The sequence below is a fragment of the Streptomyces sp. SAI-135 genome (assembly GCF_029893805.1).
Taxonomy (GTDB): Bacteria; Actinomycetota; Actinomycetes; order Streptomycetales; family Streptomycetaceae; genus Streptomyces.
This window is the reverse complement of record NZ_JARXYP010000002.1, coordinates 1-115,343: the sequence shown is the minus strand read 5'-3', so window position 1 is coordinate 115,343 and position 115,343 is coordinate 1. Positions and strand designations below refer to the sequence as shown.

Here is a 115,343-nt window from a genome sequence, read left to right as displayed (position 1 = left end):
CCCTCGCGGATCTGTAGCGCCATGTGGAGGAGCTGGAAGCCCTCCAGTTCGCGTGCGTGCTTGAGTGCGCCGACGTCGACCGGGTTGAGTCCGCCGGAGGCGACGAGGGCGGCGACTTCTTTGCGGGCGGCTTCGTCGTCGGAGGCGATGAACACGTCGAGCGGGGTTCCGTCCACCTGGCCGGAGACCAGGGTGGTGGCGAAGGTCGTGTTGAACGCCTTGACCACCCGCACCTGTTCTCCGGCGGCTGCGGCGATGCGTTCGGCGGCGGAGGTGCCGGGGGTGACGACGAGTGCGTCGAGGGTGGCGTCGACGGGGTTGCTGATGTCGATGAGCACCTTGCCGCCAAGTCGCGGGCCGTAGGTTGCGGCGAGCTGCTCGGCCGCGGTGAAGGGCACCGCGAGGACGACGATGTCGGCCCGCTCGACGGCCGATTCGTCGCCGGCTGCGACCTGCCCGCCGTCGTCCTGTTCGCTCAGTTCGTCGGCGAGTTGTACGGCCTTGTCGGGGTCCTTGGCCGTGATGGTGACCTGGTGGCCGCCGGCCAGGGCGCGGGTGGCGATGCCTCGGGCCATGTTCCCGGCCCCGACGATGGTGATGTTCATGATGGTCGTCTCTCGTGTCTCTGACGTCTTATGGGTTCCGACGGTTACCGGGTGTGGACCCGGACCACGTCGAACGGCAGCTTCGGGTCGGCGATCTGGAACTGGAAGTTGACGATCAGCAGGTCGTGGCCGTCGAAGGCGGCCGTGGACGGGCTGTGCATGCCGTGCCCGTGCTCCACGCTCACGACGTGGGCCTTGGTGTAGTCGCCGTTCAGTTTCAGCACGGCGATCTGGCCGTCGGGGTTGTCCAGTTCGGTGACCGCGGTCAGGGTGTGCCCCCTGAGCAGCAGACCGTCGCCGGAGATGCCCTTGGCGCCGCCGAGGTCGATCGGGACGACCTGGTGGGTGCGCAGGTCGACGCGGTAGAAGGCGTAGTCGTTGTAGTCGGCGAGCAGGACGTACCGTCCGTCGCCGGTGACGACCAGGCCGTTGCCGTTGAAGCCGGCGTCGTAGACCATCGGCGAGTTCGTCAGGTCGACGCCCACCCGCAGCGGCTGATCGACCCGCTTGCTCTTCAACTCGGCCGCGGTGATGTGCCACAGCGCCGGGTGGATGGAGTCCGAGATGTAGGCGTCGCCGTTCGGCGCGAGGGCCACGTCGTTGAGGAACACGTCGGAGTGGCCGGTGTCGAAGACGTGCAGCAGGGCCCGGGTGCGGGTGTCGTAGACGAAGACCTTGCCGGTGGCGCCGCCGGCGACGACGAGCCGGCCGGCGCGGTCGGTCTTCATACCGGCGACCGACACGCGCCCGTCCTCGCCGCCGGGCAGGAACACCTTGGTCGCGCCCTGGTGGATGTCGCCCCGGTAGATCGTGCCGTCACTGGTGCTGCCGACGTAGAAGTACGGCGTGCCCTGCTGGCGGGCGATGCCCTCGGGGTAGGTCTTGTCGCCCGGGATCGTGTAACTGGCCGGCAGCGCAGGCTTGTTGGTGAGAACTGGGTGATGGGGAAGATCGCCGCCGGAGGTGGCGAGGGCGGGGGCGGCGCTGCCCAGGACGAGGAGGGCGGCCGTGGCGACGGCCGCGGCACGGGGGCCGCGAAGACGTGCTGAGGACATGACGGATCTCTCTTGATGAGCGCGTGTCGATAAGAGGGGGAAGGGGAGTCAGCCGGCGGCCGGGAAGAGGGACCGGTTGGCGATGTCGATGATGAACGGGCCCACGTGGGAGGGGTACTTGTCGACGATCGCCTTCTTGTACGCGTCGCCGTCGTCGCCGAGCAGTTCGCGGGCGTCGTCGAGGTAGCGGCGGATGTCCCCGTAGACCTCCGGCCCGGTGGGGGCGCCGTGGCCGGCCAGGATCGTGTCGTAGCCGGACTCCGAGGCCAGTCCGTCGACGAGCTGCTGCCAGCCGGTGATGTCGTTGTTGCCCAGGTAGAGGTGGACGTCGTTGTAGACGAGGTCCTGGGCGATCAGCACACCCTGCTCGGGCAGCTTGATGAGGAGCTCGTCCGCGGCCTCGCCGCCGGAGACAGCCTCGAACACGAAGGGCACTCCGTCGATGACCTCGGTTCCCGGGACGATGTTCACGTCGGGGGTGAACTCGGTGAGGGTGATGACCTGGCCGGTCGGCAGGTGGCTGTCGCCGCGGGCGATGATCTGCTCGGTCACCTGGGGCAGGGCGTGCACGGGGACGCCGAAGCGGGCGGCGCCGTTGTAGTGGTCCGGGTGGGCATGGGTGACGATCAGCCGATCGATCGGCTTGCCGAGGCCCTTGGCGTACGCGACGGCCTCCTCGGCGTAGGCGGGCAGCAGCTGGGCGTCGATCGCGATGATCCGTGCGGGGGTCTCGATCAACTGGGTGGTGGTGTGGAAGGTGTCGGCCGGCGACATGTAGCTGTGGATGCGGACCGAGCCCCTGTCGAGAACCGTGACCGTGCCGTTCATGAAGATGCTCCTTGCGGTTAAGGCGGCCCGTTGCCGTCTTGACGTCCTCCACTCTTGTCGCAAACGCCGCAGGTAATCGAGATACGCTGAAGACGCGGCATGGTAATTCGAGGACATGTGGAGAGTTCGATGCGTACGGCGGAATCCGGGGACCCTTCGCAGGTCGGCGCCATCCCCCGGCTCGACTTCAATCCGCCGCACGAACGCGTCCGAGGGCTGGAGATCGTCGAGCTGGCAGCCCTGCACGAGCGGCGCCGACGCCGGGGCAGCCGGGCCGACCTGGTGCACCGGGTCGACTTCCACACCCTCACGCTGATCACCGAGGGCAGCGCCGAGCACGCGGTCGACTTCGTGACCCACCCCTGCCGCCCCGGCACCTTGCTGTGGATCCGCCCGGGACAGGTGCAGCGCTTCGTCCGGCCGGGCACCGCCAACGGCACCCAGCTCCTGTTCACACCGGCCTTCCCGCCGCACACCAGCAGCACCGACCGCCTGGTGAAGGAGTGGTACGGCCCCGCCTGCTGGCAGCTGGGTGCACGTCCCGAGTACGCCGTGCTGTCGACCCTGCTCGGTCAGATGCGGACCGAGTACGGCCGTCCCGTGGAGAGCGTGTCAGCGGAGATCCTTCAACTCCTACTGGCCACGGTCCTGTTGCAGATCGACCGGCTGCCGCACCCCGACAACGAGGGAGACCCGCACGCCGGCGGGGAGGTGTACGCCCGGTTCCGTGCCGAGCTGGAGCGCTCGTACGCCACCACCCGCCGTGCCGCCGACTACGCGCACCGGCTCGGGTACACCGTCAAGACCCTCACGCGTGCCTGCGTCGCCGCGACAGGCCAGCCGGTGAAGCAGGTCATCGACGCCCGGGTGGCCCTGGAGGCGCAGCGGCTGCTCGCCCACACCGACGAACCCGTGGCGACCATCGCCCGGCGTCTGGGGTTCGTCGAAGCGACGAACTTCGGTAAGTTCTTCACCCGCCACCTGGCTGTGACCCCGGGTGCTTTCCGGCAGACCCATCAGGGCGGATAGCCGGCCGACGGCTCACGAGAACACCACACGAGGGTCATGCGGAGTTCTGTCTTCTGTCAGATTTCGGTCTTGCCGCATCGCTCGCATTCCATAGCGGTGTATCGCCCGGATGCGACCGGGATACGCTGCGGACCAGCCACGGTGGAACGAGATCGCGTGGAGAGCAAGATGCGGGTCGAAGAGGCGTTCGCCGCTGAATTCGGGCAGCCGGGACCGATCCCCCGGCTCGGTTTCCGTCCGCCTCGGGAGAGCGTGCCAGGTTTCGAGATCGTCGAACTCGCCACGCTCCACCGGCGCCGGGCCCGTCGGGACCCCGACGGGGTGCACCGCATCGATTTCCACACCCTCACGCTGATCACAGAGGGCAGCGGAGAGCACGCGGTCGACTTCGTGACCTACCCCTGCCGCCCCGGCACCCTGCTGTGGGTAAGACCAGGCCAGGTGCAGCGCTACGTCCGCCCAGGCACAGCGCACGGTCTGCACCTGCTGTTCACCCCCTCCTTCCTGCCGCTCTGCACCAGCACGGACCGTCTGCTCAACGACTGGCGGGGCCCGGTGTGCCGGCAACTCGGCACCAGCTCCGAGTACGCGGTGCTGGCGACCCTGGTCAGCCAGATCCGCAGGGAGTACGAGCGCGCCGACCAGACGGCCTCACCCGAGATGCTCCGGCATCTGCTGGTCGCCGTACTGCTGCACATCGACCGGCTGTCATGCACCGACGAGGGTGGCGAGGCGCAGGTCGGCGGGGAGGTGTACGCCCGGTTCCGTGCCGAGCTGGAGCGCTCGTACGCCACCACCCGCCGTGCCGCCGACTACGCGCACCGGCTCGGGTACACCGTGCGGACGCTCAGCCGTGCCTGCATGGCCGCTACCGGGCAGCCCGTCAAGCGGGTCATCGACGAGCGCGTCGCCCTGGAGGCGCAGCGGCTGCTCGCCCACACGGACGAGCCGGTGTCGACGATCGCCCGGCACCTCGGATTCGTGGAATCCACCAATTTCGGCAAGTTCTTCATCCGGCACACCGGTACGACACCCAGTGCCTTCCGCGAGCCCTTCCAGCCCGACAGTGCGCCCTCTACGGCGGCCCGCTGACCAGGGCTGTCGTCGTTTGACCATGGCGCGTCTCCCTTCTACCTTGCCGACACGTTCCAGCGGGGAAAGGGTTGAACGCGGTCAAGACAATTACCCGGGGTCACGGTCCCGGATGAAGAATTCGTGATGTCCGTGAACCATGGCGTGGAGAAGCGCCCGGCGATTCGCCCGGCGCGAACCCGTTAATCGGCCATCTGAGCGGCATCGAATTCGGCACGGCCTGTCCACCCCCCTTGCAAGGAGCCAAAGTTGAGCACGCTGTCCTTCACAATCCTGGATCTGGATTTCCCGGCCGGCAGCAAGAACAAGACCGCGACGCTGGTCACGGGTGAGCGGGAGGCGCTGCTGGTGGACGCCGGGTTCACGCGGGCCGACGGTCACCGTCTGGCCGCGGAGATCCTGGACTCGGGCAAGAGCCTGACGACCGTGTTCGTCTCTCATGCGGACCCGGACTTCTACTTCGGTGCCGAGGTCATCGCCGACACCTTCCCCGAGGCGGTGTTCGTGGCCACTCCGCTGGTGATCGAGCACATCCAGCACTCCTACCAGGGCAAGCTCAAGGCGTGGGAGGCGCTGGGCCCGAACCTGCCCACCCGTCTGGTCGACCTCACCGAGTTGACCGGGGACCTCACCCTGGAAGGCCACCGCTTCGAGCTGAAGGGCGGCCCGGCGGGGCTGCCGGACCGGCACTACCTGTGGCAGGCCGAGCACCGGGCCCTGCTCGGTGGTGTCCTGCTGTTCCAGCAGGAGCATGTGTGGGTGGCCGACACACCCACCCTCGCCGACCGTGCCGCCTGGATCGGTGTGCTGGACGAGATGGACGCGTTGGAGCCGGAGCTGGTGGTGCCCGGTCACCGTCTGCCGGGCACGGTCGCGGACGCTTCGGCGATCACCGCCACCCGCGACTACCTGGTGGCGTTCGAGGAAGAACTGGGCAAGGCGCCGGACGGTGCGGCGCTGACCGAGGCGCTGGTCAAGCGCTACCCGGACAACGGGATGCTGATCGCCGCGCAGATCGGTGCGAAGGTCGCCAAGGGCGAGATGAAGTGGGGCTGACGATGATTGAGTTCGCCCAGTCCGCGGCGCCGGCGGATGTCGTACGCCGCCAGTACCTGGCCTCCGCAGCCGGTGACCTGGAGGCCCTGCGCGCCACCCTGGCCCCGGATGTGGAGTGGACGGAGATGGCCGGCTTCCCGCTGGCCGGCACCTACCGCACCCCCGACGGGGTCACGTCGAGCGTGATGGAACAGCTCGGCAAGGACTGGGACGGCTGGACCGCCCACGACGACACCTATGTCGTCGATGGTGAGAACGTCGTCGTCCTGGCCCGCTACTCCGCCGTCAACAAGGCCACCGGCAAGCCGATCGACGTCCGCGTGGCCCACCACTTCGTCGTCCGCGGCGGACTCATCGTCCGCTTCGAACAGTTCGTGGACACGGCCCTCGTCCGCGACGCCATGACCCCGTGAGGTGGAACCACTGATGAATCCCACCGTCGTACTCGTCCACGGAGCCATGCACACCCCGTGGATCTTCGGCCCGCTGCGCGAGCGGCTGGCCGCCCGCGGGGTCGACTCCGTCGCCGTGCAGCTGCCCAGCAGCAACCCGGACAGCACTGCCGCCCAAGGGCTCAGCGACGACGTCGCGGTCCTGCGTGCCGCCGTCGAGGCGGTCGAGGGGCCCGTCGTGCTCGCCGCCCACTCCTACGGCGGTGTCCCCGCGACCTGGGTCGCCGCCGAGGCCGACCGGGTCGTGGAACTGGTCTACATCGCCGCGTTCGCCCTGGAGCCGGGCACCTCGATGCTGGAGTGGATGGGCGGCGACTTCCCGCCCACCTGGATCCACTCGCCCGACCGGCTCGCCGTCAAGGCCGGGGACCCCGAGGAGTCCATCTTCAGCGGCGTCGCACCGGACGTCATCGCCGAGGCCGTCAAGCGCCTCAACTGGCAAGGGCTGCGAGCCTTCACCGAGGAACTGGGCGCCGCGCCCGACGGGCTGCCCAGGACGTACATCGTGGCCACCCAGGATCCCGCGCTGCCGCCCGGGGTGCAGGAACAGTGGGCCGCACGCGGTACGCACACGGTCCGGGTCGACTCCGGGCACTCGCCGCACCTGTCGCACCCCGACGAAGTCGCCGCCGCCCTCGCTGACGCCGCCGCCCGCGCCGACCACGACACCTGAGCCCGGCGGGCACATGAACGGTCGGCTCCGGGTGCCCTGACTCCCCGGAGCCGGCCCCGGCCTCGACGCGCAGATCTCCGTTCGCCCCTGCTCACCAAGGAGAGATTCACATGACCGCGACAGACAACAAGGCACTCGTGATCGCGTTCTACGAGCAGGCCTTCAACGACTACGGGCCCGATCAGGCCGCGGCCGCGCACCTGGGGGAGTCGTACACGCAGCACAATCCCGGAGCCGGCGACGGTCCGCAGGCGTTCGTGGGCTACGTCCACTGGCTGCACGGACAGTTCCCGGAACTGCACCTGGACATCAAGCGCACGATCGCCGAAGGGGACCTGGTCGTCACGCACAGCAACCTGCACCTCAAGCCCGGCGACCGGGGCATGGCCGTCGCCGACTTCTGGCGGATCGCCGACGGCAGGATCGTCGAGCACTGGGACGTGGTCCAAGAGGTTCCCGAGGACAGCGCCAACGACAACACCATGTTCTGACCTCGCTGACGGCTGCTCCTCGGCGCCCCCAGTCGTCGGTCGGGCATCTCGGTGAAAGGCGCGTCAGGCGAGTTCGTCCGGCCCGAGGATCGCGTTGCCGGGCAGGTCGTGGCGGACCAGGATCTTGACGTGCTCGATGGCCTCCGGGCTGCCGGGCCGCAGGGCGTTGAACACCTCGGCGGCTCCCTCCAGTCCGGTGTAGCCGGTGACCATGAGCGCGGGGTCGAACCTGCCCTCGCGCAGGTGCTCGAAGGCGCGGCCGAAAGCCCGGTACCCCGACTCGCCGATGCCGGGGCCGCCGACGAACTCGATGGCGGTGTTCTTCAGGACGCCGACCACCGGGCGGATCTCCTCCGGGCGCATCCCGGCGCCGATCACCGAGATCCGGCTGTGCGCGGGGGCGCTCGCCATCAGTGAGGCGAGCAGTCCGCGCGCCCCCGACGCCTCGATGACATGGAGGCGTCGCGCTCCCTGTGCGGCTGCGCGCCACGCTTCGACGGGGTCGTCCCGCAGCGGGTCCACGGCGAGGTGCGCGCCGTAGGCCAGGGCGATCCTGCGGCGTGCGGCGGAGGGGTCCGACACCACGATGGGTGCCACTCCCCGGGCTGCCAGCTCGATGACGGTCCCCAGGCCGACCGGGCCGACCCCGGTCACCAGGGCTCCGTCGGCAGGGTGGACGCCGGCACGCAGGACGCCGTTCACGCCGGTGGCCAGCGGTTCGGTCACCGCCGCCAGCACCGGGTCGACCCCGGCGGGGATACGGAGATGGCCGTACGCCCAGACCACCGAGCGCTCGGCGAGTCCGCCCGGGTAGTCGTTGGCGTACCCCACGGTGTGGACCCGGCCGTCGGGTGCCGTCACGCCGGGGAGGACGACCAGCTCGTCCCCGACCGCGTACCCCTCGGCGCCCTCGCCCACCTCCACGACCCGTGCGGTGAACTCGTGCCCCAGGACCAGGGGCCGGTCGGGGTCGAAGACCTCGCCCAGCGCGCCCGTCTCCTGGTGGGCGGCGAGGAAGTCGTCGGTGTGCTGCCAGGCCGAGAGGTCGCTGCCGCAGACACCCACCGCGATGGGCGCCACCAGAAGCTGGCCCGGGCCGGGTACGGGGTCCGGGAGATCCGTGGTGAAGATCTTTCCCGACTGCATGACGGCTGCGCGCATGGTGACCTCGCCTGGTTCCCGGTGCCGCTTCGTCACGGCACCCAGAGCTTTGCCGATCGACTGATCGGATCGCTTGCATGAAAGCAGGCATTCCGCCCGGGCGGAAGGGGTGGTCTCAGCTCTCCGACACAGTCGGCTGCGCGCTCGTGCCCGCTTCCGTGAGGGCGCTCGTCAGGCCGCCGACGGCGAAGGCCACCAGGGTGCGGCGGGTCGCCGCCGCCTCCTCGCCCTGCGCGAACCAGCTCTCCGGGCCGCGTGCCATCAGCAGGATCAGCGCTTCCACGGTCAGGCTCCACGCGGTTTCCAGGGCGTCCTCGGGGGTGTCGGGGAACGCCCGGTGGATCAGGGTCTGAAGACGCTCCGTGGCGGGCCTCGCGGACGGCGCCATTTGGTCGTTCCCGCTCAGCGTCAGCTGGCCCACGATGGACAGCCAGCGCCCGCCGCCTGCGCCGTCGCGCTCCAGCAGGGTCGCGTAGGGGGAGACCAGCGCGTCGACGATGTCGTGCGGGTCGGGGCGTTCCGGGCGCTCCAGGAGGTCGTCGCAGCGGGCGCAGATGTCGGCCACCACCGCGCGCCCCCGGCGCAGGAGCACCGCCTCCAGCAGGGCTTCCTTGGTTCCGAAGTGGTAGTGCACGGCGGCCGGTGCGAGGCCCGCCGCCGTGTTGACGGCACGGATGGACACGGCTTCGACGCCCTGTTCGGCGAAGAGCCGCTCCGCCGCGTCCATGAGGGCCTCCCGGGTCGCTTCCCCGTCCCGCGGGCCCTTGCGGCGCCCCTTCTGCTCAGCCACGCCACTGTCCTTCGCTCTCGGCCGCCATCGGCTCGACATCTCGGAATGCCGAGCCTAGCGGTGCGGGGGCCGGGTGCACCGAGGTTGGGCGGCAATTTGATTCAAACAATTGATTCGATCGAGTGATCGGCATACTGTCTGGTGGCATCGAGCGAGTGGAGCCGCCACTCGGACGCCCGTCCGCGCGAGTTCGCGGGATCCCCGGGCGCCTCGCTCTCGTCACCTCCGTTCCGGTGCGGCCGGGGCCCCTCACCGAGCCTCGAGAACCGCATCCCCATCCCGCAAGGAGGCGGTATGGCGCCCAGGAAACGACGACCCACCGGTGTTCCGGCCGACCCCGGACTGCTGCTGGGCCTCTTCACGACGGTGGCCCGGGCGCGCGCCCTGGAGGACGCGCTCGCCGTCCACATCCGCGACCACGGATTCGCCGGTTTCTGGCATCCGGGCAAGGGACAGGAGGGCGCCGTCGCCGGTGCCTGTGCGGCGCTGCGGACCGACGACTACCTCTTCTACCAGGGACGCGGCGCCACCTGGCCGCTCGCCAAGGGCATGGGACTCCAGCCGATCATCGGCGACCTCCTCGGCCGCGTCACCGGCTCGACCGGCGGCAAGGGCGCCGGCGTACCGCACTGGGCGGACCCCGCCCTCGGCATCATGGGGGAGGGCGCCACCCTGGGCAGCGTCTACCCGATCGCCGCCGGCGCCGCCCTCTCGGCGAAGATGCGCGGCACCGACCAGGTCGCCCTCGCCGACTTCGGGGACGGCACCTCGCACCGAGGGACCTTCCACGAGACGCTCATCCAGGCCGCCTCCTGGAAGCTGCCCCTCGTCTACTTCTGCGAGAACAACGGCCTCGCCGTCTCCACCCGCTTCGAGGACGTCAGCCCCACCCCGAACGTGGCCGACCGCGCCGGCGCCTACGGCATCCCCGGCGTCGTGGTCGACGGCCAGGACGCCGTCGAGGTGCACCGGGTCACCGCCGAAGCCGTCGAGCGGGCCCGCGCCGGAGAGGGGCCCACGCTCATCGAGGCCAAGGTCACCCGCGTCGGCGGGCACTGGGAGGGCGACGCCCAGCAGTACCGGCCCGACGACTTCCTCAAGGACTACCGGGACCCACTGGAGATCCTGAGGGCGTATCTGGGCGACGCCCATGCCGAGACCGCCGACAAGATCGTCGCCGACGCGGCGGCGGAAGTCGCCGAGGAACTGCTCCGGGCCGAGGCGGCGGACCTTCCCGACCCCGAGATCATCACCAAGGACGTGTTCGTATGACGACGGCGACCGACCCCCGCCCCGCGACCGGACCGGCGACCGACCCCCACCCCGCTACCGGACCGGTGGCCGACGAGACCCGGGTGACGACCTATCAGGCGGCCCAGGGCGAGGCCCTCGTCGAGGAGATGCGGCGCGACGCGAGCGTGTTCTGCATGGGACAGGACCTGCGCATGGGCGGCTTCTTCGGCGGCACCCGCGGCATGGTCGAGGAGTTCGGCCACGAACGCGTCCTGGACACCAGCATCACCGAGGCCTTCATGGTCGGCTGCGCGGCCGGAGCCGCGATGACCGGGATGCGGCCCGTCGTGCAGATGGGCTTCGCCGACTTCTCCCTGATCGCCGGGGACGAGATCTTCCAGAAGCTCGGCAAGTGGCGGCACATGCACGGCGGCCAGTTCGAACTGCCCGCGGTCATCGTCATGCCCATCGGCCCGAGCGGCGGCGCGGGACCCGAGCACTCCGGCTCTATGGAGATGCTCGGCATGCACTTCCCCGGCCTGAAAGTCGTCGTCCCCTCCGACCCCTGGGACGCCAAGGCCCTGCTCAAGGCCGCCGTACGGGACCCCAACCCGGTCCTGTACTACCCGAGCAAGCAGCTCGACTGGATCCGCGGGCCGGTCTCCACCGACCCGGACGAGATCATCCCCCTCGGCCAGGCAGCCGTACGGCGCCGCGGCACCACGGCGACCGTGATCACGTACGGCTGCATGACCCGGCGCGCTCTGGAGGCCGCCGAGGCGCTGGCCGGGGAGGGCGTCGACCTGGAGGTCGTCGACCTGCGCACCCTGGTCCCGCTCGACCTGGACACGGTCACCGCGTCGGTCCTGCGCACGCACCGCGCGCTCATCGTGCACGAGGCCCCCCGCACCGCCGGCCCCGGAGCCGAGATCGCCGCCGCTGTCCAGGAACGCTGCTTCTGGCACCTCGACGCCCCGATCATGCGGCTCGGCGCGGTGGACGCACCGGTCCCCGCCAGCCGTCACCTGGAACAGCACTGCTTCCCCAGCGTCGCCGACATCACCGAGGCGGCCCGTCGGCTCGCCCGCATCTGACCGCCCGCCGAGCAGCCGGAGACCTGACATGACGACTCTGATCGACGTCCGCCTGCCCCACATGGGGTCGGTGGAACGGGCCGTGATCACCGCCTGGCACAAGAGCCCGGGCGACAAGGTGGCCGTGGACGAACCCCTCCTCGACGTGTCGACGGACAAGGTGGACACCGAGGTCGCCTCCCCGCAGGAGGGCACCCTGGTGCAGATCCTCGCCGCACCCGACCAGGAAGTGCCCGTCGGTGAACTGATCGCCCGGTTCGCGCCGTTGGACGCCAGCGAGGCGCAGATCGCCGCGGCGCTCGACGCGGGGGCGAAGACCACCGGGCCCCCGGAGACCCCTGTGGCGCCGCAGGCACCGGTCGCGGTGCCGACGTCCGCCACGGCACCGACCGACCCTGCCGGGACGACCGGACCCGCGCCTGCGGAGCGCGCCGCCGCCGGACGGACCGACCCCGCTCCTGCGGAACCGGTGGCCGTCGAGCAACCGGATCTGGACGGACTGTCCCTCGTCCTGCGGGACGCCTTCCGCCACCTGGCCGTCCGTGGAGCCGGCGGCGAGCGGGGCGGACCGACTGCCGGCTCACCGCTCGTACGGCGCATGGCCAAGGAGGCGGGGATCGACCTGAGCGCGGTGCCCGGCACCGGCCCGGGTGGGCGGGTCACCCGGGATGACGTACGGGCGTATGTCGCAAAGGGCGGCTCGACGGCCGCGGTCGACACCGCCTCACCTGTGCGGCCCGCCGTCCCCACGGCCCCCGCTGCGCCTACGACCTCCGCCACGACCCTTCCCCCCGGCTACGACGACCTCCCCCGCGAGGAGGTCCCGCTCAGCCCCGTCCGCAAGGCGACGGCCGCCCACATGGTGGCCTCGGTCAGCACGGCACCTCAGCTCACCGCGCAGGTCGACGTGGACTTCTCCCGGCTGACCGCCGTCCGCGCCGAGATCAACGCCGAACGCGCCCGCCGGGGCGACGACAAGCTCAGCTATTTGCCCTTCATCGCGCGGGCCCTGGTCGCCGTGACCGCCGAACACCCGGACATCAACGCCACGTTCACCGACACCCACCTGCTGCGCTGGCGGACGGTGAACCTGGGGGTGGCCGTGGACGTCGAGGCCGGGCTCTACGTGCCCGTCGTCCGGGACGCCCAGCGCCTCAGCCTCGACGGTCTGGCGCAGAGCATCACCGACCTCGCCCGGCGAGCCAGGGAGCGGCGGCTCAAGTCCGCCGACCTGGAAGGCGGGACGATCACGATCAGCAACTCGGGCAGCGTCGGGGGCGTCATCGCCACCCCCATCCTCACGCGCCCGCAGGTGGCCTCGCTCGGCGTGCCCGCGGTCGTGCGCCAACCCGTCGCGGTCATCGCGGACAACGGCGAGGAGTACATCGCCGTACGTCCCGTCGCCCGGCTCGGACTGACCTTCGATCACCGTGCCATGGACGGCTCCGGCGCCCTGCGCGCCCTGATCGCGCTGCAACGGGCCCTTCAGGAGTGGTCGGCCGACGCCTACCGCTGACCTCGCGCCGGACACCGGCACACCACCCTCATCCAGAGAGGCAGTCATGACGAAACTGCAGGACAAGGTCGCGCTCGTCACCGGGGCCGGACGCGGCATCGGCCGGGAGATCGCCCGCAAGCTCGGCTCCGAGGGGGCCCGGCTCGTGGTCAACGACCTCGACCGGGAACCCGCCGAGGAGACCGTCGCCCTGCTCGCCAAGGAGGGCATCGAGGCCACCGCCTTCCCCGGCAGCGTCACCGAGCCCGACTTCGGCGAACGGTTCGTGCGGGCGGCCCAGGACACGTACGGACGGCTCGACATCATCGTCAACAACGCCGGATACACCTGGGACTCCGTCATCCACAAGACGACCGACGAGCAGTTCGACGCCATGCTCGACGTCCACCTGCGCGCCCCCTTCCGGATCCTGCGGGCGGCCACCGGCGCCTTCCGCGAGGCCGCCCGACGGGACGCCGAGGCTGGCGAGCACGGGGTGCGCAAAGTCGTCAACATCAGCTCGGTCGCCGGGCTCGGCGGCAACGTCGGCCAAGCGGGCTACGCCTCCGGCAAGGCCGGCGTGGTCGGGCTGACCAGGACCCTCGCCAAGGAGTGGGGCCGCTATCAGGTCACCGTCAACGCGGTGGCCTTCGGACTGATCGCCACCCGGCTCACCGACGCCCCCGCGGGCGGCGGCGCCACCATCGACGTCGACGGCCGGAACATCAAGGTCGGCATCGGCGACGAGCTGCGCGGTGCCCTGGAGGCGGGCATCCCTCTCGGGCGCGCGGGAACGCCCGAGGACGCCGCGGGCGCCGTCTGCCTGTTCACCATCCCGGAGTCCGACTACATCACCGGCCAGGTCGTCGTGGCCGGCGGCGGACTCGTGATCTGAGCCGCGAACACACCGAGGAAGTGACATCACCATGCCGGGATCCGTCCTCATCGGCGGGGCACGTACCCCGATCGGCAAACTGCTCGGCGCCCTGACCGGTCTGTCGGCGCCGGAACTGGGCGCCGCCGCCATCGCCGGCGCGCTGGACCGCGCGGGCCTCGCCCCCGACCGGGTCGGGGCGGTGGTCATGGGCACAGTCGTCCAGGCCGGGGTGGGCCCCAACCCGGCCCGCCAGGCGGCCGTCTCGGCGGGACTGCCCATGAGCGTGCCCGCCACCACGGTCAACAAGCTGTGCCTGTCCGGGCTGCACGCCGTCGCCATGGCCGACCTGATGGTCTCGGCCGGACTGCACGACGTCGTGGTCTGCGGGGGCATGGAATCCATGACCCGCGCCCCGCATCTGCTGAGCGGCGCTCGCACCGGCTACCGCTACGGGCCCGCTGCGGTCCTGGACGCCCTCGACGCCGACGCCCTGGTGTGCGCCCTCGACGGTGTGCCCATGGGTGCGGCCACCGATCGCTACCAGGCACCGCTCGGCATCTCCCGCCAGGAGCAGGACGCGTTCGCGGCCCGCTCGCACCACCTGGCGGCCGCGGCGGCTCAGTCCGGGCGGCTCGCCGCCGAGATCGTGCCGGTGACCGTGTCCACCCGCCGGGGAGACACCACCGTCACGGCCGACGAGGGCATCCGGGCGGACACCACGGCCGAGTCCCTCGCCCGGCTGCGGCCCGCTTTCGACCCGGACGGCACCATCACCGCCGGATCGGCCTCCCAGCTCTCCGACGGAGCCTGCGCGCTCGTCGTCACCAGCCGGGACTTCGCCGAGCGGCATGGCCTGGCACCGCTGGCCGAGATCGGCGCCTACGGCACGGTCGCCGGTCCCGACCCGTCCCTGCTGGCGCAGCCCGCGAACGCCGTACGCGACGCACTGGCCCGCGACGGTTCGCTGAAGCCCTCCGACCTGGACCTGCTGGAGATCAACGAGGCCTTCGCGGGCGTGGTCGTCCACTCCACCCGCGAGCTCGGCGTCGACCCCGAGCGGGTCAACGTCAACGGCGGCGCCATCGCGCTCGGCCACCCCGTGGGCATGAGCGGCGCCCGACTCGTGCTCTCCCTCGTCCTCGAACTGCGCCGCCGGGGCGGCGGAACCGGCGTCGCCGCCCTGTGCGGAGGCGGCGGCCAGGGCGACGCACTGCTGCTGAGGAGCACCGTATGAACACACTCACCGCCCCGCTGATCGACCCCTCCGTCATCGGCACCGAGCACCCTCCCCACACCGTCCTCGTGGAAGCGGGCCGACTGCGGCAGTTCGCCCATGCCACAGGCACCCCAGGTGAGGCAGCCGAACGGCCTGTGCCGCCGACGTTCCTGTTCTGTCTGGAGATGGAACGCCCTGATCCCTGGGCCTGGTTGGCCGAGATCGGAGTGGACCTGGCCACCGTCCTGCACGCCGAGCAGTCGTTCGTCCACCACCGGCCCGCTTGGGCGGGAGAGCGGCTGACCTTCGTCTCGCGCATCACCGACGTGACCGCCAAGAACGGTGGCGCACTCCAGTTCGTCGTACGGCAGACAAGGGTGACGGATGAACTGGGCGCGCTTGTGGCCGAGTTGAGCAGCACGCTCGCCGTCGTCGGGCGTACCGGAACCGAGGGCGAGGCCCGATGACCGCCACGAGGAATGAGCCGACGACCGTCACGGCACCGCTGACCCGCACGCTGCCACCGGTCACCCGCACCGACCTCGCCCTGTACGCCGGGGCCTCCGGTGACCACAACCCCGTGCACATCGACATCGACGCGGCACGGCGGGCGGGTCTCGACGACGTCATCGCCCACGGCATGCTCTCCATGGCGTGGGCGGGGCGGGTACTGGAAGAAGTCGCGGGTCCGGGCTCGGTGCGGACCTACCGGATGCGCTTCACGGCACCGGTCCGGGTGGGCGACCGGCTCAGCGTCACCGTGCGCCCGGCCGGCGAGGACGTGGAGGTGCAGGTCGTCGACAGCGAGGGAGCCGTCAAGGCGCGCGGCACCGCACGGCTGGGTCCGGCCGTCCCCGGTACGGAGAGGAGCCGCGACCGATGACCCTGCCCGTCCCGAACCCGGCCCTGCCCGGCGTCGACCGGGACGCGCTGGCCCGGTTCCTCAACCGGACCGCCGGTCCATGGACCCCGCCCGCCGGGGAGATGCGCGTCCGCCTGCTGTCCGGCGGGCGATCCAACCTGACCTACCGCGTCGACTGGGGCCCGCTGCGCTGGGTGCTGCGCCGGCCGCCGCTCGGTCACGTCCTGAAGACCGCCCACGACATGCTGCGCGAGGCGCGCGTGCTCACCGCGCTCGCCGCCACCGACGTACCGGTGCCGCCCGTGATCGCCGTCTGCGAGGACGACGGGGTGCTGGGCGCCCCCTTCTACGTCATGGAACTGGTCGACGGGCTCGTCCTGCGCACCCAGGACGACCTCGCCGCCCTCGACGCCCCGACCGCGCGCACCCTCGCCCACGGCTTCGTCGACACGCTCGCCGATCTCCACAACGTGGACCCGGCCGGAGTCGGGCTCGCGGACTTCGGACGGCCCGAGGGCTATCTGGAACGCCAGGTCGGCCGCTGGAAGCGGCAGTTGGCGGACTCGACGTGCCGGACCGTCGAAGGGCTCGCCGAACTCGCCGACCGGCTGGGCGCCTCGGTCCCCCCGACCCAGCGCCACACCCTGGTGCACGGCGACTACCGGCTGGACAACGCCATCTTCGACCCGGCCGACACGGTCCGCCCCCGGGCCGTACTGGACTGGGAGATGGCCACCCTCGGCGACCCGCTCGCCGACCTCGGACTGTTCCACCTCTACTGGATCGGCTGGGCCGGCATCGACAACCCCATCGCCGGGACACCGGGCCTGCACCCGGCCTTCCCGCGCTGGGAGGAGCTCGCCGACCGCTACGCCGGACGCAGCGGGCTGAAACTGGACGACCTGCCCTGGTACATGGCGTTCGCCCACTACAAGCTCGCCGTGATCCTCGAAGGCATTCACTTCCGCCACCAGCAGGGACTCACCGTCGGCGACGGCTTCGAGTCGATCGGCCCGATGGTGCCCGAACTCGTCGCGCGCGGCCTCGCTCACCTCCACGGCTGACCCGCCGCCGATCCGAACGGAACACCATGGACTTCTCCTTCGACAAGCGCACCGAGGAACTCCGCGAGAACCTCGCCGAGTTCCTGCGCAGCCGTGTCATCCCGGCCGAACGCCACTTCGCAGAACCGCACTTCGGCCCTGACGACGCCGAGGTGCCCGGCGCTCCCGCCACCGGCTGGGGCCGCCCGGCCGTCATGGCGGAGCTCCGTGCCGAGGCGCGTGACCGCGGACTGTGGAACCTCTTCTTGCCGCACTCGCCCCTGGGCGCGGGCCTGTCCAACCTCCAGTACGCGCCCCTCGCCGAGATCACCGGCTGGAGTCCCCAGGTCGCCCCCGAGGCGCTCAACTGCGCGGCCCCCGACACCGGCAACATGGAACTGCTGTCGATGTTCGCCACGGACGAGCAGCGCGAGCGCTGGCTGGAGCCCCTGCTGGACGCCCGGATCCGGTCCGCCTATTGCATGACCGAGCCGGGAGTGGCCTCCTCCGACGCCTCCACCATGCGCCTGACCGCGCGGCGCGAGGGCGACGAGTACGTCCTGAACGGCCGCAAGTGGTGGGCCACCGGAGCCCTCGCCCCCGAGTGCGCACTGCTCGTCGTCCTCGCGGTCACCGACCCGGACGCCCCGCCGCGCGACCGGCAGAGCATCTTCCTCGTCCCCGCAGACACCGAGGGCGTACGGGTGGTGCGCGGACTGTCTGTCTTCGGCTTCACCGACGCCGCTCACGGCGGCCACGGCGAGGTGGTCTTCGACAACGTCCGGGTGCCCGCGACCCATCTGCTGGGCGGGGAGGGGGAGGGTGCCCGACTGGCTCAGGCACGGCTCGGACCAGGGCGTATCCACCACTGCATGCGGCTGGTCGGCATGGCCGAGCGGGCACTGGAGCTGATGTGCGCCCGCGCAGAGGAGCGCACCGCGTTCGGCCGCCCGCTGGCCGAGCACGGTGAGGTCCTCGCCTGGATCGCCGAGGCGAGGGTGCGCATCGACCAGCTGCGCCTGCTGGTGCTGCGGGCCGCCTGGCTCATCGACGAGGTGGGGGCACGGGAAGCCCGTACAGAGATCTCCGCCATCAAGGTCGCGGCGCCCCGGACCGCCGAGTGGGTCGTCGACCGTGCGATCCAGACGCACGGGGCGGCGGGCATGGCACAGGACCTGCCGCTGGCCCTGCTGTGGGCGCAGGCACGCGGTCTGCGCTTCGCCGACGGCCCCGACGAGGTGCACCGCATGGTCCTGGGCCGCCGGGAGCTCGCCCGGCAGCGGGAGCGGGCACAGGGCGCGGGAGGCGCACGATGACGACCCGTGTCCCGGCTCCCGCCGTCCCGCTCACCGCCCCGGTGCGGCTGGAGCGGGACGGCGCCGTCGTCCACCTCGTCCTGGCCTGCGGGGACTCCGGCAACGGCTTCGACCTGGACTTCGTCACGGCCTTGCGGGCCGCCGTCGAACAGCTCGTGACCTGGACGGGCGAACCCGACCGTTCAGGTGTGGGCGCGGTATTGCTGCGTGCCGAGGGCCCGCACTTCAGCGTCGGTGGCGACCTCAGGGCCTTCGCCGCGCAGGGAAGTGCCGTCGGCGGATACGTCAGGCGGGTCGCCGAGGCCGCGCACGCGGCCGTGCTCGGGCTGGCCGCGCTGCCCGTTCCGGTCGTCGCCGCCATCCAGGGAGCCGTCGCCGGGGGAGGCGTGGGGCTCTCGCTCGGCGCCGACCTCGCGGTGGCCGCACGCTCCGCCAAGCTGCGCCTCGCCTACACGGCGCTCGGCCTCACCCCCGACTGCGGGGCCTCCTGGTTCCTGCCCCGGCTCGTGGGCGAACGCCGGGCCCTGGACCTGGTGTTCACCAACCGGGTGCTCGGCGCGGTGGAGGCCGAGCAGTGGGGGCTGTTCAACCGCGTCGTCGACGACGCGGATCTGCCGTCCGTCGCCGGGGCGCTGGCGAGCGCCCTCGCCTCCGGTCAGGTGCGGGCCCTCGGGCGGGCCAAGCTGCTGGTCCGGGCCGGCCGGCTCGACGAACTGCGCGACCACCTCGACTGCGAGGCCGAGTTCATCGCCGAGGCCGCGGAACGCCCCGAGGTGGGGGCCGCCATGGGCCGGTTCGTGAAGGGCACGCGCCGCCCCTGAGTACGGCAGCGGTCCGCTCTCCCCATGCGGGGGAGCGGACCGTTTCGCGTGGTCGACGGTTCGCGGGGCGATACTCATGCTCGGTTGCCCTGGCCGCGGCACCGTACCGCTCGATCCGACAAAGGAGGCGGGCCCCGGACGCCGTGGCATCCGGGGCCCGCCCCTCAAGGGCAGCGTGGGGAGCGGTCAGGAGTCGACGGGTTCCGGTTGCGGCCTGCCGTGCGGGACGAGCACGCCGACCACCGTGGCCACCAGGGCGAAGCTCGCGCAGGCCAGGAAGGCCACCGTGTAGCCGGCGCCGGTGAACACCGGGCTGCCCCGGACCAGTTGACCGACGTTCTGGAGCAGGATGACGTACACGATCTGTACCGCCGCAGTCGAGCCCAGGGTCTGCAACAGGCCCGTCATGCCCGCCGTGATCGCCTGCTGTTCGACGGGCGCGGCCTCGATGACGAGGTTCGGCACCGCTGCGAAGGCGAGGCTGGCGCCGGCCGCCAGGACTGTGAAGCCGACGAGCACCTGCCACTTCTCGGTGTGCCAGAAGGCGGTGTACGCGGCGGCCAGGGCCATGATCAGTGATCCGGCGACAGCCGGGAACCGGGCGCCGATACGGCGCATCCGGAGGCCGACGATGAAACTCGGCACGCAGGTCGCGATGCCCGCGGGAACGGTGAACAGCGTCAGTTGCATCGCCGTGGACCCGAAGCCGTAGTCCCCGCCCAGGGCTCGGGGCGTCATGGCCATCATCGGCAGGATGGTCGTGTACGCGCCCACCGCCCCGTAGGCGAGGCCTGCGACGACGATGGTGGTGAGGACCGGGCGCTTGGAGACCAGCCGCAGGTCGACGAGGGGCTCGCGGATCCTGCGCTCCACGGCCACCCAGACCAGGAGGAGCACGAGACCGCCGATGAGGCAGCCGAGCGTCTTCGGCGAGGACCAGGTCCAGGTCGCCGCCTCGCTCAGGCCGAGGAGCACCAGACCCACACCCGCGCCCAGCAGGGCGACGCCGGTCCAGTCGAGACGGGACCGCGAGCGCACGGTCGACTCGGGGACCGCGAGCAGCCCCAGGAAGGCGATGACCGACAGGATGGCCAGGAGCCAGAAGACCGAGCGGAAGCCGTGGTGGTCGACGAAGTAGCCGGCGATGAAGGGCGCGCTGATCGTGACGACGCCCGTGCCGCCGACGGTGAGACTGGCGGCGAACGCGATCCAGCGCTGGGGCAGGATGTCGCGCATCAGCGAGTAGGAGAGCGTGGCCAGCGGCAGCATCAGGCCCTGGAGGGCGCGTCCCGCCAGCAGGGTGGGGAAGTTCGGCGCGAGGGCGGCGATGAATCCGCCGACGACGGCGCCGAGCGCGCCCACCACCATCACCTTCTTCTTGCCGTACAGGTCGCCGAACTTGCTCATCACCGGTCCGGCGACGCCCCCGACCAGGGTCAGCGAGGTGAACACCCAGCCGACCTGATCGGTCTGGTAGTGGACCGCGATCTGTGTCACCGCGGGCGTCAGCAGGCTGTAGGAGAGGCTGAGCACCTCCAGCGGCCACAGCAACGCGACGAGGATGAGGACGAAGGCGGTCGTGGATCGGACGGCCGGGGTGCCGCCGTCCTGGGTGGTGGTTCCGGTGGGGCCGTGCTCCGTGGTCGGCGGCTCTTGAGCCGCTCCCGAGTGGGTCTGCGTCATCGCAGCGCTCCTCGTGGAGGAGTAGGGAAGGGAAGAGTGACGAAGGTGCTCGTCGGCCCGGCCGGGGCGGTACGCGTGGGATGTGAAGATATGGGCAAGGTGGCCGAAAGGTTCCCCTCGCGGTTGTGCACACAGTAGGAGCGCGTCACTATCCGGTCAAGTGATTGAAACACTTGATTTGCAAAGAGCGTCGTGCTCAAGGCGTGCCAGTTGGCCCCTCGTCACGGAGTCGGCAGGGCGGTCAGGGCGAACGTGAAGTCCGCCGGGCATACTTCGAGCCGGTACTCGGGCAGCACGCCCGGGCCGACGGCGCCGGAGCCGAGGCCCTGGACGACGTGGTCGGTGTGCAGATGGACCGTCGCGCCCGCCTTCAGGTCGGTCTGATGGCGTGCCTCGGCCAGGTGCCGGTCGGTCCACCTGCGGGCGGCCAGGTTGAACAGTTCCGCGCCCTCGACGCGCAGCCCCGCCCCCGTGCCGTCGACGATCTCCGCCCAGCGCACATCAGCCCGGTTGCCGTTGTCCTGCGAGCGCACGTACGGCGTCTGAAGCTCGTCGACGCTCGCGTGGAAGAGGCCCACCCGGGCCGCCTGCCGGGAGTCCGGCTAGCACCCTTCGGAACGGGCCGCGGCGCGACCACCGGCGTATGGCCCGACGACAAGGGCTTCCTCGGCATGAGCGCCGACGCCGGCACCGGACTGACGCATATCGGAGCGCGTGAGTACGACCCCAGCACCGGTCAATTCATCAGCGTCGACCCCCTGCTCCAACTGGACCTGCACCAGACGCTGAACGGCTACAGCTACGGCATGCAGAACCCGGCCACGCACCCGGACCCGAGCGGCATGGGCATAGCGTGCGGCACCGGCAACGGCTTCGACATTCCGTGCCCCAAGAACGACTCCAACGGCGACGGTGTCACCAACCCCGGTAACAGCAACACCAACGCCAAGGGCAGAGACACCGATGTCACATGGGCGGACGAGGGACCGACGAACACGGACGTGAACGGAGACGGGTACATCACGCTGCTCCCAGGCGTCCACATTCCCGCCGAGTGGCACGGAACAGCGCAATTCGCGAGCCTCTTCTACGCACGACTGGACGAACTGTCCTACTACGGACTCGACTTCTACCTCGACCACCCAGACGAGCCTGTCGCCAAACTCGACATCAGTAAAGCCCTGCTGGAATCCTGCGACAAAACGGGATGCCCATCGGAAAAGAAATTCTTCTTCAACTTCTTCGCTGAAAATGTGGTCGCAGGTATCAGTGAGGGTGGAACATCGAGCGGTTCCGCCGGGCTCGGGCGGCTTCCATCCCCCAAGAATAAGAAGCAGAGCTCGGGCTGCCAGTGTTTCCTCGCCGGGACGGACGTTCTCATGGCGGACGGCACCACGAAGGATATCGAGCACGTCAAGGTCGGCGATGAAGTATGGGCCACCGATCCTGAGACCGGCGAAACCAAAGCCGGCGAAGTAACGCGCCTCATCAGCACCGAGAACGACAAGAAGTTCAACGAGCTGTCCATCGCGGCCGACCAGGGCATTGAAAACCTCACCGCGACCTACGAGCACCCCTTCTGGTCACCGTCGGAACAGCGCTGGATCGAAGCCCACCAGCTCAAACCCGGCATGACCCTCCTCACCGACGACCGCCGAACCGCGATCGTCACAGGCAACAGATCCTTCGCGCTTCACGCCAGGACGTACAACCTCACGATCGAGGGGTTGCACACGTACTATGTGCTGGCGGGCGAGACGCCAGTTCTGGTTCACAACTCCAGTTGCCTCATTGACGGAAGTGGTCCGGCCAAGGGGGTTCTTGAGGTGAGTGATCGTGTGAAATCTGTCGGTGCGGTGAAGAACTTCAGCCCGAAGGGCGAGAGGGACTTCATCTTCGATCCAACCACAGGACGCTTTGCGACTGGAGCCGACCAAGGTGTTGGCGGTCACGATTTCCTGGGGAGCGCGGTTGGTGCTGACAAGTCGACGATGGTCGGAGGTCGTCTTCGCCGGGGGCCGAATGGGGAATTGCAAACCAATCAATGGTCCGGGCACTATGGAATGAACTGGAATGACTCGACAAGAAAGGCTTTCCAGGACTTCATGAGTCAGCACGGGATAACCGTGAGTCACACCCCGAGCATGCATTGGTAGGCAAATTGGCATCCCTGGCGGATCCTCCTCATGAGGCAGGCGCGGTGACAGTAAGTGATCTGGTGGTCGAGCTCTCGGCTGTGCCCGAGAGTTGTTGGATCGCCTCTTCCTACCCGGATCAGGCCGGAGCCGTTGCATGGCTACCGCTGGTGCAGATCAGCAAGACGGGAATTTGGTTGGGGTTCGACCGGAAAGGGGTGTGGACGCTGGGAAGGCTCGAAGGTGCAGTTGAGTCCTCGGCGGGGAGCTTGCCCTCGTCTTGGGTGACGATCCTGGATGCAGACGAGAGGTCAGTCCGAGCAGGATTGAGCGCTGCTGCTGAACGGTTCAGACTGGCGCCAGAAAATGTTCAGAATCTGGTTCCCGTCGAAGATGTGCTAACGATGGCGATCAGAAGTCGAAGCAGTCACTGGGCGGAGCGAGCGGTCCACTGGATGTTGGATAGGGGTATCTCGCAGGAACATTTGGAGATCCTTCGGGAATTGTCCACTGCCAAATGGGCAAATCAGCGGACTCGGCATATCGCCAGGCGCCTAGTAAAGGCAGCTGAGTAGTGAAAGGCGGATGCCCTCCCGTACGTTCCGGGAGGGCATCTGGCCGTTTGACGGCAACGCTGACGGCAACGTCAGCGGACGACGGCTGCGGCACGTGGGTCGTCGGTTGAGTCGAGGGTGTTGCCCAGGGTGTCGATGGCTTGGCGTTGGAGCCGGAGTCGGACGTGGGCGTAGACGCCGGCGGTGACGCCGATGTGGGCGTGGCCCAACAGTTCCTTGATCACGACGAGGTCAACGCCCTGTTCCAGCAGCAGGGTCGCGGTTGAGTGGCGAAGGTCGTGGAAACGGATGCGCCGGAGCCCGGCCCGGTTGAGGAAGCTGCGGAAGCGGCGGGTGAGGTTGGCCGGGTCGAGAGGCCGTCCAGTCGGCGTGGTGAAGACGAGGCCGCTGTCTCTCCAAGCTGACCCTGCGATCTCACGCTCCTTGTCCTGCTGCTGCCTGTGCTCCTTGAGAGAGCGGATGCACTCGGTCGGGAGTGCGATACGGCGCTCGGACGCCAGGGTCTTGGTGGGCAGATGCGTGAGGCCGCTGGTTCGGGTGCGCTGGAGCGAATGGCGGATGCTGGCAGTTCCGTTGGTGAGGTCGAGGTCTTCCCAGTGGAGGCCGAGGAGTTCGCCTTTGCGGAGTCCGGTGCGCAGGGCGAGTGCGTACAGTGCGTGCAGTCGGTCGGCGCGGGCTGCGTCGAGGAACTGGCGGGCTTCGGTTGCGGTGAACGGCCGGAATCGCCGAGGACGAGGTGCGGTGGCCTTGACGTTCCGGGCGACGTTGCGGGGCAGTTCGTCTTCGCGGATAGCGTGCTCCAGCGCCGACTTGAGCACCGAGTGCACGTACGTCACGGTCAACGGGGACAGCCGCTTCTGGCAGCACTCGCCGACCGCGCAGCAGCTCTTCCGTTCGGCGTCTAGCTTTTGGGCGCAGCACTGGCAAGTGGTGCGCAGGCGGTCGAGGAAGGTGCGTACGTCTTTGGCGGTCAGCCGTGCGACCTTCTTGGTGCCGAGGCCGGGCATGAGGTGGAGACGGATGCAGGCGGCGTATAAATCTCATCCGTAGGGAGGCGAGGGTTGTCCTCGCCTCCCCGGCAAAGGAGGACCAGGTGAACGGATTCGGTCTGGTGGTACTCATCGTCGTTGTGGCAGCAGTGGCGGCGTTGGGCATGTGGTTGCAGGGCACGGGATTCCGGGACTATCTGCGTCGCAGGCGAGGGGAGAGGTGACGAGCCGACGCGAAATTCCGACGAAGCGAGCGATCGAATGATCCGGTACCTGGCAGAAGACGGTGGAGCCGCTTGGCCGGCACTTCTCGGCATCATCGCCACCGTGATCTTCTTCGTGCTGATCTACACCTTCATGCGCAACCGCTGAGAACGGGGCTGCGGCAATCCGTTGCGGGTGCGGTGAGGGCTCGCAACGGCGCGGCTCGTCTGGGCACTGATATGTCGGGAGGGCTGGCCCGTGGAGTACTCCTGTCGCCGCCAGAGAGATTTACCGGCCCTGCAACATCGAGGCATCACGATGCCGCTTGTCGTGAAGACCCAGCTCAGCCGAGGCAGGGTTCCTCCTGGGCATCATCCGGAGCTGAAGGTTAGTCCGGTTCTCCGATCTTCGGCACTTGCATCGGATGCATCTCGGCTCGAATGCGGTGCCAGCGTGCGGGGTGGCGCCACCGGCCGGAGGCGTCACGGGCGACGTCGACGCCGACTTCCACCACCAGCTCGGGTTCCACCAGCGTGACGTTCAGCGTCTCCCGGCTGCCCCATCCGGCGGAGAATGACCAGCCCGTCCACGGGTGGTCGGCGGTCACCAAGGTCAGCAGCGGCGCGATCGTGCGGCCGGCGGCCGCGGCCAGTGTGGTGGTGCGGCCGACGTAATGCAGGGGCCCGCCGGTGTCGTACCGGCCCAGCAGCAAGGACCGCGGCGCGGCGGGCGGACCGGTGACGGCGCCGACGATCGCCTCGCTCGTCTCGATCGGCTACTGGTGAAGAGGCAGTGTTCCGAAGCTGCGCAATTCCTCGGTGCTCGCCGCACCACCCTCGGAAAAGAACGACAGCAACCAAGCTGCTGTGCGCCCGGTCGCCCGCGACGGTGGTCTCCTGACTGACGCCGTATCTTGGGCAGGAGATCGGTTGAGTGTTCGGGGGACTTGTGCGGATCGCAGATCACGTTGCCTGGGATCGGGGTTTCCCGGTCAAGTACCTGCTGGTCCGTGAGGACGAGGAGGGCGAGGAGAAGTACTGGGGACGGTGCGCGAGCGTCGAGGGCATGTTTGTGGACAAGGTGCCGCCGAAACGCGAGGTATTGACGCTGCGAGGATGCACTCCCAGAGGTTCTTTGCGCGATGCCCTGTCGCGAGCCGCAGAGTCGACTGGGCTGCTGGGTGATGTGTGTGTCGAGGTATGGGACGACCAGCAGCCGCTGCAGTGGTGGACCCTGGTGGACGCTGTCGTCCTCGCCAACCAGCTGAACCGAAGCGACCCGGCCCTGGTGGATATCGTCGTGGGGGCTGGGGTCGAAGAGGAGCACGCCTGGGACCACACCCTGCCAGTGTCGCCGCAATTCAAACTGTTCGCGGGAACCACCATGGTCGCCAGTCCCGCTGGAGACTGCGTCGGAGTGGATGGGCTGTTTGTCTCGCGTGGGGCCCCGCCATCGACTCCACTGCACCTCATCGGGTGCGAAGCCGCCGAACCCTTGCTCGCCGTCTTGCGTCGGCCCCGCAAGTGGGACCGGGACTGGGTGCAATTGTGGGCGCTGGACCGCCACGGCGAGGTGATGTACCGCCACAACGTGTACCTGCGAATCGAGAAGACACAGCCGTCTGTGCTCGGAGGCGCCCTCGTCGACATCACACTCGCTGACGGCGGCGACGATCGGCCTCCGCTGTTGGCCCGGCCGATCTGGGAGACCTGGTATCGGGGAGCTCCGACAACCCGCAACCAATGGGCCCCGTACTCCGCGCAGGGTAGATCCGAGTGGCTTGACCTGACGGCCACCCGCATGAGCGGCCAGCGCCCGGACCGCTCTGGCCGCATCCATCATCTTGACGGCAAGTTCGTCACCGACGTGCCCGGCCTTCACTGCGCGATGGCAGAGGCCCTCGTGGGGCCCGGGGGCTACTTCGGGCGGGAGTGGAACGCGTTCAAGGACTGCCTGGGTGGTGGTTTCGGCGTGGCTTTGCCCTTCACCCTGGTCTGGCACGATGCGGACGTAGCGCGTCGAGCGCTGGCAGACGTCGTCTCGGACCCTGATGAGGGCCTCTCCTATTTCGAGGACATCATTCGGCTGCTCAAACGCTGCGGTGTAACCGTCGTTCTTCAGTAGCCGGGCACTCCGCGGCCCTGATGAAGGTCGGCGGAGGTCCGACCGCGCTATTTGATTCGCGCACGAAGCAGGACGATCGCGTGCGGAGGTCGCTCGGCCGAGACCGTCCGCCACGTGCCGATGGAGTGCTCAGCGTGTCGGGTCCGAGGTCAGAGTGTCGGTGACCGGTGATACGTGTAGTGCGTGGAAGATGCGATTTTGGGTGCGGTAGCCCTCCTGCGTGAGGCCTTTCCGGCAGAGGTCCGGCACAGCCCTTTGGGCTGGGAGGCCCTTTGGGCGTGGGAGCGCAAGCACGGCGTGGTGTTGCCTGAGCCGTACCGCACCTTCGTTGCCGAGATCGCGAACGGCACCGACGACGGTCCGCCAGACGAGGGGGGTCTGCTGCCCGTGGGAGAGAAGCCAGACAGCTGGGCTGCCTGGGAAGCGGACTGCTGGATGAGCCCGGAGCCGTTCGATGGCACCGCTGCACGCGTGCCCAGTCAGCCTTTCCCACTCAAGGAGGAATGGCAGTGGGAGTACGACTACTACGACCACAGCCGCCACTCGTTCCTGTTGCACCAGACCTACCAGCACGGCTCGGTGCTGCTGGGCAGCGACGGGTCCGGTGAGTACTGGACGCTGGTGGTGACCGGGCCGCAACGCGGTCGGGTCTGGTGGCTCAGAGACGGATGCGCCGCACCCTATGCCGACTCCCTCTCCGCTCTGCCGGGGGGCGATTTCCTGCACTGGGTGAGGGACTGGCATGTCGGACAGGGCTGGTGGCGGGCCGAGTAGCGTCACCACCCCCAGGTCGGGGCCACGACCGCTCTAATGGTCCCTTCGAACTTGATCGTCTGAGACGGGAACTGTCCGACACGCCAGCGTGAAGCCACCCCCGCCGTGTGTGCCTTCGCCCTTCTGTGGTCCTCAGGCGCGGGCATGATGGCGACCGGCCAGGTAGTCGGACCAGTTCTCGCCGGCCAGGGCTGCGAAGCGTTCCGCGGTTCTCGGCTGGATGCCGATCAAGTCGGAGAGCACGACGGGTGGCAGGTCGGCGAGCGCTTGCATCATGGCCGTGTTCCGGGCTGCGCGGGCGGGCAGGCCGTAGCGCTTGAGTTTGTCGGACAGTCCCGCAGGGTTGCGGGGGCGCCCGGGGGCTCGGCCCGGCAGCAGGTACCTGGTGGCTTCGTTGCCGTGCCGGGATCCGTCTTCGAGGTGGTCGTCGATGAGGCGGGCGAGCTTCGGTGGCAGGACGACGGGGTGGCGGATGATCGTCAGGTAGGTGTGATCCGCGTCGTGGTGGAGGTGGTCGGTGGTGAGTTCGACGATGCGGGTCAGAGGGAGGGCGTAGAGGCGGATGAGGGCTGCGGCGATGCGAACGTCCGACGGAAGCGTGGGGTCGTTCAGGCACCGGCGTAGTTCCTCGTAGTGGTCTTCTTCGATCTGGAACTGGCCGGGGAGCTGGGAGGGCGGGTGTTCGATGGTCAGGCCGGCCCGGGTGAGGTGGCGGGCGCCAGCCCAGCGGATGAAAGGGATGGAGCGGGCTCGCAGGGTGGGCCTGGAGATTGCCCAGATGTCCAGGTTTTCCTGTGTGAGGCTCTGGAGGGTGTGTTGCTGGGTGTCCAGCCAGGTGAGGAAGTCGATGGCGGCGCGGATGTTGGCGCAGTCGCCCTTGTGGGCGGTGTAGGTGTAGCGGCCGCGCGCTGAGCGCCGGCGGGCGTCGCGGATGATGTGCCACTCGGCGAACGGGCGGATCAGGGTCGCCTGATGTCCCGGCAGCTTGGCCAGCGTGCGGGCCGTCCAGTTGATGAGCAGGGCGAGGTTCTCATCGCGTGACGGAAGTAGGCCTGCGGTGGTGAGCAGGCTGCGGACGTAGGTGGTGGCGTGTCCTTGGGGCAGCGCATCAAGGGCCGCGTGGTCGAGTTCGTCGGGCGCGGTTACCAGCTGGCCCAGGAGGCGCGCGGCGGGGCTTCGGCGCAGCCAGGCCAGGACCGGGTAGGGGTTGGGAGCGTCGCTGAGTACATCGGCGAGCGGCCGCAGGGAGGCGTCGAGGGTGGTTCCGTCGCGTGAGAGCAGGCTGGTCACCTTGGCGAGAAGGGTGCAGCGTGGACAGCGGCGTCCCGGCAGGAGGTCATCCGGTTGCTGGCAGGACGAGCAGTAATCGGGCCGCTCGTCGGGGAAGGAGCACGCCTTACAGATGCGGCCGCCGTCCGGGGTGCGGCCCACGAGAATGCGCTGCCGGCCGCACATCGTGCACGATTCCGGTTGCGTCAGAGCAGCCCGGTAGCACAAGGGGCAGACGGGCCCTACCGGCCAGAACACGCCCACCTTGCGCTCCTGGCCGCACCGTGCGCACATGTGCAGCTGCCGCTTGCGGGCCTCGCGTGGGACGCACCCATCGCAGTGGAACGGTCCATTGCCGTGGTCGATGTGGTGACCGCGACGGATCCGCCCGCATACGGTGCAGAGCTTCTCCGGCCGCACGTAGCAGCGGTAGCAGATGTCGGGAGCCTCGCCTTTTGCCCGCACCCTGATGGGCGCCACCTGCTCGCAGATGCCGCACCGGCGCGCAGGGCTCGCATAGCAGGTCCCGCAGACGGGCCCGTCGGCTGTCAGCGCGTTCGCCCGCCGCCGGCGGCCACAGCGGCAGCACGTCTGGAGCTTCTTGGGGGCGCAGGTCTGGCACAGGTAGGTGCCGTCGGGCAGATGCCGGGTGGGAATCATCATCCGGCGGCAGCTGCCGCACTCCTTGCGCGAACCCGGCTCCTTCTCCTTGCACACTTGGCAGATCCGTCCGTCCGGACGTCGCGCCGCTGCCTTCGCGAGCTTGCCGCACCGCGCGCACGGGACCGCCAGGCGCCGACTGGAGCAGCCATGGCACAGCCGTCCTTCGGGTCCGGCGTACGTCGGCACCGGGTTCGTCCGTCCGCAGTCGGCGCAGGGCACCAGGCCCACTTTCTCGCCGTGGCCGCCCGCGATCAGCAGTGCGATCAGCCGTACCCCGCAGGGCGGGCAGTCCGGCGTCGGCGCACTCAGCGCGTCGGGTCTGGACGCGAGATAGCGCAGCAGGCGAAAGGCGTTCGCACCGCTCCATGCCCGCGCCTTCTCGACGAACTCCTGAGCCTGCTCCATGCCGAGGGACTCTCCGACGGCCAGGTTCAGCAGGACGATGATCCGGTCACGGGCCCCGGCCAGGTCCTCGCGCAGCCGGATCTGGTCCGGGGTCAGGTACTTCCTCACGGCGCCGGGCCCGGGCGGCGGATCGTGGTCCTGCGCTCCGTCAGCGGCAGCGGTGCCTCCTCGCCGCCCGCGGTCTTCTTCACCTGCGCGTTGATGACTGTCGGCTTGATGAGGTCGTTCGGGGTACAGCCGAAGATGTCGCACAGGGCGACCAGGGTGTCCATGCTCATCCGCTGCGGGGGCTGCGTCACCAGACGGTAGACCTGCTCACGCGACAGGATCACCCCGCGCTCGGCGAGCAGCGGGACGAGGTCGGAGGTGTGGAACATCTCCTGCTCGGCCATGATCTGCCGCAGCCGCCACTCGTAGCCCATTTTCTTGATCACGTCAGGTCCCAGTCGTCGCCGAGCCGGCGCTTCAGCGAAGCCTCCAGCAGGTGGTTGCGGTACTCGTCGGAGACACCCATGTAGATGGCAGTCGTCGAGCCGTGGGAGTGGCCGACCTGTTCCTGGACGAACCGCGCGGGGTAGCCGAACTCTGTCAGGTGCGTGATGTAGCTGTGGCGCAGACAGTGCAGATCGAGGGCTCCATCCAGACCGGCCGCGTCCCGAGCTGTGGTGAAGGCCTCGTTGATCGAGCGCGGCGACATCCGCCCGGCCCGCTCGGTCACCCACAATGCCGGATGCCGGCCCGGCGCCAGCCGAGGACGCACCTCATGCACCCACTCGCCCAGGACGTCGACCACCCAGTCCATCTCCGGCACCAGCAGCACGGTCCGCCGCTTCGGCGGCGCCCCCTTGGACGACTTCCCGTACCGCACCGCCAGCGAGCCGAACTGCCCGAACTGTGGGCTCTTCCGATGCCGTCGTAAGTCCACCAGGTCGACCATGGAGGACTCGGTGCGCCGGGTTCCGTAGGCGTAGATCGTCTTCAGCACCGCGGCGTCACGCAGCGCGGTCAGCGTCCCCTTCCGCCCGTGTCCGCGGATCTGGGCCGGCCGGGCATCGGCCGCGTCGAACAGGGCCTGGACCTCGTCGTAGGTCAGCGGCCGGCGACGAGGGTTGCCCTCGTACTCCAGCGTGTGCACCACCGAGTTGGCCTCGTGAAAGACAACCTGAGGCGCCTGCCCGAACCGCTCCCGACAGGTGTCCACCCATCCGTACCGGCGGTCCAGCAGGTACTCCACGAACAAGGTGATCGTCACCTCGTACGTCCGCGCCGTCGACATACGGATCGGATTGGCGCCGCTACGCAGGTGGGTGATGAATGCTTCGCCGTCCGCTGGAGTCCATTGCCACGGGTACAGCCCCGTGAACACCTCGAACCTGTTGATCAGACGCAGTCGCGGTTCGATCGTCGAAGCCTTCAGGAACCGGGCGTGTTGCTGCCGGGCCCAGCCCTCCTTCATCGCCGTGAACACTGCTGGCTCCGGGTCCAGATGCACAACGTTCGGAGCGAGGACGAGACTCGCCGAACCGGGTGCCTGAGCAACCATGGCGGCTGTTGTATCAAACGCATCAATGTTGCGTCTACCGCGACTGCTCTGGTCGCAGCTCCGCTGCGATGCCGACGTGGCAAGGGAGTTGGGGGAGTGATCAGCGAAAACCGCGTTTCCGGCGAGCCACAGGATGTTGCATCAACTGCAATTCATCGCGTTTTTGTACTTCAGCCAGCCCCGTGCCGACGGCCGGTAGGAGTCCGTGAGCCGTTTGAACAGAACACCTTCCATTCCGACGGACCCCCACGTCAGCCACTGCGCCACGGTCTCCGGGCTGGTGGTCGACGGACACAGCGTCCACGGCGCCGTCAAGCCGCTGGAGGCAAAGAGAGATTCGAGGGCCGCCCGTCGGCGCTGGTAGGGCCAGATCATCGTGTCGGTGCCGGACAGCCGCAGTAGGTCGAAAGCTAAAGCGCGCAGGTTCGCAGAATCTCGTTTCCGCAAAATGAGAAACTCGCGCGTGGGCCTGTGTTCCCGGCGGTATCGCGAACGGGTACGTAACTGATTCCGCTCCGCGGATTTAAGCCTGAGTGGGAGCACATGTATGAGCGGGCGGAAATCGGCCAACCAGGAGGATCAACCCTCAGTCGGCGTGGGGAGTCGAGGCTGTCCTCGCTTCACTTGGCGCCGGCCGGTGTCATGGAGGTGACACCGCCGACGAGCATGTCGAGGTTGAAGGCGTAGTACTCATCAGGGCTCACGCAATCGGCCAGTGCGTCCGCACACCAGACCACCGTCGGGTACCGACGGGGGGACAAGGCTGTGAGCGACGCTCTCTTTGCTCGAACGGCATCTTCGCGCGCCTCTTCGTCACTCGGATGCTCGCGTCCAGGCTCCGCGGTGACCAGGGCAATGACGGCACTGAGCAGATACCCGCCCACTTCTGCAGTGCGGTCCGCTGGCAGGTTGCCGAGCCGCAGTAGCGAAAGGGTGCGTTCGGTAAGGGCGAGGCCCGCCGGGGACGCGAGGACCCGCGACGACAGCAGAGGGGCGACGGCGGGGTGGGGGCGCAGGGCGGCCAGGAACGCCGCCAGGACCGCGCTCAGTTGCTGAGCCCACGGCGAGGAGTCCTCGGGCGGGAGTTCCACGTTCGCGAACAGGCGTTCCGCCATGCCGTCGAGCAGCTGGTCCTTCTCCTTGAAATGCCAGTACAGGGCGGTTGGGGTGACATTGTGCTGCTTAGCCAGCCTGCGGATGGTCACCGCCTCCAGCCCCTCGACGTCGGCGAGTGCGATTGCACTGTCCGCGATCACCTCCCGACTCAACCGCTCCTGCCGCGGGGCCGCAGTTCTTCTCATCGACGACATGTTGACAACCCTACCCTGGACGTGTGTCATGTCTGTAGTACATGAACGCTGTACAGGAACGCCGTGCAGGAACGTTGATAAGCGCGGATTCCCTGGCGGTCTGGTCCTCAGACCGCTTGCTTCAGCTCCCCTCCGCTCCGGCCCCTGGCGCGCTGGCGGGAGCTTTCCGCTGACGGAGACCTCGATGACCACAATCAGCCGCTCCGGAACACACTCCGTAAACGTCGCGGAACCCCGCCTGGACCCCGCCCTTGTGGAGCGGCTGACCGCCGGGGTGAGCGCTTCCGCAGAGCCGACGACGACCCGGGCCCCCTTCACAGGCGCGCCTCTCGCGCAGATCCCTCAGTCGACCGCCGCCGATGTGAACCAGGCGTTCGCCGCCGCCCGGGTCGCCCAGGTCGAATGGGCACGGCTCACTCCAAAGCAGCGGGCCCTGCCCTTCGCTCGGTTCCATGACGTGCTGCTCTCGCGGCAGGAAGAGATCTTGAACCTGCTGCAGTGGGAGACGGGCAAGGCCCGGCACGACGCCTTCGACGAGGTGATGGAGGCCGCTACCGCCTCCTTGTATGCGGCGCGGCAGGCACCGAAGGTGCTGCGCACGCGACGTCGGCAAGGGGCATTCCCTGTGTTCACCCGCGCGCTGGAGTCCTTCCGCCCCAAAGGCGTGGTCACGGTCATTACGCCGTGGAACTACCCGTTGGCATTGGGGCTGGACGCGATCCCGGCGCTCCTGGCGGGCAACGCGGTCGTGCACAAGCCGGACACCCAGACGGCACTGTCGACGCTGTGGCCCCGCATGGTTCTGGAGGAGCTGGGCCTGCCGAAAGGTCTGTGGCAGGTCGTGCTCGGTGAACCGGCCGTGATCGGGGATGCGTTGATCGACGGCGCCGACTTCGTCAGCTTCACCGGTTCAACCCGGGCGGGGCGCTCCATCGCCGGACGTGCGGCGGAACGTCTGATCGGCTGCTCCCTGGAGCTCGGTGGCAAGAACCCGATGGTCGTGCTGGACGACGCCGACTTGGATGCCGCCGTCGAGTCGGCAGTTCGCGGCTGCTTCGGCAACTCGGGGCAGATGTGTGTCGGGATCGAGCGCATTTACGTCCACGCCAATGTCTACGACGGCTTCCTGGCGCGGTTCGCCTCCAGGGTGGAGCGAATGACGCTCCGACCGGACTTCGACTTCGCCACCGACATGGGGTCGCTCACCAATTCCCGGCAACTGGCGCACGTCCAAGAGCATGTGGAGGCGGCACTCGCAGCCGGCGCACGGGTCGTGACCGGGGGCCGAGTACGTCCCGACCTGGGTCCGCTGTTCTACGAGCCCACCATCCTGACCGGAGTCCCCGAAGACACCCCCGTGCGCGATGAGGAGACTTTCGGGCCGGTCGTCTCCGTCTACCGGGTCGGCTCGGACGACGAAGCCGTACTCGCGGCCAACGACAGCCCCTACGGCCTCAACGCGGCCGTTTACGGCCGAAGTGAGGCACGGGCACGCACGCTGGCCGCACGTATCCAGGCGGGCACGGTCAACATCAACGAGGGTTACGCATCCGCCTATGCCTCGCAGGGCGCGTCCATGGGCGGCATGAAGTCCTCGGGTGTCGGCCGTCGTCACGGCCCCGCCGGGCTGGTGAAGTACACCGAGCCGCAGACGGTCGCCAGTCAGCGACTGCTCGGCTTCGACCCGCCCTTCGGGATGAGCAGGGCGCGTCAGGTCGCCCTGTTCACCACCTCGCTGCGCATCTTGAAGATGCTGCGAATCCGTTGACCCCTAGACCCTTTCCCCACCTACCCAAAGATCATTGAGGAGCCGTCATGAAAGTTCTTGTCACTGCAGCAACCGGATACCTCGGGCGTGCGGTCGCCCAGCGTCTGCAGAGCGCCGGCCACCACGTCTCCGCCATGGCGCGCTCCGAGGCCAGTCTGCGCGCCGTGACGGCTGCCGGGTTCCAGCCCGTGCGGGGCGACCTAACCGACCCGCTGTCTGTGCGTGCCGCGGTCGCCGAGGTCGATGCGGTCATCGAGACTGCCGCTGCCGATAATGAGAGTGCCACCGAGATCCTGCTGGAAGCCGTAACGGGGACCGCGAAGCGCTACGTGCGCACCAGCGGCACCTCGGTGTTCACCGAACTGTCCGGTGGCGAGTCGAGCGATACGGTGCATGCCGAGGACCCGGCATTTGAGCCGATTCCGCCGGTGCAGCACCGCTTCAGCCTGGACCGCCGGGTCGTCGCTGCTGCTGCAACCGGAACGCACACCGTGGTGCTGCGGCCCGGCATGATCTACGGAGGAGGCGGGAGCGAGCAACTGCCTGTACTCCTGCGTGCGGCCATGCGCGATCGCGTGAGCCGGTACATGGGATCTGGGCTGAACCGCTACCCCAACGTGTTCCTTGACGACGTCGCCCAGGCTTACGTGCTGGCGGTGGAATCGGCGCCTGCCGGGGGCGAATACAACATTGCCGCTGATGAGGCAACGATGCGGGAGATCGCTGAGGGCATCGCACAGGTGCTTGGGCTGGAGCCGGCTGTCTCGGCCACGATGGAGGAGATGAGCGAGGCGATCGGACTGCTGTACGCGCTGGGCCTGTCCAGTAATGCCCGCGTGGACGCTTCCAAGATTCGCGCTGAACTGGGCTGGACGCCACAGGGACCCTCGCTGTTCGACGACCTGGTGCACGGGTCCTACCAGAAGGTGTGGGGGCACCGGGAGGTAAGTCTGCAAACCGGGGATGTGTCGCGGTGAGCGGCGCCAGGCCCATCAGGCGCACCACACCGCTGGCCGGTGAGATCATCGCTACGGACTTCGTCGGCTGGAGCCCGGCCCTTCGGCAGGAGTTCGTGGTCAACGCGATGAACGTCCAGGTCGGCTCCGAGGTCCTGTCGGAGACTGATGAACTGAAGGTGTGGCACATCCACGTGCCGCCGGGCGGGCGGCTGGCCGCTCACCGGCACATGCTGGATTACTTCTGGACGGCCTTGACCGATGGAGTCAGCATCCAGCACACGGACGACGGCACCACTCGGAGAGTCTCCTACCAAGCAGGCGACACGCGGCACTTCGCCTTCCCCGGCGAGGAGTACCTGCTGCATGACCTGTGCAATGACGGCCCGGCCGAGCTGCGGTTTCTCACGGTCGAGCACAAGCTACCCCGCTTGCGCTGACCAGAGGAGTGACATGGCATGCGGAAGTCAGACACCTGTTGCTTCGAGTAGGCCAACAGGATCGCGAGCGTGTGCCTCGGAATTTCCCTAGGAGACGGGGCAACTGCGTAGCGACAGTGCCGGGTTTGCCGAACAGCGGGCGTCTTCGAGCTTCCCCCTGTTTCTGCCTCGGCCCAGCCCCGCCGCCGGATCCTTCCTGCGGTTTCGTTCTTGCTGCGGACTCGGCGGCCTGACGCCGGGCCGCGCACGTCCTCTCGGGCCTCGTCCAGGCGGAGATGGTGGACGCCGTCCTGTTCGGCGGCCCCGTCTCTGGCCTGGCCGCCGTCCGGTACCAAGCAGGAAGGGCCGCTCAGGATCTGCTCGCGCTCGCTGAGACGGGGCGGCTCCCACTTGGTTTTCAATGTGTGCCGTAGCCGTTCTGCGGGCTTGTCAGGCCGTTGCGCCACGCCCATGCGATCAGCGCACCGCGGTCCTCCAGCGCGAGTTTGGCCAGCAGGTGATTGAGGTGCGTCTTGACCGTCGCCTCGCTGATCACCAGATCACGGGCCACCTGACGGTTGTTGCGGCCTTCGGCGACCAGCCGCAGTACGTCGATCTCGCGGCGCGTCAGCCCGGCCGACGCGCCGGGCTCGTCGTTCGCCCGCCGTAGGGGCGGTGAGGCGGAGTCCTGCTGCTGGGTGACGAGTTCGACGAGGCGCCGCTGTACCGCGGGATCCAGTGCGGTACGACGGGCAGCGACGTCCCGTACGGCGGCCAGCACAGCCTCGCCTGTGGCGTCCTTGGTGAGATATCCGGCTGCTCCGGCCCGCAGCGCAGGCAGCACCGCATCGTCGTCCGCATAGGTGGTCAGCACCAGGACCCGCGCGCCGATCCCCGCGGCCAACACCCGCTCCGTCACCCCGGTGCCGTCCAGCCCCGGCATCCGCAGATCCACGACCACAACATCGGGACGCGTGCGCACCGCCAGGTTGACCGCGTCCAGACCGTTGTCCGCCTGCCCGACCACTTCGATGTCCTCGGCCGAACCGAGCAGCAGCACCACCCCGTCGCGCACGACGGCCTGGTCGTCGGCGACGACCACCCGGATGGTCACGTGCTCTCCTTCCCTACGCGGCCCAGCCCGCCGTCCGTGCCCAAGCCGTCCACCATTGTCTCCCCCACACGGCCGCCGCCGACCCCGGCGTCGAGCGTGGCGGGGCCGTCTCCCGTCGGCACCGCGGCGGGCACACGCAGCACGATCCGCCAGCCCGGCCCCTCCGGCGCGGGGCCAGTGCTGAGCGAACCCCCGACGGCTTCGATCCGCTCACTCATGCCACGCAGTCCCGTGCCGCTTCCCCGCACTCCCGTCGGGACACCGCGGGGAGGCAGCCCGTAATCGCGGACAGCGAGGCGCAGTTGGTCCGGCTCCCAGGCCACGTTCACATCGACGGGACTACCCGTGGCGTAGCGCGCCGCATTCGTCAGTGCTTCCTGCACGGCGCGGTAGACCGCGTGGCCCCCCTCCGGCGACAGCCTGCCCGCCTGGCCGGCGACCCGCATCCGGACCGTGCCGGGGTAGTGCTCGACCAAGGCAGCGAGGTCGTCCACGCCGCGCAGCGGGCCACCGCGCAGCGCTCCCACCGCTGCCCGCACCTCCTGCACGCCGTCCCGCGCCAGATCAGCAGCCCGGTCAAGCGGCCCTGTCAGGGACTTGCCGACCCCCTCCCGGGCGGCGACCGCTCGCAGGCCCTGGAGCTGCATCGACAGAGCGGCCAAACTGTGCGCCAGCACATCGTGCATTTCCCGGACGATCCGGGTGCGCTCCTCCATGGCTGCCGCCTCCTTCTGCGCCTCGCGCGACGCCTCCACCTCCGCGAGGAGCGCTATCGCACGGTTGCGTTCGGCCTCCAGCGCGGCGTGCTCGACAAATCGGTCGGCCAGGATCCACGCGGCGGCACCCGCCAGCAGGCCGGCCCAGCTACCGGTGATGATCATGATCAGCACGCCGAACCCGGTGGCCACCGCGGCCATCACCGCAGCCCGGGCCGGACCGGGAGCGATCCGGGTGGGAAGGAACGCGACACCGAACAGGATCGGCACCTCGCCCAGCCCCGCGGGCGCCAGGGCGGTGATCGCGAATCCGGTGACGATCGTCAGCGACAAGCCCACGACCGCCTGCCGTGCCGAGGAGGCGCGCTGGCCCCAAAGGGTTCCCACCACGGCCACCGCCCCGAGGACACCGACGATCACTTTGCCCCAGGTGCCGGGCGCGGCAGGCACGGACACCGCGACGCTGATCAGCATGGCCACCGCACCCACCAGTCCGCGCCGCTCCCGCAGCCTCTCGTGGGGCCTGGTGGTGGCATCCGGGACATTCATCATCGCCGCTCTTCCCTTCCTCGTCCGCTCACAGCCAATAGGGCCATGCCCCCGACGACGCGCACCGCACCACCGGGCCCATCCGCCCAGGTGGGGGACGCAGGCCCGGAGGTGCGAACGGTGAGCCCAGGAGTTCACGCGGCCTTCGGCGCCGCTGTTTCCTTGCGCGCCACGGCCGCCCATGCGGTACCGACGCCCGCCACAGTCAGCCAGGCGGCCTGCGGCCAGATGCCGATGCGCTCCCAGACACCCAGACCGACATGCAGGAGGGACCCGGAATCCGCAGCCATGCCGGTGGCTGCGATACCGACGACAGCAGCGACGAACACCAGGATGCTCAGCACCCCGCTCAGGGCGTGGCCACGGCGCAGACGCCGAAGACCGATGACGGCCATGCCCGCACCCCCGACCACCGTGTGGATCAGGGCCCCCAGCGCATGGACCGTCAGGTTCGTGTCCTCGGGCCACACGCCGACCAGGACGGTGCCCAGGCCGCCGACGGCCAAGAGCACGTTCCCCGTCAGGTGCCCGCGCTCGGCGGTCAGCAGCGCCCCTACGGCCCAGGTCACGCCCCACAGGACGATCGACACGTTCATCACCGAGTGCGCCGGTGAGCAGACGTAGGGACCGGTGCCGGACGGGAACCGGGCGCAGTGCAATGCCCCGAGGTCACTGATGAAGTTCCTGCTCAGTGAGTATGGCGTCCGCCACCCCGCGGCCACGGCAGCCTGCACGAGGAACCACTGGAACGACGAGAACAGCAAGAACGCGCCTGCCATGCGACGCCCGGTGACCGCCGTGCCGGGGGCCCCGGCACGCGCTAGGGACGAGCGGGTACGTGCGTGAGGTGTGAACGACCTGTCCGAAACAGCCATGGGATGCACCTTCTTCTGCCCTACAGGATCACGTCACACAGGTGAAGGGGCGAGCGATCGCTGCAGGTGGCGGGCGGGAACACACCCCATCCTGCGCAACCTGCCCACGCCCGACATCGCACCGCGGGTCGACAGCGGGTGGAAGTGCCGCCGCCCAAGGCGCGTTTCTCCACCCCTGGGTGGAGACGGTCCGGACGTGCGGCCGGCTGCACGTGATCAGCCTGACGGGAGTGGTAGTCGCCCTGACTGCGCTCGATCTCCGGATCACGCTCGATCGCCCACTCCGCCGGAGCCACGTTCACTAAGCTGCGCCCGATCGGAGTGAGTTCGTACTCCACCCGCGGCGACACCTCCGGCCGCAGACCGTGCGGACAACGAGCCCGCCCTGCTCCAAGTGCGCGGCGTCAGCATCTGTCCTGCGGGCCTGCCGTCGGAGTGGGTTTCCCTGGCTCGGCCTGCGTGTTCAGTTCGCCGGCTTCATCATCGCCCCGACGGTGAGGGCGGCACGCCGACGGGTGAGCAGTCGAACCGACAGGGCCTGGAGGTGGTTGCGGCGACCGCTGATGATGCTTGGAGGCGGGTTGCGTCGGTCGAGGGTGTGCAGGGCCTTCTCAACGACCTGCCGGGGCGTTTGGAGCACGGTGTTGCCTGAGGCATTGGTCGTGCCGATGACGTCGAAGAACTCAGTTTGCGTCGGGCCCGGAGACAGTGCGAGCACCTTGAGACCTGTGCCAACCGACTCAAACCACAGAGCCTCGGTGAAGTTCAGCACGAACGCCCTGGTCGCGCCGTAGACGGCCAGGAGCGGGTTGGGCTGGTAAGCGGCGTTGCTGGCCACGTTGATGAGGATGCCGATGCCAGCCTGTCGTAGGCGCTCGATGTACGCCCGGCTGATGCTGACAACACTGGCCACGTTCACGGTGATCTCGTCGCCGAGCCGGTCAGCGTCTTCCATGTGGAACGCACCGTAGGTCCCGAATCCGGCGTTGTTGATCAGGCTTGTGACGCGCAGACCGAGTCGGTCGGTCTCCTCGAGCAGTGTCTGCCCGGCATGCGGCAGGCTGAGATCGGCAGCGATCGCTGTCACCATGACGCCGTGCTCGGTGGAGAGCGCCTCCGCCAGCTTTTCCAGCCGGTCCTTCCGTCGGGCCACCAGCACCAGGTCCGAGCCCCGGGCGGCGAGCCGGCGGGCGAACTCCGCTCCCAGGCCCGCACTGGCGCCGGTGATGAGTGTGGTCTGTCCCTGATAGTCGACGGCGTGCATGCAATCCCTCTCATTGTTTGCGGTCCCTCCTTCGTCCACTGCTTCGGTACGGAGGAGGGCATCATCGACGGCGAACTCACGTAGATCGCCTTCGTCTCTTGCTGCGTTGGATGCCCAGCCGGCCGACGAACTGCCTGGTGCGGGCGGTGCTGTCAGACCTTCGGTGTCTAGCCGGGCCAGTTGCGAGCCGTGCGGCGTGGTCTCGTACGAAGAGTGACCGGCGGGATGAACTGGCAGCCGACTTCCGCCCTGGGCGACACCACCGCGAGGCGGGCGCGCCGATCGGCCTTGAAGCTCCGTGTCAGGGTCCGGCCACGCTCCGCCGGGGATCGTCCGGCAGCGGTGGCCGACCGGCCTGCAAGTAGCCGACCTGCCCCCTTCGTGTGCCCATCACCTTAATCTGGATTATGCTAGATTACATAATCGTGAGCTCCTGAAGGGTGAGTGAGATGGGGAAGGCGAAACCGTCGACTCGGCAGCTGATGCTCGACAGCACGATCGGGCTGTTGCAGCGGCAGAGTGCCGGAGCGGTGACTCTTGACGCCGTCCTGGCTGACAGTGGCGCTCCGCGCGGTTCCGTGTACTACCACTTTCCCGGCGGCCGCAACGAGCTGCTCACGGCAGCCGTCGAACTGGCCGGGGAGCGCCTGCGGGAGACGATGGAACGGGCGAGCGACGGTGCCGGTCCGCAGGAGGCGCTGACCGCGTTCGCCGACTTCTGGAAAAGCAGACTCACTGCTTCCGGCTTCCGTGCGGGCTGCCCGATCGTCGCCGCAGCTGTTGACGACGAGCATCTCGTCCCGGAAGCGAAGGAGGCCGTCAGGAGCGTTTTCGCGCGCTGGAGCGATCTCCTGGTGACAGCGTTCATGCGGGCGGGACGCACACCCGAGCGGGCCGCATCGCTGGCCACGCTCGGAATCTCCGCGGTGGAGGGCGCTGTGCTTTTGTGCCGCCTCCAAGGCAGCCTGCAGCCACTCGACGACGTGGTCGCGGAACTGGCCCCCCTGCTTGCCTGAGGCAGGTCCTGGTCGTCCGCCTGCAGCGGGCGGCCGAAGCGATGCCGGAGCCTCAGACCCGGTCCGAAAGGCCGCTACCAGCGGGCTGTCGGTGCAGTCTCTGCCGACGTGGTCCTGCGCCGCTCAGGCGGCCGCGGCGTACAACCCCCAGCCGGGGCGCTCATCTCTCCCATGAGCGGAGGGCAGCCGGTCTTGCTTCCTCGCCAGGAAGTGAGCAGTTTCGACAATCTTCAGAATCTTGGGAGTGACCATGGTGCGTGTACTTGTCGTCGGCGCCGGAGCGGTCGGCGGCCACTTCGGAACCCTGCTCGCCCGCGCAGGGGTGGATGTGACGTTTCTGGTGCGCGCAGCGCGCGCCGAGCGCCTGCGGTCGGAGGGCATCACCCTCGTCGGCGCCGACGGAACGAGGACGACGACGCCCGTCCCCACCATCACCGCGCAGACATTGCGCGAGCCGTTCGACGTCGTAATCCTCGCCGTGAAGTCCACCGCCGTCGCCGCGGCCCTGGAAGACATGGCCCCCGCAGTGGGTCCCGGCACAAGTGTCGTGCCGCTACTCAACGGCATCGACCATCTCGACGCCATCGGCGACCGTTTCGGCGCTCGGCACCTGCTGGGCGGCGTCTGTCTGGTGGCCACGCAGTTGGACACCGACGGTGCCATACGGCAGCTCACGCCCGCCGCAAGGATCACCGTCGGGGAACTGTCGGGCTCGGTCACGGACCGGGTGGAAGCCATCACCAAGACGTTCGCGCCGGCCCCCTTCGAGACGGTCGCCTCCACCACGATCCAACAGGACATGTGGGAAAAGTGGCTGTTCATGGGAGCCGGAGGAGCGGCAACTGTGCTGCTCGGCGGTCACGTCGGCCAGATCAACCCCGTCACGGACGGCACCGACGCGATCCGGGACGTCATCGCGGAGACGGCCTCGGTACTGGAAGCTGCCGGCCATCCCGCCCGGGGCGACGCGGTCGCCCAGGTCACCTCGACGCTGACCTCTCCCGGCTCGGCGTTCGCCACCTCGCTGTACCGCGACTTCCGACACAACCAGACCACCGAGGTCGAGCCGATCATCGGTGGCCTGTGCCGGGTCGCGGCCCAGCATGGCTTGTCCGTACCGCTGCTGCGTGCAGCGGCCGTACGGCTGCGTGTTCACGAGGCCGCACTCGCCTGACGCGCCGCCGCGACATACAGCGGCGACCGACTGGCACCGGCCGGCCTCACCATTCGCGATCGGCATCGACGACCGCACACACCGAAGAGCTGAGGAACCTCAATGAAGCCAGGGCTGCAGTTTCAGTTGGACGGGGATGCTGCGGAGAGGTACGACGCCCACTCCCTGCCTCTGATGGCACCGTTCGTGGCGGCTCTGGCGAGTGAAGTCGGCGAAGGCGACGCGGTCCTCGACCTGGCGTGCGGCACTGGCTACTTGACCTTTGCCGCGGCCGAGCGGGCCGGAGCATCCGGCCGGGTGGTCGGAGTGGACGTCAACCAGGCCATGCTCGATGTCGCCGCACGCCGTCTTGTCCCGCCGACCACGCTGGTGCGCGCGCCCGCCGACGCGATGCCGTTCGCCGACGCGGAGTTCGATGTGGTGGTGTGCCAGCAGGGTCTTCAGTTCTTCCCCGACCTGTGCGCTGCACTGACCGAGATCGGTCGAGTGCTGCGCCCGGGCGGGCGCCTTGCCGCCACGGCGTGGGCGCCGCGCGGTCGGTCTCCCTACCATGAGGCGCAGGGCCAGGCGGCGCGGGCCGCCGACCCTGGACACACCGACGACTCCGCGCCGCCTGCGGCGTTCGCCCTGACCAAGCAGCGGTTTCTCCAGGCGGCGACAGCCGCGGGCCTCGTGCACCTGGCGGCCGAGGAAATCACCGCCGACGTTGTGCTGCCTGCCCTGCCGGCGTTCGCCGCCGCACACCTCACAGCCCTGCCCTTCGGCGCGGAGATCGCGAGCAGGGCCCCCGACACGATCCCGGTGATCGCCCAAGCCATCACCGACAGCCTCAGTGCCTACCAGACTCCCGAAGGATTCAAGGTTCCTTTCGTCTCCAACCTGCTGACGGCCCGCAAGCCGAGCTGAACCCTCACCCCGATCTGGCAGCGGAGGGGAGGCGGAAGACACGCGACGGAACACAAAACCACCTCGACGTGCAGGCGGGAGAACCACGGCGCCCGACCGAGTCAGACCTTCCGATATGCGCTGACACCGACCAGCAGCGGCGCCGGGGCAGTCCGGTCGCGTGCCCGTTGGATGCCCGTCCGGCCGGCCCGCAACGGCATGCTCTGCAGTCCTGCGGCTGCACAGGAGGCAGGTTTCAGGGCACAGAGCCCACTGGGCCAAGCCGTCCAACCGCGCTGTTCTCGAGCACGCTGTCAGATCTGGTCCCGCTGGGTGGGTTCGTGCTGAGCAACTGCCTGTTCGAGAAGCGAACGGAACAGATGCACGTCAGGATTACTGGTACTGCCGGAACGGACGACGGTGCAGATGGTGCGGGTGACCGGCGCGAGCAGGGGATGCAGGCTGACCCCGTCGTGAGATTCGGGGATGGCCAGACGGGGAGCCAGTGCGACGCCGGCGTCCGCGGCGACAAGAGCCACCAGTACCGCGAAGTCGCTGCTGCGGACCCGGATGTCGGGGACGAAGCCCGCCGTCCCGCAGGTCCGCTGGATCATCTCGTAACAGGAAACCTCAGGACTGGGGGTGAGCCACGGGGCGTCAGCGAGCCGGGCCAGGTCCGCCGGCTGCCCGGGGGACAGCCCGAGACTGCGGGCGCGGTCCGGGTGCAGGCACAGCAGCACAGGATCTTCCATGAGAACGTCCTGGCGACTGTTCTGCGGGAAATTGCGGGGCAGCACCGTATAACTGTGAGCCACGACCACGTCGGCCCGGTGCTTTTGCAGCGCCTCCAGCGCCTGGTCTGGTTCCTGCTCGTCGAGCCGGACCGTGAGCCTGGGCGCTGTCTCGCCCACGGGCCGGGCGAGCAACTGGTACACGCGGGGCAGCAGTGTGCGCGCGACAGAAGCGAAGGCAGTCACGCGCAGCACCCCGTGATGCCCGCCCCGCAGGGCGGCCAGATCTGACTCCGCGGCGGCGAGGTCGCCGAGGATCACCTCCGCGTGCGCCACCAGGAGTTCACCGGCAGGGGTCAGGCACAGCCTGCGTCCACGCTTTTCGACCACCGGCACGCCGGCCTCGCGCTCCAGGACAGCCAGCTGCTGCGACACAGCCGGGCCGGTCAGGTGCAGCGCGTCGGCCGTGGCGGCGATCGTCCCGTATGCGGCCAGGTGCTGCAGCATGCGCAGCCGTCGTACATCAAGCATGGAGACCTCTTCAGTGGCGTTGCCGTGTTGCGCGGGCGTCGAGTGCAACCGGCTCACGGCTCGCAGGCTTGATCGCGCCGCCACGGGTGGGGTCGGCCGCGAGTGATCCTGATGCAGGCGCGGCCGGCCCGGGCTTTTTGGCCGTGCGGTGGTTGATCAGGACGACGCCCGCCACGCTGATCGCTCCTCCAGCCAGTTCGAGGGGGAGAGGCTTCTCTCCCAGCCAGACGAAGGAGACCACCAAGGCCACAGGCGGTACCAGATACAGGGCCGCGGTGGAGGCTGCCATGGGCAGCCGGGCAACCGCGTACCCCCAGATGACGAATCCGAGCGCAGAAGGAAGCAGGCCCAGGAAAACCGCTGCCCACACGGCGCCTGCCGGGGCGCCAACCGTTGCCTTCGCGGCCTCGGGAGCGAGTGGCAGGGCGAAGACGGTGCCTGCGGCCATCGCATAGGTGGCCACCTCCAGCCCGCTGTAACGCTTCAGCAGCGGCTTGCTGGCGAAGTGGTACACGCCTTGGACGACGGCCGCGGCCAGCACCACAAGCGAGGCCGCGCTGAAGCCGGAGAACCCCTTGGCCAAGGTGACGACCGCGGTGCCCGCGATGGCGATCAGACTCCCGACGACGACGTTCCGGGTCAGGGACTCGGACAGGAACGCACTGGCCAAAAGCACACTGAACACAGGTGCGATCGCGATCAGGAGGCTGGCTGTGCCGGCGGCGACGTGCACCTCTCCCCAGTTGAGAAGGACCTGGTAGGCGGTCATACCGGTCAAGCCGCACAACGCGATCAGCGGGAGATCCCGCCGACGGGGCAGGCGCACGCCTGCGAACGGGGACATGGCAAGCAGCGCCACGGCAGCGACCGCCAGCCGCAGGAAGGACAACGCGGCCACGCCGAGTCCGTCCACGCCCACGCGGATGGCAGGGAAGGCGCAGGCCCACAGCACGACAGTGCCGACCAAAGCAAGAAACTGGGGGGACGCAGCTCGTGTTCTCACCCCTTCAACGTGACACCCTGCGGGCAAAAGATCCATTTAGTATAAATTGGCGAAGCGCATAATTTCCCTTACGCATCGCGCTGACCTTTGGAAATGTCTGCGTCCGGCTCACGGGAGGGCGGCCGTAAGGCCTTACTCCACCGGGCCTTCCAGTGTCCAGCCGTCCGCGACCACTTCGAGGTGGAGCTCTCCCGGCTCGGCCGTTTCGCCGCAGCGATCGCATACGGCGTGCTGGGTGTACTGGTGATCGTGGTGCCGTAGCCGCAGAGGGGGAGACGTCGCAATCCAGCGATCTCCCCAGCGGAGCAGTTCGCGCAAGGTGCCGACCAGGTCGCGACCGGCCTCAGTGAGGTAGTAGCCCTCGTGGCGAGGTTCGTCGGGCAGCGGGCGTCGCTCCATGACGCCGGCCGCGACCAGTCCCTTCAGGCGAGCGGACAGGCGGTCGGTCGGGGCGCCGGTGTTCCTGGCGATCTGACGGAAACGGTGGTTGCCGAACGTGACCTCGCGGATGGCGAGCAGGGCCCACCGATCGCCCACCACCTGCAAGGCGGCGGCGATCGAACAGGGCCGCCCGGGTACTTCTCCGGGATCAATGCGTTGTGTCGTCACCCTGACCAGTATCCATTACGCGCTTTGAATTTCAAAGCTACAGGGTCAGGCCTCGCCCGGCTCCCGCCACCCCGCGGGGAACATGGTTTGAATATCAAATCACATCGTGCTTCTCTGATCCCATGACATGGAAGGTTTGGTTTTCAAAGCAGCGTGTTGCCTCGCTGGTGATCCTGCTCGCGGTCTTCATGACGAACCTGGATCTGTGGATCGTCAACGTGGCGCTGCCCGCGATGGGCGCAGCCTTCGCGTCGCCCCATGGGCAGGGCGCGACGCTCAACTCCCTGTCCTGGGTACTCAACGCCTACGCCATCGCCTTGGCGGCCCTCCTGGTGGTCGCGGGCCGTACCGGCGACCGGATAGGGCAGCGGCCGGTGTTCCTCGCCGGGGTGTCCCTCTTCACCCTCGCCTCGCTCGCCTGCGCCCTGGCCCCCGACCTATGGACGCTCGTGGCGGCACGGGCCCTGCAAGCGGTGGGGGCCGCAGCCCAACTGCCCACCTCGCTCGCCCTTCTCCTGGCGACCGTGCCCGCCGAGAGCCGCACGCGCGCCACCCGCAACTGGGCGGCAGTCGGAGGACTGGCTGCCGCCGCGGGCCCCGTCGCCGGCGGCCTGCTGGTCCAGGTCGACTGGCGCTGGGTCTTCGTGATCAACGTACCCATCGGCATCGCCACCGTCGTGGCCGGCCTTCGCGTCCTGCCCCGTACGACCCGCCGGGAAGAGGGCCGCCTGCCCGACATGCTCGGCGCGCTGCTCGTCACCGTCGCTGTGGCAGCCCTCTCCGGAGCTCTCGTGCAGGCCCCGGACTGGGGATGGCTGAACGCCAGGACTCTCGTGCTGTTCGCGGTCGCGCTGGTCACCGCGATCGCCTTCACCATCCGCTCACTGCGTCACAGCCACCCGCTGTTCGAGCTGCACCTGTTGAGGCTGCCCCGATTCGGCACCGCGAACATCGGGACCTTCGTCTTCGGCGTGGCCTTCGCCATCATGCTGCTGTCCAACGTGCTGTGGTGCCAGGAGGTCTGGCACTGGAGCGCGCTGCGCACCGGCGTTGCCATGGTGCCCGGGCCGGCCCTGGTCCCAATCGTCACGCTGCTCACCGCTCGTGCCGCGCAGCGCCTCGGCCACGGGCCGCTGATCGCCGTCGGTGGCCTGCTGTTCGCCGCAGCGATGGTCTGGCGGGCCTGCTTCGCGTCCCTCGCCCCCAACTACTGGGTTGATCTGCTGCCCAGTCAAGTCCTCAGCGGTGTGGGCGTGGGACTCACGCTCGGCACCCTGATGGCTGCGGGCGTCAGTTCCCTGCCTCCGCACCGCTCCGCCACCGGGTCCGCCCTGGTCAATTCCGTACGCCAGATGTCCGCCACCGTGGGCATCGCCGTCCTGGTTGCCATCCTCGGCGCGCAGGTGGGCCCGGCCCAGCGCCAGCACTTCCAAGCGGCCTGGGTGCTGGCCGCCGCCCTCGGCCTGGTCTGCACCCTGATCGGACTGCGGCTGACCCGAAGCGCCCGCGATCAGGCGAGGCCACAGGGGGCAACCGGCCCGGCCGGTGCACAGGCGGCGCCGATCGACGCGCGCTGACACTGCTCCAGCCACCTCAAGCAACGCGGCACGAGGCCGACGGCTCGCAATGTCTGCCACGCGCCGCTACGAGAAGGCCCAAGAGGGCCGGTGGTGTTCACCAGCGCATCCCCAACTCATCAAGGTCAGCCCCGGCGCTGTGGGCGCAACTTGGCTGCTCTGCGGCGGGTGCTGTCGACCCAAAGCGCCGAGCTTCACCAAGATCCGCACCCAAAGCAGGGCGGGGTTGCAGACGCATGGACAGCACCATCCGGCTCAGCGGATGCGGGGCAACGCCTTGTCAGGGTGCGCGGTGTGGACGTAGCGGACGGCGGTGCCGGGATGGATGCCGAACAGGTGCACCAGGTGTACCGGGTCGGCGGTTTGTCGGGCCTCGTCCAGTACACGGTCGCTCCACATCTGGCGCGGGGTGATTCCGGCTTGGTCGAACGCGCGCCGCAGCGCGCAGTAGCTGACGGACGGGAGGGCGGGGTGGTGCGCTGAGTGCGTTGTCACCAGCAGGTGCGGGTTGGGTGATGCGGGCCACTGGTCGTGACGTTCCTGGAGCCACTCGTCCAGGAGGCGGAGGGTCAGCGTGTCGAGATAGACCGTGTGCAACTGGCCGCGCAAGTCGACTCTGAGGCTTGCGCGGGCAAGGTCGGGCGCGTTCATGCGCAGTCGAGCAATGTCGGTGACCTTGATGGCGTGGACAGCGACCAGGCCGACGGCCAGTCGCCCCATCGCACTGTCCACCCGATCCAGCAGGCCACGTAGCCGGTCGCTGGGCAGTGGTTCAGGAAGTCGAACGGGGGTGGTGAGGGAGAGCCCGGCGAGCGGGTTGGTGAAGACGGCACGTTCCTGTTTGAGGGCGCGGAAGACGCTGAGCAGGACGTGATGGACGCCGCGTGCCTGGTGTCCCTGCCGGTCACCGAGGGCGGAGGTCACGTGCGCGGTGGTGATCTCCCGGAGATCCAGCCCGTCCTGGCTCCAGAGGTTCAGGACGGGGAGAACGACGTTGAGGTCGCGTCGGATACGCGTGTAGTTGACGGGCGGGTGAGGGCGACGCCCCTCCCCGCGGCGGACGGCGACCCAGGTCCGCATCTGGTCGGCCATGGCGTCAGAAAGTTGTCGGAGCTTGACTTCGATGGCCTGGCGGTGCCCGGCGTCTGTGCGGGCGGCGTCCAGGCGGGCGAGTGAAGGGCTGGTGGCCATATTGCGGTCGTGGTCGGGTTCGAGCAGTCCACGCTCATGCAGGAAGAACACGATCCGGTGCAGAGAGGCGTTCGGCTCCAGCCTCGCGAGCGCGCACACGTCCCGCTCCGGGACGGGCTCCTCCACACCCGTGTACGCCAGGAGGCGGTGCAGCATCTGGATGGAGTAAACGTGGTTCGGCTGACGGCCGGCTGTGACGGGAAGGCAGGCAGAGAACTGTTCCACCAGTGCCTGTGCTTCGTTGCTGAGCGGGGGCAGCAGGCGGTGGGGGACAGTGTGAACGGCCCTCCAGTCACGCGGGGCCGTCAGCAGGGCGGTCTGCCCAGGGACCACCGGAACGCAAGCGAACAGCGAGGCGGCGTGGTCGTGCTCCTGAGCGGGTGCCGGGTACGGCTGTGTTCCCTTGCCGACTACCCGGTGGGCAAGTGCTCCGGCGAAGGTGAGTTGAGTGAAGGTCCCGTACGGCTGGGGCACGTTCCGCACGAATGCCAGACAGCCCCGGCACAGGCTCGTCTTCACATGCAAGGGGAGGCCGTCGCGTCCGCATCGGGTGCACCGCCCTATCGGCCGTTTCGCACGGTAGTTCGCGCACGCGGTGCACAGGCGAGTGGTGATGCCCCAGCTGCCGCAGTGCGCGCAGCCTGTCACGGTGCCGGCGGGCACTCGAATCCTGTGCTGACGCATCTGGTCGGTCATCTGCGTCGGCCCCCGCCACAGGCCTGCCTGCTCCAGGACCTTCTGTGCGGCAGCCGCGCCGAACTGCATCCCGCGGCCTTGGTCGAGGATCTCGCGGGAGACCTGTCTCTCGCCCTCGGCATCCCGCACGGCCAGGGCCAGCCGTAGCCGCCGCCCTACCTGGCTGCACCATGCCCGGCCCAGGCCGCGCTGCCGGGCCAGGACCAATGTGTACTGCTTCAGCGCCTCCTCCTCTGGCCAGTGTCTCTCTGCAAGGTCGAGCAGTTCCGGTGCCCCCAGCCGACGATGCACCGGGAACAGGATTTGCTGGCCCGGCATCGTCGCAGGCAGCACACGGCGTCGGGGCTCCGCAGGCCGCGCTGTGGGCGGCTTGCCAAGGCGCCAGGCTCCGTCCGCCACGCCGGGAATCAGCAGCCGAAGCTGCGTCGCAGCCGGAAAGCAGGACACGTTGCCTGCCGCCCGTTCGGCGTGTAGCGCCAGCTGGCACCCGCGGCAGAGCCCGTCTCGGCCCAGGTGCTGCTGGTACCGACACCGGGGGCACAGTCCGCGCTGGGAGTACTGGTGATCCCACTGCTGGCACCCTCTGCATCGCCAGCTGCGCCGGGGTTGTCCCGGCGCCACCGCCAGGCAGTCCTCGCACTGCCTGATCCGCTCCAACGCGCGGCTCAGTTCGGGGGCTGCAGGCGCCGTGGGCCATCGCCTCGCGGCACCGGCCGCACTGGCCGTACCGGGTCCGGAGCCCTTTCACCACCTGCGACCGCCCGGCTCTCACCTTGATCCGCCGCGGTCGCGGCCGGCTCGGCTTCCAGGAGATCGGCCACGGTACATCCCAGCGCCTGGCAGATCAGGTCCAGGTCCTCGAGCCGCACGGTCACTGGGGTGCCGCCCCACAGTGCGGACACCTTGCTTAACGACGGATTGAAGCCCACTCGCCGAAACGCCGCCAGCAAGTCGGTCGGCCGCCAGATGTCCTGTCGCGCCGCCACCCAGCGCAGATTCCACTTCATCGAAGGCTCCCCGTGTCCGCCACCAGCCGCTGCCCGGCCCGTTCGGCTGAAGCCCGCCGCGCCGCCTGCTCCGGATCGCCCTGCGCGGTCAGGAGGTATCGGACCGTGGTCGTACTCCACCAGTGCCCCAGCAATCGCTGCACCTCCCACAGGGACATCCCCCGCTCGTAGTTGTGAGTCGCGCACGCATGACGCAGGAGATGAGGGAACAGCTCCGCCACCGGGCCCGGGAGATGCGCCAACGACGCTGCCCGCAGCGCCCGCCTGAACGTCGAGGGGACCATCTTCGGCGCGACTGGCATGTTCAGCGCCGCGACAGCCACGGGCAAGCGTTCGGACGGAAACAACGGCGCCGATGGATGCTCAGGATCGTCCCGGAACAATCCGCGCACCTCCTCCACGTACCACCAGAGCAGCTCCCGCCCCTGCTCGAACAAGAACGCCTCACGCTGCCGCGGCCCCGACCCCCGAGCCCCCTTGCCATGAACGAGGAAGCGGCCCCACTGGCCCGACTCCCAGTGAACATCGCGCATACACACACCGCACAGCTCAGCCGCTCGCACGCCCGACAAGTAGGCGATCTTCGCCATGACGTAGTCACGGCACGCGACCGCCTCCTTGCGTGCCTGTGGCAGAGCACGCCGCCACGCAGCGAAGAACTCCCGCATAGCCTGCTGCGACGGCGGCACCCGCAGACCGAAGTCACCCCGGTGGCGGGGCCGATTGAACGGATCGATCGGCGACTCCACGACTACACCGAAACGACGGTTGATCTCACCCGCGTACCGTTGCTCAAGGAACGCGAAGTACCCGTCAATAAGGTTGATCTTGGTGCGAACGGTGGAGCGGGCCCGCTTGCCCGGTCCGGCGAAGTAGCGGTCGAGGTCTCGTGGTTGCAGGCGCCATGGAGCCAGATCCAGGTACTCACAGATCTCGATCACAGGTTTCACGAGCTTGTCGACCGTTTCCGGCATCAGACCCGCCGCGTCGCGTGCCCACTGGTACTCAGCGAGGGTGTCGAAGAAGTAGTCACGCTCCGACAGGCCGTCCCGCTCGCCGCGGCGGCGGTGCAGCTGAAAGACGTCCGCCAACCCAGCGCCGCCGAGCTCCTCCGCCGGCCTTGGCTCCAGCGCGGTGCGACGAGTTCGGTATTCATCCACGAACACGCAGATTACGAACCACGCTTGCAGATTCTGCGAGTTTCTGCGGAAACTCCACCGACTCAGGGACATGTCGAACACGGGTCTCGGACCTGTCGACATGTAAGAGATCGCACGCAGCGATCGACTACGAACCCGCGCGTACTCCAGTTACGAAGTGCGCCGGCCGCACCTCCGCCGCCCGGAGAGCGCCGGCGCCGCGGCGGTGCAGCCGGTCCTGCAGCCGCTCGAACGCGAGGCGGCCGTTCTCCCACACCACCAACTCGCCGTCGAACGCGGTCGCATCGGGTAGTTGCCCGGCCCCGGACACGACCTCCGGGAACGCGGCAGCCATCTGCGTGCCGCGCCTCGAACGCAGCACCACCTGGCCCTGGTCCACGGACATGAGAGCCCGGAACCCGTCCTTCTCCAGACTTTGATGTGTCTCATGATCGCCGATACTGACTGCCCCATGGCCCCCAAGGCCGAGATGCGAGAATCGCCCGATATGCCCTGCTAGTCTCGGCCGGGTGCCCTCACCGCATCGACCGCACAGGGAAGGAAGCGCGTGTCCAGGGTGGCAGGAGTCGAAGCGGGTCAGCGCCGCCTGAACGGTCCGCAGACGACGGGCCGCGAGTACCGGAATCTGTCGGAGCCGGTACACGCCATGCGGTGCGACCGGGACGTCACCGTGGGGATGCGCGATGGTATGGAGTTGCTGGCCGACGTGCATCGACCGGACAGCGACGGCCGGTTTCCTGTACTGATCGCGGCATCACCGTATCCGCGTCAGATCCAGGACCTGGGCACGCCGATGGGCTTCATCGAGGCCGGTGCGTCCGATTTCTGGGTGCCGCGCGGCTACGTGCACGTGATCGCCAACCTGCGGGGGACTGGGGGATCCGGGGGGACGTTCGGGTTCTTCGACGCTCAGGAGCGTCGTGACCTGCACGACCTGGTCGAGTGGGCTGCGGAGCAGCCGTGGTGCGACGGCAGGGTCGGAATGATCGGCATCAGCTACTTCGCCATGGCCCAGTTGGAGGCGGCCGTCGAGCGCCCCGCGCACCTGCGGGCGATCTTCCCAGTGGCTGTCACCGCCGACCTGTACGAAGCGGCGATGCACCACGGGCTGTTCAGCTCCAGCTTCGTGACGCCCTTTCTCGCCATGGTGGGGCTCACCTCGGCCCGCAGCGACCGATTCTGGCGCAACCGGCTGATCGATGCGGCCCGAGACGTTCTGCGTGCGGCGCCGCTGCACAAGAAGTTCGCCACGATGAACGGCGAGTCGTCGGTCACGCTCCTGCGTGCCGCGCTCAAGCTCCACCACGATCCGCACCCGTGGGACGACTTGTGGCGCGCCATGGCGGTCGAGCACCCGCTGCGTGACGAGTGGTGGGACGAACGAAACCTCCTGCCGCTCCTCGACCGAGTCGAGGTCCCCACCTATCTCGGCTGCGACTGGCAGAACGTCCCGCTCCATCTCCCTTCCACGTTCCGCGCCATGCGGGCGCTGACCGGCGCTCCGGTCGTCCGGGTCGCGATGCTCGGCGAGTTCGGACTTACATGGCCGTGGGAGAGCCTCCACATCGAGGCACTCGCCTGGTTCGACCACTGGCTGAAGAATCGCGACACGGGCATCCTCGACGGCCCCGCGATCCGGTACTGGATGCCCGGCGCCGACGAGTGGCGCACAAGCGATACCTGGCCCCCCGAGGGCGCTGAGCAACGTGAATGGAGCCTGCGTGCCGACGGCACGCTCGGCGACGAACAGGACAGTCCGGGCGAGCGTTCGTTCATGGTGCTCGGCGCGGGACTCGATCGATCGCGGTCGAGCGACGCCGACCCTCCCACCCAGCTGGCATGGACCAGCGAGCCGCTGACCGAGGCGCTCGACGCCGCCGGCGACTTCGAGGTCGAGCTCCACGCCGCCGCCACCGCCACCGACACGGCCTGGGTCGTCACCCTCCAGGACCTGGCGCCCGACGACACCGCTGTCGACGTCACCGCCGGATGGCTCCGGGCCAGTCTGCGCCGGACCGATCCTGACGCCGACTCGGCCAGGCCGCTCGAACTCCCTTGTCGCGAGCCCAAGAGCGTCGTCCCGGGTCTGGTCACCACGTATCGGATCCCGCTCGTCACCAACGCTCGGAGGTTCGCCACCGGGCATCGCATCCGGCTCGTGGTCACCAGCGACGACCAGGACCGCAGCACCCCCGCCATCATGGGGTTCCGCCACGCGCCCGTCGGCACGAGCAGCCGGAACACCGTCCATTCGTCGTCGAGGCTCGTGCTGTCCGTGGCCGGGCAGCCCGACCGACACACCCCAGAAGCGGGCGTGAGCACGTGAGAGATGCACCCGATGCGAATGCCGGATCCGACGGTCCGGCCGGCCTCGATCTTGAGCAAGCCCTGACCATGCTCGCCTGGAGCGATCCCGCACTGACCGAGGACCCCGGCGCGGCGTTGACCCGGCTCAACATCGACGTACCGCCCGTCCTGCGGTTCGACGTGCGACTCCAGCGTCCGGACACGCTGTACCTCGTCATCCCGCCCGTGTCCTCCGACGACGTCGGCGGCGAGAACGTCGTGAACCAGATGGACTTGTGGCGCAGCGGCGACCAGTTCGTCTGGATCCTGCCGCAGGAGGCGAAGACGGCACTGCTGGAGATGCGCGAGCAGTACCGCAATCGTGGTGGCGGGGAGGGCCGATGAGCGCCGATCGTTTCACCGAGCACTACCGGCTGCTCAGCACCAACCCGGCGATGAGGGCAGCGCTACTGGCCGACCCCAAGGCGGCGCTCGCCGCCTACTTCGGCTCCGTTGTCGACGGCGCGTACCGCATCGAGGTCATCGAGCAACGGGCGGACACGATCACCGCGGTCATCCCGGCTCCCCCCGGGCCGGGTGTCGACCCGGCCGCCCGACTGGCCGACGTCTCCGGACGGATCTACGACATGCTGCACAGCAGCGGCATCGGCGGCTACCTGATCCCCGACGAGGCACTCACCTGGGTGCTGCGGGACATGCGAGCGCTCTGGGCGGGAGGGGACGGCGCCGATGACGCCGACAGTTCCACCCCGGGCAGCTGATCGTGCCGGGCACGCACTGTGCTCCGTACCGTGGGAGAGGAAAGTGGCGTGAAGGTACGCGACGCGTTTTTCGAGGTGCTCCGGAGCCACGGCATCACCACCGTCTTCGGCAATCCCGGCTCGAACGAGCTGCCGCTGCTGCGTGACTTCCCCGACGACTTCCGCTACGTCCTCGCGCTGCACGAGGGCGCGGCAATCGCGATGGCGGACGGCTACGCCCTGGCGACTGGCAGGCCCTCATTGGTCAACCTGCATGCCGCGGCCGGCACCGGCAACGCCATGGGGAACTTGACCAACACCCAGTCCGGCCACGTTCCCGTGGTCGTCACGTCCGGACAGCAGGCCCGACGCTACGCCGCCCTGAACGCGCTCCTCACCAACGTCGACGCCACGGCACTGGCCGACCCGCTTGTGAAATGGAGCTGCGAACCCCTGCGCCCCGAGGACGTACCCCAGGCGCTCTCGCAGGGCATCCTGCTGGCAGGATCCGCCCCCACCGGCCCCGTCTACCTCTCGCTGCCCCTGGACGACTGGGACCACCAGGCGGATCCCGACACACTGAAGCACCTCAAGGCCCACACCGTGCAAGGCGACCCGGTCGTCTCCGAACCTGCCCTCGACCTCCTACGCCGCCGGCTCGCCGGCGCGGCCAACCCGGTCATGGTCGTCGGCCCCGGTATCGACGACGCCACCGGATGGGACGGAGCCTGTCGGCTCGCCGACAGGCTCGCCCTTCCCGTGTTCGTGGCGCCGAGCCCGTCCCGCTGCCCGTTCCCCACCCGGCACCCCGGCTATCGCGGTGTCCTGCCCTCGGACATCCCCGGGGTCGCACGCCACCTCGACGGACACGATCTCGTGGTCGCCTTCGGCGCGGCGATCTTCCGGTACCACGCGTTCGAGGAAGGTGACTACCTGCCTCCGGGCACCGAGCTGTGGGCTGTGACCTCGGATCCCGACGAAGCCACCCGAGCACCATTCGGCCAGATCCTGGTCGGCAACCCCTCCGACGCCCTGGCCCGCCTCGCAGAGACCGTCCCCGCCCGCCACCGACCGCCGCCCCCACCACTCGAACGAACCAGCCGCCTGAACGAGGCCGGCCCGGCATTCAGCGCGGAGGCGATCGTCGACGCCCTCGACGTGGCCAAGGACGAGAACACCGTTCTCGCCCACGAATGGACATCGGTCGACACCACATGGGACCGCTTCGACATCTCACGACCGGGAAGCTTGTACTTTCCGGCTTCCGGAGGTCTTGGATGGGGCCTGCCGGCAGCCATCGGCCTCCAACTGGGCGATCCCTCGCGTCGCGTACTGGCCATGCTCGGTGACGGCGCCCTGCATTACACAGTCAGTGCGCTGTGGACGGCAGCCCGATACCGCGTCCCCGTGGTCTTCGTCGTCGCCTGCAACGGCGAGTACGGGGCGCTCAAGAAATTCACCCAGATCATGCAGGCGCCCGGCGTGCCGGGCCTCGAACTGCCCGGCATCGACATCACCGGCATCGCCTCGGCATACGGCATTTCCGCCACCCGCATCGACACACTCGCCGCACTGACAGCGGCAGTGACAGCCGCGCTCGCCACGGACGAGCCGCACCTGATCGAGGTACCCCAGCAGCCACTGACCGCCGAGCTGCGGCAGTCCCGCCCACGACCTGCCCCTATCCCATGATCACCGGTCTAGCGTTAACCGCCGTCAGTTTCCGACGATCCATAGCCTGGATGAGCGCGCCCAAGATCAAGTCACCGGGCAGGTATAGCGCTCGGTCTGCCATCCGATGGCGTCCAGAACCGCGCGGAGCAGAAGCGAGTCGCCACGGCCTGGAAACACACGGACCAGGTTCTTGAGCGCTAAGGTCCCCAGCCCGTTCGCATACTCATCCAGGGCCGCGCGCCTGGCCTCGGCTGCGCGAGCAGGGGCGGCCGATGTGGCGGGAGCGGGGTCTTCGCGGCCTGTCATGCGTCCTGATCCCATGCGTTCACCCGGAAGGATCGTGGCCAGGAGATCACGGCCCTGTGCGATGTCGGCCGGGAGAAGGTAGGAGCCGTAGACCGGGACATCGCACGATGCTGCCGCGCTGGTGACAGCCCGGTGAATCAGGATGTGGTCGGGATGGCCGGTGAGCCCGTCTGGCCCCACTGTGAGTACGACATCAGGAATGATCGTCTGGATCTGGTCAGCAATGACTTCGGCCAGGTCTGCGACCGATGCGGTGGTCAGTGAACCGGTCGTTGGCCGCCCTGCGGTATCTGTCCATCGGCCTTCGGCCAGCCAGTTCCACTCGCTGACGCCGAGCGTGGTGCATGCCGCATCCAGCCGCGCGGATCGGCGTCTACGTGCCTCAGCGCTGGAAGTGACGTCATTCTCAGCGGCCTCGCCGCCCGAAGCGGTGCGCAGGACGACGCGGCTTCCCTGCTGGCTCAGCATGGCGATCGCCGCACAATGAGCGAACACCTCGTCGTCGGGATGCGCCGTTAGCACGACGGTCGTTTGACCCCCTACCCAAATGGCTGAACAACACGGCAGGCTCCCCAGATTGACGGGCCGACAGGCTATCGCTGTGCTGGCGTGCCGAGGAGTACGGGCCCACCTCCGGCGGTCCCCGGCGCCGGAACAAGCGGGCAAGGTCCTCGATCTCATGGCCGCCCTGACCGAGTCTGTCCAGCAGGCCAAGGCCTCCCGGGGCGAAGACCCCGACGCCGAAGTCCACGAGATGCCGAAGAGGAAGGAGACTACGAAGAAGGCGGCCGCGCGCCGGTCACGCAGCCCCTGATCCGTCTTATCCGTGCCATGTTCTGCGTCCGCGGGTCGGCAGGCGTTGCCTTTGGCGTGTGTGCATCCGACCACAGACCAGACCCCGGTATGCAGCCCGTGCCGTGGCCTCAGTACGCGCGTCTCTGGGGTGGTGTCACGCAGGGCAGGGCCGTTTCTTGGAGCGTGTTCAGGTAGACATGCTCCATCGACCCTTCGGTCATGTCCGGCGGGGTGGTGTAGTCACGGCAGCTGTTTCGGTTCCGGTTGTGGGGTGATCTGTGGTTCGGCTTCGGTTGGCTTGGTGGTGAAGAGCTCGGCCATGGAGGCTTCGGAGAGGTAGCGGCGGTCGAAGACCTGCCACTCGTCGTGGAGTTCGGCCAGCACCGCGGCGGCGAGCCGGTCCAGGGCTGCGGGGTTTGGGGAAGACCTGGACGACGTCGGCCCGCCGTTTGATCTCCCGGTTCAGCCGCTCCAGCGGGTTGGTCGACCAGATCTTCTTCCAGTGCGCCGGCGGGAAGTCGGCGAATGCCGTGATGTCGGTTGCCGCATCCAGCAGCATCGTCTTGACCTGCGGGAACTGCCGTCCGAGCATGTCGGCGACCACGTTCAGCTGGGTGCGGACCTGCTCGCCGGTGGTCTGCGCGAAGATGGTGCGGATGGTGGCGGCGACCATCTCCCCAGAGCCCCTCTCGATCACCGAGAACACGTCCCGGACGAAGTGAACCCGGCACCTTTGCCAGGCCGCGCCGAGGAAGACAGTGCGGATCGCGGCCACCAGCCCGCTGTGACTGTCGGAGATGACCAGCTGGACGTTCTCCAGGCCGCGCGCTCGCAGCGAGCGCAGGAACTTGGTCCAGAACGGCTTCGACTCGCTGTCGCCGACCATCAGGCCGAGGATCTCGCGGTGCCCGGTGGCGGAGATCCCGGTCGCGATGACCACGGCCTGCGAAGCGATCCGGTGGTTCACCCTCGCCTTGCAGTAGGTGGCGTCCAGGAAGACGTAAGGGAAGACGGTGTGATCCAGCGGCCGTTCCTTGAACGCCGTCAGTTCCTCGTCCAGTTCGCCGCAGATGCGGGAGACCTCGGACTTGGATATGCCGCTGTCCGCACCGAGTGCTTTGACCAGGTCGTCGACCGAGCGGGTCGAGACCCCGTGCACGTATGCCTCCATCACCACGGCGAACAGCGCCCGGTCGATCCGTCGCCGGCGTTCCAGCAGCGACGGGAAGAACGACCCGCTGCGCACCTTCGGGATCTTCAGGTCCAGGTCGCCGGCCTGCGTGGTCAGCAAGCGTTCGCGGTGTCCGTTGCGCCAGGTCGTGCGGGTCTCGGCGTGTTCGTGCGGCGCGGCACCGATCACCTCGGTGGCCTCGGCCTCGATAAGCTCCTGCAGGATGCGCTCGCACACCACCCTGATTGCTTCAACTCCATCGGCCCGACGTAGTGACTCAAACAGCCGCATCAGCTCAGACTGGGACAAGGCCATCGCGTGCTCCTCCGGTCGAACTGCCCGTTCACCAAGGAGACTTGCGCGATGGCCTGCCCTTGCTCAGGGAGTACGCACGCCCAGCGGATGTACGCCCCGGGCAGACACCCGCGCGTTCCGCAACGCGGCCCAGCTACACCACTTCAAGGGACGCCATCTGAAGGTCGCCGCCGTCGGTCAGCAGTTTGAAGATAGAACGATGTGACGCACGACACCATTGACCCCACTCGTCACATGATCTTCACTGCTTCCTCTAAAGAAAATTTAAGGAACGGGTGGGGCGTGCTGAGGCAAAAACGGGGGCGTAGTTGGCGTCGGGCGATACCCGGCGGTGCAGTGGCAGGCATGCTCTTGGTGGGAGCGATTCCACTGGTGGGAGTCGGGGCGGCTCCGGCCCTCGCCGACGACGGCGCTGCCGCGGCGGTAACCGATCAGACTTCAGAGTCCGAGGCCAGTGCGCTGGCGGCGCAGAGTGGTGAGCGGGTCGTTGTGGATACGGCAACGACAGAGTCGTCGCAAGTTTTGGCCAACCCGGACGGCACGTTCACGCAGGAGATGAACGCGGCTCCGGTCCGTGCCCGCAAAGACGACGGCACGTGGGCTCTCATCGACACCACCCTGGTGCGTGAAGCAGACGGGTCTGTGCGGTCGAAGAACACGACGGCCGACGTTACTTTCTCGGGCGGCGGCAGCACGGATGGTCTGGTCACGTTGGCCGACGAGGGGCACAAGCTGCGCTTGGGCTGGCCCACTTCACTGCCCGAGCCCCGGATCGACGGTAGTACCGCCACCTACGCCGGCGTCTTCCCGGACGTCGATCTGAAGCTGACGGCGCTGAGTTCGGGTTACACCTCAGTGCTCGTGGTCAAGACGGCCGAGGCTGCGAAGAACCCGGCGCTCGCGACCATCAGCATGAGCGTCTCCGGCAGCGGCCTGGACATCGCTCCGACGGCAGACGGAGGCTTCGTGGCGCGCGACGGCGACGGCAGCCCCGTTTTCGGCAGTCCAGCGGGACGGATGTGGGACTCGGCTGGTGACACGCCAGCCGCCGCATCCGGCGTCTCGACGCAATTGGTCCGCGATGCCGCATCTGCGGGGACGGAAGCCGCAGGGGAGGCGGACACGGTTCCGCTGCCAGCAGCCGGGGGAGAGCCGGCCTCATCGGAGGGTCCGGGCAGTGGTGATGCTGCGGCCGAGGTGCCGCTCAAAATCACTGATAGCACTTTGGAGATGACGCCGGATCCGGCGCTGCTGCACGGTGAGGACACCGTCTTCCCCCTCTACATCGACCCGCCCACCAAGGGCATCGCGCTGGGCGACTGGACGGCCCTGGCCTCCAACGGCACCAAGTACTGGGAGTTCGACGGGGACAAGGGTGTGGGGCGCTGCTCCAACTACGCCGGCTACCTCTGCGCCAACACCCCATACACGCAGCGCATGTACTTCGAGTACCCGCTGTCCTCGATCCATGGCAAGAAGATTCTGGACGCCACGATGGAGGTGTACCAGCTGTGGACATTCACCTGTGATCCGCACACCTACGACCTGAGCCATGTGAATAAGGGCATCTCCTCCAGCACCACCTGGTCCACCCGGCCTACGGCGGATGACCTGATGGGGGACCAGAGCGTGGCCTACGGGCGGGGCGAATTGTGCAAACCGTCGCAACCGGCGAACTGGGTGCGGTTCAGTGACAACGTAAACGGAGAGCCGAACGAAAACCTGACGACGACCCTTGCCACGCACGCCGCGAACAAGGCTGCGCAGATTACGTTCTCGCTGACCGCGCACGACGAGTCCGACGCGGGCGCCTGGGCGCGGTTCCGCAATGACGCCAAGCTGTCGGTGACGTACGTGTCCTACCCGTCCACGCCGACCTCTTATGGCGTCCAGCAGGGCAACACTGGGCGGGCCTGCAACGCCTCCGGCCTGCCGTTCGCCACGAGTGATTCCTCGCCGAAGATGCTGGCCACCGTGCAGTCGGCGGACGGCAGCCAGGCCCAGTTGCGTGCATCGTTTGAGGTGTGGAAGGCGGATGGTTCCAGCCGTGTCTGGGCGGCGGCTTCGCCGGACGGGGCCTGGGTGGCTGACAACGCCGCCCGCAGTGCATCCACCAGTGTGCTGCCGGAACAGACGAACTACCGGATGCGGGTCAAGACGCAGGCTTACTACATGACGGACAGGGGTGTTACCGGCGTACTGGACTCGTCGTGGTCGTCCTGGTGTTACTTCCGGGTTGACACGAAGCAGCCGCCGTCTCCGGTGGTGACCAGCGCGGACTACGGGCCGGCCGAGACCGCCCCGGCTGCGGGCGGGGTGGGAACGCCGGGCAAGTTCACCTTCACTCCTGGGGACGACGACCTGGCCACGGCCGGTATTCAGTCGGACGTCACCAGCTACAAGTGGAAGCTGAACAGCGGCCCGGTCTCCTCTGCGATCCCTGTCGCCAAGGGCACCGCCACCACCCAGACCATCACACCAAATCAGGCCGGTGAGAACACCCTGCAGGTCTGGGGCTTTGACGCGGCCCAGAACAGTTCCCTGACCGGCTACTACAGCTTCCTGGTGAAGGGCGCCGAACAGCCCTCCGGGATCTGGCACCTGGACAACACGCTCACCGACTCCACCACTGCCACCCAGCACCCGCTGACCTCGTCAGGATCCACCTGGGACACGCTCGCCCGCAGCGGCATTGGTGCGGCGAAGCTCAATGGCACGAGCGCCTACCTGGCCACCTCCGGCCCGGTGCTGGACACCACCAAGTCCTTCACCGTCTCCGCCTGGGTACGGCTGACGAAAAAGGATGTCAACTACACCGCCCTGTCCCAGGCGGGCACTAACGCCGCCGGATTCCAGCTGTACTACTCCACCGCCTACAACGCCTGGATCTTCAACCGGCACCAGACGGATGTCGCCAGTCCCGCGATCACCCGCTCGATCAGCGCCAGGCCGCCGGTCCTGAACGCTTGGACTCACCTGACCGGCGTCTACGACGCGGCAGCCAACACCGTTCAGCTCTACGTCAACGGCGTGCCGCAGGGCACTCCGGTGCCGTTCCCGGTCGCTCCGTGGAAGGCATCGGGCGGCCTGCAGGTGGGGCGGCTCCTGGCCTCTGGGGCCAGCAAGGACAACTTCGCCGGAACCATCGACGAGGTGAAGGTCTGGTCCCGCACGCTCGCGGACAGCGAGGTGGCCCACGAGGCGTGGCTGGAGGACGAGGACCTCTCCGACGGCACCTCCGGCGACCCGGTCCCCGCGCTGGTGGCCAAGTGGGACGCCACAGACGTCGCGAACGCGACCGGCACCACGGTGAAGGACACCAGCGGCTTCGCCCGCAACCTCACCCTTAACGGCGCCGCACTCACCCAGATCAGTCACGGCGACCCGGACATCGGCGAAGAAGTCACCACTACCCAGACCATGACTCTCAACGGCACCACCGCTTACGCATCCGCCGCCGGCCCTGTCGTCGATGACACCGGTTCGTTCACCGCGACTGCCTGGGTGACGCTGAACCCCGCCCAGTTCGCCGACACCAGCAAGGCGTATGCGGTGCAGGTGTTCGGCCAGTCCGGGACGAGCCAGTCCGCCTGGGGCGTGTGGTACGAGCAGCCGGCCGGTAGCACTCAGGGGAGATGGACCTTCGGCCGCCCCGACAAGGACGGCACCGGGGCTGCCTGGACCACGAGCGCATCCAATGCCCTCACCACGGCCCAACTCGGCGTCCCGGTCATGCTGACGGTCGTCTACGACGCCCAGGCGACAGCCGTCGACGACGACACCTCCAAGCTCGGCGGCCTCAAGCTCTACGTAGACAGCGCCCAGATGGGCGACGAGAACGGCGTGCCCTACACCGCCCCCTGGCAGGGCAGCGGTGCGTTTGAGATCGGCCGGGCAAAAATCAACGGTGCTCCCGCGCGCTACTTCCCCGGAACGATCGACAGTGTCCGCCTCTGGGCCGGAGCCACCTCCACCGACATGATCGCCAACCGGTTCAACATCGAACAGCAGTAGCAGCAGGGCGGGACAGGACCAGCCTCACAATCTGCCCTGTCCCGCCCTGCCCGGATTTCCCGCGTGGTCCACAGCGCACCGCCGAGTCACAGCGCTCCTGGGCGCCGAGGCCGTCACCTGCATGCTTCCTGATCATCTCCGAGAACAGGGGACTTCATCGTGTCTTCACCGCCTTTCCGCAGACGGCTGCCAGGAGTGGCAGTACGCCGCTGGCTCGGCCGTGGCGTACTCGTTGCCTCGCTTTCTCTCCTGCCGCAAGTCGTGATCCCGTCGGGATACGACTTCGCCGCCCAGGCCCAATCCACGGCACGCAAGAAGCTGGAGGAGCGGCCCGACGCGAAGATCGACAAGGTCGGTGTACTCAAGCCCGGCACGTCCAAGGCGCCGAAGGACAAGGCGGCACCGGCGGCCCGCGAGACCCGCGAACGGCTGAAGAAGACCACCTGGCCGACGACCGGAACGGCAAGCGCCGACGTCCCGGCGAGCGGCGGCACTACGGTCACCGTCGGCGGGCTCGGCGTAAGGCTGGCCCAGCAGCCCACCACGTCGGCGGCGAAAGCACCGAAGAGCAAGACGGCGCCGAAGGGCACCGGCCCGGCCGAGAAAGTGGCACTGCGTCTGCACTCCCAGGCAGCCGCGAAGAAGGCGGGCGTCAACGGTGTCCTGCTCACCGTCGACCCGGCCGGCACAGCATCCGGGAAATCCACCGGTGACACAGACACACTCCGGGTCTCCCTCGACTACTCCTCCTTCTCCGATGTCTACGGCGGCAACTTCGGCCCCCGACTGCGCCTGGTGACACTGCCGGCGTGTGCGCTGACCACTCCCCAAAAGAAGTCCTGCCGCACCCAACGGCCCGTGACGGGCGCCGACAATGACGCGGGATCGCAGACCCTGACAGGCACCGTCTCCGCCCGCACCCTGGCCGCCGGCACCCCCATGGTGATGGCAGCGGCCGCCGACAGCTCAGGTGGCGGAAGCGACTACAGCGCCACCTCGCTGTCCCCGACCGCGACCTGGGAAGCCGGCGGCAGCACCGGGGACTTCACCTGGAACTACCCGCTCCGGGTTCCCCCGGCGACCGCAGGACCGGCCCCGAACCTGTCCATCTCCTACAACTCCGCCTCCGTGGACGGCCGCACAGCCGGCGAGAACAACCAGACCTCCGTCATCGGCGAAGGCTTCTCGCTCACCGAGTCCTACATCGAACGCAAGTACAGCTCCTGCAAGGACGACGGCCAGTCCGGCAAGGGCGACCAGTGCTGGAAGTACGCCAACGCCACCCTCGTCCTCAACGGCAAAGCCGTCGAACTCGTCAACGCCTGCACCGACAAGACGGCCTGCGACACCGCCGCCCTCTCGCAGGCTTCCGGCGGCACGTGGAAGCTGAAGAACGAGGACGGCACCCGTGTCGAGCACCTGACCGGCGCCACCGGCAACGGCGACGACAACACCGAGTACTGGAAGGTCACAGACGCCTCCGGCATCCAGTACTTCTTCGGCAAGCACCGCCTGCCCGGCTGGAGCGACAAGGGCACCACCGACACCACCGACGACGACCCGGTCACCAACTCCGTATGGACCGTCCCCGTCTTCGGCGACGACCCCGGCGAACCCTGCTACAAGTCCACCGGCTTCGCCGACTCCTCCTGCAACCAGGCCTGGCGCTGGAACCTCGACTACGCCGTAGACCCCCACGGCAACGCCTCCGCCTACTGGTACACCAAGGAGACCAACTACTACTCCAAGAACGCCGACACCACCGTCAACGGCACCGCATACACCCGCGGCGGCTACCTCAACCGCATCGACTACGGCCTGCGCAGCGACCTCATCTACGCCAAGCCCGCAGCCCAGCAGGTCCGCTTCACCTACGCCGAGCGCTGCGTCGTCTCCGGCGGCTGCTCCAGCCTGACGGCGGACACCAAGGCCAATTGGCCCGACGTGCCCTTCGACATGATTTGCGCGTCAGGCAGCAAGTGCACCACCCAGATCGGTCCGTCCTTCTTCACCCGCAAGCGCCTCACCGATATCACCACCTCGGTGTGGACCGGCAGCGGCACCACCCAGCGGGACGTGGACACCTGGCACCTGGACCAGAGCTTCCCCGACACCGGCGATGCGTCCTCGCCGAGCCTGTGGCTGAAGTCCATCCAGAACACCGGCAAGGCCAACACCACTGCGGCCGCCATGCCGCCGGTCGTCTTCGGCGGCATCCAGCTGTCCAACCACGTCGAGGGCAGCACCCCCGACACCTTGCGCTACATCAAGTGGCGGGTGCGCACCATCAAGTCCGAGACCGGCTCGACTATTACAGTCAACTACTCCGCCCCGGACTGCATCTGGGGCACCAGCATGCCGGCGAACATCGACAGCAACAAACGCCGCTGCTTCCCGGTCAAGTGGTCCCAGTCTGGGGCAACCCCGGTCACCGACTGGTTCCACAAGTACGTGGTCACCTCCGTCCTCCAGGACGACCCCTACGGCCACGGCGACACCAACGAGAAGTACTACGACTACCAGGACGGCGCCGGCTGGGCCTACGCCGACGACGAGGGCCTGACTAAGGCCTCCAACCGCACCTGGTCCCAGTGGCGCGGCTACAGCAAGGTCGTGGAAACCTCCGGCGACTCCGAAGGCCCGCGCTCCAAGAAGTCCACCCTCTTCATGCGCGGCCTGAACGGCGAAAAGGAACTCGACGGCACCGCCCGGGTCGAGAAGGTCACCGACTCCACCGGCACCGCCATCGACGACTCCCGCCAGTACGCCGGCTTCGTCCGCGAGACCATCGTCTACAACGGCACCGAAGAGCTCAGCGGCACCATCAACACCCCCTGGTCCCACAAGACCGGCAGCCACACCTACAACTGGGGCACCACCGACTCCTGGATCATCCAGGCAGGCGAAACAGCCACCCGCACCAAAACCTCCACCGGCACCCGCACGGTCACCCAGAAGACCACGTACGACCCGACGTACGGCATGCCGATGACCGTCGAGGACAGCGGCGATGCCGCCAAGACCGGCGACGAGTCGTGCGTGAAGACCAGTTACGCCCGCAACACCACGGCCTGGCTGGTGGATCTGGTCTCGCGTACCGAGACCTACTCGGTTCCCTGCGCTACCACGCCGGTACTGCCCGACGACGTCGTCTCCGACATCACCACGGCCTACGACAACCAGGCAGTTGGGGCGGCCCCCACCCTGGGCGAGATCACCGCCTCCTACCGGGTAGCGAGTTACGACGCCGACAAGAAGCCCGTCTACCAGCAGGTCTCCAGCTCCACCTACGACAAGCTGGGCCGCACGCTCACCGCGACCAACGCACTCAACCGCACGATCAAGACGACCTACGTCCCTGACGACACCGGCTACGGCCCGCTGACGTCCAAGACCACCACCGACCCCAAGCTCTACACCTCCACCACCGACGTGGACCCGGCCTGGGGCACCGCGACCAAGACCACCGACGCCAACGGCAACAGCACTGAGTGGTCCTTCGACGCGCTCGGCCGCCTGCGCCAGGTCTGGAAGCCGGACCGCTCCCGCGCACTCCAGGACGCCGCCAGCATCGTCTACACCTACAGCATCAATAACGACAAGGAGACCTGGGTCCGCACCGACGCCCTCAAGGCCGACGGCAACACCTACAACAGCTCCTACGAGATCTTCGACGGACTGCTGCGATCCCGGCAAAAGCAGGTCCCCGCCCCGGGCGGCGGCCGGGTGATCTCCGAAACCCTCTACGACGACCGCGGCCTGGCCTACATCACCAACGCCCAGGTCCACGACAACAACGCCCCCTCAGGCACCCTGGCCAACACCTTCCCCGGCTCCGTGCCCGCCTCCACCGAGACGGTCTACGACGCCGCCGGCCGCGCCACCGATTCAATCTTCCGGGTCTACAACCAGGAGAAGTGGCGCACCAAGACCGACGACCAGGGCGACCGCACCGCCGTCACTGCAGCCGAGGGCGGCACCGGCACCCTGACGATCAATGACGCACGCGGCCGGATCACCGAGCGCCGCGAGTACGGTGGCCCCGCCCCAACCGGCAGCGACTACACCCGCACCCTGTACGAGTACACCCCCGGCGGTCAGCTCAAGAGGATGACCGGACCGGACGGGGCGGTATGGACCTACGGCTACGACCTGCGCGGCCGCAAGACCACCTCCACAGACCCCGACAAGGGGAAGGTCGACACCACCTACAACGACGCCGACCAGCCACTCACAGTCACGTCCACTCTCAACAGTGCCTCACGCACACTCATCACTGACTACGACGAGCTCTCCCGCAAGATCGGCACCTGGGACGGGGTGAAGGACAACGCTCACCAGCTGACCAAGTTCACCTACGACTCGCTGGCCAAGGGGCAGCCGACCGCCGCCATCCGCTACGTCGGCGGCACTGCCGGCAAGATCTACTCCCAGGTCGTCACCGGCTACGACGCGCTCGGCCGCCCCAAGGGCACCAAGACCGTCATTGCCGCCGCCGACCCGCTGGCCCAGGCCCTCACCGCCGCTGGCGCCTCGACATCGTTCACGACGTCCACCGTCTACAACATCGACGGCACCGTGCAATCCACGTCTGTGCCCGCGGTGGCCGGCCTGCCTGCCGAGGCCGTCGAGAATCGGTACAACGACCTTGGCATGCTCATCAGCACTGACGGCATGACCGACTACGTGCAGAACATCGGTTACTCTCCGTACGGCGAGATCGAGGAGACCCGCCTGGGCACCTCCACCGCCGCCAAGCAACTCCAGATCTTCAACCGATACGAAGACGGCACCCGCCGCCTGACCAACACCCACACCCTCGACCAGACCAACGCCGGCTACACCAACGACGTCGACTACGTCTACGACGCCACCGGCAACGTCAAATCGGTCACCGACAAGGCCAACGGCACCGACACCCAGTGCTTCACCTACGACGGCTACCGTCGGCTGACCGAAGCCTGGACACCGTCCTCCAATGACTGCGCCACCGGCCGCTCGGCAACGGCGCTCGGCGGCCCGGCCCCGTACTGGACCAGCTGGACCTACAAGATCGGCGGTCTGCGCGACAGCCAGACCGAGCACAAGACCACCGACACCAAGACCATCTACGGCTACCCAACGGTCAACGCGAACGGCACCGGCCAGCCCCACACGCTGACCTCAGTCACGGTAGGCAGCGGCACCGCCAAGCCGTACATCTACGACGAGCAGGGCAACACCACCCAGCGCTACGGCGCCACCGGCACCGCGCAGAGCCTCGTCTGGGACATCGAAGGAGAACTGAGCAGCCTCACCGAAGGCACCAAGACCACCGACTACCTTTACGACGCGAACGGTGAACTCCTCATCCGTCGCGGCCCCATCAAAACGGTCCTCTACCTGGCTGGCCAGGAACTCCACTACGACACGGCCGCCAAGAAGTTCACCGCCCAGCGCTACTACCCCTCCGGCGACGCCACCGCGGTCCGCACCGAGACCAGCTTGTCCTGGATGGTCGACGACCACCACGGCACCGCCTCCATGACCGTGGACGCCGCCACCCAGGCCATCACCCGCCGCTACACCAAGCCCTTCGGCGAGGCACGCGGCACCACACCAGCAGCCTGGCCCGACGACAAGGGCTTCCTCGGTAAACCCGCAGACGCCGACACCGGACTCACTCATGTCGGCGCCCGCGAATATGACCCGGCCACCGGACGGTTTCTCTCCGTCGACCCCGTCCTCGCCCCTGAGGACCACGAGTCCCTCAATAGCTACGCCTACGCCAACAACACCCCGGTCACCAAGTCCGACCCCACCGGCTTGAAGCCGGTCACGGACTGCGAACGCGGGTGCAACGACGGCAATGGCGGCAGGTATCACGACTACATGACACCAGGACCCAACGGGACCTGGGTGTACCACTCCACACAGACCTACACTCAAACGTTCCAGTACCAGAAGACGGGCGGCGGTACCGGAAGCGGCACCATGACCGTCACCGTGCGTACGGACGGGGGCGTCAAGTCAGCTCAGGTCGTATTCAAGAAAGGGCCCGACCCAGCACCTGAAAAGAAGGAACAGCCTCGTTTCGGATTGCTCAATGGGAGCTATCCCATCCCGGAAAATCAGGCCGCGAAGGACCTCCTCGCTGACCGACCCAAACTCGAAACCTGGCAGAAGGTCCTAGTTGGTGGCATATCGGCCATTGCGCTGGCCGTGGTCGCCGCGCCAGTAGCCGTCGCCCTGGGCGAGGGATGTCTGGCCACGGCTCCGGTATGCGCGGCAGAGATTGCAGAGATGGTTACCGGCGGTGCGTCCGGTGGAAGTGCGGTCGTCGGAACTGGTGCAGCAGCCAGCGCGGTAACCGGACTAGCGCGTCGAACCTCGAATACCGGAGCCTTCGCTGAACTAGCAGTACCCATGCAGAAGCGCGTGGTTAACCAGATGGCAGCGAAAGCAGGAGTGGGACTTGACGGCGTTAAGGTAAAGATCAATCGCGACACCGACCTGCTCGGCCGCCAGTTGTACGGACACACCTCTCCTGATGGAACCATCACTCTGTATCCTGACGCGTTCCGTTCGGAGGAGGATCTCGTGCGGACGATCGGACACGAACGGATGCACGTAATGCAGGCCAAGATCTTCGGTTCGACACCGACTTTGGAAGAGGAACAGGCATGGGAGCGTGCTGCATACGCAGCGGAAGACCAGTTCTGGAACTACTACAACGGAAAGTTGAAGTGAATGACGGATCGGCACGCTTGGCTCAAAGCACTGGCTATGGTCACCGATGCTGGTGGAGATATGGCACGACTGGCGTGCCCTTCCTGTGGTCGACTGGAGCTAGAGCTTCGGTACATTGTTGACCCGGAAAGTCGAACCGGCTACGCGCTATTTTGGTGTCGGGCGTGTCTACATGGGATCAGTGTTTCTCGAGTGCGCGCTCCAGAAGGAATGCCGATACATGCAATCGGCGACCCGTCAGCGGTGCAAGGTGTCCCAGAGTTCTTCCGCTATGAGTGAAGAAATTCGACGGAAGTAACTAAACTCGCCCAGGTGTGCGCAATTGAGTTCACCGAGCTTCACTGGTAGTCGCGAGGATGGAAGTTACCGTGTGGTAGGGGGGTCTCGCTGTTCCCCTACCGCCAGTCCCCCTCGTCGCCCGCTCAGAGTTCCCCAACTGTCTACATGGGCACCGGTCAGCGCAACCGGACCACGGCGACGACCGCGTCGGGTCGTGCCGGCCACGACCTCCACCATCAGGTTGCCGACGGCGGGCGTTTAGGAGTCGCCGGCCTTCGTGCATGCCCGCCCGGCCTGGGGGACCGGGCGGGCATCACGAAGGACGGGAGTGCCGTGGTGAGCCGATGGCGCAGCGTCCCCCGTCCGTCGGGTAGCCGTACAGGGCCGGGCGCTGCCGGTGAAGCCGACCACGGTGGCGTCGACTGTATCCGCGTGCTGGACTTTCGCCCACACCTGGACCGCCTTGTAGGCCGACCGCAGCGGCTTGGCTACGATCCCCTCAACGTCGGTGCCTTCGAGTGTCTCGTACCAGAGCAGGGCCTCGTCCAGGTCCGTGGTTGACCACACCGGCACGATCGGCGGGTCGACGTCGGCGAGCACGTCCAGGAGGACCTAACGGCGCTTTCGCGTACGGGCGCGGCCGTAGTCTGGGAAGCCTGCCGCAGGGTGGGCCAGGATGTCGAATGCCACGTACGTCGCCGGGTGCTGGTCGGCGAGTTCCCTCGCGCGGCGGAGGGACAGCGCGCGGGGGAGCAGACGTTGTTGCCGGTGCCCAGCCACAGCTTGTCGGGACCATTCCCGCATGTGCGGGGAGCAGCGGGGGAGCACGGGCGGCTGCTCATCCCTCCCGGGGCATCCCCGCGCATGCGGGGAGCAGTTGGTGACGGCGTTGACGGGAGTCTTCGCGAAGGGACCATCCCCGCGCGTGCGGGGAGCAGCCGCGTACTCCCATCTGCCGCCTCTGCGGCAGGGGACCATCTCCGCGCATGCGGGGAGCAGATGACCAGCCACATTCTGCCGTAGCAGAAGGCGGGACCATCCCCGCGAGTTGAAGGAGCACGAAGCCTCCGCGGTGACAGCTGGCGAGGCATGGGCACCATCCTCGCGTGTGTGGGGAGCAGTTGTTCCGCGAAGGTGCGGGCCTGGTCCCGGTGGGGCCATCCACGCAGGTGCGTGGAGCAGCAACGCTGTCATCACGGCACAGGCCATCAACACGGGACCATCCCCGCGCGCGGGGAGCAGACGCACTCTTCCGCGAACAGCACGGTGTAGTCGGGACCATCCCCGCGCGTGCGGGGGCAGATGCCGCCGGAGCCGACGCTGTCTAGCTGCGCGGGACCATCCCTGTGCGTGCGGGAGCAGGCGCTGATGGAACCACTCGGGATCCACGCGCAGGGATCATCCCCGCCTGTGCGGGGAGCAGTTCTTCTCGGTCTGCTCGGTCTCGTCGTGGGCGGGACCATCCCCGGGTGTGCGGGGAGCAAGGGGACCACACCCTCACCCCGTACCGGGCGCAGGGATCATCCCCGCGCGTGCGGGGAGCAGTCGTTTTGCTCAGGGATCCAGGCTTCCATGGTTGGATCATCTCCGCGCGTGCGGGGAGCAGAGATGGACCTCGCTCCGCACGGGAGCGTCGGGGGGATCGTTCCCGCGGGTGCGGGGAGCACAGCCCGGCCTTACGCCACTGCGTCGAGTACTCGGGGCCATCCCCGCGGGTGCGGGGAGCACGCGTACGACGCCGGCGCGGTCAGCCCGCGTGGGGGACCATCCCCGCGGGTGCGAGGAGCACACCGACATGTTCGGCGGTGAGCACCACCCCCAGGGACCATCCCCGCGGGTGCAGGGAGCACACGGTCATCACCTGTGGGTTGATGACGTCGAAGGGACCATCCCCGCGGATGCGGGGAGCACACCCGCTCCGGCGGCACCGAACGACAGCCCTGGGGACCATCCCCGCGGGTGCGGGAAGCACAACTCCAGGTATTCGGCGTGGTCCATGGCCTCGGGACCATCCCCGCAGGTGCGGGGAACACGGACAGCCGTAGACGCCGTGGATCGGAGCGACGGGACCATCCCCGCGGGTGCGGGGAGCACTTGGCGCCACCGGCGCCGCCATTGTTCGCGGTGGGACCATCCCCGCGGGTGCGGGGAGCACAACATCCCGCCGGCCGCGAACGAGGTGTCGAAGGGATCATCCCCGCGGGTGCGGGTAGCAGGTCATGCACGGCACCGGCGAGAACCGCGAGACGAGACCATCCCCGCGCGTGCAGGGAGCAGAGGTCCATCATGTGGGCCCACCGCTTGGTCTGGGGGCCATCCCCGCGCGTGCGGGGAGCAGGCGACGATCTCCCCGACAGAGGACGGCGTCCTGGGACCATCCGCGCGCATCGGGGAGCAGACCGACTACACCGAACTTACCGGCGTGCCGCGGGGACCATCCCTGCGCATGCGGGAGCAGGCCTCCGTGGACGCGCACCTTGTACTCGTTGTGAGGGCCATCCCTGCGCGTGCCGGGAGCAACGACGTGCCCGGGCACGTCTTCCCCAAGAACGGGAACCATCCCCGCGCGGTGCGGGGAGCAGCTGCGCCACCGCTCGGTGTCCGCCACGGACTCGGGATCATCCCCGCGCGTGCGGGGAGCACAGCCTCCTGGAACTGCCTGGCAGGATCGCCGAGGGACCATCCCCGCGGGTGCGGGGAGCACCGAGGGTCGTGCGCGATGAGCCCGGAGGGCCCGGGACCATCCCCGCGGGTGCGGGGAGCACGTGCGCCTCGACAACGGCGCGGGTCCACGCGAGGGACCATCCTCGCGGCTGCGGGGAGCACATGGGCACCGGCACCTCCGCCCGGGCAGGCAGGGGACCATCCCCGCGGGTGCGGGGAGCACTTCTCCAGCGCGGCCACACGGCGGGCCAGGCTGGGGAACATCCCCCGGGGGTGCGGGGAGAATGGATGACCGGCACAGGGTCCCCCGGGACCATCCTCGCGGGTGCGGGGAGCACCGCGTGCAGGATCAGGTGCAGTGCCGTACGGGTGGGACCATCCCCGCGGGTTCGGGGAGCACATGGTCAGGGAGTCCGTCAGGTGGGGCAGCCGGGGACCATCCCCGCAGGCGCGGGGAGCACCGCTGGCCAGCGCCTTCGGAGTTGAGGCCGCTGGGACCATCCCCGCGGGTACGGGGAGCACGGCGGTGTGTAATCCGGATCGTGCCACTTCTCGGGACCATCCCTCGCGTGTGCGGGGAGCAGCCACCCCAAGGGTGGCAGCGGGGGCTTCCGACGCAAGTATCCCCGCGCGTGCGGGGAGCAGACGCATTCTTCCGCGAACAGCGCCGTGTAGTCGGGACCATCCCCGTGCGTACGGGGAGCAGCGTGCGGCAAGCGCGGTGAAGGTGAGCCCGTAGGGACCATCCTCACGGGTGCGGGGCGCAGGTGAAGGTCTTCCGACCCACGGTGGTCTGCTCGGGACCATCCCCGCGCGTGCGAGGAGCAGATGAACCCTGAGCAGTCCCACGAGGGCTTGCCGGGACCATCCCTGCGCGTGCGGGGAGCAGATCCACGAACTGATGCAGGAACAGACCGGCTGGGGACCCTCCCCGCGGGTGCGGGGAGCAGGGCACCTTCCTGGCGCCGACGAAGTTCATCGAGGGGCTATCCCCGCGCGTGCGGGGAGCAGAACCGCATCACCTTCGCGAGGCGTACGCCGCCGGGGCTATCCCCGCGGGTGCGGGGAGCAGGTCGTGAACTCGGCGCGCGCCATGTACATGTTGGGACTATCCCCGCGTGTGTGGGGAGCAGGGCGCTGATGGAGTCGCTCGGAATCCACGCGCAGGGATCATCCCCGCGCGTGCGGGGAGCAGCCTCCAGTCGTGCATGGCCTTTATGACGTGCGGGGACCATCCCCGCGCGTGCGGGGAGCAGCCGGAACGGACGCCGAGGAGGAGGAGGAGCTCCGGGGGACCATCCCCGCGCGTGCGGGGTGCAGGGCTGGGTGTTGTGTCTGGATCGGCCTGTGAGAGACGTGTTCGTTTGTTTGGCCTGTTAGGGGGCTCGTTTCCCGGTAGGCATTGTGCATGACGAGTGGGGAAGCCGGTTGCGGTCTGTTGTCGTTGTTGGGGGTGCCGGCGCGGTCGGTGTGGGCGAAGCATGATCGTGATGGCGATGGGTGGATGCCGTTGTGGCGGCATATGGAGGACAGTGCGGCTGTTGCCGGGTTCCTGTGGGATGAGTGGCTGCCCGCTGGTGTGCGGGCGCTGATTGCCGGGGTGTTGCCCGGTGGTGAGGCGGATGGGCGCAGGCTTGCGTTGTGGCTTGCGGGGGTGCACGACGTCGGCAAGGCCACTCCTGCTTTTGCCTGTCAGGTGGAGCAGCTTGCCGATGGGATGCGTGAGCAGGGCCTGGAGATGCGTTCTCGGCAGGCGATGGGGCCGGATCGGCGGCTGGCGCCGCATGGGCTGGCTGGCCAGGTGCTGCTGGGGGAGTGGCTGCAGGAACGACACGGTTGGCCGGCCCGGCAGGTGGGCCAGTTCGTGGTGGTGGTGGGTGGGCATCATGGTGTGCCGCCGGACAGTGGGCAGATCAAGGCCTTGTACGAGCATGAGGAGTTGCTGCGTACGCCTGGCCGCAGTACCGGGGTGTGGCGGCAGGTGCAGACGGAGTTCCTGGACGCCTGCGCGAAGCGCTTTGGCGTGTGGGAGCGGTTGGAGGCGTGGCGGGCGGTGAAGCTGCCGCAGCCGGCGCAGGTGTTGCTGACGGCGGTGGTGATTGTGGCCGACTGGATTGCCAGCAACCCGGATCTTTTCCCGTACGTCCCGGATACGGGCTCTGCCGGGGGTGAGGAGCGTCTGGCGGCGGCGTGGCGTGGACTGGACCTTCCCGCGCCGTGGCGGGCAAAGGAGCCGGTCGGTTCGGTGCAGGAGTTGTTCGCCTCGCGGTTCGGTCTGCCGGCCGGGGCGACGGTGCGTCCGGTGCAGGAAGCCGCGGTTCAGCTGGCCCGGGATATGGACGTACCGGGGTTGATGGTCATCGAAGCCCCGATGGGAGAGGGCAAGACCGAGGCCGCGCTCGCCGTGGCTGAGGTGTTCGCGGCGCGCTCGGGCGCGGGTGGTGTGTTCTTCGCGCTGCCGACGATGGCGACGGGCAATGCGATGTTCCCGCGGCTTTTGGAGTGGCTGAAGAGGCTGCCCGCCGACGGAGGTCCTCGTCACTCCGTGCACCTCGCCCATTCCAAGGCGGCTCTCAACGAGGACTTCGCCCCCCTGCTCGCCCGCGGCGGGCACGTTAGGGCAGTCGAGGTGGACGCCGAGATCCCGGCAACCCGGCCCGGGGGGCAGGAGTCGCAGCGGGCGGGGGCCGAGCTGGTGGCTCACGCCTGGCTGCGGGGCCGTAAGCGGGCGATGCTGGCGTCATTCGTGGCCGGCACGGTCGATCAGCTGCTGTTTGCGGGGCTGAAGAGCCGGCACCTGGCTCTGCGTCACCTGGCGGTGGCGGGCAAGGTCGTGGTGATCGACGAGGCGCACGCCTACGACACGTACATGAATGTCTACCTGGACCGGGTCCTGGCCTGGCTGGGCGCCTACGGGGTGCCGGTCGTCGTGCTGTCCGCGACGCTGCCCGCCGGGCGCCGCCGCGAACTCGTGAACGCCTATGCGGGTGCCTCCGGTGCGGGCGTGGAAGCTGGGGTGCCGGAAGGCGAAGGCGCCTATCCGCTGCTGACGGCGGTGGCACCGGGCGGCGTGCCGGTGGTGCGGTGCCCGCAGGCCTCGGCCCGCAGCACGGACGTGCAGGTCGAGCAGCTGGCCGACGGCACGCAGGTGCTGGCCGAGCGGCTTGAGCGGGAACTGGTGGACGGGGGCTGTGTCCTCGTGGTCCGCAATACGGTCAAGCGGGTACTGGAGACCGTCCGCGTGCTGCGCAGCAGATTCGACGACGACGAGGTCACGGTGGCCCACTCGTGCTTCGTTGACCTGGACCGGGCGGCAAAGGACCGCGACCTGCTGCAACGCTTCGGCCCCCCGGACAAGGCGGAGGGCCGGCCCACAGGCCGGCACATCGTGGTGGCCAGCCAGGTGGCCGAGCAGTCCCTGGACGTGGACTTCGACCTGCTGGTCAGCGATGTGTGCCCGGTCGACCTGCTGCTGCAGCGCATGGGCCGGCTACACCGGCACCAGCGCGGCAAGCGACAGGAACAGCGGCCCGAACGGCTGCGCCAGGCCCGGTGTCTGCTGACCGGAATGGACTGGCAGGCGCAGGTTCCGGTCCCGGTGCGGGGATCCGTCGCGGTGTACGGGGCGTATGCACTGCTGCGGTCAGCCGCGGTGCTGCTGCCCCCCCTTGACGGACCACGTCGCCCGGTGCGGCTGCCGGCGGACATCAGCCCACTCGTACAGGGCGCCTACAGCCAGACACCGGCAGTGCCCAAGGAGTGGGAGACGGCGCTGGAGGAGGCGAGAGGACGGTTCGAGCGGCACAGGGCCGACCAGTCGGAGCGGGCGGCCGTGTTCCGTCTCGGGGAAGTGGGCCGGCCCGGACGGCCGTTGTTCGGATGGGTGGCTGCCGGAGTGGGCGACGCCGACGACACCCGAGCCGGCCGCGCCCAGGTCCGTGACAGCCGGGAAACCCTGGAGGTGGTGGTCGTACAGCGGCGCGCGGACGGCGCTCTGGTGACCCTGCCGTGGCTGGGCACGGATGAGAAGGGGCGGCAACGCGGGGGACTTGAGCTGCCACAGGATCAGGTGCCCGCCCCGTTCGCGGGCCGCGCGGCGGCGAGCTGCGGGCTGCGCTTGCCGCTGCAGTTCTCCTACGCACAGACCCTGGATGCCGCGATAGCGGAGCTGAAGCAGCTGCATGTGTCTGCCTGGCAGCGCAAGGACAGCACGTGGCTTGCCGGCCAGCTGATTCTGGCGCTCGATGAGGATTGTCAGACCTCTCTGGCAGGCTTCCACCTCCGATACAGTCCTGCTGATGGCTTGGAGGTGACCCGTGCAGAGCAGCGGAAGTGACAACGCGGGCCCTGGTGATGTGGGTATCCCCGCTGGCGCGGGGAGCAGTGGAACGTCTCGCCCAGCACGTCCTTCAGACTGGGACCATCCCCGCATTCGGGGAGCAGCGATCGCATGGTACGTGAAGCGCATCTGAGCGTTTCGGCTCGGCCTTGGCGTACGCATGCACGGTGCACAGACTGGTTCAGGCGTCTTTCGACGGCCAACGGCTTCCCTCAGCCCACCGGGCCAGAGGCAGACCCGCTACAGCCGAGATCGAGCCCGCTAGAGCTGTGGCCACGCTCCATCTGGCGGTTTCGTCTTCGGCACCTCCCAACGGGAGGCAGCGGCCCAGCATGAGGCCTAACCAGAAGATCACGACAACAGCGGTTGTCACCAGGATCCACCGAATCCAACCATTCAACCTTCTCCAACTCCCTACTTCCTTCAGACTGTTGCTGAATGAGTGAGCGCACTCTAGAGGATTGGAGACTCCATGCGGTACTCCAAAGCCCGCGTTGGAACAACCTGCCTGGTCATGGACCCGTGCGTGAGGGGCGGTCAGAGTCCATCGAGGACATTTGATGACACGGCTGATGTAGCCGATTCGTCTGCTCGGCACGGATGTCAGACCCCTCTGGCAGGCTTCCACCTCCGTTACAGCCCAACTGATGGCTTGGAGGTGGCCCGTGGCTGAACCGCCGGGGGAGGGCACGGCCGGTGTTCCGTTATTCGATCTGACGAGCCGGCCGTGGATCGACGTCCTCACCGATGACGGCCGGCAGGTGCAGTTGTCGCTGCGGCAGGTGTTCGCTCAGGCCGGCGCGGTGCGCCGCATCGTCGGGGATCTGCCGACGCAGGAGTTCGCGCTGATACGCCTGCTGCTGGCCATCGCCCATGACGCCCTCGATGGCCCGGACGATCTGGAGGACTGGGCCGACTTGTGGGCCGACCCGCAGTGTTTCACCGCGGTGGACGCGTATCTGGATGCGCACCGTGAGCGTTTCAACCTCCTGGACCCACTCGCCCCGTTCTTGCAGACGGCCGGGCTGCGGACGGCGAAGGACGAGGTGTTCTCCCTCAACCGGATCGTGGCCGATGTGCCCAACGGGGAGCCGTTCTTCACCGCGCGGATGCCGACGGTGGAGCGTCTGACCTTTGCCGAGGCGGCCCGCTGGGTGGTACACGCGCACGCCTACGACACCTCGGGCATCAAGTCCGGTGCGGTCGGGGACGACCGGGTCAAGGGCGGCAAGGTGTATCCGCTGGGCACCGGCTGGGCGGGCGGTCTCGGCGCCGTCTTCGCGGAAGGCGACAGCCTGCGCGAGACGCTGCTGCTGAATCTGATCGCGGCCGACACCGACACCCTGGAGTTCCCGGCAGGTGACCGGCCGGCCTGGCGGCGCGAGCCGTGCGGGCCGTCAGGCGGCGAGCGCACGCCCACCGGGCTGCGCGACCTGTACACGTGGCAGTCGCGCCGGCTGCGCCTGCACTACGACCCCGACGGCGTCACCGGGGTCGTGCTCGGCTACGGGGATCCGCTCGCCTCGCGCAACATGCACCGGCGGGAGCCGATGACCGCCTGGCGGCGCAGTCAGGCGCAGGAGAAGAAGCTGCGCCAGTCGCCCGTCTATCTGCCCCGCGAGCATGATCCGGCCCGCTCGGCCTGGCGGGGGGTGGCCTCGCTGGTCGCCGACCGCGCGGAAGCGGGCCAGGGCGCAGAGGCGGCTGCGTATCTGCGGCCCGGGGTGCTGGAGTGGATCGCCCGGCTGGTCACCGAGGGGGAGTTGCCGCGTGACTTCCTCATCAGGGCCCGCGTGATCGGCGCCTCGTACGGGACCCAGCAGTCCGTGATCGACGAGTTGGTGGATGACCATCTGGCGATGCCGGTGCTGCTGCTGCACCGCCAGGAGCGCACCTATGCCCGCCAGGCGATCGGCGCCGCCGAGGACGCCGACCAGGCGGTGCGCGTTATGGGGGACCTGGCCACCGACCTGTCCCGCGCGGCCGGATCCGAGGGAGAGGGGGCCCGGGCGGCGGCCCGGGACCTGGGCTTCGCCGCCCTGGAGAACCCCTACCGTGCCTGGCTTGCCGGCCTGGCGGACGCCGGTGACCCGTTCGAGCAGCGCACTGTCTGGCAGCAGAGCGTGCACGAACTGGTCGGCCGGCTCGGGGACCGCCTCATCGCCCAGGCCGGGCAGGCCGCCTGGCAGGGCAGGACCATCCCCGCCAAGAGCGGCGCGCTGTGGCTGAACGCCGGTCTGGCCGACCGGTGGTTCCGCGGCCGCCTGGCCACGGCGCTGGGCCGGCCGAACGGCTCGGAGCGGCCCCCTGCCGACGGCTCGCCGCCTCCACCCGACCCGGCCATGACCGACCCGAAGGTGCCCGCATGACGACCGCCACCGACCCACCCACCGTCCGTGCGCGGGTAGCCGAACTGGCTGCTGCCCGCATCACCATCTGGCAGGAGGGCTATCTGCGCGACCGTCCCAAGGACGTGGCCGCACTGGCCCGTCTGCGGCGCGGCGCGGGCCGGGACGCCGGACAGCTCCCCGATTTGTGGACGCTGGTCGACACCACCGCGCTGCACGCCCGCCTGGACGGCGTCCGGCCGCTGCGCGAGGAGGAGCTGGTCCGCGCCGAAGACGCCCTGCACGTAGCCCTGACCCTGTGGGCGCTGCACCAGCAATCCCGCCCCGCTGGCATGCACCGCCCCCACACCGCCCGGCGGCCGGCCGGCCTGGGCGCGGCCGTGCGGCGTCTGATGCCGCCGGACGGTATCGACGAGCCCGTCCGTAAACGCCTGGTGCGCGCCGGCCTGGCAGCCGACCTCACCTCGCTGTCCCAGCGGCTGCGGGACCTGGTCGTTCTGCTGCGCCGTGCGGACATCCCCCTCGACTACGGCCTGCTCGCCGGGCAGCTGTACGCCTGGCAGTGGCCCGCAGGCGCCGACCAGGTCCGCCGTGAGTGGGGCCGCTCCTTCCACGCACGCCAGGAACACGAACCCCCCGCCCCCGGCGACAACGCCACCACCGCCAACAACACCGTCAGCAGCCCGGACCGTGACAAGGACGCCTCGTGACCCGCATCTTCCTGGACATACACGCCCTGCAGACCGTCCCGCCCAGCAACCTCAACCGCGACGACACCGGCGCCCCGAAAACAGCCATCTACGGCGGCGTACCGCGTGCCCGCGTGTCCAGCCAGGCCTGGAAGCGGGCCACCCGCACCCATTTCTCCGGCGAGCAGCTGCTGCAGCCCGAGGAGCTCGGCGTGCGGACCAAGAAGATCGTGGAGGTCCTTGCCCGGCGTATCACCGTACTCGATGCCGCCCTCGACGATGAGCAGGCGCTCACGATCGCGGACGAGACGGTGAAAGCGGCCGGCCTGAAGACCGAAGTGCCCAAGCGGAAAGCCGATGCGGCCAAGGAATCCGGGACTGCTCCGGCGCCGGAGGCGAAGTATCTCGTCTTCTTGAGTGCCCGGCAGCTCGACGGTCTGGCCCGCCTCGCCATCGAGGGAGCTGGCGACATCACGGCGTTCTTCAAGGAGAAGAAGAACAAGGACCGGGCCAAGGACCTCGCCGACAGCCGCCACTCCGTGGACATCGCCCTGTTCGGCCGGATGGTCGCCGACGCCGCCGACTTCAACGTCGACGCTGCCGTCCAGGTCGCCCACGCCATCAGCGTCCACCGGGTGGAGACCGAGTCCGACTACTACACCGCCGTCGACGACGAGAACACCGAGGAGGAGACCGGCGCCGGGATGATCGGCACCATCGACTTCAACTCCGCCACCCTCTACCGGTATGCGGCCCTGGGCGTGCATCAGCTCGCCGCCAACCTCGGCCACGGCCTGCGCGAGGACGAACCCCGCACCGAGCCGGTACGGCGCGCGCTGGAGGCGTTCATCCACGGCTTCATCGCCTCCCTGCCCACCGGGAAGATCAACACATTCGGGCATCACACCCTGCCCGACGCCGTCATCGTCAAGCTCCGCACCACCCGCCCCATCAGCTTCGTCGCCGCCTTCGAGGATCCGATCCGCGGTGACCAAGGCGGCCACGTACGGGAAGCCGCCGACCGGCTCGCCGCCTACATCCCCGACATCGAACGCGCCTACGGCCAACACGACACGACCCTCACCTGGATCCTGCGGGTGGGCCCCAACACCCTCAAACTCGCCGACCTCGGCACCGAGTCCGACACCCTCACCGAACTGATCACCGCCGTCGGCCAGGCCGTTGTCGAGCGGCTGGAGCAGCCCGCATGAGCGTGCTCGCCCTGCGGCTGGCCGGCCCCCTGCAATCCTGGGGGGCCTCCTCCCGCTTCACCCGCCGCACCACCGAGTCCGCCCCCACCAAAAGCGCCGTCATCGGCCTGCTCGCCGCCGCCCAGGGAATCGACCGCGACGACCAGGCGCGGCTGGCCCCGCTGGCCGCCCTGCGCTTCGGCGTGCGCATCGACCAGCCCGGCACCCGCATCCGCGACTTCCACACCGCACACCACGGCGCCACCGGCAAATCCATGCCGCTGTCGGAACGCTTCTACCTCGCCGACGCCGTCTTCGTCGCCGCCCTGGAAGGCGACCACACCCTGCTCACCGCACTCGACGCCGCGCTCCGTGCCCCGGTGTACCCGCCCTTCCTCGGCCGCCGCTCCTGCCCACCCGCCCAACCCCTCGAACTCGGCCTGCACGAAGGCACCCTGGAGGATGCCCTTCAGCACGTGCCCTGGCAGGCCTCCGCCTGGTACCGCAGACAGCACCGCTCCAGCCCGCCCCAGACACTGACCGTCCTGCGGGAAGCAGCCGCCTACGAACACGGTGCCGCCAATACCCTGCGCGACCAGCCCCTCAGCTTCGCCGCCGCCCACCGACGCCACACCCTGCGCACCGTCGTCACCACCACCGTGCCGCTGCCAGGAACCACCCCAGCTCGACTGCAGCACGACCCCTTCGATGCACTAGAGGACGAGAACAGCTGATGTACCTCACCCGCTTCCGCCTGAACACCGCCCGACCCGGCGCCAGGCGCCTGCTGTCCTCGCCACAGAGCATGCACGCCGCGGTCATGTCCTCATTCCCCGCCCTGCTGCCCACCGACACACCACCACCAGACGGGCCCCGGGTCCTGTGGCGCCTGGACCACCAGGCCCGCGCCGAAGTCCTCCTCTACATCGTCAGCCCCCACCGCCCAGACCTGACCCACCTCGTAGAACAGGCCGGCTGGCCCGCGGCGGCCACAGCCGACCCCCCAGTACCCGGATGGCTGACCAAGGCGTACGCGCCCTTCCTCGACCGCCTGACCGCCGGCGGCCAGTGGGCCTTCCAGCTGACGGCAAACCCGGTCCACACCATCCGCCGCCACGACAACGAGCCACGCAAAATCACCGCCCATCTCACCCCCATCCACCAAATGAGGTGGCTCCTCGAGCGCCAGGACCGCTGCGGATTCCGCATCCTCGAGAAGGCCGACAACCAGCGGCTGCTACCAAGCGGCACCACCCACCACGGCAAACAAGAGCACTACGGCGACCGTTACGAACTAACCGTCCACGACCACAAAGCCCTCTCCTTCGACAAAACGCGAAACCCCAACGGGGTCAAAAAAGGCAAGCCGGTCAACCTCGTTACCGTCACCTTCGACGGCCGACTCGAAGTAACCGACCCCCAAGCCCTGCGCCGCACCCTCGCCCAGGGCATTGGCCGGGCCAAGGCCTACGGCTGCGGCCTCATCACCCTCGCACCCCTCGCCCGGCAGACACCATGACCGCGGTCTCCCAACACTCCGGCGCGCCCGCAGGTATGGCCCCAGCTCTCATCTGGGTCAGCAGGCGGCACAACCTGCTCCCCGCGTCCGCGGGGATGGTCCCAACGACGGCCGGAGCTACCGGAACTACGAGTACTGCTCCCCGTGCCCGCGGGGGATGGTTCCGACTGGTACTCCGCGCTGGTCATGCCGGGCCCCGCTCCTCGCGCCCTCGGGGATGGTCCCGCCGGGTCGTCGGTGAGGACGTACCAGGCATCCTGCTCCCCGCGCCCTCGGGGATGGCCCCATCCACGACACCAAGCACAACCCCTACGAGGACTGCTCCCTGGGCCCGCCGGGATGGTCCCGAGGTGTCGCCTGGGTCGGCGAGAGAGGTGTCCTGTTCCCCACGCTGGCGGGGATAGTCCTGCGGATGTCGTCCCCGGTGGCCATACGGGCGACCTGCTCCCCACGTCTGCGGGGCCTACAGGTCCGACCGGCGCGCACCGTCGAGAGACTGCTCCCCGCGTCCGGGGGAGGGTCCCGGCTTTGTCGGCACCGAGGCGGAGTGGCTCGCGTGCTCGCCGCGGCCGCCCGGGGAGGGCCCTATGGTGTGGTTCGGTTGGAACGAGCAGCAGGTCTGCTCCCCGCGCCCGCGAGGATGGTCCCCCGGACCGGTTTCACCTCATCCTGACCTCGTCCCTGCTCCCCGCACCCGCCGGAATGGTCCCCCCATGGGTAACCCCCTGGGGTGTACGGAGGTCTGCTCCCCGCACCCGCAGGGATGGTCCCTGGAACACGCCGCGCGGGTTGTTCTTGATGTCCTGCTCCCCGCGCCCGCGGGGATGGTCCCGCTACGTGCAGGGCCTCGGTGTCTACGGCGCCTGCTCCCCGCGCACGCGGGGATGGTCCCGCGGTCATCGTGCCCGTGAAGCCGGACTCGAATTGCTCCCCGCCCCGCGGGGATGGTCCCCACGTCATGCGGGCCGGGTCGATGCCCATGCTCTGCTCCCCGCGCCCCGCGGGGATGGTCCCGACTCCGAGCTGGAGGAGATGTTCCACGACAACTGCTCCCCGCACCCGCGGGGATGATCCCACGGGCCAGGACTTGGCGTGGCTGGCGAAGAACTGCTCCCCGCGCACGCGGGGATGGTCCCGCGTCCACGATCAGGTGCGTACTTTGAGGCGTAGGGCCTCCCGAGCACCCCGCACGACGCCGGCAAACTGGCGGACCTGGTGGCAGCCCGGGCCGACCGCGGCCGGCTGCTGGGGCAGCTTCACCTCTCCTGACACAGGGGGTCGCCAAGGTTGGCCGCCTCGTACGGTCTGTGGTGCGCATCCAGCCGATCCGTAGGCGACTTCCCCGACAAAGGCGTTCGCGGCGGGTCGGCTGTGGCACCGTGGAGCACGTTCTGGCCCGCCGCTTTCCCCCGAGCGGCGGGCCAGATCCTGTCCTGGAGGCGAATCCGGCCCAGTCAGCATGGAAGGTGGTCGACTCGTGGAAGCCGTCTTGGCCAGCATGGTTGCCGTGGCTGGCACCCTGATCGGCTCACTGAGCACCTACCTGTTCCAGCGGCGCATCGCGGAACGCGCGGACGCCGCGTCTCGGCAGGAGCGCCTGCGCCAGGAGCGTCTGGCCGCCTACAGCGGGTATGCCAGCGCCGTGTCGGAACTCAAGCGTGGCCTGATCACCGTGTGGTTCCACCGTCGGACCTCCCCGCGCGACGAAGACGCCTACAGGGCAGCGCGGGTGGAGAGCGACAGACTGGGAGCCGCAGCCGATACCGCCGACTTCCGTCTCCAACTGGTGGCAGACGATCCGGTGCTCCGTCCCTTGATGGACGCGGTACGTGCCAAGGTCGACGCGATCGACGCAGCCGAAGACCGGCAGCAGCTCATCGTGATCGAGTCCGAGTTCGAGCAGGCGGTACGAGCATTCCTCGACGCGGCTGCCCGAACGATCGACTGATGCTGCGCCAGCGAGGTGCGCGTCGTCGGCGAGGCCGCCAACACGTGTACCCCTTGCAGGCGGGTGGCCTCCAGCCCGCCATGCAGTGAGCGCGCTGTGCGGACGCGGTGCTGCCGGGGACCGGACCGGCATTGACTCTCTCGTGATCGGGAAACGACATGGCAGGAGCTGACTACCTCGGGGGGCGAAGTGGAGATTGCAGCGATCGTGGTCTCAGTCATGGCACTGGGTGTGTCCGGTCTCGTCCCGTTCGACAGCTGCGCTTGACCGAGCACGCAAACACGCTGCCTGTCTTGGTGGATCTGTTCCGTGAGCATCGAAGTGCCTATCTTGCTCAGGCTCGGCAGGTCGTCTACGAGCAGTCGCCAGACTGGGATTTGTCCGCAGGATTAGAGGCGCTCCCCGAGTCTCAGCGGGATCTGGTGCGTGAACTGGCCTGGTTCTACGACAACCTCGGGGCGCTAGTCACCCACGGCGTAGTAGATATTGACCCCGTCTCCGGTTACCTCGGTGGGTCCGTGATCTCGGTGTGGGAACGCCTGGAGCCGCTAGTGCAGGCAGAGCGCGCTAAGCGAGCACGGAACGATCTGCCGGATCCCAACCGATGGCAGGAGTACTTCGAGAATCTGTACCACCTGGTGCGCGAGATGCCTGCAGAGAAGGCGCGAGCCGGAACCCATCTGTGGCGACTTGCGCGCTTGTGACTGATCGCCCTGCACCAGTGCTGCCACGTCCGGCATGGCCGCAGCCGTCACCCTCGACATGACCGACATCAGCACCTGGGCCGTGACCGGGACGTCCTCATGCCCACCGGTGTCGGCGTACACGTTCACGCCGACGGCGCGACGGCCGTCGCCACGGGCGCGGCCCGTGTGACAGCGAGCGGGGTGAGTCTCCTGGACGTGCTGGGCTGCATCGCCACGATCGTCTTCGGGCTGGACCTGACCCTCGCGATCACTGGCGTCACCATCAGGATCCCCATGATTACGGCGGGGCCATGCTCACCGGGGGCACCGTTGCAGTCACCGCCGGAGGTCCGGTCGGTGCCGCCAGCGTGGCGGTCGGCACCAGCGGCACCGCCTCCGACGACCAGACGCTGCAAGTCCAGGCCTGGATCGATGAGATGGGACGCATCTTCACCAAAGAATGCCCGCTGAGGCGATGCGGGCCAGGTCAGGTCTGGAGTTGTTGGAGGGCTTGTAGGGCTGTGCGAGTGGCGGGGTGATCTTGGCCCAACAGCTGCTGTCGTGAATTGAGGACGGCCTGGTACTCGGCTGCTGCAGCGTTGGTTTCTCCGCAGTCGCGGAGGACGACTGCGAGGAGGCTGCGGGTGATCAGGGTGTGGAGGTGGTCGTCGCCGAGGACGCTTGTCTGGGCTGACAGGACGGCGCGCAATTCCTCCTCGGCTGCGTCCAGGCGCCCCTGTTGGGACAGCCAGAGTGCTGCGATTCGGCTGCGGGTGGCGAGCACGTCACGGTGGTCGGCATGAAGGATGCGCAGCTGATCGGCAAGGGTGGCAGAAAGCTCACGTTCGGCGCGAGCGGTCTGTCCGCGTTCGCTGTTCGCCCGGGCGAGATCACTGCGGGCCTTGAGGGCCATCGGATGGTCTTCGCCCAGGGTCTGCGTCAGGTGCTCGACGGCCGTCTGCAGTTCTTGGGCGGCTTCGCGCGGTCGGCCCGCGTCGGTGAGGAGGCGTCCCAGTCCGTGCCGGCTGATCAGCATACCCAGCCCCTGGACCAGCCATGGAGCCAAGCTTCCTCCCAACAAGGCTGCGTCCCTGGGTACGTGATCCGACGTAGTCCAGGCAACAGGCCGGCTGTTGGGCCAGCAAGACCGGGGAGCTTGCCGTACGCAGAGCCGGTCCTGCCGGGGAGTGGCAGCATCTCGAGACGGCGAGAGCGAAGCCGACCGCTACCGCCAAGGGGATACCATCCGATGCCACTGACTTACGCCACCGCCAAATGGTGGCTATTCTGAGGTCATGCCTGTCACCACGATGACCCTGCGGATCCCTGATGAGCTGGCTCCCTCGATCAAGGCGGCTGCCTCGGAGGCTGGCCTGAGCGTGAACCAGTACGTCGTGCGCGCCGCTCGCCGTGCCGCCACCCTCGACGCCGCGCACCAGCTTGCCGCGCTGGGTCTCGGCGACGACCTGGCGGACGAGGGAGACACTCTGTGAGACGAGGAGAGATCTGGACCCTCGGCGACGGGCGCAACGTCCTGATCGTCTCCCTGACCGGCTTGGAAGAGGCCTACGGCGCGGTGGTCGCGATCGTGCTGCATCCCTCCGGCCGCTATCCCGATACGGCCATGTCAGTCGTGATCGGAGATCCGATCCCGTGCACCGCGGTCGCCGTCAACCTCCAGCAACTGAGGCTGGCCCGATTCGACGGCGCGAAACTCCTCGGCGAAGTCGACCCCGCGGCGATGGCCCGCGTCGACCAGGCATTGCGCGCCGCCCTGGACCTGTAGCCGCCCCACAGGGGACCGGTACTGCGAAGGCCATACGCCGGCCGCTCCCCAGAGGCCGCTGATTCGGCGGCCTTCGTCAACTTCGCCTTGATCGTCGAGGCGGAAGATTTGGGTGACAGGCACGAGCCTCCGCCTCGTGGAAGACGAGACGGAGGCTCACTCCGGACAGCGGCTGGCTGTCAGCCGCGCTGGGCCTTGCCCGCCAATACGCCAACCAGTGCGGCAGCGCCGGAAAGCCACTCAGGGCTCACGTCGGCGCATGCGAGCACGATCACCGTGATCAGCACCATGACGACGATGACGTGCAACCCCTTCACATCGTGTGCCGAGCCCGCTCCCGGGGCATCCACACACTGAGGTACTTCCATGTACTTCTCCTCTCAGGTTCGCCTGAGCTTGGGCCTCGGCGCGTTTCAGGTTGGGAAGCCAGGAACACGCGCCGGGGCCATCACAGGTGGTTACCCAAGGCCTACCCTCCATGGCGTCGATCGCAGCGCCGGTTCTCCTGCTGTGCTGGTGTACAAGGGGGCGCACGAACGCCACCGTCTCAATATTCGGACGGCATCGTGCTCTGACATCAGGTCAGCGCCTAACGGCGCGCTCATCGACGAGTTCGACGAACTGCTTGTCGCCGGCCCGCTAGGAACGTGAGCAGGCCCTTGCTACCAATGAAGATCATTGCTCGGGGTGGAAGGTGTGCCTTCATCCAGCGAGTCGCCCGTCGACCCAGGCCTGCACCGGCCCATACAGCCCGTCTGGCACCAGCTCGGCCAGCCGGCCGCCGTCCACCCACGCCACCTCCGCGACCTCCCGCTGCGACGCCGCATGCGCCTCTCCGGCCAGCAGCCGACAGGCTACGTAGACCACCCGTCGCCCCGACAGCGGATGCACCCGCGAGCCCAACACCACCAGCGGAGCCACCGACACGCCCACCTCCTCGCCGGCCTCACGCACCGCTGCCTCGCTCGCGGACTCGCCCGGCTCGACCTTCCCCGAGGGAAACGTCCACAGCAGGACACCCACCGGGGAGGCGCGGCGCATCAGGAGGAGACGGCCAGAGTGCACGATCACCGCGCCAGCGACCGGGGAGAGAGACATGCAGGCATCATCGTTCTTTCTGTCTCCCTCGACGCCAGTGTCGCGCCTGTTGTGGTCGGGTACGGCTTCGGCAACTGGCCGTCACATTGGGGAGGTTGCCTGGTGGGCAAAGCGAGCCGGGGCAAGCAGGAGCGCAGCAGGGACAATGCAGGACAGTGGACCGCGACCAGTTCCGCGGGGGAAGCGCACCGTCTGCGGGAGCTGACCCAGCAGCGTCTGACCGGCAACCCTTGGGTGCAGATGACGCTCGCCGACAACATCAACAATGTCGTCACCGAGCTGCACGCCGTGCTGCTGCATAGCGATCTCGCCGACATGGCGGACGCGCCCGAGGGCATCGAGCGGGATGCGGCGTGGTCGATGACGCTCGGCAAGCAGGGCCACCGGCCGCCGTGGCCCCGGACCGCCGGGGAGGCTGCCTCGTGGGAGATACGGCAGATCCAGAAACTGTTGCGGCAGGCGGAGGTCCTCGTCATCTCCCCGGCCGCGCACGCCGCGGTCATGGCCGCTGCCGCCACCCTCGAGCCGGCCGACATCAGCACCCTGGACCGCGACCGGGACATCCTCGTGTCCACCGGACTACTCGTGCTGCCCGAACCGATCGTGGTCGTCAACCACACCGGCTCCCTGTCGGACACCAGGGCCTTTGGCTGGCAGTTCGTCACCCAGCACCAGATGCTGCCCACCGCGCGGTACCCGTACCCGGGTGTGCAGGTGACGACCTTCATGGACCGCGACGGTCCAGTGCAGCCAACCGGATGGCGGCAGGCGGTCTCGCAGGCGCGCAGGTCCGGCAGCCCGCTGCCTCCGCTGATGCCCGACGGCATGTACGGGATGCGGGGCGATGCGTGCCTGGCAGAGGAGAGCACCGAGATGATGGTGGATCTGTCCGAGCGCCACTGGCAGATGCAGAAGGCCCTCACCCACGCCTCCCAGTGGCGCAGAGAGCCGGTTCCCGAAACGGGGGAGTGGGGCGGCGGCCGGGTGGACGACCCGTACGACGACTTCGTGGGCCGCTACATGTTCGCCTTCTGGCGGCTGAACGCCCAGGGCGTCACAGCCGCCGACTCGTTGCAGACCGCGGCCGGGGTCCGCGCGGCGGCGAGCGACGCGGACGGCTACGTACCGCGGGATCCCGATGTACGGGTCATCCGGCTCGCTGCGCCCTCGCCCCGTCCGTCGGATCCGGCGGGGGATGAAAAGCGGGTGTATCACCACCGGTGGCCGGTGCGGATGCACAAGGTCAGGCAGTGGTACCCAAGTCTCCAAGAGCATCGGGTGATCTGGCGCGGCCCCTACATCAAGGGGCCCGCTGATGCCCCGCTGATGATGGGGGAGAAGGCCTACCTCGTCGACTCGTAGCCCGGCGAAGGCCATACGGGATCGTCACGCGGGCGCAGAAGCCGGAATACATCACGATTGGGGCGCTGATTCCTGCGGTTGAGCGGAACCCGACAAATCAGCACCCGGCCACAGGTGCGCCTGCCGGGCGATGACCAGTGCGCGCCAACGGCTGCGGGCCGGGCCGATCAAGGACCCGGTGGGCCGGCTGATCGGCCTCGGTCTGCCGCAGCGTCAGCAGTGCGGCCACGTGCGGTGCGACGACCGGGTGCTGCTCGACTCCGGGCAGGACTGCCCGCGCTGCGAGGAGAAGCAGGCCGACCGCCGGGACCAGCGCCGGGCGGTCGCGGCCGCCGTCGACGCCGCGATGCCCGGTGCCTCGGAGGCGGAGCGCCGGGCGACCACCGCCATGCGGCTGCACCAGGACGTGACGGCCAGGGCGCGGGCGAAGGTGCGCGAGTGGGACCAGGTCCGCGCCCGGCAGGCCGCCGCAGCCCGGGCCCGTGCCGAAGCCGCGGCCGCGCAGCCAAGGCGGAGGTCCCGGCCGCGCCGATAGTGCCGGTGGTGCTGCCCGCGCCCCGTCCGGCCGCCGTCGCCCCGGCCCTCGAGGTTGCGGCCGTCGACGACGACCAGGAGCTGGTCCTCGAGGGCCTGACCCGTGAGCAGGTGCTCGACTGGCGCACCCGCGCCGCGCACGACCACCAGATCGTCCACGACCACATCGTCCGGTTCGGCGAGCACTCCGCGCAGCGCCTGTTCACATCGCGGCCGCCAACCAGTCGGCGGGCCAGACGGTCGTACGCACCCTGCGGATCCTGGCGCCCGGCACGGTGCCGCTGCCCGAGCCGGCCGACGCCGACCCGGAGGCCGCGGCCGCACGCGCCGGACCGCCTCGAACGGCTACCGCCGCACGCTCGCCGCGCACCAGGAGGCGACCCGGCCGTCCCGCGTGGACCCGCACGTCGCGGAGGCGGTGGAGCGGCAGGCAAAGGCGATGCGGGAGCTGTCACGTCGCGCACGGCACGGGACGGCGGAACCAGCATGCAGGGTAAGGCAGGTAGTCCTCGCAACGTGGCTGGACGAACGTCGGGTTTGCTGGTCGGACTATGCCGATGAGTTCGGGAGGCGCTCACGGTCGGGTCGGCGGGTTCGAGGCTCATCCTCGGCAAAACGAGCCGTGCTCATGGCACTGGCGTGGGCCACTCGCCAGCCTGCGGATGTCCGGCGAAGCGGCTCGGAATCGTGCGGCACGCGCTTCATGGCGGCATCAGCGAGTGCCTCTCGCCGATGCGTGAGTTCCCGCTCGAGCGCGTGCATGGCGTTCTCGGCGAGCCCATCGTCGGTCATCTGCCAAAAGTGCGGTTGGTAGGGCTGGCGGGTGCAAGTCGGCTGGGAGAAGTGCGCTGTTATAGCGGGGCTGGCGATCGCGTCCAGAGCAGCGTTTAGCCCCTTGGGCGGTTCGGCGTGACGGATGAGACCGGTGCGCCTGCGCGGCTGGATCGAGGTTGTCCTAGCCGTCGTGAGCGGGCTGCTGTGCCTCCTCACCCTGTTCTGGCCCGACTGGATCGATGAGGTCTTCCGGGTCGATCCCGACCAGCACAGCGGCGCCCTCGAATGGGCCATCGCCGTTCGTCGCCCTGTGCACCACGGCCGTCTTCTGCCTGCTGGCCCGCGCCGAGTTCCGCAGGGCACGTAGTGAACCCCGCCCGGCGGGGATCGCAGCTGAGCGCGGCGAGACCGGCTCTGCTCCAGGCGGGTGCGCCATCCTCTGCGATCGAGCAGTGCTTGACGGCTGAGGTGGCGTACGCCAGGTCGGATGCTCAGATAGTGCGGGTCAGCTCGTCTCTGAGAACCGGACTGATGTCGTCGACGTACGTGACGTCGCGCATCCCCACGAGGACATGATGGAATCCTTGCGCCAGCGGAAACCGGCATGCCTGCAGCGCCAGATCCTCGTCTGACGAGATCAGCCCTTCAGTGGCAAGGTGAGCCCGTACGTTTGCAGAGTCGGACCACATGCGATGGCGGGCCCGCGACCTGCAGGCGGCATGCAGGCGTCGTACGGCATCTGCCATATCGCCGGACACGCTCCCCTCGCACAGGGCCATGATGAACGGCGAGACCTGCCGTTCGAAGATCTGGTCGACTAGCTCGGTGTGATGAATCTTGTCCCAGCTGTCGCGGAAGAACTTCATCAACGGAAAGTCGTTGATCGTGTGGCCTACCCCCGACTGCTCCAGCTTCATGATCACTAGGCGTCTGAACGACTCGAACGCCGCGGCGTCCTTCGCCGGCCCGTCGAATGGTCCCCCACTGCCGGTGAGTCTGACCGACGCCCCGTTCAAAAGGGCATTGAGAGGCCTGTTGGCCATCAGCGTCAGTCCTGCAGCTCGGGCGACGTCGACAACGCTGTTCGATGCGGGCGACATGACTGCAGCGGCGTCACGTTCAAGGAGGTTGAATGGGGTTTGCAGGATTCGGAACGAGTGGTTGCTGCTGGTGGCTGTTGCGATGGACAGAAGGCGAGGAATAGAGACTTCGGTACTCACAGCCTCAGCAGTGTGTGCTGTAACGGAGTTCGAGCTCAGTCCGTAGCACTGGATGACGCCCCGTGCGACGCATTCTTCGAAAAACTCGAAGGCATCGCTGATGGTGCGGTAAACGTCGCTCGCAGGGGCGCCCTGCATCGCATTTTCCGGGTTGTGGAGAAGGAGGGCTCCGACCCGGTCCACCCCCATACGAGACAACGACAGATTCAAACTCGCCCGGAGTACGTCCACGTGCAACGAGTAGTGACTCTCAGCACTCAGCGGCGCCAGAAGGTGATCCGGGATGTCGAGGGTGGACAGTTCGCGTCTGAGCGTGGGAGTAACATATCCCGCTTTGGTGACGGTGAAGACAGGCCCAGGCCACTCCCTGAGCACGTGACCCACCAGGGCTTCTGACTGGCCGTCCATGTAACTGCTGGCTGTGTCGATCAGCGTGCAACCGGCGTCTAGCGCATGCTTCATCGCCGCCGCGTGGGTCGACCGCGTGACGGACACTCGATAGCAACCGAATCCGAGTCGGCTGGCATCGTTTAGTGAGAGGACGGCGCCATGTGTCGGATCCTCGCGAATTTCGAACTGGGGCACAGGCATTTGGGCTACCCCCGGGCGCCGATGGGATTGAGCTGCGAGAATCGCTCGTACGAGAAATTGTAACCTTGACCCGCGAGGTCGACTGCCCCCAGCCGCGATGCATGCCGGGTCCACAAGTCCGACCAGGCGACGCGCAACTGGTCCAAAAATTCTCGGCCTTCGGTCGCGAAGACTCTAAGTCCCGACAAGAGTTGAAGGTCCGAAGTGAAACGGGCGAAGATGAAATTGAATCGTCCGAGCAACTCGTGCTGCCGATAGGAGTCCTCGAACACACCCCGTTCGAGACACAGACCCAGACAATGTGACATGAGGGCCTCTGTGAAGATTCCGTGAAGCGCCACGTATAGGCTCCTCTCGTCACGATCCTCACCTGTCAGCTCACCCACCGTCGTGCTGGACGGAACCCGGAAGTAGGCTTCCTGATCCAGTGCGGCAGCCGCGAAGGCGACATGGCCTCCTTGGTGAGCCAGATCCTCGATGAAGAACGCTTCGCTGCGTCCCAGCGCGATGTTACAGAAGGCCGTGCCCTGAGCCTTGGTGGTAGCGAAGGAGTTGGAAACAGCGGACTCGAAAAGAACCACTCGCCGGAGCACCGACGTGAGGATGTCATAAAGCTCTGGCCAAACATTTCCGATGATGTTTAGGCTGTTTTGGACAACTGCAGCGCACAGTTCGGAGGAAGCAGCGACTGTCTCGACAGCCTTCTCGTCGTCGAAGAGGGCAGCAACGAGGGGCGACCCATAACTCATGACCTCGATGTCACCGCTGACTAGGCGGCAAGGGCGGTATGGACGCCTTTCCATACCAGAGCCCCTCACCTGGTACCAGGCGGTTCCCTGCCCCTCAGGGGAGCAGAGCAACTGCACCGAAGGGCCGGTCGCCTCGACGTACCCAGCCCCGGGCAAGTGGACCACACCCGAGCGATCGGCTACTGCGGGGATCTGGTTTGGCCGCTGCGAGGCTGGAAGATGGCCAGCAATGATTTGATCCAACGATGCGCGCCGTGGTCCGTCTGGTAGGGCGAAGTATGTGAACAGGAAGGGCTCGAGAATGTACGTTTCATCACAACGACCGAATCGTGTCACTACATCAGGGCAGAATTGTCTTAGCAACTGCCTCATGATGCCGGCGAATTCCTGTTGCCCAGTCCTGATTTTTGGCTCGAGCTGTGTGAGCAGGTCCATGTGACACCGGTCCTTGAGTCTGAGTGCGGCCTTCGGAGCCTCGAACGCCGCTAGTTCAGCGAAGTCCAAGGCTCCGAAAGCACTGGGCTAGCGGGCGAATTGCGGCGAGAGCGTTCTCACCTGCGCGTCGGCCGTGTGCGCCAGTTGGGCGTCCAGCTTCTGGAAGACCGGCACTAGATCCTCGATCCACATGCCGGTCTCAGCGAAGATCTGCGTGTGACAGCAAGCGAATGCGCCACCGTTGAACTTCCCTACCAACTCTGCGACCTCGGGGCTTTCCTTACGATCCAGGAACTCCTGGATCGTAAGCTTCTGAGTGTTTCCAGATTCTTGCATGGTGATACCTCCTGGTGTGTCCAGCTGCTCACTGCAGCCGTTCAGCGCGTGGACACCGGTACCGACCGGAAGTGGCCACCCGCTTTGCATTGTTCGCACTCGAACAGCAGCACGGTGGGCGACCTAGCTCACCGGTCAGCGGTCCCTCGCAAGCATTTCGTCGTCACGGCAGCAGCCGTTGTAACCTTGCGACACATAGTCATGCCTCTGGAGGAGTTTCTGGTTGCAATGTGGGCATTCCGCAGCAACGGAGGGGTTAATACGCAACAGCGCGGAATCCTTCAGTGCGAAGATGCGGCTCACAGTCTCCCTGCCGTGCTGTCGGATTCCTTGCTGTAGAAACTCGAAGGCTCCGTAAAACTGGCCACACTCACACCGCACGCGGTTGGAATAGAAGGATCCGATGTCCTCCAGCCCGAGTTCCGAGCTGATCTTCGCGCGCTCGTCTTCGGTCACGAGATGGAGTTCCCTCGCCCTCACCCGCTCGGGGGTCCAGTACCAAGACTTGATCGCCTCAGCCTGGTCGGGAGTCACATAGACGGTTGCCGACTTGCCATCCCTGATCATCTGCTGGATCAAGCTGACTACCGTGCTGTTGTCAGCTGAGATCACTGCCTTTCCTGCAGCTGCGACCGCCTCGACAGCGGAAAGAACAGAACTCTCCACAGGTGACCTCCCTGGCGCATATGGTCGCTCGTCAGACTCGGGAGCGATCGATGGGCTGCATGTCCTGTGATACTTCACAGCTAAACGCCACGCCTCCCAACGCGCCGCTGTTGGCTACTGTGGGTGACACGTACTGCGCCGGGTAGCCCCTTTGTCCAGCCATGGCTAACCGTCGGCCGCGTGCTTGGCCTCCCAGGCCCGCGCCGTCGCTGTCATATCCAACCGCCGCATTGCCGGCACCTGCGCCTGGTCGTGCACGGCCGCCCACGGCTTGCCCGCATCCCACTGGTGCGGTGCGCCTCGGAGCAACTGTCAATTCCTGTGGATCGATGCTGCCGCCTGGTTGTGCGCTGAGGTGTTCGTGGAACATCTGCCAGGTTCCTGCGTTGTTGACGAGCACGTTGGTGCCGCGGCCGTTTCCTGACCGCAGCTGGCCGTCGATGGTTCCGGTCCAGGTGAACCGGTAGCGGCATACCGTGTGGTCATGGCTGTGGGCGATCCACTCCAGATCGTCCAGCCGGTAGACCTCGTCGCGGATGGTGGCGAAGGTCTCGGCGATGGCGGAGAGGACGGCCTCGCGGTCGCGGTGGGATCCGTCGGAGAACCAGTAGACGGCCTCGGGAGCGATCAGCGGGATGCGCTGAGTGATGTCGTGACTGTTGGTCGCCTTCTCGTAGGGCGGATGAACTCGGTGGGCGGTGCAGTGGGTTCGGGCATGACCGGTACTTCTCTCCCTTTCGCGACGTGACAGGTAGCAGGGGCTGTCAGACTGCCGTGGTCTGTTCTCGCTCGACGAGGATGCCGTTCTCGAACGTGGCGCCCGCGCGGACCAGGGCGACGAGGTGGGCTCCGGTGCCCGCGCGCCAGCGTGCCTGGGCGGACTCGACGAGCTTGAAGACCATCGCGAGGGCTGCGGCCGGGCTGCCGGCGCCGCGGGTGACCTTGGTGCCGAGCTTGACGGTGGAGAAGGTCGACTCGATCGGGTTCGTGGTCCGCAGGTGGACCCAGTGCTCGGCCGGGAAGTCGTAGAACGCCAGCAGTTCCTCGGCGTCGCCGGTGATCTTCGCGACGGCCTTGGGGAACTTGGCGCCGTAGGTCTTTGCGAACGTCTCGATCGCCTTCTCGGCGTGCGCGCGGTCCTCGGCGTTGTAGATCTCCTGCATCGTCTTCGTCGTGCCCGGTTGTGCGGACTTCGGCAGGGCGTTCGTGGTGACATTCCTGACTTTGTGGACCCAGCATCGCTGGTGCCGGGCGGCCGGGAACACCTCGGCGAGGGCCTTCCACAGGCCCATCGCGCCGTCGCCGACGGCCAGCTCGGGATCCCCGCATGCCCCTGCGGCGGCAGTCACGCACTCGAAGCGACAGCTCGTCCTCCTTGCGAAGTCGGCGGGTGCGGCCAGTCGGCGCCCGGGTGCGCAGCCCGCCCTGAAGGCAGACGCTAGGAACAGGCCCGAGCGGGTGACCGTCGGAGGCGGGTGGCCAGGGTGGCCCTCAGCGCATCCCTCGGGCTCGTCAGGATGGGCCTGTGACAGCATCCGCACCCGCATCATCAGCGCACACGCCCCTTGACCTCTGGGAACGCTACGGCGACCGCCGGGCCGACGCGGACGCGGCCTCGGGGGTGCACGGCGCCTTCCACTGGGATTGGTACGAGCGCTGCGGTCCGGGTTCGGAACTGCTCGGCGCTCTTGACGGCAGAACCGTCGTCGAACTCGGCGCCGGCGCCGGACGGCAGGCCGCCCATCTCGCGGTGACCCGTGGCGTCGCCGAGGTGACCGCACTCGACTCCTCTCCGTCCATGCACCGCCGAGGGCATAAGGCTTATGGGGCCATCCCGCGGCTGCGTATCGTCCGGGCCGATGCCACGGCCTACCTCCGCAAGCACCCCAACACCTTCGACGTCGCCTACAGCGTCTTCGGGGCGGTGGACTTCAGCGACCCATGCCGGCTGCTTCCCGCGATCGCCACGAGTCTGCGCGCTGCCGGAACCCTGGTGTTCTCCACCCTGGGCCGCTATCGCAACGGCCAGGAGCCGGAGTCCGAGGTACGGGCGGCACGGCTACCCACCGCTCTGGCTGACGGCACACCCGCCACCATGGAGCGGTGGGTCCTGAGCCTCCAGGTCTGGGAGCGCCTGCTGGCGCGGGCCGGCCTGGAGGTCGTGGGGGTGCACACCGTCCACGACGCCGGGAGGGACCACCACCCGCCCATGGTGACCCGCATCGTTCGTGCCGTGCGGCCGCCCGGCCGCTGAGCGCACGACGACCGGGGGATCGCCCGCCGGTGCACCCGATGGCAGGCACGCGGTACGCGCAATCGGCTGACACACCGCGCGGCGACGCCGAGCGGCTCGGCGCCCCGGTCCTACGGTCGGATCACTCGTGGTTCTCTCCCTCCGAACGAAGGAAGCAATGATGGCTGCCAAGGGCGACGTCGCCGTAACCGCACATCCGCTGCTCCGTACGCTCCGGGCACGCGGGACCAACTCCAAGGTGTTCTTCGGCTACGTCGGACCGGGCAACGCCGACGACCGCATCCTGCTGTACCCGAGCCTCTACGACCTCTCGCACTACATCGAGATCCCGAGGGCCAGCGTCCTCCACGCCGAAGAAGCCCCCACGCAGGTACTCCCGTTCGGTGGGTCCGTGCTCTGGGTGAGTACGGATGCCACCATTGTCCGGCGCCGGCAGGAGAACGTCACCGACGTCCACGGTGCCCCCACTTCCCCGGTGTCGGAAGGGCGCCTGCGCATCACCCGGCGGGCACAGCGCATGGAGTTTGCGGCGGACGACTGCCACTCGCCGTGCAGCACCTGCCACTCGCCTTGCGGCAACTGCTCGTCGCCGCCCTGCCATGCGCAGATCGTGCAGGTCGCGCCCTCGCCTCGGATGGACTAGGCGAGCACGATGGCGATGACGATGACGCTGGGCCCGCGGACGGCAGACTGGTCCGCGGCCGTCGACTTCCGGGCCCCGTATTTGATCGAGAAGCTCCTCAAGGAGCAGATCGTCGACTTCGCCGAGGAGGCGGAGCTCCTGTTCCGGGAGGTTAAGCGTTACTTCGTGATGGTGCACGAGCACCCCGACCGGGCCTGGCAGATGCACTCGCTGCGCGTCGACGAAGCGTGGCACCAGTTCATCCTGTTCACCGTGGAGTACCAGAAGTACTGCGAGAGGTTCTTCGGCCGCTACGTCCACCACGCACCGAGCAACGCGCCCGCCGGTGACCCCGAGATGGAGCGCCTGCCGGCGCCCTTCCACGAGTTCAAGGAGCAGTACGAGAGTCGTTTCGGCGAGGCCCTGCCCGACGTCTGGTACGACGGCAGGACGCTGACCTCGCGGCGCCGCCTGGTGAACGAACAGGCCGGGCGTCAACGCGTCCGTCCGGATGAAGACGGCTTCCATCTGATCGCCCCCAACGGCGAAACCTTGATCAGCGTCAACGAAGTCGCCGCCGAGGCCTTGGAGTTCATCGCCCGCACCGGCGCTTTCTACCTACGCGAACTGCCGGGCCCCCTGAGCAGTCCCGAGAAACTGGAGCTCGCCACGGCCCTGGTGGACGACGGCATCCTCCGCGCGAGCGGCTGACCCCAGGCACGTCCGGTGGGCGCGGCGGCCCGGCGCGAACACCGGCCGTGCTGTCGCTGAACGCGTCATCACTAGCCGCCCGCTCGCATTCTTGGGACCGTTCCGGGGTGTGGTGGCGGCCAGGCATGGCGAAGGCCAGGTGTCCCAGGGCCGCACGGTAGAACTCATCGGCATCCCAACCCGTACGGTGACTGTTGGAGGTCACCGCTGCTGCGGCCTCCACGTCCCCGGCCTCCTTGTAGCAGCGGCGGCAACTCCTCCAGTCCGTCGCTCAGTTCAACCAGGCTTCACGGACCTGGTGAGCGTACATAAGTGCGCTCGATGTCCGGGCGCTCCGCATCCTGGAGCACCTGTTGGAGGCCGCCCGGCGTTTTGGGACCGAGGTCCGTGTGCAAGCCATCGCCGCTCCCGACGGCTGGGCGGGGCCGTGCTTCAGCGACGCCGGCAAACTGGCGGACCTGGTGGCAGCCCGGGCCGACCGCGGCCGGCTTCTGGGGCAGCTTCACCTGTTCTGGCACCGGGGGTCGCCGCCGTCGGCCGCCTCGTACGGTCTGAGGTGCGCATCAAGCTGTGTCGCTTGCGGTGCGGTCGACTTGTTCTGTCGGGCGCGTGCGCCCGTCCGTTACGCGCCCGAACAGTGGTGCTACTTAGGGGCAGTTGAGCGACTTCCTCACTGTGCCCGGACCAGAACTTCGGACCAGGTCAGCCAGGGGCTCCTTTCAGCCAAATCGACAAGCTCACTTGTCGCGTGAACGGTCGACAAGGATGCTTGTCGCATGGAACCGACTTTGGATGACCCCAACTTCTGGGCCGACATCATGACCATGCGGGACCCGGCCTACCGGGCACCCACAGACGACGAAGTCCTGCAGCTGGAAGACGATGTGGCGGATGCTGCGCACGCCCTGGCCGTTGCGATCTCCGCTCGTGAGAGCGCCTACCGCGTCAACGGCCAGGACGTCCCCGACGCAGTTCTCGCCTCCCCCGACTGGCAGCTGGCGTACCTCTATGCGCTGCACATGGTCGACGGCATCGTCAAGAAGCTGGCCGACCGTACAGCCCGAGCGGCCGGCGGCATCGGGGCCAACTACGGCCACCTCGGGGCCGCCTGGGGCGGCATCACCAAGCAGGCCGCGCGCCTGCGCTGGCCCGGAGCCGTACGCAGGCCCACCGACCTCACCGACAAAGCGGAGCCGTTCCAGCTCAGCCTCGCGGGCGGAGTCGCCGAGATCGTCCAACTCCCCGACGCTGCCGGGTTCGCATGGGCCGCCACCGGCGGGGACGGCACCATCGGCCAGGGCGAGGAACCGTACGGGAGCCGGACCGAGGCCGCCGCGCACGCCGGCGCCTTCCTGGCCCTGCACGGCGAGCCCGACGAGGACGACCACGACGCAGCGCATGCCGACTGCGTCCAGCCCCACCCCGCCGGGGACGGCTACGTCGACTGCGACGGGCGCCCGTTGTAGGCAGGGCCCCCGCACACGGCCCTTCTAGGCGGGGAGCCGATCTGGTCCTCCATGCCGTCCCGATAGCGCTGATCGATTCGCCCTCCACGCGGCATCAAGTCACCAATAATGAGTGAAGTCATTGCATAATCTTGGTGAGTTGTTCGGCTAAGTGGGTGTGCTCGGCTATGATGGTGAGTAGGTGAATGCCAGGGGAGGGTGAGTGAGTCACTCGTCGCAGGAAGAGCGCGCGGTCAACGCGACCACGGCGCGGAACACGCTGTACGCGTTGGTGAAGCTCGCCGAAGAGGAGGGGCGCACCACTGTGATCACCAAGCACAGGGTGCGCGCTCTCCTCGCGCCGCTTGACCGGTTCCCGGCAGCCCGCGCGATCGATGCCTTCCCGGCCCATGTGCTGAGCGCGGCGCAGAGGGATTTCGGCGACCTCGTCACGCTGGCGGCGAAGGGCCAGCCCCAGGTGCTCATGCGGAACAGCACGCCGGTCGCGGTCCTGCTCCCTGCCGACCCCTCTCCTGATGCCCTCTCATCTGACCCGGCCGCGCAGCCCGGCGTGGCGACCGCAGGAGGTGCGGTGAACAGCCAAGGCAACCAGAACCGCGGCAATATGTTGCGCAGGCTCGCCACACTCGGCGACGCCAGCGCCTCCGTCCTCACCGACGTCCCCGTCGGCGGCCCCACCTTCGGGCTGCCGGGCCTGGACGCTGCAACGGGCGGTCTGCAGCGGGGCAAGCTGACGCTCGTGGCGGCGCGCCCGAGTGTCGGCGGGAGCCTGCTGGGGCTGGCCGCCGCGCGCAAGGCGGCACTCGTCGACCGCGCCAAGGTCCTGTACGCGGCCTCCGGGCTGAACCGGGACGACATCTTCCGCCGGATCATCGCCGCCGAGGCCAGCGGTGAATACGCACGTCTGAAGCAGGGCCGCCTCACCGAGCACGAACAGCAGGTCGCCCAACAGCTGGTCCAGGCGGGCGACCTCCTGATGATCGATGACGGCAGCGACCTGACGGCCGAGGACATCAGGGACACGGCCCCGCACATGGAAAACCTGGCCCTTGTGGTCGTAGACCGCCTGCAAGCCGCGGCCAGCGCCCGCCTGCCCCTGTCCGGCGACCGGCTCCCGGACGCCTCCCAGGTCCTGGCGACGCTCGCGCGCACGCTGCACGTGCCGGTGCTCGCCATCGTGGACAGCGACGATCCCGCACTCCTGGCCCTGCTGGACGCCGACGTCACGCTGACCCTCACCCCGACCGGCGACCCGGCCCTGGTCCAGGTGACCGTCGCGGAGCGCGACTTCGGCACGATCGGCTCCGCGTACCTGCAGCCCGACCTGGTCCACGCCCGCTTCCTCGACGCCGCCGCGCCCGCGGACCGCGCCGACAGCCCGGCAGGCCCGGGGCCCGCGGCGACCGCCGGCGCCACAGCCGCACGGGAGCTGGCCGGAGCCGCCCTTCCCTACACCTCCGGCGGCCACCATGGGATCCCCGCCGCCCTCACCCACGAACTCGCGGCATGGCGGACCGCCGCCGCGGCCGGCAACCAGTACGCGCTCGAGGAGATCCTGCCGTTGCTGCTCCAGGCCGCCGCCACGGTCTCCCAGTGGCCGGACACCCCCGAGGGGCACCGACTCGCTAACGCGCTGCAGCCCTACGCCACGCCCGCCTCCGCCGACACCACCACCGACACCGGCCAGTTGACTCCTGCCGTCGCCGCTTCCGGTGTGCACGCCCCGGCGCAGAGCGGACAGGCGCAGGCCGACGGGGCGGAGGACGAGGACGACGACAGCGAGGACGGCCTGCAGCCGGGCGACGAGGAGGACGAGCCCGAGAACCACATCTTCCCCGCCCTGAAGATCCTCAAGGACTCGGTCGGCCGCTCGAAGATGCACCCGATCCCCGTCATCCGGGCCGCCGAACGCGACAGCGGCCCGTGGCCACTGATCAGCGAACACATGGACGGCGAGCCCCGCTGGGCCCACCCCGACATCACCATCACCCGCGTTCCCCACATCCGAGCCAACGGCAAGCGCGTGCGGCGCGACCAGATCGACGTGCCCGCCTCGTTCGGCGAGGGTGTGCTGTGCCTGATCGACCGCAACGGTAGTTTCCCCTCCGCCTGTTCGGCCGTCCCCCTCGCCCCGAACAAACTCCTGCACACCGGCCCCCTCGACGCCTTCGACAAGACGACCGCCGGTATCTACCTCATCGACATCCCGCAGTGGAATCGCACCGACATGCCGCACCCCCTGGGACGGATCATCACCCGCCCCGACGAGGACGGCCGGGTCTGGGTCACCACCCCCCACATCAAGCAGCTCGTGCGACTCGTCCGGGACAACCACCTCGACGCCATGCCCACCATCCACGACTCCTGGACCGGCAAGGCCAACGAATCCCTGTTCAAGCCGTTCTACGAGGCCACCCGCAAAGCACGCACCGAGCTCGTCCAGGTCGGAGGCGACCCCTACAAGGCGTACAAGACCCGCCTGTCCATCGCCCTGCGTTTGCTGTGGCCCAAGCGCCCCTCCCAGCGCTCCCCGTTCTGGCGGCCCGACTGGCGCATGAGCATGGTCGCCGAAGCCTCCGTCCGGCACTGGGCCGGCGCCTTCAAAGCCGTCCAGGAAGGCCACCAACTCGTCGCCCTGCGCAACGTCGACCAGGCCATCTTCTGGACCCCGCCCGACACCCCGCCGTCCACCTACCGGATCGGGACCGGCTTCGGCGAAGTCAAAGCCAAGTTCGTCCAGGCCGGCCAGACCATCCTCGAAGGTGACGACTGATGGCAGGACCCACCGGCCGCGGAGGATCCCTCGGCGCCGCCCTCAACGACCTCCTGCACTCCCAGGTCACCCCACGCCACCGCCTGTCCACCTACAACGCCAAGCACTGGCACGCCCAGCTCTCCCAGCTCACCGCGACCCACCGCGGCCAGCAGGCCCTCGCCGACGCCGGCCTGAACGTCACGACCAAGACCCTCATCAACTGGCTGTCCGACGCCGAATACAACATCCGCCGCAACTACCGCGACCTCATCCACACCGCCTACGAGAACGTCGCCATCGTCCCCGCCGACCCCATCCCTCGCCACATCAAGCGGGGCCAGTACGAGATCAGCGGCGTCGTCAAAACTGGCGACGACGAACGCACCCGCGGCACCGTCGACGCCGCACCCCTGCGCATCGACGGCAGCCGGGGCAACTGGGACGCCATCGAGGCTCTCTGGCTCGCCGGCGAACTCACCGACGACGAGTTCGAGGACCATTTCATCGACGATGTCATCGTCGAGGACATCGGCGAAGGCACCGACGGCTGGGAGTTCCCCGACGGCTCGTACTCTGTCGAAGTCCGGTAGCAGCACACAAAGCAGCCGAACCGCCCACCGCGAACGCAGCGGCAGGCGGGACGAGGGAGAGGACATAGTGGCGGACGCAGGGGTACAGGGCCGGGAGAAGCTCGTCCGGCAGCGCCGTGCATGGGAGACCGAGACGGCTATGAACGACGTGATGTCGGACCCCGAGGTTCAGCGACTCAAGGAGGAGATCGAGGAGCTGGAGGCCTCTCTGGCGCGGGAGCTCAGCCCGATGCTCCGGCGCTTCCAGGAGCGGTACGACCGCGCGGTCCAAGACGCCGACCTCGACGTTCTGAGCCGATCGTGTCCGGGCAAACATGGCAGGTGGGGGAGGATCTGCGTCCTGGACGCCGGGCACCAAGCGGAGTACCCCCACCTGGGGACCACCCCCGAAGGGCAGTCCGTGGCATGGGTGGGCTCCGCTCCGGACGAGGACTGACCTGCCGGACCGGCAGAGGCGTCGTGCGACGCCGTGCTGGACGGCGCGCGGCACCGTCGGCAGGGGGCAGCCGAGCGAGTCCTCGGACGCGATCTGCGCGCTGAGTGTCGGGAGCTGGGCGCTTTCCCCGGGCTTTGGGCTGTCGAGGCGAATCACGGCCCGCCCATACGGGTGGCGCAGCGCGGTTCGCCCCGCGTCGTTCCAGGTGAACGGGTACGCGTTGGCCACGTGAACACCAACACGCACACTCCCGTCCCTCGCCCGGCACTGCCCCGCTGGCGCCGGCTGTGCCGGCTCGCCGCCGTCGTCCTGGGCGTGGCGCTCGCCGCTGCCCCGTATGCCAGCGCGTCACCGGCCGCATCCCGCCCCGCAATCCAGGAAGCGACAGCCGGGGCGGCGCAGCAGGCAGGCATCGAAGCTCCCGTCGCACGTGTCGGTGGGGCGGTTATCGAGGTGACCAGCACCGAGCAGTTCGCCGAGCTGGTCCACTCGGAGCCGAGAGTCATCGCCATGTTCACGGCCAACTGGTGCATGCCTTGCAGTGTCATGACGCCCGAATTCGAGCGCCTGTCGACGCAGTATGAGGCCGTCGCGTTCCTGTCCGTCGACATCGACGAAAACGAGGAATTGACCGCCGAGGCCCAAATCGGAAGCGTGCCCACGTTCTTCGCCATCCGGAACGCTGAGAAGGTGGGCAGAATCAGCGGGGCCGACAAGGAGGCGCTCCGCCGGATGGTTCGGGGATTGGCCGCGTCCTAAGTCCGCACCCCCCGGCCCTCGCCGAACTCGACGACCGGCCCGGTGGCTCTGTCCCGGAGATGAACGAGGAGGCGCTCGCGGTCTTCGCCGCCGGGCTGCCCCTGATACCTGCTGGCGTCCGTTTCATGCGGTGTGGTTCAGCCAGCGTTGCAGGGTGGTGTTGATGCTGGAGGGCAGGGCACTGAGCTGGTCGATGGCGTCTCGGTCTTCGGGCCGCGGGGGGATGCCGGCGGCAGTGAGCGCGGCGTGCAGGGCCAGGCGGCGCTGGTCGCGGGGGGCGATGAGGATGCTGAGGCGCTCGGCGGGGTTGGGCGGCGGCAGCAGGAAGTCCGTGTCCTGCCCGGCAGCCGGGGGCCAGGCGCTTTCCGCCGGGTCGGCGGCGTAGGGGTCGACGAAGGCGTGCGGCGTGTGGTGGTCAAGGGTGATGCTCACGTCGGTCTCCTTCAGCAGCGGGTGGATGTGCAGGGGGAGAGCCCCGGACGGCCGTGTGTGGTTGCGGCTGTGGCGGGATGTCACGCCGACGGCGTCATCGGCGGCTCATCGTCTTCTCCGACCAGCACAACTGCACCCGTGCCGCGCCTGACCAACCGCCCTGGACGTACCGGCATCTGTTACGCACTTTCGAGTGACGGCCCGGTACGGGGTGGGGTGGCGTGTTCTGGCGAGGGGAGGTCCGTCGGCCAAAGCGCACACCGGCCGCGGGTCTGGTGGGGCGTCAACTTGGTGTGTTCGCCGCATAGATGGACGACACATCCAACAGTCACAGCAATATGGGCGAAGCGTAATGGAGTGCGCATATGGCGTTCACGGTCTGCACACGAGAGCCATGGTGTGGATGTGCGGCCGACCGGCCGCCACCCGCACACTGCACCACCCCGTAACCACGGCCCGAGGGCCGGGAACGGGCGGGTGCCCGTACAGCCTGGGGGCTTTGTGTCTTCTTCCACGGTGACTGCCCGTTGTCTGTCCGCTGCCGCGCTCGCGGCCGCCGCGATCGTCGGGGCGGTGGCGCTGCCGGCGTCTGCCGCCGATCACGCCCGGCCTGAGCGGGCGAGGGTGGAGATCAGCGCGGTGCAGTACGACTCGCCCGGCCGTGACGACCGCTCGCGGCGTTCGCTGAACAAGGAGTGGGTGGAGCTCACCAACACCAGCCGCCGCACGGTCAACCTCGACGGCTGGACTCTGCAGGATGAGGACGGCCACACCTACACCTTCGACGGCTACCGCCTGGAGGGCCGCGCCACGGTCCGGATCCACACCGGCGAGGGCCGCGACAGCGACAGCGACCTGTACATGGACCGCCGCAACTACGTGTGGGACAACTACTCCGACACCGCCACCCTGCGCAACGACCACGGCCGCTTCATCGACGACGCCTCCTGGGGCGGGGGCCACCACCGTGACGGTGGCCATCACCACGGCAGTGGCCATCACCACTGACCCCGCTTCCCGCACCGGCGGCACGAGGTGATGCCGCAGGCGTAGGGCAGGGCCCCGGTCGGTTCACCCGGCCGGGGCCCTCCGCCGTGCACGGCACGTAAGGAGCGGCACAAATGGGTGGACGCCGCGGTGGCCCGCGGTGCGAAGGCGGCCCACTCTGGCGATGGTTAGCGCCCGAAAAGACCACCAACTCGCTGTCGTTGTGCGACAGTACGCAGCCGACGAACGCCCCACCCACTACGAGAGGGCAGCCTGACCGTGCCACAGATCATCCCCGCCGCCCCTGGCTGGTACATCGCCTACGGCGACAAAGACGACCAGCTCTACGACGCCGTCGTCGCCTGGCAAGAAGCCGCCGACGACCGAGGCGACGCGATCCTCCTCCCGTACACCGACAACGGCCCGGGCTTCCCGCCCGTCCGCTGGTCCACCCAGCGTCTGCTGAGGGAAGAGGGCCAAGTCGTATACCGACCCGACTACAAACCCGAATACGAGGCATGACGGGGCACGCCGGGGAGCAGTTGGCACGGTTGCTGTCCTCGCCGGAAGTCATTGCGTGCCCGATGCTGCACGACGCAGACGGCGGTTGAGCGGGGCCGTGTTCAGGTGTCCCAGGGGACCCGGCTGTCGGGGCCCTGGACGGGGCGCCACACCGGTGCGGAGGGGCCGTCCTGCAGCAGATCGGTCAACGCGGCCGTGAGGACGGGCACCTCGCGCAGGAAGCCGTACAGGGCCAGTTCTCGGGTGGCCGCGCGCAGGGCGGTGATCCGGTTCTCGATGCCGAGGGGGCCGGTGCCGTCCAGGACGAACAGCAGCCGCGGGAAGAGGGGGTAGCGCCGTCGCCACTCTTCGACCCTTGGTTGTTGGATGGTCGGCCGGCGGCCCGGGACCGTGGGCACGTAGGAGTGGAGGCGCGCGTAGGCGGACAGCTTGGCGGCGAGCCGTTCGGGCCCCATGGTGGCGCGGTCGACCTCGACGAAGGCCCGCAGCATCGGCCCGCCTTCGCCGCCGGCCGGGCCGCGCCGGTAGTACAGGAGGGCGTCGGGGATGACGGCCTCGCCCCTGCCGGCCGGGTGGTGGACCTCGGTCATCCAGTCCAGCGGCCGGCACACATCGCCGCGACGGCGCGCGTCCTGAAGGAAGGCCAGCCCGGTCTCGGTCCCCGTCAGCGCATGCCCGACCTTGAGGCGCACGGCGGTCGGATCGGACACCGCCCGGGAGGGCCGGCGCCCCCGCAGCTCGGGCCACTCCCCGGCGACCCGCACCCCATAGCAGGTGGGAAACCACACCCGCCTGCGCCCGGCCTGCGGCAGCGTGATCCGGTCGACGAGCCCCTCCTCCCGCAACCAGGCCAGCTGCCGCCTGGTCGGCTCCATCCGCACCCCGGGCGCCACCCGGTACTGCACCAGCACCGCCAACGCCAGCCAGTCCCCGCCACCCGCATCCACACTGATCATCGCGATCCGCCCGCTTCCCGTCCGGCACGGCGCAGAATCAGCGCCGCGTGTACCGGCAAGGCCAGCGGCCCACCCCGACCAGAAGAGCGACCACGAAGGCCCGACCACGGTCACGAAGCCACAACACCACCGACGACCAGACCCACATCCCCGCCGACAACCCTCCGCACGCTCTTCCACCCCGCCCGCGAATCCGCAGGTCACCACGCTGGTTCGGCCGTGGTCGGGAGGCCGACATCCCCTCTGCGCCCCCAAGTCCACGCCCAAGCCGGAAGGAAGAAGAGAAGTGGGTGGGACAGGGCCAGCGGGCGGGCGAGGGGATCGGGCGCCGCTGGTGCTGCTCGCGCGCGACGGCGCAGCCGCGCGCGAGCGGGCGGAGCAAGCCGCCTCAATCTGGGCGGGAGGTGACCAGTGAGTCAGGGCTTCGGGGTTGGGGGGCCGGTGCGGTTCGTTTGCCGATCGGCATGGTCCAGTTGGTGCTGTTGGGTCAGGCCATGACGGCCTTTGCAGAGTTCCACAGCACTCCACGGTTGATGCGGTCCGGATACAGGCTGATCATGGATTCGTACAGGTCGAGGTGGCTTCTGGCTTTCTTGGCGGCGGCGTCGAACTGGTGGATGTAACGGCGGGTGCGTTCGATGTCCTCGGGGCTGTCCGGGTCGCCGTCGCGCTTGTGTCCGGAGACGACGGCGGTGGGTTGCAGCCGCTCGAGGGTGTCGAGTGCATCGAGCCAGTGCTGCCGGCCGCCACTTTGGGACTCGGCGAGATAGAGGTGCACGTCGCCGTAGACCGCGTCACCGGCCACGGTCAGGCCGCTCGAAGGAACGTGGAGGGCGCTGGAGCCGTCGGTGTCGGTGTGGCCAAGGTCGAAGGCGCGCAGCAGGTGGCCTTCCAGCTCGATCACGTTGCCGTCGCCGAGGGGTTCGGCCGTCACGCGACGGCTGGCGATCTGGCCTGGGAAGCGGGGATCCCAAAATCCGTGGAACCAGCGCCTGCCGTACTGGACCTCCATGCGCGCAGCCACGCCTGCAGTGGCCACGAGCCTGGCGCCCGGGAACCGGTCGAGCAGGACAGGGGCTCCGAAGAAGTGGTCGCCGTGTGCATGGGTGACGTAGATGGTGGTGAGGTTTTTGCCGCTGGCCTCCACCCAGTCGGCCAGGGCTCGTGACTCCTCAAGGGTCATCAGCGGATCGACGAGTACTGCATCACGCTTGCCGTGAATGAGCGTGGAGGCGGTGGGGGACCACATGCGGCGGGTCTCTCCCGGGGGCAGGTCATCGGACACCACGGGTTTCGAGGCAGACACGTAGACGGAGTGGCCGAGCGTGCTCATTGGTGCTCCTTGTTCTGGCGTGAACGAGTGCCGGACGGGGCCGCCTGCGGGCGATACATGTAACTAACATTGTTACAAGTTTGGGTGTGTGCGGCCTGAAGGGTTGACGGGGAGGGGCGGGTCAGTGCACCGCGATGGACTGGCGCAGTACGTCGGCCACGCTGGTGCGGGACAACTGCATACGCAGCGCTTCCTCGACGTCCTCGTACACGGGGGTGAGCGCGGAGAGGATGCCGTGGCCCAGCGGGCATTTCTGGTTGGGAGTGGTGGGGTGGAGGGCGAACGGCGGGTCGCCGTCGACCGCTTGGCGTACCTGGGCCAGATTGATTGATTCCGCCGCTCGCGTCAGGCGCCAGCCGGCGCCGCGGCGGGACTCGACCAGTCCCGCCTGGCGTAGTTCGCCCAGCAGGCGGCGGATCACCACGGGGTTGGTGTTGACGCTGTTGGCGATCTGCTCGGATGTGGCTACCTCGCCGCCCATCCGTGCGTTCAGCTCGATCCAGGCCAGCGCGTGCGCGGCGATGGTCAGCCTGCTGTTCGCTCCCATCACACCTCTTTTCTTGTAACAGCACTGATTACATGACTGGTGGCAGCATTGATTACATGACTGGAGGTGTCAAGGCGTGGCCGGTTGGTCTCCGGCCTGCGAAGGCCATCGCGCGCAGGCCGCCTGGCAGGGTCAGGGTGTGGAACCCGGCATCGCCAGGTAGGACGGAATCGCACATCCTGGCGAAGCCGGTGGAACCGCTTATCGCCCGCCGGTCGACACTGGCTTCATTCGAACTCGGGTCGACCGGCGGGGCGGCCCTTGTGCCGACTGCGCTGCCGGCGTCGGTCGGATCAGCGCCTGGATGCGTAGTCGCAGGTGCCTTGCTGTATGGGCTGTTTCGCTTTGATCGTTCGATCGGTGAGCTGCGGCCAGGCGGATCAGCTGCGGAGGAAGTCCAGGGCCTGCTGTACGAACACCTCGTGGTACTGGAAGATGCCGCCGTGGCCGGAGGCGGGGTAGACGGCGAGTCTGGCATCGGGAAGCGACTGGGCGAGGCGGAGGGTGCCGGTTATCGTGGGCCACATTGTGTCGTTGTCGCCGTTGACGACGAGTGCGGGCTGCTTCACGGCAGTCAGGCCCGTCGGCGAGGAGTCCTGTTCCCATCTGGTGAGCGCGGCGAACTGGGCGCCGATGGCCGCGTCGGAGATCGGGGCGTCGCGGTCGTCGGCAGTGCGCTGATCGAGGCGGGCAAGAAAGGCGTCTGCGGCTGCCTGGCCGGACGGTGACGACTCGAAGAACAGGAAGTGTTTGGGGTGCTTGCCCTGCTCACTCGCCTTCTGGATCGCCGACTGGAGGGCAGCCCCGGTGGCAGCCGGGCCCGGGGCGCCGGCGGGTACGGTGCCGGCCAGGATGATCCTGCGGATGCGGTCGGGGAAGCGCTGGGCGACGACCTGGGCCACGATGCCGCCCAGTGAGTAGCCGAGCAGGTCGGCCACGTCCAGGCCGAGGGCGTCCAGGAAGGCGACGGTGTCGTCGGCCATCGCTTCGAAGGTGTCGGGGGTGGTGCCGCCGGAGCGGCCGACGCCGCGCAGGTCGACCAGGATGACCCGCCGCTCGGTTGCCAGGCCGTCGATCACGGCCGGGTCCCAGTCGTCCAGCACCGCGGTGACGTGGTGCAGGAGAACCAGCGGAACGCCTTGCCCGGTGCCCACCTCGCGGTAGGCGAACGGGGTTCCTGCGACATCGACGGTTCTGGTGGGAGCTGCTGTTGCGGTTGCTGTGGACATGGCGAGGTCCCTTTCTCGTGGTTCGGTGGTGGCGGCGGTGTCTAGCGTCGGTGCGTAGCCGCGATGCGGCGGCGGTGTGGTGTTCAGGCGGGTGCGGGCAGGGCCCCGAAGAGGGTTTCCACGCGGCGGGCGATGTTGAAGAGGTTGCGGTCCGCGCCCTGGGCGGCGTCGATCTCGAGGCCTATGGGCAGGCCGTCGGTGCTGAGGCCAATGGGGATGCTGATGCCGGGCAGCCCGGCTCCGCTGGTGGGAATCGTGTTGTGGGCGAGGAATCGGTCGTCCACCTGGTGGCCGGCGATGGTGAACCTCGCGCCCTGCTCGATCAGGGGGGCGGGGGAGGGCGTGGTCGGGAAGAGCAGTGCGTCGGCCGCGTCGCGGGTGAATACCTGGCCGAGCCGGCGTTGCAGGTGCGGACGTTCGGTGGTCAGGGCCGACTCGTAGCCTTCGTCGGAGAGGTAGCCCGGCCCGCCCGGTACGACGACCTGGCTCCAGATCGACTTGAGCTGGGGCTTGATGTCGCTGTAGATCTCATCGAACGTGACGGGGAAGTCGTTGCGGGCGACGAAGGCTGTGACCGCTTCCCGCATCTCACGAAAGAAGAAGTTCCACGTCATCTTGTTCGCCGTGTCCATGAAGTCGTCGCCGAGGTCGATTTCGACTATGTCGGCGCCGGCGTCCCGAAGGCGTTGGAGTGCGGCCGTGAAGTGGGCCGCCGTCTCAGGATCGATCACCCTCATGTACTGCCGGGGAGCGTGGGCGAAGCGGATTCCGTGCAGGTCGGAGCGTGGTGACGGGGGAGCGCTGGTGTCCCGCACAACGATCTGGTCGAGCAGAGCGGCGTCCTCGACGCTGCGGGTGAGGATGCCGGTGGTGTCGAGGGTGTGGGAGATCGGGGCGACGCCGCCACCGGGCCAGCGGCCGTTGGTGGGCTTGTAGCCCACCACACCGCACAGGGACGCGGGGACTCTGATGGAGCCCACCGTGTCACCCCCGGTCGATGCGGGGACGATGCGAGCGGCGACCGCCGCTCCGGAGCCGCTGGAGGACCCGCCGGGGACGTGGGCGTGGCTGTAGGGGTTCTTCACCTGACCGTACGTGCTGTTGTGTCCGGTCAGTCCGAAGGACATCTCTACGAGATTGTTCTTGCCGAAGACGATGCCCCCGGCTTTTCGGAGTGCGACCACAACGTCGGCGTCCTGCTCCGGGACGAAGTTCCCGAGGTTGCTGACGCCGAGCGTGGTGCGCACACCAGCGGTGGCGTAACTGTCCTTGATCCCGATGGGGACGCCGAGGAGGGGAGCCGTGGAACCCGCGGCGCGGGCCCTGTCCGCCTCCTGTGCCGCTGTCAGTACTGCGGACTCGTCGATGGTGATGAAAGAGTTCAGGTCGGCATTCTTGCGTGCGCGTCGCAGAAGTGCGGAAGCGTATGCCGCGGAAGTGATATCGCCGTTACGGATTGCGGCAGCGGCTTCCGCTACGCCGAGCCCGACCAGCTCGTCATCACCTGGCACTGCGCTGGTGGTTGTGTCGTCGGTCGGCATTATTTTCTCCTCGTATTGGTAGTTGTCGACAAACGATCGGCGCGACGGGTTTCCGAAACCCTGTCCTGTGCGTCGATCGTGAGAGCTCTTTGTGTCCTGCGTATTCCGCGCTATTCAGACGCGTTCTCTGCGGCTGCGTAAAGGGCCGGCGGGACGGTCACCTCCAGGATCCTCAGCAGGTTGACGACCTTGCGGTCCAGTTCCTCGCCGACGGCGGCGATGTCAGGACTGTCGAAGCTGGAGAATCGGGTGCTGGGCTGGTCGATGGAGAACAGCGTGGTGCCCTCCCGGTCCTGGTGGATCGTGGTGCGCAGCGGTGCGTAGAGCATCACCGCGGGGTCATGGCGGTACATGCGCTCGGCGATGGTGTGGTTTCCCATCAAGTAGGTGGCGCAGAATCCCGGATTTCCGGCCAGACGCATGGTCGCCCCGACGTCGGTGCTCCAGAAGCGCATGAAGCCGTGCGGGGCGTTCTCCGCAGCGGCGGCGAGTACGGTATCCCAGCTCGCTCGCTCATTGCGCAACTGCGTCATCCGGTCGATGTCCAGTACCGGTACAGCGGCCTCGTAACGGGCCCGGAAATTCTCGAAGGAATCACCTGTGTCGATCGACCACCGAACGACTTCGTGGGGAACTGCGACGAAGTTCAGAGCGGACATGTTCTTGCCTTTCTGGCGTGTCAGTGTGAAGAAGTGCAGGACCTGGTAACCGGGTCCCGAAGGCGAAACCCGAACACCCCACTCATCGAGTGAGCCGTGTGCTTGCGTCACCGCGATCTCATGGGAGCGTTCGAGCGGCACCTGGCTGGACGGTGCGCGTCAGCGGCCTCGCCGCCGTCTCACGCGTCGTCCAATGCAGGCTGAGTGACGCCCACCAAAGTACAGCGATCGTTTTACTTAGGCTAGCGCGACTATCCCGCAAAGTAAACCGATCGCTATACTTGCGGTATGGGAACGAGTGAGGTCACGGCTCGGGCGACCAAGGGCGGGCGAGGAGCACGGGAGCGGATCCTGGGCGCCGCGGTCCAGTTGTTCGCACGCGAGGGCATCCACGCGACAGGCATCGCCAAGCTGACAGAAGTGGCACACGTGTCGACGCGCACGTTCTACCAGCACTTCCCGAGCAAAGAAGCCCTGGTCAGCGCCTATGTGCAGCGCCTGGAATCCGACTCGGACGGGCCCATCGGCATAGAGGCCGTTCTGGACCGCAGCGACCTCAGTGCCCGCGAGCGTCTACTGCAACTGTTCTGCGACGCACCGCCGCCCGTGGAAGTCGTACGCGGCTGCCCCCTGCACAACACCGCTGTCGAGACAGCCGGCACGATGCCTGAGGCTGCGGCCCTCGTCGAGCGCCACAAGAGGGACTTCACCGCCCGCCTGGCCAAAGCGGCCGCCGAGGCAGGCGCGAACGATCCCGAGAAGCTGGGCCGACAGCTCGCGCTGCTGTTCGAAGGCGCACGGGCGCTGTCCACTTCGCTCAACGACTGGCAGCCCTATCAGGACGCCCGAGACCTGGCTGAAACGCTGATCGACCAAGCGACCGGAGCGCTCTGACAGCATCACAGTGTGCCTGCCCAGTGCGGTCGTACAGCCAAGACCAACCAGGCCACCACCGTGCACATCACCTGTACACCCGACGACCGCCTGCAACAACAACGCGGCGCCACCGGTACCCGGTACCACCCCAGATCACCAGCACATGCCAAGGCCTTCGAGGTCGGCGCGGCGTTCCGGGCTCAACTTGGCGACCCTTCTACGGGTGTTATCGATCCACGCCCCAAGCCGGATGTCCTCCCCGTCGACGTCCTCGCGGTGCTGGCGCGGAACGCGCAGATGCCCCTCCCGCGCGTAGAACTGTCGCGCGGCGGTCATGTTCCGCTCCCACAGCTCATCCTGCGAGCGCCGCACCGGCCCGACCACCTCGCCCTCCGCAGGCGGCTCGATGCCGAGCATCTCCACCAAGAACCGCTGCGCCGGCGCCAGCCGCTCCCATCCGGCCCGTTGCGCGCTCACCCACACCGCGAGGTCCTCGCCCTGGACGACGACCTCCCCCGGTACGGCCGGTACGGCTCCGCCCGCCTTCACGTGCGCGAGCAGCAGCCGATACGAACGCTGCCAAGCGACATCCCACCCCTCCGGGGCCCATCCGGGGTCGATCTCTGCGAGGGCCTCCATGCGGCTCTCGGAGAGCTCCCCGGCGCTGGAGATGCCCGTTTCCCCGTTCGCGCGGCGTACGGTGTTCTCGCGGCTCCTGCGGGCTGCGGCGCGCATGTTTTTGGCCCATACGCCGATGGGAAACCCGTCTCCGCCCCATACGGCGGTCGTGGGCGGGAGGAAGTGCCCGTGGACGGCTGCGTAGTCGCGGGCAACGGCCAGGCCGGCCTCCCACGCGGAGGCGTGCACGGACCAGACCATGCCCAGGTTCTGCAGTTCGGTCACGCGCGTGGCGTCCAGGGTGCCCTCGCGGTAGTACCGGCGCTGATCCGCGATGAAGACCCCCAGTGGGTGCCCGCCCAATGCTCCCCAGTCCTCCGGCGTGACGTACGTGAACGGCACCCGCAGCTCGCTCTCCCCGGTCTCACGGAGCCACCGGGTGGCGGCTTCGATGCCGCGCCGCCAGTAGGCGCCCTCGGGGTCGATGACCCGCAGCCGCACGAACTGCGTCAGGGCCGCGGGGTCGCGTTCCTCGCTGAACCGCAGCACTCCCGCAGCGCGCCGGGACACCGGCTCCACGTCGACATCAACGTCGTCCTGGTCCGCTCCGTCCTCACTCAACTCACCGCTCTCACCGTCATCCTGTGCGCCCGGACGGCTGTTACGCACCCGCGGGTCCGCG

General features: G+C 68.3%; 98 protein-coding genes, 3 pseudogenes and 1 CRISPR repeat array (1 of these 102 running past the window's edge). Of the genes and pseudogenes, 57 read left to right on the top strand and 44 right to left on the bottom strand.

Annotated elements, in window-relative coordinates:
• The 3 genes in view from M2163_RS05285 to M2163_RS05275 are tightly spaced (at most 48 nt apart) and all read right to left on the bottom strand, a layout consistent with a single transcriptional unit that may run on beyond the window.
• A protein-coding gene (locus tag M2163_RS05285) for an NAD(P)-binding domain-containing protein (protein WP_280893241.1) crosses the window boundary here: on the bottom strand, positions 1-605 show its 5' portion. The gene continues 43 nt to the left of window position 1, outside the view; only the first 605 of its 648 coding nucleotides appear in the window; it begins with the start codon at positions 603-605; its stop codon lies off the left edge, out of view.
• Positions 606-649: 44 nt separating this feature from the next.
• Positions 650-1,660: a superoxide dismutase gene (locus M2163_RS05280; protein ID WP_280893240.1), complete on the bottom strand. Its 1,011-nt coding sequence runs from the start codon at positions 1,658-1,660 to the stop codon at positions 650-652.
• Between the two features lie 48 nt (positions 1,661-1,708).
• Positions 1,709-2,488 carry an MBL fold metallo-hydrolase gene (locus tag M2163_RS05275; RefSeq protein WP_062030839.1) on the bottom strand — a complete coding sequence of 260 codons (780 nt, stop codon included), beginning with the start codon at positions 2,486-2,488 and terminating at the stop codon, positions 1,709-1,711.
• Positions 2,489-2,617: 129 nt separating this feature from the next.
• Between M2163_RS05275 and M2163_RS05270 the strand changes: the two genes are divergently transcribed.
• The 6 genes from M2163_RS05270 (at position 2,618) to M2163_RS05245 (ending at position 7,281) form a co-directional block, all read left to right on the top strand.
• A complete protein-coding gene (locus M2163_RS05270; RefSeq protein ID WP_280893239.1) occupies positions 2,618-3,517 on the top strand; it encodes a helix-turn-helix transcriptional regulator in 900 nt (299 codons plus the stop codon).
• A 168-nt stretch (positions 3,518-3,685) separates the two neighbouring features.
• The gene (locus tag M2163_RS05265) at positions 3,686-4,609 is read left to right on the top strand and encodes an AraC family transcriptional regulator (protein WP_280897207.1); all 924 of its coding nucleotides are present in this window, start codon (positions 3,686-3,688) and stop codon (positions 4,607-4,609) included.
• 249 nt (positions 4,610-4,858) lie between these two features.
• Entirely contained in the window at positions 4,859-5,665 is an 807-nt protein-coding gene (locus M2163_RS05260) for an MBL fold metallo-hydrolase (protein ID WP_280893238.1), read from the top strand.
• 2 nt (positions 5,666-5,667) lie between these two features.
• On the top strand, positions 5,668-6,078 hold the full coding sequence (locus M2163_RS05255; RefSeq protein ID WP_280893237.1) for a nuclear transport factor 2 family protein: 411 nt from the start codon (positions 5,668-5,670) through the stop codon (positions 6,076-6,078).
• Between the two features lie 13 nt (positions 6,079-6,091).
• Complete coding sequence (locus tag M2163_RS05250; RefSeq protein WP_280893236.1) at positions 6,092-6,790, top strand: alpha/beta hydrolase; 699 nt, start codon at positions 6,092-6,094, stop codon at positions 6,788-6,790.
• Between the two features lie 110 nt (positions 6,791-6,900).
• On the top strand, positions 6,901-7,281 hold the full coding sequence (locus M2163_RS05245; RefSeq protein ID WP_280893235.1) for a nuclear transport factor 2 family protein: 381 nt from the start codon (positions 6,901-6,903) through the stop codon (positions 7,279-7,281).
• A gap of 63 nt (positions 7,282-7,344) precedes the next feature.
• Here M2163_RS05245 and M2163_RS05240 read toward each other — a convergent pair whose 3' ends face one another.
• Positions 7,345-8,442, bottom strand: coding sequence for a zinc-binding dehydrogenase (locus M2163_RS05240; protein WP_280893234.1), 1,098 nt, complete (start codon positions 8,440-8,442; stop codon positions 7,345-7,347).
• 115 nt (positions 8,443-8,557) lie between these two features.
• Entirely contained in the window at positions 8,558-9,232 is a 675-nt protein-coding gene (locus M2163_RS05235; protein ID WP_280893233.1) for a TetR/AcrR family transcriptional regulator, read from the bottom strand.
• Between the two features lie 294 nt (positions 9,233-9,526).
• On the opposite strand from M2163_RS05235, the gene M2163_RS05230 reads away from it, so the two are divergent.
• Genes M2163_RS05230 through M2163_RS05185 form a run of 10 tightly spaced genes read left to right on the top strand, consistent with a single transcriptional unit; the run spans position 9,527 to position 19,189 of the window.
• Positions 9,527-10,504: a thiamine pyrophosphate-dependent dehydrogenase E1 component subunit alpha gene (locus tag M2163_RS05230; RefSeq protein ID WP_280893231.1), complete on the top strand. Its 978-nt coding sequence runs from the start codon at positions 9,527-9,529 to the stop codon at positions 10,502-10,504.
• Positions 10,501-11,559 carry a transketolase C-terminal domain-containing protein gene (locus M2163_RS05225; protein WP_280893230.1) on the top strand — a complete coding sequence of 353 codons (1,059 nt, stop codon included), beginning with the start codon at positions 10,501-10,503 and terminating at the stop codon, positions 11,557-11,559. Before M2163_RS05230 ends, M2163_RS05225 begins: the two co-directional genes overlap by 4 nt.
• A gap of 28 nt (positions 11,560-11,587) precedes the next feature.
• Entirely contained in the window at positions 11,588-13,075 is a 1,488-nt protein-coding gene (locus M2163_RS05220; protein WP_280893229.1) for a dihydrolipoamide acetyltransferase family protein, read from the top strand.
• Between the two features lie 46 nt (positions 13,076-13,121).
• Positions 13,122-13,949: an SDR family oxidoreductase gene (locus M2163_RS05215; protein WP_280893228.1), complete on the top strand. Its 828-nt coding sequence runs from the start codon at positions 13,122-13,124 to the stop codon at positions 13,947-13,949.
• Between the two features lie 31 nt (positions 13,950-13,980).
• A complete protein-coding gene (locus M2163_RS05210) occupies positions 13,981-15,165 on the top strand; it encodes an acetyl-CoA C-acetyltransferase (protein WP_280893227.1) in 1,185 nt (394 codons plus the stop codon).
• The gene (locus tag M2163_RS05205) at positions 15,162-15,614 is read left to right on the top strand and encodes a MaoC family dehydratase N-terminal domain-containing protein (RefSeq protein ID WP_280893226.1); all 453 of its coding nucleotides are present in this window, start codon (positions 15,162-15,164) and stop codon (positions 15,612-15,614) included. The genes M2163_RS05210 and M2163_RS05205 overlap by 4 nt, the downstream gene beginning before the upstream one ends.
• Positions 15,611-16,030, top strand: a complete 420-nt coding sequence (locus M2163_RS05200) for a MaoC/PaaZ C-terminal domain-containing protein (protein ID WP_280893225.1) — start codon at positions 15,611-15,613, stop codon at positions 16,028-16,030. The genes M2163_RS05205 and M2163_RS05200 overlap by 4 nt, the downstream gene beginning before the upstream one ends.
• Positions 16,027-17,073: a phosphotransferase family protein gene (locus tag M2163_RS05195; RefSeq protein WP_280893224.1), complete on the top strand. Its 1,047-nt coding sequence runs from the start codon at positions 16,027-16,029 to the stop codon at positions 17,071-17,073. Before M2163_RS05200 ends, M2163_RS05195 begins: the two co-directional genes overlap by 4 nt.
• Before the next feature lie 26 nt (positions 17,074-17,099).
• Positions 17,100-18,368 (top strand): acyl-CoA dehydrogenase family protein, encoded by a 1,269-nt coding sequence (locus M2163_RS05190; RefSeq protein WP_280893223.1) that lies wholly within the window; start codon positions 17,100-17,102, stop codon positions 18,366-18,368.
• Entirely contained in the window at positions 18,365-19,189 is an 825-nt protein-coding gene (locus M2163_RS05185; RefSeq protein ID WP_280893222.1) for an enoyl-CoA hydratase/isomerase family protein, read from the top strand. The genes M2163_RS05190 and M2163_RS05185 overlap by 4 nt, the downstream gene beginning before the upstream one ends.
• Positions 19,190-19,375: 186 nt before the next feature.
• Here M2163_RS05185 and M2163_RS05180 read toward each other — a convergent pair whose 3' ends face one another.
• Together M2163_RS05180 and M2163_RS05175 are read right to left on the bottom strand one after the other, a co-directional pair.
• Entirely contained in the window at positions 19,376-20,872 is a 1,497-nt protein-coding gene (locus M2163_RS05180; RefSeq protein ID WP_280893221.1) for an MFS transporter, read from the bottom strand.
• Positions 20,873-21,093: 221 nt separating this feature from the next.
• Complete coding sequence (locus M2163_RS05175) at positions 21,094-21,450, bottom strand: hypothetical protein (protein ID WP_280893220.1); 357 nt, start codon at positions 21,448-21,450, stop codon at positions 21,094-21,096.
• Between M2163_RS05175 and M2163_RS05170 the strand changes: the two genes are divergently transcribed.
• A complete protein-coding gene (locus M2163_RS05170; RefSeq protein WP_280893219.1) occupies positions 21,436-23,028 on the top strand; it encodes a polymorphic toxin type 43 domain-containing protein in 1,593 nt (530 codons plus the stop codon). The genes M2163_RS05175 and M2163_RS05170 overlap by 15 nt on opposite strands.
• 625 nt (positions 23,029-23,653) lie before the next feature.
• Here the strand turns inward: M2163_RS05170 and M2163_RS05165 are convergent.
• Both M2163_RS05165 and M2163_RS05160 read right to left on the bottom strand, forming a co-directional pair.
• Positions 23,654-24,616: pseudogene (locus M2163_RS05165) on the bottom strand (site-specific integrase); the annotation flags it as partial.
• A 547-nt stretch (positions 24,617-25,163) separates the two neighbouring features.
• Positions 25,164-25,487, bottom strand: a complete 324-nt coding sequence (locus M2163_RS05160; protein ID WP_280893218.1) for a hypothetical protein — start codon at positions 25,485-25,487, stop codon at positions 25,164-25,166.
• 221 nt (positions 25,488-25,708) lie between these two features.
• Here M2163_RS05160 and M2163_RS05155 point away from each other — a divergent pair, with 221 nt between their 5' ends.
• Together M2163_RS05155 and M2163_RS05150 are read left to right on the top strand one after the other, a co-directional pair.
• On the top strand, positions 25,709-26,899 hold the full coding sequence (locus M2163_RS05155) for a barstar family protein (protein ID WP_280893217.1): 1,191 nt from the start codon (positions 25,709-25,711) through the stop codon (positions 26,897-26,899).
• A gap of 183 nt (positions 26,900-27,082) precedes the next feature.
• The gene (locus M2163_RS05150; protein WP_280893216.1) at positions 27,083-27,673 is read left to right on the top strand and encodes an SMI1/KNR4 family protein; all 591 of its coding nucleotides are present in this window, start codon (positions 27,083-27,085) and stop codon (positions 27,671-27,673) included.
• A gap of 132 nt (positions 27,674-27,805) precedes the next feature.
• Here the strand turns inward: M2163_RS05150 and M2163_RS05145 are convergent, their stop codons facing one another.
• The 5 genes from M2163_RS05145 to M2163_RS05125 form a co-directional block, all read right to left on the bottom strand.
• Positions 27,806-30,118: an XRE family transcriptional regulator gene (locus tag M2163_RS05145; RefSeq protein WP_280893215.1), complete on the bottom strand. Its 2,313-nt coding sequence runs from the start codon at positions 30,116-30,118 to the stop codon at positions 27,806-27,808.
• Positions 30,115-30,444: a helix-turn-helix transcriptional regulator gene (locus M2163_RS05140; RefSeq protein ID WP_280893214.1), complete on the bottom strand. Its 330-nt coding sequence runs from the start codon at positions 30,442-30,444 to the stop codon at positions 30,115-30,117. Before M2163_RS05140 ends, M2163_RS05145 begins: the two co-directional genes overlap by 4 nt.
• Positions 30,441-31,553, bottom strand: coding sequence for a tyrosine-type recombinase/integrase (locus M2163_RS05135; RefSeq protein WP_280893213.1), 1,113 nt, complete (start codon positions 31,551-31,553; stop codon positions 30,441-30,443). Before M2163_RS05135 ends, M2163_RS05140 begins: the two co-directional genes overlap by 4 nt.
• Positions 31,554-31,694: 141 nt before the next feature.
• Positions 31,695-32,096 (bottom strand): hypothetical protein, encoded by a 402-nt coding sequence (locus M2163_RS05130; RefSeq protein ID WP_280897206.1) that lies wholly within the window; start codon positions 32,094-32,096, stop codon positions 31,695-31,697.
• A gap of 77 nt (positions 32,097-32,173) precedes the next feature.
• Positions 32,174-32,863 carry a TetR/AcrR family transcriptional regulator gene (locus tag M2163_RS05125; RefSeq protein WP_280893212.1) on the bottom strand — a complete coding sequence of 230 codons (690 nt, stop codon included), beginning with the start codon at positions 32,861-32,863 and terminating at the stop codon, positions 32,174-32,176.
• Between M2163_RS05125 and M2163_RS05120 the strand changes: the two genes are divergently transcribed.
• From M2163_RS05120 to M2163_RS05110, 3 genes are read left to right on the top strand one after another with little or no spacing between them, the layout of a single operon-like run.
• Positions 32,751-34,631: a succinic semialdehyde dehydrogenase gene (locus tag M2163_RS05120; RefSeq protein ID WP_348542153.1), complete on the top strand. Its 1,881-nt coding sequence runs from the start codon at positions 32,751-32,753 to the stop codon at positions 34,629-34,631. The genes M2163_RS05125 and M2163_RS05120 overlap by 113 nt on opposite strands.
• Positions 34,632-34,678: 47 nt before the next feature.
• Positions 34,679-35,608: an NAD-dependent epimerase/dehydratase family protein gene (locus M2163_RS05115; protein WP_280893211.1), complete on the top strand. Its 930-nt coding sequence runs from the start codon at positions 34,679-34,681 to the stop codon at positions 35,606-35,608.
• Positions 35,605-36,027 (top strand): hypothetical protein, encoded by a 423-nt coding sequence (locus M2163_RS05110; RefSeq protein ID WP_280893210.1) that lies wholly within the window; start codon positions 35,605-35,607, stop codon positions 36,025-36,027. The genes M2163_RS05115 and M2163_RS05110 overlap by 4 nt, the downstream gene beginning before the upstream one ends.
• A 397-nt stretch (positions 36,028-36,424) precedes the next feature.
• Here the strand turns inward: M2163_RS05110 and M2163_RS05105 are convergent, their stop codons facing one another.
• The 4 genes from M2163_RS05105 to M2163_RS05090 all read right to left on the bottom strand — a co-directional run bounded on the left by M2163_RS05105 (position 36,425) and on the right by M2163_RS05090 (position 40,524).
• On the bottom strand, positions 36,425-37,120 hold the full coding sequence (locus tag M2163_RS05105; protein WP_280893209.1) for a response regulator transcription factor: 696 nt from the start codon (positions 37,118-37,120) through the stop codon (positions 36,425-36,427).
• Entirely contained in the window at positions 37,117-38,310 is a 1,194-nt protein-coding gene (locus M2163_RS05100; RefSeq protein WP_280897204.1) for a sensor histidine kinase, read from the bottom strand. Before M2163_RS05100 ends, M2163_RS05105 begins: the two co-directional genes overlap by 4 nt.
• A 209-nt stretch (positions 38,311-38,519) precedes the next feature.
• Positions 38,520-39,164, bottom strand: a complete 645-nt coding sequence (locus M2163_RS05095; RefSeq protein ID WP_280893208.1) for a DUF998 domain-containing protein — start codon at positions 39,162-39,164, stop codon at positions 38,520-38,522.
• Between the two features lie 559 nt (positions 39,165-39,723).
• Positions 39,724-40,524 (bottom strand): SDR family NAD(P)-dependent oxidoreductase, encoded by an 801-nt coding sequence (locus M2163_RS05090; protein ID WP_280893207.1) that lies wholly within the window; start codon positions 40,522-40,524, stop codon positions 39,724-39,726.
• A 482-nt stretch (positions 40,525-41,006) separates the two neighbouring features.
• Here M2163_RS05090 and M2163_RS05085 point away from each other — a divergent pair, with 482 nt between their 5' ends.
• From M2163_RS05085 to M2163_RS05075, 3 genes are all read left to right on the top strand, one after another.
• Positions 41,007-41,540: a TetR/AcrR family transcriptional regulator gene (locus M2163_RS05085; RefSeq protein ID WP_280893206.1), complete on the top strand. Its 534-nt coding sequence runs from the start codon at positions 41,007-41,009 to the stop codon at positions 41,538-41,540.
• A gap of 250 nt (positions 41,541-41,790) precedes the next feature.
• Positions 41,791-42,714 (top strand): ketopantoate reductase family protein, encoded by a 924-nt coding sequence (locus tag M2163_RS05080; protein WP_280893205.1) that lies wholly within the window; start codon positions 41,791-41,793, stop codon positions 42,712-42,714.
• A 174-nt stretch (positions 42,715-42,888) separates the two neighbouring features.
• Positions 42,889-43,620 (top strand): methyltransferase domain-containing protein, encoded by a 732-nt coding sequence (locus M2163_RS05075; protein ID WP_280893204.1) that lies wholly within the window; start codon positions 42,889-42,891, stop codon positions 43,618-43,620.
• 293 nt (positions 43,621-43,913) lie between these two features.
• Here the strand turns inward: M2163_RS05075 and M2163_RS05070 are convergent, their stop codons facing one another.
• The 3 genes from M2163_RS05070 to M2163_RS05060 all read right to left on the bottom strand — a co-directional run bounded on the left by M2163_RS05070 (position 43,914) and on the right by M2163_RS05060 (position 46,473).
• Positions 43,914-44,861: a LysR family transcriptional regulator gene (locus M2163_RS05070; RefSeq protein ID WP_280893203.1), complete on the bottom strand. Its 948-nt coding sequence runs from the start codon at positions 44,859-44,861 to the stop codon at positions 43,914-43,916.
• 10 nt (positions 44,862-44,871) lie between these two features.
• Positions 44,872-45,828 carry a DMT family transporter gene (locus tag M2163_RS05065; protein ID WP_280893202.1) on the bottom strand — a complete coding sequence of 319 codons (957 nt, stop codon included), beginning with the start codon at positions 45,826-45,828 and terminating at the stop codon, positions 44,872-44,874.
• A 168-nt stretch (positions 45,829-45,996) separates the two neighbouring features.
• A complete protein-coding gene (locus M2163_RS05060) occupies positions 45,997-46,473 on the bottom strand; it encodes a helix-turn-helix domain-containing protein (RefSeq protein ID WP_280893201.1) in 477 nt (158 codons plus the stop codon).
• A gap of 122 nt (positions 46,474-46,595) precedes the next feature.
• Between M2163_RS05060 and M2163_RS05055 the strand changes: the two genes are divergently transcribed.
• Entirely contained in the window at positions 46,596-48,050 is a 1,455-nt protein-coding gene (locus M2163_RS05055; RefSeq protein ID WP_280893200.1) for a DHA2 family efflux MFS transporter permease subunit, read from the top strand.
• A gap of 255 nt (positions 48,051-48,305) precedes the next feature.
• On the opposite strand, the gene M2163_RS05050 is transcribed toward M2163_RS05055, so the two are convergent.
• Genes M2163_RS05050 through M2163_RS46580 form a run of 4 tightly spaced genes read right to left on the bottom strand, consistent with a single transcriptional unit; the run spans position 48,306 to position 52,747 of the window.
• Positions 48,306-50,594 (bottom strand): hypothetical protein, encoded by a 2,289-nt coding sequence (locus M2163_RS05050; RefSeq protein ID WP_280893199.1) that lies wholly within the window; start codon positions 50,592-50,594, stop codon positions 48,306-48,308.
• Positions 50,595-50,602: 8 nt separating this feature from the next.
• Positions 50,603-50,944, bottom strand: a complete 342-nt coding sequence (locus tag M2163_RS05045) for a helix-turn-helix transcriptional regulator (protein ID WP_079031367.1) — start codon at positions 50,942-50,944, stop codon at positions 50,603-50,605.
• On the bottom strand, positions 50,941-52,185 hold the full coding sequence (locus M2163_RS05040) for a site-specific integrase (RefSeq protein ID WP_280893198.1): 1,245 nt from the start codon (positions 52,183-52,185) through the stop codon (positions 50,941-50,943). Before M2163_RS05040 ends, M2163_RS05045 begins: the two co-directional genes overlap by 4 nt.
• Before the next feature lie 46 nt (positions 52,186-52,231).
• Complete coding sequence (locus M2163_RS46580; protein ID WP_348541387.1) at positions 52,232-52,747, bottom strand: hypothetical protein; 516 nt, start codon at positions 52,745-52,747, stop codon at positions 52,232-52,234.
• On the opposite strand from M2163_RS46580, the gene M2163_RS05030 reads away from it, so the two are divergent.
• The 4 genes from M2163_RS05030 to mdlC are packed head-to-tail and all read left to right on the top strand — an operon-like array spanning position 52,661 to position 56,843.
• Positions 52,661-54,430: a CocE/NonD family hydrolase gene (locus M2163_RS05030; RefSeq protein ID WP_280893196.1), complete on the top strand. Its 1,770-nt coding sequence runs from the start codon at positions 52,661-52,663 to the stop codon at positions 54,428-54,430. The genes M2163_RS46580 and M2163_RS05030 overlap by 87 nt on opposite strands.
• On the top strand, positions 54,427-54,795 hold the full coding sequence (locus M2163_RS05025; protein ID WP_280893195.1) for a nitrile hydratase: 369 nt from the start codon (positions 54,427-54,429) through the stop codon (positions 54,793-54,795). The genes M2163_RS05030 and M2163_RS05025 overlap by 4 nt, the downstream gene beginning before the upstream one ends.
• Positions 54,792-55,172: a hypothetical protein gene (locus M2163_RS05020; protein ID WP_280893194.1), complete on the top strand. Its 381-nt coding sequence runs from the start codon at positions 54,792-54,794 to the stop codon at positions 55,170-55,172. Before M2163_RS05025 ends, M2163_RS05020 begins: the two co-directional genes overlap by 4 nt.
• Positions 55,173-55,220: 48 nt before the next feature.
• On the top strand, positions 55,221-56,843 hold the full coding sequence (mdlC, locus tag M2163_RS05015; protein ID WP_280893193.1) for a benzoylformate decarboxylase: 1,623 nt from the start codon (positions 55,221-55,223) through the stop codon (positions 56,841-56,843).
• Between the two features lie 66 nt (positions 56,844-56,909).
• Here the strand turns inward: mdlC and M2163_RS05010 are convergent, their stop codons facing one another.
• Entirely contained in the window at positions 56,910-57,653 is a 744-nt protein-coding gene (locus M2163_RS05010; RefSeq protein ID WP_280893192.1) for a PIG-L family deacetylase, read from the bottom strand.
• Positions 57,654-57,810: 157 nt separating this feature from the next.
• Between M2163_RS05010 and M2163_RS05005 the strand changes: the two genes are divergently transcribed.
• Positions 57,811-57,945: a hypothetical protein gene (locus M2163_RS05005; RefSeq protein ID WP_348541388.1), complete on the top strand. Its 135-nt coding sequence runs from the start codon at positions 57,811-57,813 to the stop codon at positions 57,943-57,945.
• Positions 57,946-58,166: 221 nt separating this feature from the next.
• Here the strand turns inward: M2163_RS05005 and M2163_RS05000 are convergent.
• A pseudogene (locus M2163_RS05000) lies at positions 58,167-59,412 on the bottom strand (IS256 family transposase).
• Positions 59,413-59,757: 345 nt separating this feature from the next.
• Between M2163_RS05000 and M2163_RS04995 the strand changes: the two are divergent.
• From M2163_RS04995 to M2163_RS04950, 10 genes are all read left to right on the top strand, one after another.
• Positions 59,758-63,426: a LamG domain-containing protein gene (locus tag M2163_RS04995; RefSeq protein ID WP_280893191.1), complete on the top strand. Its 3,669-nt coding sequence runs from the start codon at positions 59,758-59,760 to the stop codon at positions 63,424-63,426.
• Between the two features lie 261 nt (positions 63,427-63,687).
• Positions 63,688-70,155: an RHS repeat-associated core domain-containing protein gene (locus M2163_RS04990; RefSeq protein WP_280893190.1), complete on the top strand. Its 6,468-nt coding sequence runs from the start codon at positions 63,688-63,690 to the stop codon at positions 70,153-70,155.
• A 1,499-nt stretch (positions 70,156-71,654) separates the two neighbouring features.
• Positions 71,655-74,413: a CRISPR direct-repeat array (repeat unit 29 nt; unit sequence GGGACCATCCCCGCGGGTGCGGGGAGCAC).
• A gap of 93 nt (positions 74,414-74,506) precedes the next feature.
• Entirely contained in the window at positions 74,507-77,434 is a 2,928-nt protein-coding gene (cas3, locus tag M2163_RS04985; protein ID WP_280893189.1) for a CRISPR-associated helicase Cas3', read from the top strand.
• Positions 77,435-78,102: 668 nt separating this feature from the next.
• Complete coding sequence (gene casA / locus M2163_RS04980) at positions 78,103-79,806, top strand: type I-E CRISPR-associated protein Cse1/CasA (RefSeq protein WP_280893188.1); 1,704 nt, start codon at positions 78,103-78,105, stop codon at positions 79,804-79,806.
• On the top strand, positions 79,803-80,495 hold the full coding sequence (casB, locus tag M2163_RS04975; RefSeq protein WP_280893187.1) for a type I-E CRISPR-associated protein Cse2/CasB: 693 nt from the start codon (positions 79,803-79,805) through the stop codon (positions 80,493-80,495). The genes casA and casB overlap by 4 nt, the downstream gene beginning before the upstream one ends.
• Positions 80,492-81,685, top strand: a complete 1,194-nt coding sequence (cas7e, locus tag M2163_RS04970) for a type I-E CRISPR-associated protein Cas7/Cse4/CasC (RefSeq protein WP_280893186.1) — start codon at positions 80,492-80,494, stop codon at positions 81,683-81,685. Before casB ends, cas7e begins: the two co-directional genes overlap by 4 nt.
• Positions 81,682-82,398 (top strand): type I-E CRISPR-associated protein Cas5/CasD, encoded by a 717-nt coding sequence (gene cas5e, locus M2163_RS04965; protein ID WP_280893185.1) that lies wholly within the window; start codon positions 81,682-81,684, stop codon positions 82,396-82,398. Before cas7e ends, cas5e begins: the two co-directional genes overlap by 4 nt.
• Positions 82,398-83,183, top strand: coding sequence for a type I-E CRISPR-associated protein Cas6/Cse3/CasE (cas6e, locus tag M2163_RS04960; protein ID WP_280893184.1), 786 nt, complete (start codon positions 82,398-82,400; stop codon positions 83,181-83,183). Before cas5e ends, cas6e begins: the two co-directional genes overlap by 1 nt.
• A 1,477-nt stretch (positions 83,184-84,660) precedes the next feature.
• Positions 84,661-85,131 carry a hypothetical protein gene (locus tag M2163_RS04955; RefSeq protein ID WP_280893183.1) on the top strand — a complete coding sequence of 157 codons (471 nt, stop codon included), beginning with the start codon at positions 84,661-84,663 and terminating at the stop codon, positions 85,129-85,131.
• A gap of 293 nt (positions 85,132-85,424) precedes the next feature.
• Entirely contained in the window at positions 85,425-85,835 is a 411-nt protein-coding gene (locus M2163_RS04950; RefSeq protein WP_280893182.1) for a hypothetical protein, read from the top strand.
• A gap of 469 nt (positions 85,836-86,304) precedes the next feature.
• On the opposite strand, the gene M2163_RS04945 is transcribed toward M2163_RS04950, so the two are convergent.
• The gene (locus M2163_RS04945; RefSeq protein WP_280893181.1) at positions 86,305-86,853 is read right to left on the bottom strand and encodes a tetratricopeptide repeat protein; all 549 of its coding nucleotides are present in this window, start codon (positions 86,851-86,853) and stop codon (positions 86,305-86,307) included.
• A gap of 259 nt (positions 86,854-87,112) precedes the next feature.
• Here M2163_RS04945 and M2163_RS04940 point away from each other — a divergent pair, with 259 nt between their 5' ends.
• Positions 87,113-87,310 (top strand): toxin-antitoxin system HicB family antitoxin, encoded by a 198-nt coding sequence (locus M2163_RS04940; RefSeq protein ID WP_280893180.1) that lies wholly within the window; start codon positions 87,113-87,115, stop codon positions 87,308-87,310.
• Positions 87,307-87,603, top strand: a complete 297-nt coding sequence (locus M2163_RS04935) for a hypothetical protein (protein ID WP_280893179.1) — start codon at positions 87,307-87,309, stop codon at positions 87,601-87,603. The genes M2163_RS04940 and M2163_RS04935 overlap by 4 nt, the downstream gene beginning before the upstream one ends.
• Before the next feature lie 179 nt (positions 87,604-87,782).
• Here M2163_RS04935 and M2163_RS04930 read toward each other — a convergent pair whose 3' ends face one another.
• Together M2163_RS04930 and M2163_RS04925 are read right to left on the bottom strand one after the other, a co-directional pair.
• On the bottom strand, positions 87,783-87,971 hold the full coding sequence (locus M2163_RS04930; RefSeq protein ID WP_280893178.1) for a hypothetical protein: 189 nt from the start codon (positions 87,969-87,971) through the stop codon (positions 87,783-87,785).
• 334 nt (positions 87,972-88,305) lie between these two features.
• The gene (locus M2163_RS04925; RefSeq protein ID WP_280893177.1) at positions 88,306-88,701 is read right to left on the bottom strand and encodes an NUDIX domain-containing protein; all 396 of its coding nucleotides are present in this window, start codon (positions 88,699-88,701) and stop codon (positions 88,306-88,308) included.
• Positions 88,702-88,803: 102 nt separating this feature from the next.
• Here M2163_RS04925 and M2163_RS04920 point away from each other — a divergent pair, with 102 nt between their 5' ends.
• The 3 genes from M2163_RS04920 to M2163_RS04910 all read left to right on the top strand — a co-directional run bounded on the left by M2163_RS04920 (position 88,804) and on the right by M2163_RS04910 (position 91,738).
• On the top strand, positions 88,804-90,063 hold the full coding sequence (locus M2163_RS04920) for a hypothetical protein (RefSeq protein ID WP_280893176.1): 1,260 nt from the start codon (positions 88,804-88,806) through the stop codon (positions 90,061-90,063).
• Between the two features lie 130 nt (positions 90,064-90,193).
• Positions 90,194-90,598: a hypothetical protein gene (locus tag M2163_RS04915; RefSeq protein ID WP_280893175.1), complete on the top strand. Its 405-nt coding sequence runs from the start codon at positions 90,194-90,196 to the stop codon at positions 90,596-90,598.
• 915 nt (positions 90,599-91,513) lie between these two features.
• Positions 91,514-91,738 carry a hypothetical protein gene (locus M2163_RS04910; RefSeq protein WP_280893174.1) on the top strand — a complete coding sequence of 75 codons (225 nt, stop codon included), beginning with the start codon at positions 91,514-91,516 and terminating at the stop codon, positions 91,736-91,738.
• A gap of 124 nt (positions 91,739-91,862) precedes the next feature.
• On the opposite strand, the gene M2163_RS04905 is transcribed toward M2163_RS04910, so the two are convergent.
• From M2163_RS04905 to M2163_RS04880, 6 genes and pseudogenes are all read right to left on the bottom strand, one after another.
• A complete protein-coding gene (locus M2163_RS04905; protein WP_280893173.1) occupies positions 91,863-93,182 on the bottom strand; it encodes an aldo/keto reductase in 1,320 nt (439 codons plus the stop codon).
• A gap of 5 nt (positions 93,183-93,187) precedes the next feature.
• Positions 93,188-94,366: a hypothetical protein gene (locus M2163_RS04900; RefSeq protein ID WP_280893172.1), complete on the bottom strand. Its 1,179-nt coding sequence runs from the start codon at positions 94,364-94,366 to the stop codon at positions 93,188-93,190.
• An 87-nt stretch (positions 94,367-94,453) separates the two neighbouring features.
• Positions 94,454-94,702: a hypothetical protein gene (locus M2163_RS04895; protein WP_280893171.1), complete on the bottom strand. Its 249-nt coding sequence runs from the start codon at positions 94,700-94,702 to the stop codon at positions 94,454-94,456.
• A 135-nt stretch (positions 94,703-94,837) separates the two neighbouring features.
• Positions 94,838-95,368, bottom strand: coding sequence for a hypothetical protein (locus M2163_RS04890; protein ID WP_280893170.1), 531 nt, complete (start codon positions 95,366-95,368; stop codon positions 94,838-94,840).
• Positions 95,369-95,399: 31 nt separating this feature from the next.
• Positions 95,400-95,996, bottom strand: a complete 597-nt coding sequence (locus tag M2163_RS04885) for a nuclear transport factor 2 family protein (protein ID WP_280897203.1) — start codon at positions 95,994-95,996, stop codon at positions 95,400-95,402.
• Positions 95,997-96,132: 136 nt separating this feature from the next.
• A pseudogene (locus M2163_RS04880) lies at positions 96,133-96,687 on the bottom strand (transposase); the annotation flags it as partial.
• Between the two features lie 206 nt (positions 96,688-96,893).
• On the opposite strand from M2163_RS04880, the gene M2163_RS04875 reads away from it, so the two are divergent.
• The 8 genes from M2163_RS04875 to M2163_RS04840 all read left to right on the top strand — a co-directional run bounded on the left by M2163_RS04875 (position 96,894) and on the right by M2163_RS04840 (position 104,961).
• Positions 96,894-97,622 carry a class I SAM-dependent methyltransferase gene (locus tag M2163_RS04875; RefSeq protein ID WP_280893169.1) on the top strand — a complete coding sequence of 243 codons (729 nt, stop codon included), beginning with the start codon at positions 96,894-96,896 and terminating at the stop codon, positions 97,620-97,622.
• 160 nt (positions 97,623-97,782) lie between these two features.
• On the top strand, positions 97,783-98,265 hold the full coding sequence (locus tag M2163_RS04870) for a hypothetical protein (RefSeq protein ID WP_280893168.1): 483 nt from the start codon (positions 97,783-97,785) through the stop codon (positions 98,263-98,265).
• A gap of 15 nt (positions 98,266-98,280) precedes the next feature.
• On the top strand, positions 98,281-98,955 hold the full coding sequence (locus M2163_RS04865; protein ID WP_280893167.1) for a hypothetical protein: 675 nt from the start codon (positions 98,281-98,283) through the stop codon (positions 98,953-98,955).
• Positions 98,956-99,731: 776 nt separating this feature from the next.
• Positions 99,732-100,421, top strand: a complete 690-nt coding sequence (locus M2163_RS04860; RefSeq protein WP_280893166.1) for a hypothetical protein — start codon at positions 99,732-99,734, stop codon at positions 100,419-100,421.
• A 202-nt stretch (positions 100,422-100,623) separates the two neighbouring features.
• Positions 100,624-103,194, top strand: coding sequence for a type II toxin-antitoxin system prevent-host-death family antitoxin (locus tag M2163_RS04855; RefSeq protein ID WP_280893165.1), 2,571 nt, complete (start codon positions 100,624-100,626; stop codon positions 103,192-103,194).
• Positions 103,194-103,766 carry a hypothetical protein gene (locus M2163_RS04850; protein ID WP_280893164.1) on the top strand — a complete coding sequence of 191 codons (573 nt, stop codon included), beginning with the start codon at positions 103,194-103,196 and terminating at the stop codon, positions 103,764-103,766. The genes M2163_RS04855 and M2163_RS04850 overlap by 1 nt, the downstream gene beginning before the upstream one ends.
• A 67-nt stretch (positions 103,767-103,833) precedes the next feature.
• Positions 103,834-104,202, top strand: coding sequence for a hypothetical protein (locus M2163_RS04845; protein ID WP_280893163.1), 369 nt, complete (start codon positions 103,834-103,836; stop codon positions 104,200-104,202).
• 228 nt (positions 104,203-104,430) lie between these two features.
• On the top strand, positions 104,431-104,961 hold the full coding sequence (locus M2163_RS04840) for a thioredoxin family protein (RefSeq protein WP_280893162.1): 531 nt from the start codon (positions 104,431-104,433) through the stop codon (positions 104,959-104,961).
• A gap of 123 nt (positions 104,962-105,084) precedes the next feature.
• Here the strand turns inward: M2163_RS04840 and M2163_RS04835 are convergent, their stop codons facing one another.
• Positions 105,085-105,393, bottom strand: coding sequence for a hypothetical protein (locus M2163_RS04835; RefSeq protein WP_280893161.1), 309 nt, complete (start codon positions 105,391-105,393; stop codon positions 105,085-105,087).
• Positions 105,394-105,909: 516 nt separating this feature from the next.
• Here M2163_RS04835 and M2163_RS04830 point away from each other — a divergent pair.
• The gene (locus tag M2163_RS04830; protein ID WP_280893160.1) at positions 105,910-106,401 is read left to right on the top strand and encodes a lamin tail domain-containing protein; all 492 of its coding nucleotides are present in this window, start codon (positions 105,910-105,912) and stop codon (positions 106,399-106,401) included.
• A 258-nt stretch (positions 106,402-106,659) separates the two neighbouring features.
• On the top strand, positions 106,660-106,902 hold the full coding sequence (locus M2163_RS04825) for a hypothetical protein (protein WP_280893159.1): 243 nt from the start codon (positions 106,660-106,662) through the stop codon (positions 106,900-106,902).
• A 101-nt stretch (positions 106,903-107,003) separates the two neighbouring features.
• On the opposite strand, the gene M2163_RS04820 is transcribed toward M2163_RS04825, so the two are convergent.
• The 6 genes from M2163_RS04820 to M2163_RS04795 form a co-directional block, all read right to left on the bottom strand.
• Positions 107,004-107,858, bottom strand: coding sequence for a replication-relaxation family protein (locus M2163_RS04820; RefSeq protein WP_280893158.1), 855 nt, complete (start codon positions 107,856-107,858; stop codon positions 107,004-107,006).
• Between the two features lie 487 nt (positions 107,859-108,345).
• A complete protein-coding gene (locus M2163_RS04815; RefSeq protein ID WP_280893157.1) occupies positions 108,346-109,191 on the bottom strand; it encodes an MBL fold metallo-hydrolase in 846 nt (281 codons plus the stop codon).
• Between the two features lie 121 nt (positions 109,192-109,312).
• A complete protein-coding gene (locus tag M2163_RS04810; protein WP_280893156.1) occupies positions 109,313-109,738 on the bottom strand; it encodes an Rrf2 family transcriptional regulator in 426 nt (141 codons plus the stop codon).
• A gap of 380 nt (positions 109,739-110,118) precedes the next feature.
• Positions 110,119-110,967, bottom strand: coding sequence for an alpha/beta hydrolase (locus M2163_RS04805; protein ID WP_280893155.1), 849 nt, complete (start codon positions 110,965-110,967; stop codon positions 110,119-110,121).
• An 83-nt stretch (positions 110,968-111,050) separates the two neighbouring features.
• Positions 111,051-112,508 (bottom strand): amidase family protein, encoded by a 1,458-nt coding sequence (locus tag M2163_RS04800; protein WP_280893154.1) that lies wholly within the window; start codon positions 112,506-112,508, stop codon positions 111,051-111,053.
• A 110-nt stretch (positions 112,509-112,618) separates the two neighbouring features.
• Positions 112,619-113,308 (bottom strand): DUF302 domain-containing protein, encoded by a 690-nt coding sequence (locus M2163_RS04795; RefSeq protein ID WP_280893153.1) that lies wholly within the window; start codon positions 113,306-113,308, stop codon positions 112,619-112,621.
• Positions 113,309-113,455: 147 nt separating this feature from the next.
• Between M2163_RS04795 and M2163_RS04790 the strand changes: the two genes are divergently transcribed.
• A complete protein-coding gene (locus M2163_RS04790; RefSeq protein WP_280893152.1) occupies positions 113,456-114,061 on the top strand; it encodes a TetR/AcrR family transcriptional regulator in 606 nt (201 codons plus the stop codon).
• A 135-nt stretch (positions 114,062-114,196) separates the two neighbouring features.
• Here the strand turns inward: M2163_RS04790 and M2163_RS04785 are convergent.
• Positions 114,197-115,343, bottom strand: a 1,147-nt coding sequence (locus tag M2163_RS04785) for a helicase associated domain-containing protein (RefSeq protein ID WP_280893151.1), incomplete at its 5' end; no start/stop codon positions are given.

Bases quoted from the DNA above. Each gene is read 5' to 3' on its own strand.
- M2163_RS04805 (WP_280893155.1), bottom strand. From the start codon at position 110,967: ATGTCCACAGCAACCGCAACAGCAGCTCCCACCAGAACCGTCGATGTC.
- M2163_RS05190 (WP_280893223.1), top strand. From the start codon at position 17,100: ATGGACTTCTCCTTCGACAAGCGCACCGAGGAACTCCGCGAGAACCTC.
- cas5e (WP_280893185.1), top strand. From the start codon at position 81,682: ATGAGCGTGCTCGCCCTGCGGCTGGCCGGCCCCCTGCAATCCTGGGGG.
- M2163_RS05215 (WP_280893228.1), top strand. From the start codon at position 13,122: ATGACGAAACTGCAGGACAAGGTCGCGCTCGTCACCGGGGCCGGACGC.
- M2163_RS04870 (WP_280893168.1), top strand. From the start codon at position 97,783: ATGGCTGCCAAGGGCGACGTCGCCGTAACCGCACATCCGCTGCTCCGT.
- M2163_RS04790 (WP_280893152.1), top strand. From the start codon at position 113,456: ATGGGAACGAGTGAGGTCACGGCTCGGGCGACCAAGGGCGGGCGAGGA.
- M2163_RS05080 (WP_280893205.1), top strand. From the start codon at position 41,791: ATGGTGCGTGTACTTGTCGTCGGCGCCGGAGCGGTCGGCGGCCACTTC.
- M2163_RS05055 (WP_280893200.1), top strand. From the start codon at position 46,596: ATGACATGGAAGGTTTGGTTTTCAAAGCAGCGTGTTGCCTCGCTGGTG.
- M2163_RS04940 (WP_280893180.1), top strand. From the start codon at position 87,113: ATGCCTGTCACCACGATGACCCTGCGGATCCCTGATGAGCTGGCTCCC.
- M2163_RS04995 (WP_280893191.1), top strand. From the start codon at position 59,758: ATGCTCTTGGTGGGAGCGATTCCACTGGTGGGAGTCGGGGCGGCTCCG.
- M2163_RS05075 (WP_280893204.1), top strand. From the start codon at position 42,889: ATGGCACCGTTCGTGGCGGCTCTGGCGAGTGAAGTCGGCGAAGGCGAC.
- M2163_RS05120 (WP_348542153.1), top strand. From the start codon at position 32,751: ATGGTCACCGCCTCCAGCCCCTCGACGTCGGCGAGTGCGATTGCACTG.
- M2163_RS05255 (WP_280893237.1), top strand. From the start codon at position 5,668: ATGATTGAGTTCGCCCAGTCCGCGGCGCCGGCGGATGTCGTACGCCGC.
- M2163_RS05210 (WP_280893227.1), top strand. From the start codon at position 13,981: ATGCCGGGATCCGTCCTCATCGGCGGGGCACGTACCCCGATCGGCAAA.
- M2163_RS04915 (WP_280893175.1), top strand. From the start codon at position 90,194: ATGACCAGTGCGCGCCAACGGCTGCGGGCCGGGCCGATCAAGGACCCG.
- M2163_RS04860 (WP_280893166.1), top strand. From the start codon at position 99,732: ATGGAACCGACTTTGGATGACCCCAACTTCTGGGCCGACATCATGACC.
- M2163_RS05270 (WP_280893239.1), top strand. From the start codon at position 2,618: ATGCGTACGGCGGAATCCGGGGACCCTTCGCAGGTCGGCGCCATCCCC.
- M2163_RS05185 (WP_280893222.1), top strand. From the start codon at position 18,365: ATGACGACCCGTGTCCCGGCTCCCGCCGTCCCGCTCACCGCCCCGGTG.
- M2163_RS05070 (WP_280893203.1), bottom strand. From the start codon at position 44,861: ATGCTTGATGTACGACGGCTGCGCATGCTGCAGCACCTGGCCGCATAC.
- M2163_RS05220 (WP_280893229.1), top strand. From the start codon at position 11,588: ATGACGACTCTGATCGACGTCCGCCTGCCCCACATGGGGTCGGTGGAA.
- M2163_RS05280 (WP_280893240.1), bottom strand. From the start codon at position 1,660: ATGTCCTCAGCACGTCTTCGCGGCCCCCGTGCCGCGGCCGTCGCCACG.
- M2163_RS04815 (WP_280893157.1), bottom strand. From the start codon at position 109,191: ATGAGCACGCTCGGCCACTCCGTCTACGTGTCTGCCTCGAAACCCGTG.
- M2163_RS05245 (WP_280893235.1), top strand. From the start codon at position 6,901: ATGACCGCGACAGACAACAAGGCACTCGTGATCGCGTTCTACGAGCAG.
- M2163_RS04925 (WP_280893177.1), bottom strand. From the start codon at position 88,701: ATGTCTCTCTCCCCGGTCGCTGGCGCGGTGATCGTGCACTCTGGCCGT.
- M2163_RS05230 (WP_280893231.1), top strand. From the start codon at position 9,527: ATGGCGCCCAGGAAACGACGACCCACCGGTGTTCCGGCCGACCCCGGA.
- M2163_RS05115 (WP_280893211.1), top strand. From the start codon at position 34,679: ATGAAAGTTCTTGTCACTGCAGCAACCGGATACCTCGGGCGTGCGGTC.
- casB (WP_280893187.1), top strand. From the start codon at position 79,803: ATGACGACCGCCACCGACCCACCCACCGTCCGTGCGCGGGTAGCCGAA.
- M2163_RS05195 (WP_280893224.1), top strand. From the start codon at position 16,027: ATGACCCTGCCCGTCCCGAACCCGGCCCTGCCCGGCGTCGACCGGGAC.
- M2163_RS05200 (WP_280893225.1), top strand. From the start codon at position 15,611: ATGACCGCCACGAGGAATGAGCCGACGACCGTCACGGCACCGCTGACC.
- M2163_RS04895 (WP_280893171.1), bottom strand. From the start codon at position 94,702: ATGCAAGAATCTGGAAACACTCAGAAGCTTACGATCCAGGAGTTCCTG.
- M2163_RS04810 (WP_280893156.1), bottom strand. From the start codon at position 109,738: ATGGGAGCGAACAGCAGGCTGACCATCGCCGCGCACGCGCTGGCCTGG.
- cas3 (WP_280893189.1), top strand. From the start codon at position 74,507: ATGACGAGTGGGGAAGCCGGTTGCGGTCTGTTGTCGTTGTTGGGGGTG.
- M2163_RS05205 (WP_280893226.1), top strand. From the start codon at position 15,162: ATGAACACACTCACCGCCCCGCTGATCGACCCCTCCGTCATCGGCACC.
- M2163_RS05090 (WP_280893207.1), bottom strand. From the start codon at position 40,524: ATGCACGCCGTCGACTATCAGGGACAGACCACACTCATCACCGGCGCC.
- M2163_RS05045 (WP_079031367.1), bottom strand. From the start codon at position 50,944: ATGAAGTGGAATCTGCGCTGGGTGGCGGCGCGACAGGACATCTGGCGG.
- M2163_RS04945 (WP_280893181.1), bottom strand. From the start codon at position 86,853: ATGCTGATCAGCCGGCACGGACTGGGACGCCTCCTCACCGACGCGGGC.
- M2163_RS04820 (WP_280893158.1), bottom strand. From the start codon at position 107,858: ATGATCAGTGTGGATGCGGGTGGCGGGGACTGGCTGGCGTTGGCGGTG.
- M2163_RS05125 (WP_280893212.1), bottom strand. From the start codon at position 32,863: ATGTCGTCGATGAGAAGAACTGCGGCCCCGCGGCAGGAGCGGTTGAGT.
- M2163_RS04800 (WP_280893154.1), bottom strand. From the start codon at position 112,508: ATGCCGACCGACGACACAACCACCAGCGCAGTGCCAGGTGATGACGAG.
- M2163_RS04930 (WP_280893178.1), bottom strand. From the start codon at position 87,971: ATGGAAGTACCTCAGTGTGTGGATGCCCCGGGAGCGGGCTCGGCACAC.
- M2163_RS05100 (WP_280897204.1), bottom strand. From the start codon at position 38,310: ATGCTGATCAGCGTCGCGGTGTCCGTGCCTGCCGCGCCCGGCACCTGG.
- M2163_RS04865 (WP_280893167.1), top strand. From the start codon at position 98,281: ATGACGATGACGCTGGGCCCGCGGACGGCAGACTGGTCCGCGGCCGTC.
- M2163_RS04910 (WP_280893174.1), top strand. From the start codon at position 91,514: ATGAGACCGGTGCGCCTGCGCGGCTGGATCGAGGTTGTCCTAGCCGTC.
- M2163_RS05085 (WP_280893206.1), top strand. From the start codon at position 41,007: ATGCTCGACAGCACGATCGGGCTGTTGCAGCGGCAGAGTGCCGGAGCG.
- M2163_RS05095 (WP_280893208.1), bottom strand. From the start codon at position 39,164: ATGGCAGGCGCGTTCTTGCTGTTCTCGTCGTTCCAGTGGTTCCTCGTG.
- M2163_RS05265 (WP_280897207.1), top strand. From the start codon at position 3,686: ATGCGGGTCGAAGAGGCGTTCGCCGCTGAATTCGGGCAGCCGGGACCG.
- M2163_RS05225 (WP_280893230.1), top strand. From the start codon at position 10,501: ATGACGACGGCGACCGACCCCCGCCCCGCGACCGGACCGGCGACCGAC.
- M2163_RS05240 (WP_280893234.1), bottom strand. From the start codon at position 8,442: ATGCGCGCAGCCGTCATGCAGTCGGGAAAGATCTTCACCACGGATCTC.
- M2163_RS05020 (WP_280893194.1), top strand. From the start codon at position 54,792: ATGAGCGCCGATCGTTTCACCGAGCACTACCGGCTGCTCAGCACCAAC.
- M2163_RS05275 (WP_062030839.1), bottom strand. From the start codon at position 2,488: ATGAACGGCACGGTCACGGTTCTCGACAGGGGCTCGGTCCGCATCCAC.
- M2163_RS04900 (WP_280893172.1), bottom strand. From the start codon at position 94,366: ATGGACCTGCTCACACAGCTCGAGCCAAAAATCAGGACTGGGCAACAG.
- M2163_RS05180 (WP_280893221.1), bottom strand. From the start codon at position 20,872: ATGACGCAGACCCACTCGGGAGCGGCTCAAGAGCCGCCGACCACGGAG.
- M2163_RS05005 (WP_348541388.1), top strand. From the start codon at position 57,811: ATGGCCGCCCTGACCGAGTCTGTCCAGCAGGCCAAGGCCTCCCGGGGC.
- M2163_RS04850 (WP_280893164.1), top strand. From the start codon at position 103,194: ATGGCAGGACCCACCGGCCGCGGAGGATCCCTCGGCGCCGCCCTCAAC.
- M2163_RS05135 (WP_280893213.1), bottom strand. From the start codon at position 31,553: ATGGTTGCTCAGGCACCCGGTTCGGCGAGTCTCGTCCTCGCTCCGAAC.
- M2163_RS04905 (WP_280893173.1), bottom strand. From the start codon at position 93,182: ATGCCTGTGCCCCAGTTCGAAATTCGCGAGGATCCGACACATGGCGCC.
- cas6e (WP_280893184.1), top strand. From the start codon at position 82,398: ATGTACCTCACCCGCTTCCGCCTGAACACCGCCCGACCCGGCGCCAGG.
- M2163_RS05250 (WP_280893236.1), top strand. From the start codon at position 6,092: ATGAATCCCACCGTCGTACTCGTCCACGGAGCCATGCACACCCCGTGG.